The sequence below is a fragment of the Affinundibacterium fentianense genome, from assembly GCF_018139545.1.
Classification (GTDB): Bacteria; Pseudomonadota; Gammaproteobacteria; order Burkholderiales; family Burkholderiaceae_D; genus Undibacterium; species Undibacterium fentianense.
Window position 1 is genome coordinate 115,343 of the sequence record NZ_JAGSPJ010000002.1, and the last position, 115,343, is coordinate 230,685.

93 protein-coding genes, 4 tRNA genes and 1 pseudogene (2 of these 98 running past the window's edge) are annotated in these 115,343 nt (G+C 45.8%); 54 read left to right on the forward strand and 44 right to left on the reverse strand.

Annotated features, from left to right (window positions below):
* Positions 1-1,444: the 3' portion of a GspE/PulE family protein gene (locus tag KDM90_RS05385; protein ID WP_212674587.1), read on the forward strand. Its footprint begins 353 nt before the window's first position; only the last 1,444 of its 1,797 coding nucleotides appear in the window; its start codon lies beyond the left edge, outside the window; it ends in the stop codon at positions 1,442-1,444.
* Between the two features lie 40 nt (positions 1,445-1,484).
* Here KDM90_RS05385 and KDM90_RS05390 read toward each other — a convergent pair whose 3' ends face one another.
* The 3 genes from KDM90_RS05390 to KDM90_RS05400 all read right to left on the reverse strand — a co-directional run bounded on the left by KDM90_RS05390 (position 1,485) and on the right by KDM90_RS05400 (position 4,910).
* Positions 1,485-1,757: a hypothetical protein gene (locus KDM90_RS05390; RefSeq protein ID WP_212674588.1), complete on the reverse strand. Its 273-nt coding sequence runs from the start codon at positions 1,755-1,757 to the stop codon at positions 1,485-1,487.
* A 684-nt stretch (positions 1,758-2,441) separates the two neighbouring features.
* Positions 2,442-2,705 carry a hypothetical protein gene (locus KDM90_RS05395; protein WP_212674589.1) on the reverse strand — a complete coding sequence of 88 codons (264 nt, stop codon included), beginning with the start codon at positions 2,703-2,705 and terminating at the stop codon, positions 2,442-2,444.
* Between the two features lie 267 nt (positions 2,706-2,972).
* The gene (locus KDM90_RS05400) at positions 2,973-4,910 is read right to left on the reverse strand and encodes a glucokinase (RefSeq protein ID WP_230409627.1); all 1,938 of its coding nucleotides are present in this window, start codon (positions 4,908-4,910) and stop codon (positions 2,973-2,975) included.
* Between the two features lie 656 nt (positions 4,911-5,566).
* Here KDM90_RS05400 and glk point away from each other — a divergent pair.
* The 4 genes from glk to KDM90_RS05420 all read left to right on the forward strand — a co-directional run bounded on the left by glk (position 5,567) and on the right by KDM90_RS05420 (position 10,862).
* Positions 5,567-6,577, forward strand: coding sequence for a glucokinase (gene glk, locus KDM90_RS05405; protein WP_212674590.1), 1,011 nt, complete (start codon positions 5,567-5,569; stop codon positions 6,575-6,577).
* A 4-nt stretch (positions 6,578-6,581) separates the two neighbouring features.
* Positions 6,582-8,561, forward strand: a complete 1,980-nt coding sequence (locus KDM90_RS05410; protein WP_268977734.1) for a glycoside hydrolase family 13 protein — start codon at positions 6,582-6,584, stop codon at positions 8,559-8,561.
* Positions 8,561-9,907, forward strand: a complete 1,347-nt coding sequence (locus KDM90_RS05415) for an alpha-amylase family glycosyl hydrolase (protein ID WP_212674592.1) — start codon at positions 8,561-8,563, stop codon at positions 9,905-9,907. Before KDM90_RS05410 ends, KDM90_RS05415 begins: the two co-directional genes overlap by 1 nt.
* A gap of 343 nt (positions 9,908-10,250) precedes the next feature.
* Positions 10,251-10,862 (forward strand): OmpW/AlkL family protein, encoded by a 612-nt coding sequence (locus KDM90_RS05420; RefSeq protein WP_212674593.1) that lies wholly within the window; start codon positions 10,251-10,253, stop codon positions 10,860-10,862.
* 330 nt (positions 10,863-11,192) lie between these two features.
* Here KDM90_RS05420 and glcF read toward each other — a convergent pair whose 3' ends face one another.
* The 9 genes from glcF to rplM all read right to left on the reverse strand — a co-directional run bounded on the left by glcF (position 11,193) and on the right by rplM (position 19,361).
* Positions 11,193-12,851 (reverse strand): glycolate oxidase subunit GlcF, encoded by a 1,659-nt coding sequence (gene glcF / locus KDM90_RS05425; protein WP_212674594.1) that lies wholly within the window; start codon positions 12,849-12,851, stop codon positions 11,193-11,195.
* Between the two features lie 18 nt (positions 12,852-12,869).
* A complete protein-coding gene (gene glcE, locus KDM90_RS05430) occupies positions 12,870-13,934 on the reverse strand; it encodes a glycolate oxidase subunit GlcE (RefSeq protein WP_212674595.1) in 1,065 nt (354 codons plus the stop codon).
* 30 nt (positions 13,935-13,964) lie between these two features.
* On the reverse strand, positions 13,965-15,431 hold the full coding sequence (locus tag KDM90_RS05435) for an FAD-linked oxidase C-terminal domain-containing protein (protein ID WP_212674596.1): 1,467 nt from the start codon (positions 15,429-15,431) through the stop codon (positions 13,965-13,967).
* A gap of 197 nt (positions 15,432-15,628) precedes the next feature.
* Positions 15,629-15,979 carry an iron-sulfur cluster insertion protein ErpA gene (erpA, locus tag KDM90_RS05440; RefSeq protein WP_212674597.1) on the reverse strand — a complete coding sequence of 117 codons (351 nt, stop codon included), beginning with the start codon at positions 15,977-15,979 and terminating at the stop codon, positions 15,629-15,631.
* 58 nt (positions 15,980-16,037) lie between these two features.
* Complete coding sequence (locus KDM90_RS05445) at positions 16,038-16,424, reverse strand: bactofilin family protein (protein WP_212674598.1); 387 nt, start codon at positions 16,422-16,424, stop codon at positions 16,038-16,040.
* Positions 16,425-16,533: 109 nt separating this feature from the next.
* The gene (locus tag KDM90_RS05450; protein WP_230409628.1) at positions 16,534-17,211 is read right to left on the reverse strand and encodes a DUF6776 family protein; all 678 of its coding nucleotides are present in this window, start codon (positions 17,209-17,211) and stop codon (positions 16,534-16,536) included.
* Positions 17,212-17,262: 51 nt separating this feature from the next.
* A complete protein-coding gene (gene argC / locus KDM90_RS05455; protein WP_212674600.1) occupies positions 17,263-18,300 on the reverse strand; it encodes an N-acetyl-gamma-glutamyl-phosphate reductase in 1,038 nt (345 codons plus the stop codon).
* Positions 18,301-18,530: 230 nt separating this feature from the next.
* Entirely contained in the window at positions 18,531-18,923 is a 393-nt protein-coding gene (rpsI, locus tag KDM90_RS05460; RefSeq protein WP_186890750.1) for a 30S ribosomal protein S9, read from the reverse strand.
* Positions 18,924-18,932: 9 nt separating this feature from the next.
* On the reverse strand, positions 18,933-19,361 hold the full coding sequence (gene rplM / locus KDM90_RS05465) for a 50S ribosomal protein L13 (protein WP_189346784.1): 429 nt from the start codon (positions 19,359-19,361) through the stop codon (positions 18,933-18,935).
* A 580-nt stretch (positions 19,362-19,941) separates the two neighbouring features.
* On the opposite strand from rplM, the gene KDM90_RS05470 reads away from it, so the two are divergent.
* Entirely contained in the window at positions 19,942-20,406 is a 465-nt protein-coding gene (locus KDM90_RS05470; RefSeq protein WP_212675012.1) for an OsmC family protein, read from the forward strand.
* A gap of 126 nt (positions 20,407-20,532) precedes the next feature.
* Here KDM90_RS05470 and KDM90_RS05475 read toward each other — a convergent pair whose 3' ends face one another.
* From KDM90_RS05475 to KDM90_RS05490, 4 genes are all read right to left on the reverse strand, one after another.
* Entirely contained in the window at positions 20,533-21,297 is a 765-nt protein-coding gene (locus KDM90_RS05475) for a BPSS1780 family membrane protein (RefSeq protein WP_212674601.1), read from the reverse strand.
* Between the two features lie 3 nt (positions 21,298-21,300).
* Positions 21,301-22,272: a homoserine kinase gene (locus KDM90_RS05480; RefSeq protein WP_212674602.1), complete on the reverse strand. Its 972-nt coding sequence runs from the start codon at positions 22,270-22,272 to the stop codon at positions 21,301-21,303.
* A gap of 15 nt (positions 22,273-22,287) precedes the next feature.
* Entirely contained in the window at positions 22,288-22,812 is a 525-nt protein-coding gene (locus KDM90_RS05485) for a hypothetical protein (protein ID WP_212674603.1), read from the reverse strand.
* 277 nt (positions 22,813-23,089) lie between these two features.
* A complete protein-coding gene (locus KDM90_RS05490) occupies positions 23,090-23,827 on the reverse strand; it encodes an LOG family protein (protein ID WP_212674604.1) in 738 nt (245 codons plus the stop codon).
* A gap of 12 nt (positions 23,828-23,839) precedes the next feature.
* Between KDM90_RS05490 and polA the strand changes: the two genes are divergently transcribed.
* The 3 genes from polA to bla all read left to right on the forward strand — a co-directional run bounded on the left by polA (position 23,840) and on the right by bla (position 28,456).
* Positions 23,840-26,626: a DNA polymerase I gene (polA, locus tag KDM90_RS05495; RefSeq protein ID WP_212674605.1), complete on the forward strand. Its 2,787-nt coding sequence runs from the start codon at positions 23,840-23,842 to the stop codon at positions 26,624-26,626.
* Between the two features lie 44 nt (positions 26,627-26,670).
* Entirely contained in the window at positions 26,671-27,351 is a 681-nt protein-coding gene (locus KDM90_RS05500) for a hypothetical protein (protein WP_212674606.1), read from the forward strand.
* Positions 27,352-27,532: 181 nt separating this feature from the next.
* Positions 27,533-28,456: a subclass B3 metallo-beta-lactamase gene (gene bla / locus KDM90_RS05505; RefSeq protein ID WP_212674607.1), complete on the forward strand. Its 924-nt coding sequence runs from the start codon at positions 27,533-27,535 to the stop codon at positions 28,454-28,456.
* Positions 28,457-28,582: 126 nt separating this feature from the next.
* Here the strand turns inward: bla and KDM90_RS05510 are convergent, their stop codons facing one another.
* Positions 28,583-29,017, reverse strand: coding sequence for a hypothetical protein (locus KDM90_RS05510; protein WP_212674608.1), 435 nt, complete (start codon positions 29,015-29,017; stop codon positions 28,583-28,585).
* A gap of 432 nt (positions 29,018-29,449) precedes the next feature.
* On the opposite strand from KDM90_RS05510, the gene KDM90_RS05515 reads away from it, so the two are divergent.
* The 5 genes from KDM90_RS05515 to KDM90_RS05535 all read left to right on the forward strand — a co-directional run bounded on the left by KDM90_RS05515 (position 29,450) and on the right by KDM90_RS05535 (position 34,579).
* Complete coding sequence (locus tag KDM90_RS05515) at positions 29,450-30,013, forward strand: hypothetical protein (RefSeq protein ID WP_212674609.1); 564 nt, start codon at positions 29,450-29,452, stop codon at positions 30,011-30,013.
* Positions 30,014-30,198: 185 nt separating this feature from the next.
* The gene (locus KDM90_RS05520) at positions 30,199-31,527 is read left to right on the forward strand and encodes a M28 family metallopeptidase (RefSeq protein ID WP_212674610.1); all 1,329 of its coding nucleotides are present in this window, start codon (positions 30,199-30,201) and stop codon (positions 31,525-31,527) included.
* 217 nt (positions 31,528-31,744) lie between these two features.
* Complete coding sequence (locus KDM90_RS05525; protein WP_212674611.1) at positions 31,745-32,212, forward strand: hypothetical protein; 468 nt, start codon at positions 31,745-31,747, stop codon at positions 32,210-32,212.
* A 150-nt stretch (positions 32,213-32,362) separates the two neighbouring features.
* On the forward strand, positions 32,363-33,661 hold the full coding sequence (gene paeA / locus KDM90_RS05530; protein ID WP_212674612.1) for a polyamine export protein PaeA: 1,299 nt from the start codon (positions 32,363-32,365) through the stop codon (positions 33,659-33,661).
* A gap of 138 nt (positions 33,662-33,799) precedes the next feature.
* Positions 33,800-34,579, forward strand: coding sequence for a substrate-binding periplasmic protein (locus KDM90_RS05535; protein WP_212674613.1), 780 nt, complete (start codon positions 33,800-33,802; stop codon positions 34,577-34,579).
* 129 nt (positions 34,580-34,708) lie between these two features.
* On the opposite strand, the gene KDM90_RS05540 is transcribed toward KDM90_RS05535, so the two are convergent.
* A complete protein-coding gene (locus KDM90_RS05540; RefSeq protein ID WP_212674614.1) occupies positions 34,709-35,221 on the reverse strand; it encodes a hypothetical protein in 513 nt (170 codons plus the stop codon).
* Between the two features lie 702 nt (positions 35,222-35,923).
* Here KDM90_RS05540 and KDM90_RS05545 point away from each other — a divergent pair.
* A complete protein-coding gene (locus KDM90_RS05545) occupies positions 35,924-36,811 on the forward strand; it encodes a hypothetical protein (RefSeq protein WP_212674615.1) in 888 nt (295 codons plus the stop codon).
* 277 nt (positions 36,812-37,088) lie between these two features.
* On the forward strand, positions 37,089-38,303 hold the full coding sequence (locus KDM90_RS05550) for a hypothetical protein (RefSeq protein WP_212674616.1): 1,215 nt from the start codon (positions 37,089-37,091) through the stop codon (positions 38,301-38,303).
* Positions 38,304-38,534: 231 nt separating this feature from the next.
* On the opposite strand, the gene KDM90_RS05555 is transcribed toward KDM90_RS05550, so the two are convergent.
* The 11 genes from KDM90_RS05555 to KDM90_RS05600 form a co-directional block, all read right to left on the reverse strand.
* Positions 38,535-39,473: an exopolyphosphatase gene (locus KDM90_RS05555; protein ID WP_212674617.1), complete on the reverse strand. Its 939-nt coding sequence runs from the start codon at positions 39,471-39,473 to the stop codon at positions 38,535-38,537.
* A 212-nt stretch (positions 39,474-39,685) separates the two neighbouring features.
* Complete coding sequence (locus KDM90_RS05560; RefSeq protein WP_212674618.1) at positions 39,686-41,128, reverse strand: DUF4139 domain-containing protein; 1,443 nt, start codon at positions 41,126-41,128, stop codon at positions 39,686-39,688.
* Positions 41,129-41,162: 34 nt separating this feature from the next.
* Positions 41,163-41,717: a YggT family protein gene (locus tag KDM90_RS05565; RefSeq protein WP_212674619.1), complete on the reverse strand. Its 555-nt coding sequence runs from the start codon at positions 41,715-41,717 to the stop codon at positions 41,163-41,165.
* An 87-nt stretch (positions 41,718-41,804) separates the two neighbouring features.
* Positions 41,805-42,686, reverse strand: coding sequence for a hypothetical protein (locus KDM90_RS05570; protein WP_212674620.1), 882 nt, complete (start codon positions 42,684-42,686; stop codon positions 41,805-41,807).
* A 509-nt stretch (positions 42,687-43,195) separates the two neighbouring features.
* Positions 43,196-44,398: a ribonucleotide-diphosphate reductase subunit beta gene (locus KDM90_RS05575; protein WP_212674621.1), complete on the reverse strand. Its 1,203-nt coding sequence runs from the start codon at positions 44,396-44,398 to the stop codon at positions 43,196-43,198.
* 98 nt (positions 44,399-44,496) lie between these two features.
* Positions 44,497-47,424: a ribonucleoside-diphosphate reductase subunit alpha gene (locus KDM90_RS05580; RefSeq protein ID WP_212674622.1), complete on the reverse strand. Its 2,928-nt coding sequence runs from the start codon at positions 47,422-47,424 to the stop codon at positions 44,497-44,499.
* A gap of 603 nt (positions 47,425-48,027) precedes the next feature.
* Positions 48,028-48,684 carry a 1,6-anhydro-N-acetylmuramyl-L-alanine amidase AmpD gene (gene ampD / locus KDM90_RS05585; RefSeq protein ID WP_230409629.1) on the reverse strand — a complete coding sequence of 219 codons (657 nt, stop codon included), beginning with the start codon at positions 48,682-48,684 and terminating at the stop codon, positions 48,028-48,030.
* Positions 48,665-50,140 carry a sigma-54-dependent transcriptional regulator gene (locus tag KDM90_RS05590; protein WP_212674623.1) on the reverse strand — a complete coding sequence of 492 codons (1,476 nt, stop codon included), beginning with the start codon at positions 50,138-50,140 and terminating at the stop codon, positions 48,665-48,667. Before KDM90_RS05590 ends, ampD begins: the two co-directional genes overlap by 20 nt.
* Entirely contained in the window at positions 50,137-51,876 is a 1,740-nt protein-coding gene (locus KDM90_RS05595; protein WP_212674624.1) for a two-component system sensor histidine kinase NtrB, read from the reverse strand. Before KDM90_RS05595 ends, KDM90_RS05590 begins: the two co-directional genes overlap by 4 nt.
* Positions 51,877-51,906: 30 nt before the next feature.
* The gene (locus KDM90_RS18435) at positions 51,907-52,185 is read right to left on the reverse strand and encodes a PP0621 family protein (protein ID WP_369123425.1); all 279 of its coding nucleotides are present in this window, start codon (positions 52,183-52,185) and stop codon (positions 51,907-51,909) included.
* Positions 52,182-52,991: a cytochrome C assembly family protein gene (locus KDM90_RS05600; protein ID WP_212674625.1), complete on the reverse strand. Its 810-nt coding sequence runs from the start codon at positions 52,989-52,991 to the stop codon at positions 52,182-52,184. Before KDM90_RS05600 ends, KDM90_RS18435 begins: the two co-directional genes overlap by 4 nt.
* A gap of 311 nt (positions 52,992-53,302) precedes the next feature.
* Between KDM90_RS05600 and KDM90_RS05605 the strand changes: the two genes are divergently transcribed.
* The 13 genes from KDM90_RS05605 to KDM90_RS05665 all read left to right on the forward strand — a co-directional run bounded on the left by KDM90_RS05605 (position 53,303) and on the right by KDM90_RS05665 (position 69,410).
* The gene (locus tag KDM90_RS05605; RefSeq protein ID WP_212674626.1) at positions 53,303-55,465 is read left to right on the forward strand and encodes a S46 family peptidase; all 2,163 of its coding nucleotides are present in this window, start codon (positions 53,303-53,305) and stop codon (positions 55,463-55,465) included.
* 424 nt (positions 55,466-55,889) lie between these two features.
* Positions 55,890-56,639, forward strand: a complete 750-nt coding sequence (locus KDM90_RS05610; RefSeq protein WP_212674627.1) for a hypothetical protein — start codon at positions 55,890-55,892, stop codon at positions 56,637-56,639.
* Between the two features lie 370 nt (positions 56,640-57,009).
* Complete coding sequence (gene ffh / locus KDM90_RS05615) at positions 57,010-58,368, forward strand: signal recognition particle protein (RefSeq protein WP_212674628.1); 1,359 nt, start codon at positions 57,010-57,012, stop codon at positions 58,366-58,368.
* Positions 58,369-59,019: 651 nt separating this feature from the next.
* A complete protein-coding gene (locus KDM90_RS05620; protein WP_212674629.1) occupies positions 59,020-59,457 on the forward strand; it encodes an SWIB/MDM2 domain-containing protein in 438 nt (145 codons plus the stop codon).
* Positions 59,458-59,629: 172 nt separating this feature from the next.
* The gene (gene rlmF, locus KDM90_RS05625) at positions 59,630-60,655 is read left to right on the forward strand and encodes a 23S rRNA (adenine(1618)-N(6))-methyltransferase RlmF (RefSeq protein ID WP_230409630.1); all 1,026 of its coding nucleotides are present in this window, start codon (positions 59,630-59,632) and stop codon (positions 60,653-60,655) included.
* Between the two features lie 451 nt (positions 60,656-61,106).
* Positions 61,107-61,532 (forward strand): c-type cytochrome, encoded by a 426-nt coding sequence (locus tag KDM90_RS05630; RefSeq protein ID WP_212674630.1) that lies wholly within the window; start codon positions 61,107-61,109, stop codon positions 61,530-61,532.
* 36 nt (positions 61,533-61,568) lie between these two features.
* Positions 61,569-62,954, forward strand: a complete 1,386-nt coding sequence (locus KDM90_RS05635; protein WP_212674631.1) for a cbb3-type cytochrome c oxidase subunit I — start codon at positions 61,569-61,571, stop codon at positions 62,952-62,954.
* Between the two features lie 96 nt (positions 62,955-63,050).
* Complete coding sequence (locus KDM90_RS05640; RefSeq protein ID WP_212674632.1) at positions 63,051-63,896, forward strand: CbbQ/NirQ/NorQ/GpvN family protein; 846 nt, start codon at positions 63,051-63,053, stop codon at positions 63,894-63,896.
* Positions 63,897-63,910: 14 nt separating this feature from the next.
* Positions 63,911-64,333, forward strand: a complete 423-nt coding sequence (locus tag KDM90_RS05645) for a magnetosome magnetite crystal formation protein family (protein WP_212674633.1) — start codon at positions 63,911-63,913, stop codon at positions 64,331-64,333.
* Between the two features lie 12 nt (positions 64,334-64,345).
* Positions 64,346-65,371, forward strand: a complete 1,026-nt coding sequence (locus KDM90_RS05650) for a 4Fe-4S binding protein (protein WP_212674634.1) — start codon at positions 64,346-64,348, stop codon at positions 65,369-65,371.
* Positions 65,372-65,527: 156 nt separating this feature from the next.
* Positions 65,528-67,384: a nitric oxide reductase activation protein NorD gene (locus KDM90_RS05655; RefSeq protein ID WP_212674635.1), complete on the forward strand. Its 1,857-nt coding sequence runs from the start codon at positions 65,528-65,530 to the stop codon at positions 67,382-67,384.
* A 247-nt stretch (positions 67,385-67,631) separates the two neighbouring features.
* A complete protein-coding gene (locus KDM90_RS05660; RefSeq protein WP_212674636.1) occupies positions 67,632-68,138 on the forward strand; it encodes a hypothetical protein in 507 nt (168 codons plus the stop codon).
* 528 nt (positions 68,139-68,666) lie between these two features.
* Complete coding sequence (locus KDM90_RS05665) at positions 68,667-69,410, forward strand: hypothetical protein (RefSeq protein ID WP_212674637.1); 744 nt, start codon at positions 68,667-68,669, stop codon at positions 69,408-69,410.
* 33 nt (positions 69,411-69,443) lie between these two features.
* Here the strand turns inward: KDM90_RS05665 and KDM90_RS05670 are convergent, their stop codons facing one another.
* Positions 69,444-69,920 (reverse strand): hypothetical protein, encoded by a 477-nt coding sequence (locus tag KDM90_RS05670; protein ID WP_212674638.1) that lies wholly within the window; start codon positions 69,918-69,920, stop codon positions 69,444-69,446.
* A 534-nt stretch (positions 69,921-70,454) separates the two neighbouring features.
* Here KDM90_RS05670 and KDM90_RS05675 point away from each other — a divergent pair.
* The 4 genes from KDM90_RS05675 (at position 70,455) to KDM90_RS05690 (ending at position 76,199) form a co-directional block, all read left to right on the forward strand.
* On the forward strand, positions 70,455-72,203 hold the full coding sequence (locus KDM90_RS05675; RefSeq protein WP_438947424.1) for a cytochrome D1 domain-containing protein: 1,749 nt from the start codon (positions 70,455-70,457) through the stop codon (positions 72,201-72,203).
* 10 nt (positions 72,204-72,213) lie between these two features.
* Complete coding sequence (locus tag KDM90_RS05680) at positions 72,214-72,534, forward strand: c-type cytochrome (RefSeq protein WP_212674639.1); 321 nt, start codon at positions 72,214-72,216, stop codon at positions 72,532-72,534.
* A 265-nt stretch (positions 72,535-72,799) separates the two neighbouring features.
* A complete protein-coding gene (locus KDM90_RS05685; RefSeq protein ID WP_212674640.1) occupies positions 72,800-75,499 on the forward strand; it encodes a PEP/pyruvate-binding domain-containing protein in 2,700 nt (899 codons plus the stop codon).
* A 4-nt stretch (positions 75,500-75,503) separates the two neighbouring features.
* On the forward strand, positions 75,504-76,199 hold the full coding sequence (locus tag KDM90_RS05690) for a hypothetical protein (protein WP_212674641.1): 696 nt from the start codon (positions 75,504-75,506) through the stop codon (positions 76,197-76,199).
* A 270-nt stretch (positions 76,200-76,469) separates the two neighbouring features.
* Here the strand turns inward: KDM90_RS05690 and KDM90_RS05695 are convergent, their stop codons facing one another.
* Together KDM90_RS05695 and KDM90_RS05700 are read right to left on the reverse strand one after the other, a co-directional pair.
* On the reverse strand, positions 76,470-78,833 hold the full coding sequence (locus tag KDM90_RS05695; RefSeq protein WP_212674642.1) for a TonB-dependent hemoglobin/transferrin/lactoferrin family receptor: 2,364 nt from the start codon (positions 78,831-78,833) through the stop codon (positions 76,470-76,472).
* A 318-nt stretch (positions 78,834-79,151) separates the two neighbouring features.
* Positions 79,152-81,209, reverse strand: coding sequence for a C13 family peptidase (locus KDM90_RS05700; RefSeq protein ID WP_369123426.1), 2,058 nt, complete (start codon positions 81,207-81,209; stop codon positions 79,152-79,154).
* On the opposite strand from KDM90_RS05700, the gene KDM90_RS18440 reads away from it, so the two are divergent.
* Positions 81,110-81,352: a pentapeptide repeat-containing protein gene (locus tag KDM90_RS18440; RefSeq protein ID WP_369123427.1), complete on the forward strand. Its 243-nt coding sequence runs from the start codon at positions 81,110-81,112 to the stop codon at positions 81,350-81,352. The two genes, KDM90_RS05700 and KDM90_RS18440, sit on opposite strands and share 100 nt — an antisense overlap.
* On the opposite strand, the gene KDM90_RS05710 is transcribed toward KDM90_RS18440, so the two are convergent.
* Both KDM90_RS05710 and KDM90_RS05715 read right to left on the reverse strand, forming a co-directional pair.
* A complete protein-coding gene (locus tag KDM90_RS05710; RefSeq protein ID WP_212674645.1) occupies positions 81,342-81,986 on the reverse strand; it encodes a lytic transglycosylase domain-containing protein in 645 nt (214 codons plus the stop codon). The two genes, KDM90_RS18440 and KDM90_RS05710, sit on opposite strands and share 11 nt — an antisense overlap.
* 2 nt (positions 81,987-81,988) lie before the next feature.
* Entirely contained in the window at positions 81,989-83,731 is a 1,743-nt protein-coding gene (locus KDM90_RS05715) for a proline--tRNA ligase (RefSeq protein WP_212674646.1), read from the reverse strand.
* 495 nt (positions 83,732-84,226) lie between these two features.
* Here KDM90_RS05715 and KDM90_RS05720 point away from each other — a divergent pair.
* The 3 genes and pseudogenes from KDM90_RS05720 to KDM90_RS05730 all read left to right on the forward strand — a co-directional run.
* Positions 84,227-84,697, forward strand: a pseudogene (locus tag KDM90_RS05720) (RNA pyrophosphohydrolase); the annotation flags it as partial.
* Positions 84,698-84,931: 234 nt separating this feature from the next.
* On the forward strand, positions 84,932-85,489 hold the full coding sequence (locus KDM90_RS05725; RefSeq protein WP_212674647.1) for a CNP1-like family protein: 558 nt from the start codon (positions 84,932-84,934) through the stop codon (positions 85,487-85,489).
* 229 nt (positions 85,490-85,718) lie between these two features.
* Complete coding sequence (locus KDM90_RS05730) at positions 85,719-86,606, forward strand: DMT family transporter (RefSeq protein ID WP_212674648.1); 888 nt, start codon at positions 85,719-85,721, stop codon at positions 86,604-86,606.
* Between the two features lie 204 nt (positions 86,607-86,810).
* Here KDM90_RS05730 and KDM90_RS05735 read toward each other — a convergent pair whose 3' ends face one another.
* The gene (locus KDM90_RS05735) at positions 86,811-89,636 is read right to left on the reverse strand and encodes a TonB-dependent receptor plug domain-containing protein (RefSeq protein WP_212674649.1); all 2,826 of its coding nucleotides are present in this window, start codon (positions 89,634-89,636) and stop codon (positions 86,811-86,813) included.
* 482 nt (positions 89,637-90,118) lie between these two features.
* Here KDM90_RS05735 and KDM90_RS05740 point away from each other — a divergent pair, with 482 nt between their 5' ends.
* A complete protein-coding gene (locus KDM90_RS05740; protein WP_212674650.1) occupies positions 90,119-90,526 on the forward strand; it encodes an SRPBCC domain-containing protein in 408 nt (135 codons plus the stop codon).
* A 208-nt stretch (positions 90,527-90,734) separates the two neighbouring features.
* Here the strand turns inward: KDM90_RS05740 and KDM90_RS05745 are convergent, their stop codons facing one another.
* Entirely contained in the window at positions 90,735-91,319 is a 585-nt protein-coding gene (locus KDM90_RS05745; protein WP_329605298.1) for a YceI family protein, read from the reverse strand.
* Positions 91,320-91,532: 213 nt separating this feature from the next.
* On the opposite strand from KDM90_RS05745, the gene KDM90_RS05750 reads away from it, so the two are divergent.
* The 5 genes from KDM90_RS05750 to KDM90_RS05770 all read left to right on the forward strand — a co-directional run bounded on the left by KDM90_RS05750 (position 91,533) and on the right by KDM90_RS05770 (position 96,643).
* Positions 91,533-91,946 (forward strand): hypothetical protein, encoded by a 414-nt coding sequence (locus KDM90_RS05750; protein ID WP_212674651.1) that lies wholly within the window; start codon positions 91,533-91,535, stop codon positions 91,944-91,946.
* Positions 91,947-92,127: 181 nt separating this feature from the next.
* Positions 92,128-92,598, forward strand: coding sequence for a 23S rRNA (pseudouridine(1915)-N(3))-methyltransferase RlmH (gene rlmH / locus KDM90_RS05755; protein ID WP_212674652.1), 471 nt, complete (start codon positions 92,128-92,130; stop codon positions 92,596-92,598).
* A 527-nt stretch (positions 92,599-93,125) separates the two neighbouring features.
* Complete coding sequence (locus tag KDM90_RS05760) at positions 93,126-93,746, forward strand: Maf family protein (RefSeq protein ID WP_212674653.1); 621 nt, start codon at positions 93,126-93,128, stop codon at positions 93,744-93,746.
* Between the two features lie 51 nt (positions 93,747-93,797).
* On the forward strand, positions 93,798-95,273 hold the full coding sequence (gene rng / locus KDM90_RS05765) for a ribonuclease G (protein WP_212674654.1): 1,476 nt from the start codon (positions 93,798-93,800) through the stop codon (positions 95,271-95,273).
* 386 nt (positions 95,274-95,659) lie between these two features.
* Positions 95,660-96,643 (forward strand): hypothetical protein, encoded by a 984-nt coding sequence (locus tag KDM90_RS05770; RefSeq protein ID WP_212674655.1) that lies wholly within the window; start codon positions 95,660-95,662, stop codon positions 96,641-96,643.
* Between the two features lie 224 nt (positions 96,644-96,867).
* Here KDM90_RS05770 and KDM90_RS05775 read toward each other — a convergent pair.
* The 3 genes from KDM90_RS05775 to gltX form a co-directional block, all read right to left on the reverse strand.
* Positions 96,868-96,943 (reverse strand) — tRNA-Glu (locus KDM90_RS05775).
* Positions 96,944-97,107: 164 nt separating this feature from the next.
* Positions 97,108-97,183: transfer RNA gene (locus KDM90_RS05780), tRNA-Ala, on the reverse strand.
* A 98-nt stretch (positions 97,184-97,281) separates the two neighbouring features.
* The gene (gltX, locus tag KDM90_RS05785) at positions 97,282-98,700 is read right to left on the reverse strand and encodes a glutamate--tRNA ligase (protein WP_212674656.1); all 1,419 of its coding nucleotides are present in this window, start codon (positions 98,698-98,700) and stop codon (positions 97,282-97,284) included.
* Between the two features lie 328 nt (positions 98,701-99,028).
* On the opposite strand from gltX, the gene KDM90_RS05790 reads away from it, so the two are divergent.
* The 3 genes from KDM90_RS05790 (at position 99,029) to KDM90_RS05800 (ending at position 100,249) form a co-directional block, all read left to right on the forward strand.
* Entirely contained in the window at positions 99,029-99,925 is an 897-nt protein-coding gene (locus KDM90_RS05790; RefSeq protein ID WP_230409632.1) for a pseudouridine synthase, read from the forward strand.
* A gap of 85 nt (positions 99,926-100,010) precedes the next feature.
* Positions 100,011-100,087: transfer RNA gene (locus KDM90_RS05795), tRNA-Pro, on the forward strand.
* An 85-nt stretch (positions 100,088-100,172) separates the two neighbouring features.
* Positions 100,173-100,249 (forward strand) — tRNA-Pro (locus KDM90_RS05800).
* A gap of 130 nt (positions 100,250-100,379) precedes the next feature.
* Here the strand turns inward: KDM90_RS05800 and ribD are convergent.
* On the reverse strand, positions 100,380-101,501 hold the full coding sequence (gene ribD, locus KDM90_RS05805; RefSeq protein ID WP_230409673.1) for a bifunctional diaminohydroxyphosphoribosylaminopyrimidine deaminase/5-amino-6-(5-phosphoribosylamino)uracil reductase RibD: 1,122 nt from the start codon (positions 101,499-101,501) through the stop codon (positions 100,380-100,382).
* Positions 101,501-102,616, reverse strand: a complete 1,116-nt coding sequence (apbC, locus tag KDM90_RS05810; RefSeq protein WP_212674658.1) for an iron-sulfur cluster carrier protein ApbC — start codon at positions 102,614-102,616, stop codon at positions 101,501-101,503. Before apbC ends, ribD begins: the two co-directional genes overlap by 1 nt.
* A 275-nt stretch (positions 102,617-102,891) precedes the next feature.
* Between apbC and metG the strand changes: the two genes are divergently transcribed.
* From metG to KDM90_RS05830, 4 genes are read left to right on the forward strand one after another with little or no spacing between them, the layout of a single operon-like run.
* Positions 102,892-104,949, forward strand: coding sequence for a methionine--tRNA ligase (gene metG, locus KDM90_RS05815; RefSeq protein WP_230409633.1), 2,058 nt, complete (start codon positions 102,892-102,894; stop codon positions 104,947-104,949).
* Between the two features lie 15 nt (positions 104,950-104,964).
* Positions 104,965-105,441 (forward strand): GNAT family N-acetyltransferase, encoded by a 477-nt coding sequence (locus KDM90_RS05820; protein ID WP_212674660.1) that lies wholly within the window; start codon positions 104,965-104,967, stop codon positions 105,439-105,441.
* 51 nt (positions 105,442-105,492) lie between these two features.
* Positions 105,493-107,316, forward strand: coding sequence for an aminopeptidase P family protein (locus tag KDM90_RS05825; RefSeq protein WP_212674661.1), 1,824 nt, complete (start codon positions 105,493-105,495; stop codon positions 107,314-107,316).
* Between the two features lie 36 nt (positions 107,317-107,352).
* A complete protein-coding gene (locus KDM90_RS05830) occupies positions 107,353-107,871 on the forward strand; it encodes a GNAT family N-acetyltransferase (protein ID WP_212674662.1) in 519 nt (172 codons plus the stop codon).
* A 6-nt stretch (positions 107,872-107,877) separates the two neighbouring features.
* Here the strand turns inward: KDM90_RS05830 and KDM90_RS05835 are convergent, their stop codons facing one another.
* The 3 genes from KDM90_RS05835 to imuA all read right to left on the reverse strand — a co-directional run bounded on the left by KDM90_RS05835 (position 107,878) and on the right by imuA (position 113,404).
* Positions 107,878-111,036, reverse strand: coding sequence for an error-prone DNA polymerase (locus KDM90_RS05835; RefSeq protein ID WP_212674663.1), 3,159 nt, complete (start codon positions 111,034-111,036; stop codon positions 107,878-107,880).
* 87 nt (positions 111,037-111,123) lie between these two features.
* Positions 111,124-112,674: a Y-family DNA polymerase gene (locus tag KDM90_RS05840; RefSeq protein ID WP_230409634.1), complete on the reverse strand. Its 1,551-nt coding sequence runs from the start codon at positions 112,672-112,674 to the stop codon at positions 111,124-111,126.
* Positions 112,589-113,404: a translesion DNA synthesis-associated protein ImuA gene (gene imuA / locus KDM90_RS05845; RefSeq protein ID WP_212674664.1), complete on the reverse strand. Its 816-nt coding sequence runs from the start codon at positions 113,402-113,404 to the stop codon at positions 112,589-112,591. Before imuA ends, KDM90_RS05840 begins: the two co-directional genes overlap by 86 nt.
* 209 nt (positions 113,405-113,613) lie before the next feature.
* Here imuA and KDM90_RS05850 point away from each other — a divergent pair, with 209 nt between their 5' ends.
* From KDM90_RS05850 to arsA, 4 genes are all read left to right on the forward strand, one after another.
* Positions 113,614-113,982 carry an ArsR/SmtB family transcription factor gene (locus KDM90_RS05850; protein ID WP_212674665.1) on the forward strand — a complete coding sequence of 123 codons (369 nt, stop codon included), beginning with the start codon at positions 113,614-113,616 and terminating at the stop codon, positions 113,980-113,982.
* A 77-nt stretch (positions 113,983-114,059) separates the two neighbouring features.
* On the forward strand, positions 114,060-114,761 hold the full coding sequence (locus KDM90_RS05855; RefSeq protein WP_212674666.1) for an aquaporin: 702 nt from the start codon (positions 114,060-114,062) through the stop codon (positions 114,759-114,761).
* Positions 114,758-115,234, forward strand: coding sequence for an arsenate reductase ArsC (locus KDM90_RS05860; RefSeq protein WP_212674667.1), 477 nt, complete (start codon positions 114,758-114,760; stop codon positions 115,232-115,234). The genes KDM90_RS05855 and KDM90_RS05860 overlap by 4 nt, the downstream gene beginning before the upstream one ends.
* 74 nt (positions 115,235-115,308) lie before the next feature.
* On the forward strand, positions 115,309-115,343 hold the 5' portion of the coding sequence (arsA, locus tag KDM90_RS05865; RefSeq protein ID WP_212674668.1) for an arsenical pump-driving ATPase. The gene runs 1,729 nt beyond the window's last position; only the first 35 of its 1,764 coding nucleotides appear in the window; it begins with the start codon at positions 115,309-115,311; its stop codon lies off the right edge, out of view.

A 115,343-nucleotide genomic window follows, 5' to 3' on the forward strand; every position in this document is an offset into this window, starting at 1 on the left:
GATCCTCATTACGCCCGAGATTGCACAGCGTTACCAAGTGCTGCCTGTCATGCTGCATCGGGAGAGCCTCGTCATCTGCACTTCCCATCTACTGCCTCCTCAGGCCTATGATTTCATACGCTTCCTGTGTCAAAAAAATTTAATCAATGTGATTGCTGATGCGAAATCGGTGCAATCACGGATTGATCAATGCTATCTACAAAGATCAGAAGACGACGGCTTGCAATTATTCGAAGAAACGCTAGACCTTGAGGAAGACAATCCCGAGTCCTACAGCGATGCTGAATTTATGGCAAAACAGCAACCTATCGTCAAGCTCGTCGAATCGATTTTGCAGCAAGCCATTACTAGAAACGCTTCGGATATTCATATTCGCCCTGAGGCCAAGCATTTTGATCTGCTCTATCGCATTGATGGCAGTATGCTTAAGATAAAGGAATACCCGAAGAGCTTACTTCCTGCGGTCGTCGGCCGTATTAAGATCCTCGCCCGACTCAATATCGCAGAGCGCCGTTTACCTCAAGATGGGAGAATTACCTATCGCCTTGACAACAATAAAATCGACTTACGCATTTCGATTATTCCTGTTCAATTTGGCGAAAGCATCGTAGTTCGGGTACTAAACAAAAATCAAGGTTTACGAACCCTCGATGCCATCGGATTTGCACCGCATGACGAGGCGAATTTACACGATTTACTACATCGCTCACACGGAATTATTCTGGTCACAGGACCGACTGGATCGGGGAAATCCACAACTTTGTATGCTGCCTTGCTTGAAGTGGCGAAGTCAAACGTGAATATCATCACAATTGAAGACCCGATCGAATATGAATTATCAGGTACGCGCCAAATTCAGCTCATTCCAGCAATTCAATTTAGCTTTCCGCAGGCGCTTCGTCACATTTTGCGGCATGATCCAGATGTCATCATGATTGGAGAAATGCGCGATCTTGAAACCTGTAAAATCGCCATGGAGAGCGCCCTCACCGGACACTTGGTGTTCAGCACTTTGCATACAAACGATGCGGCGAGCAGTGTGATCCGTCTAATGGAAATGGGCATGGATCCCTATCTCATTCGTGCTTCCGTCATTGGTATCTTGGCACAACGTTTGGTGAGAAAAAACTGCCCACATTGTTTAGAAATTGAGCCCGTGACTCCCTTGATGCGCGCGCATTTGCGTTTATCAAACGATGAGGTGTTTTATCGAGGGAAAGGCTGCGAACATTGTCATTTCACAGGTTTTTCCGGACGTCTCGCCATCTATGAATTGATGATCATCGACGATACGATCAGGGCGGAAATTCAAAGTGATGTCTCTGCAGAGCGTCTTGCTAGCCTCGCACTCACACAAGGAATGACTTCGATTGCTGACAATGCCGTGTTACACGCAAGACTTCAGCGCACCTCAATCAGTGAAATCTATCGAGCATGTATGTAAGTCACTGTGCAATGATACCGACATCATTGATCTCGGTAGTTTATTCGGCAGTCATTGTCGCTTTTTCTGCTGCAGTCAAACGTTTTGCGCGAATCTCCACAACTTGAGTCACCACCATTTGCGACATTTCCAAATCGTAGGCCAATTTTTCTTCATCACTCATCCGTTTTGCACTGACTGTAATTGATTGAACAGGTGCGACACTCGCACCTACATCAGCGCTGGTTGCGACGTTCACAACGCCGACAAAAATCAATGTACTTAAGCAAGCAGAAGCGGCGGAAACAATTGCTGTAGCTGTGAATGTTTTCATGATATTTCTCCTAAATTAACACTAGAAAAGAAGCGAAAATTAGTCGGATATGATGTCTTTCTTTCGCTTTTTGTTTTATCGATTTGTGTTTCGATGTGTGTACTTTAGCGAAGCCCAATGTCAATCACCAGCGCGATGCGACGAAACGCAAAAAGACGGGAATCAACGACAGAAAATACCCTCTCAATGCAGAATCCTAAGCGCAACATACGGGCGATTGACATCGTCTCTCGCGTTCAAAATTGACTTAGATCGATCTCGTTTGACTGCATATCTCACCCGCATTTCAACTTGAGCACAATGTACCCTGTCCGTTTTAAGAGAATCGTCTATACCGAATATGGCATGCGTACATTGGCGGGCAAGGCGATCTTAAAAACGCATTTGATATTTAGTGAATCACCCACAAGGATAGACAAGGAAGAGATAGACTTCTCAAGTAAGCTACCAATCCCCAAAAGAGAGTGGGCCTTGGCTTTTAGAAAGGATGTTCGATAAGAATAGTAGGAAGAATGCGTGCCTGAAGAAGGTCGGATCACTACGCTTCAACACCTTGATAAATTCAAACGCGTTGATTTGTTGACGCCACTACGCCACAGGTTTTAAAGGTCGGCACGCGGACTTAAAACCGTCAATTTTCTTTTACGGATACATAGACATACTCTGTATCTAATACTGGTCGCTCTACTCAGCTGAGATTGCTGCTTTTTGCTCTGCAGTCAAACGCTTTGCACTGATCACCACAGTTTGAAACATTGCAGTTTCTTGATCATATGCCAGTTTTTCCGCTTCTGTCATACGAGCATGGCGCACTGTCACCGTTTGCACTGGGATAGGTGACGCTTCAACTTGGCTAGTTGTCGCAACATTGAGGATCCCAACAAAGATCAGCGAAGAGACACAAGCGGAAGCGGCAGAAACAATGGCAGTTGCAGTAAGTGTTTTCATGATAATTTCTCCTGATTCATTTAATGATGAGTAATAAGGAGCAAAAGGTGCAGTGCTGCTGTCGACATCTTGTTCCTTGATTTATCGAATTGGGTTTCGATGGATGTACTGTAATCAAGCTTAGAATCAAGTTCTAGCACTATGCGACGAAGTGCAGAAAGTCACGGATCAAATAACAAAAATGCCGCTTCAGAGAAGCGGCAAATCGAATTTATCGATACCACTAGACAAACTATTACTTAGGGAAATTGGTGTGGTGCGCGCCCTTCATCGACTATGCGAGGTCAGCTTTGCAAATGGTGATGCGAGGCTGACCCCAGGTGCTTGATTTTTGGCGCTGGCTTTTTTCTCGACCGGTCGCGCCTCATCTAAACGTTCATCCGCTTCACCTTGCATCAAACTTGCAGCACCCGGATTGCGCCCCATTGCTACCCCAACAGCCAGCATATCAATAACCAACAAATGCAAAATTCGACTGACCATTGGCAAATGTGTCGTCACATCTTCCACGTGATCGACTATCAATGCCACATCCGCTTTACGAATCAGAGGGGAATGACTCGCAGCAATTGCAATAATCTTAGCACCGCGTTCACGTACTTTTTCCGCGACTTCCAATAACTCCGGCAAACGTCCGCTGCTGCTACTGATGACCACAACATCTTTTTCGCTCAGTACGCTCGCCGATAGCAATTGCAAGCGAGAATCAGTGTGCGCAATGCTTGGAATCCCCAATCTCAGAAACTTAAATTGCGCATCCTGCGCGACGACGCCATAGTGTCCAATGGCATAAAACTCAAGCTTATTGGCACGCCCAATCAATTCTATCGCGCGTTCAATCATGTCACGATTTAATTGACTACGCACTTGTAAGATCGATGATGCTGTATTGCCCAGAACCTTCGCTCCCAACTCCAATGCTGAATCATCATCCGTGACCTGGATATGCGTCACAGGTACAGTGCCGGTCAAGCCAGATGCCAAACGCAGTTTAAAATCGGACAAACCTTCGCAGCCGAGCGATCGGCAAAAGCGTATCACCGTGGGCTGACTCACATCAGCGGCACGAGCAATATCAGCAATTGGGTCATTCACGACCGCCCGTGCATGCGCCAAAACATGGTCTGCCACCCGCAATTCCGCTGGAGATAAATCCGCGCGAATCCGACGAATCTGTCCAAGAATAGCTGAGCCTGGCTCAGCGCTCAGAGTCTTAAGTTGTGCATCCAAAATCGCAGCGGCGCCAATGAAGGTTGCATGCTCGGCAGTAATCACAAAGGTGGGAATCGCTGAAACATATCGACTAAATCGACCCTTTTGCTCAAAACGAGTACGGAAACTTGAGCGCGCAAAGTAGTCACCTAATCGCGGTACGATCCCACCGCCAATATAAATACCTCCCATCGCACCAAGTGTCACCGCCAAATTCGCAGCAGCGGTGCCCAATAAAGCACAAAACACATCAAGGGCATCAATACATTGCTGATCATTGCACTCCAATGCATGTTGAGTAATTTCTGGCGCACTTAATTCACGGGGTGTCTGATTTGCATGCTCTGCAAGCGCTCGATAAATCAATTCTAGACCCGGTCCTGAAACCAATCTTTCAAATGACACGTGTTCAAAGTGCTTCCAAACGTAGCGCAAGATCACGATTTCACGTTCATCGCGGGGTGCGAAACTGGTATGTCCACCTTCCGAACCTAAAGAGATCCAACCATCCCCAGAAGGAATCAAACCAGACGTTCCCAATCCACTACCGGGTCCCAATAAACCAATCACACTATGTTTGCGTGCCTCGCCTTGCCCGATTTGCTGGACGTCTTGGGCGCCCAAACGCGGCAGCGCCATCGCTAAGGCGGTAAAGTCATTCACGATCAATAAGGTGTCGAAGCCCAATTTTTGACGCATATCCTCAATTGAAAACTGCCAATGATAATTCGTCATACTGACCAAATCACCATCAACTGGGTTCGCAATTGCCACCGCAGCATGTTCAATCTGCACCCCCGACAAGCTTTCGAGATAGGCTTTCACCGCAGAGTAAAAGTCAGGGTAATCCGCGCATAACAAAGAACGCACTTGTTGAAAATCACCTTTGCTGACTTCCAAGGCGAAACGCGCATAGGTGCCGCCAATATCGGCCAATAAATGGGGCGTTGCATGTTGCAAAACTTGTGGTTTGGGCGCTTGCATAGTCGTCATAAGAAAACTCTAAGGAAAGAAGGAACTCGCTGCCAATTTTCGATCAGGGCACCCGAATTTTCGCTGGCAGTGCGGCACGAGTGATCATCTCAACAAGCATGCTTCCATTGTAGTCTGACTAGAAGGACATTGGAAATATGCAAATTGAATTCTGGATAAATCACCTAAGCTCAGGACAAAAACATAAACTCATGTAACTAGACTACAGAACACTTCACTCCTTTATTACAAAACATACCAAACTAGACTGTTTGCAGCGCTCTTTTTATCACTATTTTCAGAATGGAAGATAACGATGCCCATCAAGATAGCACCACTTTCATATTGCTATCGCCGTCTTCATAGACAAGATTTACGCTTCTTATCTAGTTATTTGTACAATTTTCATGCACATTCCAAAACTACATACCGTGTATGAACACCTATTTCGAATTTGGAAAACGACACTTTCCCATTTTTTCCGGCAATCCTGAAAAAAGTAATTGCATGAATTATGTAGTTTTGCTACATTCACCTCAATATATCACGCTTATTTTTTACGCTCGTTGGATAAAACAAAAATTCTTAGCTAATTGAAATTGCTGACTGGAATCGCAATGAATGCCTTGAATGACTTCCCATCGTTTCGCGCAAAATCATGACAGGAATAATTTGTAATGGATATTGTCTCATCCTCAACATCACGAAACACCTCTCCATATCCATGGCTAGTCGCAGATATAGGTGGCAGTAATGCCCGTTTTGGTTGGGTTGCAGGCCCTAATCAAGGTGTTGAACACGTTCAAACCTTGGCCGTACATGAGTTCGCAACACCCATCGCGGCCAGCCAAACATATTTAGCGAACCTCCATGCGAAATTAGGGGAAGAGTTCAAAACACCGCATTGCGCAGCATTTGCTGTAGCAACTGCGGTTGGTCAAGACCAAATTAGCTTTACGAATAGCCATTGGAGTTTCTCCCAAGCTGCTGTGAAATCCGCCTTAAAACTCGATCAGTTCTTAGTATTAAATGACTTCGAAGCACTCGCCTTATCACTACCCTGCTTGAGTCCGGAGCAAATCCGCGCCCATGATCGCCTTCCTGAACAGAGCGGCACTCTCGCTGTCGTCGGACCCGGCACTGGTCTTGGGGTAGGCTCAGTGATACAAACCCGCCATGGTTGGATAGCGATACCAGGCGAAGGTGGACATGCCACACTTGCGGCAACGGATGACTTTGAATCCCATGTATTAAGCAATGCACGCTGCGAGTTTCCTCATGTTTCCGCAGAGCGACTTTTATCAGGAATTGGACTTCCGGTTTTGTATCGGGCAGTTGCGAAAACGATGGGGGATCTTCCCCAAGACTTCAGCACGGAACGTATAGTTGAGCTGGGTTTATCAGGTGACAATTTGGTGTGCGTTAAAACACTGGACTGCTTTTGCGCATTACTCGGCAGTTTTTGCGGCAACATCGCACTAACTGTTGGAGCGCGAAGCGGTGTCTATATTGGCGGTGGAATCGTCCCGCGCCTGGGCGATTTTTTCTTTCATTCACGATTCCGAGAAAAATTTGAGGCGAAAGGTCGTTTTCACGCCTACCTCCAAGACATTCCCACTGCATTGATTATTGATACATTGGCTGCTTTAAGTGGTGCAGCTTTTGCTATCGAACAGAGTGAAGCTTAGCCCTATGCAGCGCCGTTTGACTCCTCCTATCATCACTTTACGAAGCGCGAGACTAGCCCCACTATGTCGCGCGCTCGGCGGCGCTGTATTTTTTTTTGCTTTGCTTTTTCTCGCAGAGATAAGTCAAGCAATTCCGAGCTCATCGCATCCATCGCCTAGCTATCAAGTTCGCCACCTAGAGCCGTCATCTTGGTGGATAGGAATGAAAAACCCTACGTTACAACTGATGGTACATGGAAAGAATATCGCAGACCTTACGCCCGAAATTCGCTATCCCGGGGTCACGATTCGTCAAGTTCATCGAAGTGACAATCGAAATTATTTGTTTATCGACTTGCATATTGGCTCGAATGCAAAGGCAGGTGAACTGCAGATTCTATTCAAGCAAAGCAACAACTCCAAGCGAATTCTAGCCACGCAAACTTTCAATTTGCAGCAGCGCCGTACAGGGTCAGCTCAACGTCAAGGATTCAGCAATCGTGATGCAATTTATTTGATCGTGCCGGATCGATTTGCTAATGGTGATCCTCGCAACGACAGTGTTAATGGCTACAGCGATAAACTTGCACGTGATATTCCTGGTGGTCGCCACGGTGGTGATATCGCAGGTATCGCAGCACACCTAGAATATATTGCTGGACTCGGCTTCACGATGTTGTGGCCGACACCCATGCTAGAAAACGCTCAGCCGATTAATTCTTATCACGGCTATGCGGCAACCGATTTTTATCAAATTGATCCTCGTTTCGGTAGCAATCAAAGCTATCGCGAGCTAGTTGCGCTAGCCAGAAAAAAGAATATTGGTATGGTTCAGGACGTCGTGTTAAACCATATCGGATCAAATCATTGGTGGATGAAAGATCTACCTAGTAAGGACTGGCTGAATTCGGATGGAAAATATACCGAAACCAATCACATCCGTAGCACGATTCAAGATACCCATGCAGCAAAATCTGACTTGAATCAATTTGCAGATGGATGGTTTGTGAAGACGATGCCCGATCTGAATCAACGGAATCCTTTTCTTGCCAATTACTTGATACAGAATGCCGTTTGGTGGATAGAGTACGCAGATCTCGCCGGCTTACGTGTCGATACCTACTCGTACTCAAATAAAGAGTTTCTAGCACGCTGGTCAGCCCGCATCATGCAGGAATATCCTAACATGACTATTGTTGGTGAAGAATGGAGCATGAATCCCAATGTCGTCGCCTATTGGCAACGGGGTAATGAAAACCGCGACGGCTATCGCTCAGCAATGCCGAGCATGATGGATTTTCCGGTCTATCAAGCATTGCATACAAGCCTAGTCGGCGACGCCATTAAGCCAGCGGACATGATGACCATGTATGAGACTATCGCCAATGACTTTATCTATCCACATCCTGAACAATTGACGATTTTTGAGGGAAACCATGATACCCCTCGCATTTTTTCTGCACTGAATGAAGATCTCGCCCTCAATAAATTGGCGATGGTCATGCTCGCGACTTTGCGTGGCATTCCACAAATGTTTTATGGTGCAGAGATTTTGATGACGAGCCCAAAGCAGCGTGATGATGGCAAGGTTCGCGGTGACTTTCCGGGCGGCTGGTCTGACGATGAAGTGAATGCATTCATCGGCACCAATCTCACTCCAGCACAATCTGAGATGCAGACATTCACACGTCGCCTATTTAATTGGCGCAAGCAGCAGTCGGCACTGCACGGAGGCAAGCTCCTGCACTTCATCCCCCAAGACAACTGCTATGTTTACTTCCGTTTCGATGGACGACAAAAGATCATGATCGTAATCAATCGTAATGAGAAAGAAGTCGCACTGCAAACGGAGCGCTTCCGCGAAATCATTCAAGACGCCCAAAGTGCCAACAATATTCTCCTAGATCAAACAATTCAGCTCGAACCCATCATGCGGGTGCAAGGTAAATCAGCCCTGATTCTCGAGTTGTTTTCACTCCCCCCAATGAACGTACGAGGACAATAATGAAACATCTTATCTTTTCACTCCTTCTCGGGGTCGGTGCGATTAGCGCCGTCCCAGCGGCGGCACAGACCCAATCCGAGGTAATCCATCCAGCTTGGACGAAGAACGCAACAATTTACGAAGCAAATATTCGCCAGCACTCAAAAGAAGGCAGCTTCCAAAAATTCGAGGAATATCTCCCTGAATTAAAAAAAATGGGCGTCAAAGTGATCTGGATTATGCCAATCAATCCTATCGGTGAAGTCAATCGCAAGGGCAAACTCGGTAGTTACTACGCTGTGCGCGACTATCGAGGTGTCAATCCTGAATTTGGCACACCGGCCGACTTCAAAAAATTAGTGAAGTCAATTCACGCGCAAGGGATGTATGTCATTATCGATTGGGTACCGAACCACACTGCTTGGGATCACCCTTGGGCTAAAACGCATCCCGAATATTACAAGAAAGATAAAGATGGAAAATTTGTCCCGCCAGTGCCAGATTGGGCGGACGTGATCGCACTCGACTATAGCAACAAAGCGCTTCGTACTGAAATGGTTGAAGCCATGCGCTTTTGGCTCACTGAATACAATATTGACGGGTTCCGCTGCGACGTCGCTGCCATGGTACCAACTGACTTCTGGAATGACGCGCGCAAAGAGCTCGATAAAACGAAAAAGGTATTCATGCTCGCCGAGGCGCATGAGTTCGAGCTGCAAGAGAAAGCGTTTGATATGACGTACGGTTGGCAATACAAGGATTTGTTCAACGACATCGCTCAAGGCAAAAAGTCTGTGAAGGACCTCGATGCTTATTTGAATGGTGAGGAGAAAAATTACCACCCGAATTCCTATCGCATGTTGCATATTACGAACCATGACTTAAATAGCTGGGAAGGAACTGAATTTGTTCGTCTTGGCGATGCGGTCGAAACTTTCTTGGTGCTTTCGAATGTAATGAAAGGAATGCCACTCATGTATAGCGGACAAGAAGCGGGGAACAACAAAGCGCTGAACTTCTTCGACCGTGATCCGATTGAATGGAAACCCCATCCTTTCAAAAAGTTATACACCAAGTTATTTCAGTTAAAGAAGACAAACAAGGCTTTATGGAATGGCCTGGAAGGCGGTGAAATGCAGCGCCTCAATACAGGTAACGACGATCAAGTCTTTGCGTTCTCACGTGAAAAGGCTGGACATAAAATTGTCGCTATATTTAACTTATCACCGAAAGCCCAAACTGCTGAGATCAAAGGAGTTTTAGCAAAAAATGGACTAAGTGATTTCAATACGGCTGCCAAAGCTCCCCACGGCGAGCAAGTCAAATTTGAACTGAAACCATGGGAATACAAAGTATTCGTCAAATGAAGTAAAGACGACTACGGCGCTACAAAATAGCGTCGTGAATCAAAGTAGTGAAGTCATACCAAGAATCTCAAAGAGGACTCAATCGAATCGGTAAAGTCGACCACAGTCCTTACAAAAAAAAAGCGAAATGCAATACCCATTGTTGTAAAAAGAAAGCGCCAGCCTTAAAACTGGCGTTTTTTTTGCGCTAAAACAAAGTTTCACTTCTGACCTCCTTATTTTGAACTGAGTGCACCACGAAATTTGATTTAGCTCAAGTGAGATGTTGCACTGCGCAACTAAACTGTCTTCATCAAGTTAAGGAAATTTTTATTTAAACCATTCATAACCAAGGAAAATCAAAATGAAAAAGCTCGTTTTAGCACTCTCTTTAGCAGCAGTTGGTTTTGTCAGCGCAGAAGCAATGGCACAAGAAAGCCCATGGTTGGTGCGTGGCCGCGTAGTCAATATCAGCCCAGCAAATGGTTCAGATCCAGTTGGTGGAACAGGCGCGTCTGATCGTATTACTGTCAGCAAAAAAACAATCCCAGAATTCGACATTAGCTATTTCTTTTCACCCAATGTTTCTGCTGAATTGATTTTGACCTATCCACAAAAACATGATGTTTATTTGGACGGTGCAAATATCGGTACGTTCAAGCATTTGCCACCTACTTTGTCTGCACAATATCGCTTCGCACCAAACGCCGACATCAATCCGTATTTAGGTTTGGGCGTGAACTACACAAACATTTCAAAAGTCAATTTGTTAGCTGGTAAAGGTGGATTGGAAAGCAGTAGTTTCGGTTTATCTTTCCAAGCGGGCGTGGACTTTAAACTCGATAAAAACTGGTCTTTGAATTTAGACGTGAAGAAAGTACAGATCCGTAGCGATGTGAATATTGCTGGTGCAAAAGTCAGTGCTGTTAAAGTTGATCCAGTATTGGTTGCAATTGGTATTGGCTATCGCTTCTAAGCAAGTGAGTTTGTAAGCGAAACACCTAAGTGTTTACCATTGTTTTGTGTGAGTTTTGCTGAAAGCGATCTCACCGACAATTTGAGCCATCATGCCTTACGGTCTGATGGCTTTTTTTATGCGACTGGAATTGAATGCACCTAGCTGTAGGATCGGAAGTGCATGGAAATTAAATTCTGAAAGAAGATTATTCGATTTCCGACAGTTCTTCGATCAAAACACTTGCACGTCGGCGAATCGATTTCGTCATGTACCGCACGCTTTGATTTCGCATGTTTTGCTGACTGTCTACATGCTGAGCACAGCTTAAAAAGCACACCTAACACCAGTTCAGCTTTTCTTAGAACGGCTTGATCGATTCTTCTTGGTCAAACTCGCTTGCTCGCTCATTTCCGTTACCTGCTTAGGACTTGGCTTTGACTTATTTTTCCCTTTTGAAAGGGACTGCGTCTTGCCGCCGCCCTTCGCGTGCGACTCCTTATTCTCAAGCGATGCAGTTGCTTGCATCGCGCTTTTCGAATTGGGTTCTTGTATCGTTTTTTTCCGACGCGCACTTGAAGATTTCTTTGAGATGCTGTGTTGAATTGGCTCAGTATCCTCTACTTGCTGCGTTAAAGAAAGCGGGCCAGGTAACGCACTTGTTTTTTCCTCTGATCGATCTGTCGACACCATCGCTGCTGGTATGACAGGTTCGAGCATCATCTCTGATTTGCCCTCAAGTGCGACGGATGTGATTGTTAAGTTTTTTGTTTGCAATGCTTGGTCCAACACCTCTATCCAATGAACGACTGGTTTGCTGGTTCCACTGGCCAAATGTAATTGACATGCCATATTGGCGCTGACAATGCGATCAGGATTCGCTGCGAGCAAATTGCTAAGTTTATTATCACGCAAACGCCGTGCGAGATCCGATTGCAATATCGAATAGGTACCCGCGGAGCCGCAGCACAAATGACTGTCTTGGCAGCTCTGCAATACGACCCCGAGTTGATGAAAAATCGATTCAACTTTTCCTTTAATCGCTTGTCCATGCTGTAGGCTACACGGAGCATGCCAAACTATCGATTCAGTCAAACGTGCCTGGAATTGAAGACGCTGATTGGAGAATTGGATGAGTAAAAATTCACTCAAATCGAGCGTCATCTCACTTATTTTTTTTGCTTTGCTAGCGTAAACATCGTCGTGTGCGAGTAAATTCCCATAATCTTTCACCATAACACCACATCCCGATGCCGTCATGAGTATGTGACTTATCGACTCCTCCTGTACGGTCTCATTACCAATCAATGGCCACCACGCGTCAATGTTTCTTCGGGCATTTTCTCGCGCGGTGTCGATATCACTTAAGTGTAAACGGATGGCACCACAACAACCCGCCTCTGGGACGACCCGACTTTGAATTTGAAAACGGTCTAATACACGTGCAGTCGCCGCATTTATATTCGGTGCAAGACTGCCTTGAACACAGCCATCCAATAAAATCACTTGTTTCGTATGCTTCGTTTCTGGGTAAGAGGTCTTTACTTCTCGCACCGGAATTTTTTTACTTAAGCGCTCTGGCAACACAACTTGAAGCTGGCGTCCCCAACTTAATGCATGCTGAAACAGTCTAGGGTTACTTAATCCCGTCTTGAGAACCGCCCGTACAATCTTCTGGGTCCACTTGCGACCAACTTTCTTCTCAACTATTTCCCTGCCTATCTCTAGGAGGCGTCCGTACTTCACACCCGAAGGACAGGTCGTTTCACAGCTGCGACAGGTCAAGCATCGGTCTAAATGGGTTTGGGTTCGCTGAGTTGGAGTTTGCCCTTCTAATACCTGCTTGATTAAATAAATCCGTCCCCTTGGCCCATCTAATTCATCACCTAATAGCTGGTAGGTTGGGCAAGTAGCATTACACATTCCACAATGAACACATTGACGCAGAATTTGTTCGGCCTCTTGACCAGCGAGTTTATCTTGGAATTCTTGGCTTATTTTGGTTTGCATAATCAGGTCATGTCCAATTCAACAATCGGAAAATAATTGGCCGCGATTGAAAATTCCGTTAGGATCAAACGCGTGCTTGATCCGCAAATGTACTTTCTGGAGAGCCGTCTCCATAGGTTCAAACACGGGCTGTTGGTGATTGGCATACCGAAATTGCGTCACATGTCCTCCCACATTTTTGACCCGCTCTCGAATCGTATCGATAGACTCGTGTGTCCATACCCATCTTTGTGCTCCCCCCCATTCGATCAAAGTCTTAGCACGCGTTGGAATAGATGGGGCAGTCGAAGGCATCGACAGTCGCAGCAACGCGAGGCCCTCTTCCGCCATAAAAAAATGGTGTTGTTGCTCGCGTATCTGTAACCAGAAAGCATCTGCCAAATCAAACTCTATGCCACCAAGACGGTGTCGAGCATATCTCAAGGCGGACTCGGAACCTGAAAGACGCAAGACCAAGCGTCCAGCGTGAAAAACGCTCCCAGTAATCGGCAATGCTTGCGCTGCCCATCGATTCAATTGGCGCAATGCATCAGGCTCAGACATAGCGAATACCAAGCTAGTCTCACGTTGGGGACGTGGCATCACTTTCAATGTGATATCCAAAATTAATCCGAGAACGCCGAGCGATCCAACCAAGAGTCGCGATACATCAAACCCGGCTACGTTTTTCATTACCTGCCCACCAAATTTCAAGCACTCCCCTTGAGCGTTCATCATCGTGATTCCTAGAACAAAATCACGCACAGCGCCACCGTACGCTCGACGTGGACCAGAGAACCCCGCGGCAAGCATTCCACCAACCGTCGCGTTCTCTCCAAAATGCGGCGGTTCAAAGGCTAGCATCTGACCTCGCTCTTGCAATACTTTTTCGACCTCAATCAAAGGTGTTCCAGCTCGCACTGTGATATATAACTCAGTCGGTTCATAAGCGATGACTCCTGAATAGAGTCGGGTATCAAGAACCTCACCATAAACCGGCTTGCCATACCACTGCTTACTTCCGCTACCCTGAATTCGCAAAGGCGAAGATTCCTTATTGGCTTGCAAAATTTGCTCTCGGAAAGCTTGTAAGACTGAATTCATACTTGGATCATTTCAAATCAAAAGACGCCATTAGAATCTCGGTAGCTCAGGGAATCGAGTCAATCCTGCGCGAACGTGCATACGCCCCATCTCTGCGCAGCGATGCAAACTAGGGATAGCTTTACTTGGATTCAAAAGTTGGGCGGGATCAAACGCCTGTTTGATCGCCATAAAAGTCTGTAATTCCGCATCTGAAAACTGTACACACATCGAATCTAATTTTTCGATGCCAACACCATGCTCACCAGTAATCGTGCCACCTAATTGAACGCACAAGGCCAGAATTTCGGCACCGAAGGCTTCTGCTCGCTGAAACGCACCTTCGTGATTTGCGTCGAATAGAATGAGTGGATGTAAATTACCATCTCCAGCATGAAAAACATTGGCACAAACCATCCCGTACTTATCCTGCATTAACGCTATCGCCTCTAACACCTGTGCCAAATATTTACGAGGTATAGTGCCATCAACACAATAGTAGTCGGGGGATATCCGACCTGCGGCTGGAAACGCATTTTTTCGCCCAGACCAAATCGTCGCGCGTTCTACATCGCTGGAGGAAACCGTCAATTGACTCGCGCCCGCACGCTGCAAGACATCGCTCATGCGTAAAATTTCTTCTGCGACTTCTTCTGCGTTCCCATCAGATTCACACAATAAAATCGCAGCGGCTTGTTGGTCATAGCCAGCTTGCACAAACGGCTCAACCATTCGGATTGATGTGTTATCCATCATTTCTAAACCCGCTGGAATGATGCCTTCAGCAATGATTTGTGCAACCGCATTTCCAGCTTGGGTGACAGTCTCAAACGACGCCAGAATGACTTGAGCGATCTGCGGCTTGGGTAATAATTTCACTGTCACTTCTGTGACTATCCCCAACAAGCCCTCGGAGCCAATAAACAGACCTAACAAATCTAAACCTCGGCTATCGAGACTTTGGCTTCCTAATTCAAGAATTTCGCCATCCATCATCACGACTCGGACTCGTAATACATTGTGTGCAGTCAATCCATACTTGAGGCAATGCACGCCACCCGCATTCTCTGCCACATTCCCGCCTATACTACAGGCCAATTGCGATGAAGGATCAGGAGCATAATATAGGCCGACATGGGCCGCCGAATCTGAAATGGCGAGATTGCGCACGCCAGGTTGAACGTGCGCCACGCGACCAACTGGGTCCAGTGCTAGGATTTTGTTGAGTCTTGCCGTTGATAATACGATTGCGTCAAGCACTGGTGTTGCCCCACCAGACAATCCTGTTCCCGCACCGCGAGGCACGACTGCAATTTGAAATTGACGGCACAGCGCCAAGATGGTGATGATCTGCGATTCGCTTTCAGGAATCACTACGGCCAAAGGAAGTTGTTTATAGGTGCTGAGTGAGTCACATTCATACGGCCGCAATTCCTCTTCATCCGACAATACGCAATGTTGCGGCAGCCCCTTTTTTAGGGCGAGAATGAACGCTTGATGTCGGGTTTGTCTCGTCATTCCATTCCTCAATTTTGCGCCAATTTCAGCAAGCTCATTGAGTGTAGCTTGTGTCTGAGATTTTAGGATAGAGAATCTCTTAAACCATAAAAAAAAGACGCCACTGCGTCTTTTTTTGTCCATGCTTAAGTGCTGTCACTACATTCAAACAATTTAGATAAATTACTCTCCGCCTTTACGTTCAAGCGGCATTGCAATTACACAGAGAATGAAGACCCACACCCACAAGTTGATTGAGCGTTCGGATTTTTAATCACGAATTGCGCGCCTTCTAAATCATCCTTGTAGTCGATTTCGGCGCCAACCAAGTATTGATAACTCATCGCGTCGATCAATAACTGCACACCATTTTTATCCATAATAGTGTCGTCTTCGTTCGTCACTTCATCAAACGTGAATCCATACTGAAAGCCCGAACATCCGCCACCTTGCACGAATACACGTAATTTCAAATCAGGATTGCCCTCTTCTTCAATTAATTGTGCCACTTTCGAAGCGGCACTGTCCGTGAAGATAATTGGGCTTGGCATATCTGTAACAGCGTTCATAATTGGCTCCTGCTCGTTAATTCAAATCAGGTCTCTATTATAGTCTTTAAATACAATTCTAGTTGGATGCTGCCAACTTCAGAACTGGCTCTGCAATTTGATCATGAGCAAGTTTTCCTGAAACAAGCGCACCATTCATCATTTCCAACGCCTTATAGTGCACATCGCCAGAAATGCGCGCTTTACTTTGTAATTCTATGAGCTCCGTCGAGATAACTGGGCCGTTGATCACACCGTTCACAACAACATGGCCGGCGCGCACCTCACCATCAATAACTGCCTGTTCCGAGATGACCAAAATACTGGAAATACCCGCTTCAGCAATCACATTTCCTTTGATGTGCCCATCAATTCGCAGTCCGCCTTTGAAATGCACATCGCCTTCAATGTTGGTACTTGCTCCAATTAAGCTATCGATAGTACTTTTACTTTTACGATTAAACATGCAAACTCCTCAAATTTTTAGAATATTGACAGTTTTAATAATAAAAGAGCTGCCTTTGCGTGTTTTCCCAACTACCACAGTCAATGTTCGCCACTAAACATAGTAACCTTCAGAGGCTCACATTCTGTTTTGCACGCAACTCGCCTTTTTCGAGAACTGTCATTTGTGCCGATTTCACCGTGACACCTTCAGGTAGCGTGATTTGCCCTTCCATCCGCTGATAGTGCTTGAATGAAAGTTTCAATTTCGCCGACTCACCCGATCGAGGGTCAGGGAATTCCATCATAGCAGGTTTACCGTCCTGTACTAGTGTCAAGCTGATATGCATTTCACCAGAAAATTCTCGTACCGCTTTCCCCCCCTGCATGACCAAAGTTCGGTAGCGCAATTGGTTACCCACAAGCTCGATTTTAGCTTTCTGCAAAGTAATCCCTTGAGGTCTATTCGCTGATGGCATCAGACTTTCAAAAAAAGCGAGATCATCCTTAATCTTATTATTTTCCGCTGTTAATGCATTGATTTGGTCAGCTAGCTGCTTCTGCATAGATTTTTCGATATTTTGCTGACTTTCAATTGTTGCCGCTGTGGCTAACAATTTATCGCGCTCTGCAGTCAAACTGCTCACTTTCTCTTGTAGCTCAGACATTTGCTCGGGTGAAAATTTAGGACCGAATGCAAAACTTCGCCCCAGATCGTATGTCCACATCGCAATCGCACCGCCGATACCAATCACCACCGCAAACAGGGCAACTTTAATTGGCCATGGCAAATGCTGGTTAATCGTCATTTTCGACGCAGTTATGCGTCGACGAAAAAATTTCGAAAGAGGCATAGTCAATTAGGGATTAATTGGTACGTGCTGCAAACCAGTTTCTTCTGCGAGACCAAACATGATATTCATGCACTGTACCGCCTGCCCAGAAGCACCTTTTACCAAATTATCCTGTACAACCAAAACCACCACGTGTTTGCCATTTCCAGGGCGATGTAGCGCGATCCTGAGCATATTGGACGCACGCGTTGAACGAGTCTCAGGGTGTGACCCAAAAGGCATGACATCGATGAATTGCTCATCTTTATAGGCATCCTCAAATAATGCCTGCAATGCTTCATTGCTGATGTCCTGGTTCAATTGTGCATACAGGGTGGAATGCATGCCGCGGATCATCGGGACTAAATGCGGCGTAAACAGTAAACTCACTTCCTTGTCGGTCATCGTTTGTAACTGTTCGATAGTCTCCGGAGTATGTCGATGTCCTGCGACTCCATAGGCTTTGAAACTATCGCTGGTTTCTGAAAAAAGGATACCAATTTCCGCTTTGCGTCCTGCTCCTGACACGCCCGATTTACAATCAGCGATCAAATTTCCCGCATCGATCACACCTGCTTTTAGCAGAGGCGCAAAACCTAATTGCATCGTGGTCGGGTAACAACCCGGATTGCCGATCAGGCGGGCTTTTTTAATTTTCTCGCGATTCAATTCTGGTAGACCATAAACTGCTTCGGACAACAAATCTTTACAACTGTGCTCCATGCCATACCATTTTTCAAATTGCGCCACGTCCTGCATGCGAAAATCAGCGGCTAAGTCGATGACCTTGACACCGTTATCTAACAACTCGCGCGCTTGCGCCATTGCCACGCCGTGCGGCGTCGCAAAAAAAACGACATCACATGCATTCAGATTTGCTTTATCCGGAGAAGAAAAAGCAAGATCAACTCGTCCACGCAAAGACGGATACATCTGAGCGACAGGGACACCATCCTCTTTACGCGAAGTAATTGCGGTTAATTGCGCCTGTGGATGGGTAGCAAGAATACGCAGCAATTCAACGCCGGTATAACCCGTTCCACCAACAATACCAATCTTGATCATTTTTTATCCTAAACTAAAGCAAATAGCATGAAAGAAATATGCATGCATTCTAGCAGCCGAAACCTGAATCCCCAATAGACTAATTCTTCCACCGAAACACTCAGTAAAACAGCCTTACTAAAAATTGTTCACAACTGTTAGATGTAGGATGGAATTGTTTTTTTCAAGGCGAAAAAAAACCGCCAAAATTTGGCGGTTTTTTGTTCCAGCAAAATTTGCAAAAACGCAAATTAACGCTTGGAGAATTGCTTTGCGCGACGTGCTTTGCGCAAACCAACTTTTTTACGTTCAACTTCACGAGCATCACGAGTAACGAAGCCAGCTTTGGACAATTCAGATTTCAAAGTTGCATCGTAGTCGATCAAAGCACGTGTGATACCGTGACGAACCGCGCCATATTGGCCAGATTCACCACCACCGTGTACATTGATCATGATATCGAATGTTTCGAGGTGATTTGTCAATTCCAATGGTTGACGGATAACCATCAAGCCAGTTTTACGTGAGAAATATTCGTCAGCTGGTTTGCCGTTGACAACAATCTTGCCGCTACCTGTTTTCAGGAATACGCGAGCAACTGCGCTCTTGCGACGGCCAGTTCCGTAGTTGTAATTACCGATCATGGCTATTCCTTAGATGTCGAGTACTTGTGGTTGCTGAGCTGCATGCGGATGTGTTGCATCTGCGTACACTTTCAACTTCTTGATCATTGCATAACCGAGTGGGCCTTTTGGCAACATGCCTTTAACAGCTTTCTCTAATGCACGACCTGGGAAGCGAGCTTGCATTTTTTGGAAGTTCGTTTCGTAGATACCACCTGGGTATCCAGTATGACGATAGTAAACTTTGTTCAGAGCTTTAGTACCAGTCACGCGCAGTTTAGCTGCGTTAACAACAACGATAAAATCGCCTGTGTCTACGTGTGGTGTAAATTCTGGTTTATGCTTGCCGCGTAAACGGAGTGCCACTTCGCTGGCAACACGTCCGAGAACTTTGTCTGTCGCGTCAATCACGAACCAGTCGCGCTGAACCTCATGGCCCTTAGCGGAAAAGGTTTTCATGTTGAATCCTAAATAAAAAAGATAAAAAACACCCTGATTTCGGTGGTTCTGCTATTACTCGGACTAGCCGCGCGTAGCAGACGCTCCCTTGTTAAATTTTCTCCTGGGCGAACAGAGAATCGGAAATTATAGTATTTTCAAAGACTTAGTGCAAGCACTGTTTATGTTTTAAGCAAAAATTCAACGGAATGTAATGCTTCCTCTGCACGTACGCGCTTCTACTTTTTGCTTGATTCAATCACGCCCCCCAAAAAAAACCCGAAGACTTAGCTTCGGGAATAAGTCACGTGGAGTGACGGAGGAGATGCGTGAAGAGAGATAAAACAACTCACACGAAATCTGAATTTGCATAGTAGGCGATCAAGGACTGTTCTGCTAGAGAAACTTAATGCAATCTAGAAAGTACTAAAAAATGCGCCTAGCAGTACTGCTTTTCGACACCTTTTCAAGACTACCTAACAATTTAGTGCTACGGTTTGTTCATCAACGTTTTTTCGGAAGCATCAGCATCGGTACTTTCAATCAACAACTCGGCTACAATAATGGTCTACAAGTAATCATTTTCGACGCAGGGGAAAACATGGAAGCAAACGTACGTTGGACCGGGGTCTCCGGTATGAGTTTCTTGGCTGAAACAGGTTCAGGACATGCGGTATTAATGGATGGCGCTCCAGAGGGTGGCGGACATAATTTGGCTCCACGCCCAATGGAAATGGTATTACTCGGAACTGGCGGATGCTCTGCCTACGACGTTGTATTGATATTGCGCAAAGGCAAGCAAGATGTGCGTGGTTGCGAGGTCAAACTATCTGCCGAGCGCGCCACAACTGAACCAAAAGTATTTACGAAAATCCATTTTCACTTCATCGTCACTGGCCGTAATTTAAAAGCGAATTTGGTCGAACGCGCAATTGCCTTATCACACGAAAAATACTGCTCCGCTTCCATTATGCTCGGCAAAACAGCAGAGATGACCTGTAGTTTTGAGATCGTCGAAGATCTCACACTGGCATCGGAACACGAACAAATTTCGCACAGCGCTTAAGAAATTGGCACTGCCATTCGAATGAGAACAAAGCCTCAATAAGAATCATAGTTTCGATTGCAACGAAAAAAAATGCTGGGGTCACCCAGCATTTTTTATTTTCTGTCCTCGTATCGCTTTGCCAACCTAGACCTGTTCGTCACGGGCGAAAATCTCTTTATATGACGTAAAAAAAGTGCAATACATCACAACAAAAAGTGAAACTACGATAGGGATCAGGAGCAGATTCAAGAAACTAAGTAGGCCAGGAAGCAAATTAGCAAATAGGCCGAGTGTCGCTGGAATAAAAAATAAGATGCCAATCCAAGCCACAAAATAAATCAAGAACGCAGAACGCGCGCGCCAAACCGCGAAGAAACTATAAAAAATTGCCTTACCCACTCCCATACCGTGCCACATAATCAGCGGTGCGGCAAACCAAAAAGCCATCATCGCAGGCAAATGAAATACCCTTGCAATCAATAGACTACTCACTATCGATGTCTCGCGAATAGCCTTTTCATCGATCATACGGTTATTGCTAATGAAATCCCACAACACGCCCCCATCTACAGCCATTGTCAATAAAAACGAGAGCAGCAAGGTCAACATCTGCAAAAAACCTGACCAGCACAAGGCCTTTAAAGCGGGCGTCCGAAAGGGCATAAATAAAGTGCCGGGCTGAAATGCTTGGTCTTCGTCAACCTGTCGGCAAACTTGCATAAAACCCATGCCCAATACAGGCGAGAACACCATCAAGATGACGAAACCAATCTGAGGAATCGCAACCATACCAAATAAGCAGAAAATAAAGCCCATAAAAGTGAACATCACTTCAAATGGACGCTTTTTAAATAGCTGGGCGCCTTGTCTAATCCATTCCCATCCTGCGACTGCTTTCGGTGTATTCATGTTTCAAACTTCTGTTAATTGGGGTAAGGCTGGTAAATCTTGGTGTATCCGAAGCCGCAAAATCCGCTCAAAATGTGTTGGATCATGCGGAGTCAACATCTCGGCATCGCGTGGTTTGTAATAATCAAAGACGCGCGACAACCAAAACCGAAAGGCCGCCGCCCGCAACATGGGTCGCCAAGCTGCCGATTCCGCTGACGTGAATGGGCGAACGGCATGATAAGCCGCGAGCATCGTATTGACTCTCACCCAATCCAATTCCCCGGTCGTCAAATCGATGCACCAATCATTCACTGTCACTGCTACATCAAACAGCCAAGCGTCACAACCAGCAAAGTAAAAATCAAAAAAACCGGTCAATCGCTCGCCATCGAACATCACATTATTTCGAAATAGATCCGCATGGACAGGCCCTTTCGTCAACGACTGATAATTTGCTGTCGCCGCAAAGTCTGTCTGAAAAGTGATTTCATCTTGCATGAGTTGGCGATTTGCGCTGTCCAAGAATTCTAAAACGCTGGGCACAGTTGCTTGCCACCACTCTAACGAACGCAAATTCGGTTGTTGGATCGAAAAATCCTGTCCCGCCAAATGCATACGCGCCAACATTGTGCCGACTTCGGCGCAGTGCTGTGCTTGAGGATGCATCTGTGAGCTGCCCTCCAATTTACTCACAATCGCGGCCGGTTTTCCATGCAAAGCCACGCATAATTCACCCTCGGCATTTGCAACTGGCGCGGGAACTAGAATCCCTTTATCCGCCAAATGGCGCATTAATTTCAAATAAAACGGCAATTGCTGAAAATTGAGATTTTCAAAAATTGTCAGAACATATTCGCCTTGCTCAGTTTCAATAAAAAAATTACTATTTTCAATACCCGACGCAATCCCACGAATATTTTGTGCTTTCCCCAATGGGAACTGGGGCATCCATGCGTTTAAATCTTCTAGTGTTACCGATGTAAATACAGCCATTTCAATCACAATCCATTATTTTTTCTCGGGCGGCATGGATGCCGACGAAGAGGATGAAGTCGATGATGCACTCGCCGCTGTTGCGGCAGTGCTCGATGAAGCAGCTTTCGCTGCTGGAGTCGCGACTGATTTGGTAGAACCAGTTTTTGAAGTGGAATAAGGTCCCGGTGCTAAGACTGGCAGAGATTCAACTTCTTTGCTTTCTTTCTTACCGCCGAATTCCATGACTTTCCATTGCGCTGCGCGATTGGCGTCACCTTCTGGGGTGCCTTTCGGCGCATTATTGGGTTTTACCGTGTAGGTGCTTTTGCCAGTACGTACTTGAACTTCTGTCACTTTACCGTTTTCTTTACGTTCCACGGTTTTGAGCTTATTACTCTCAGGCTTTATCAGCTTGACATCAGCTTCGGGTCCCTCTTCCAGTTTTTCCAGTTTTGGCGGCGGTGGCGCCGTTTTCTCTTGCGCTGCCAACAGAGGTGATGCTGAGATCGCAATAAGAGCTGCAACCAGGTTGGAAATTAACTTCAAAGAGCTTTTCATGATGTTCACTTTTCGTGGAAATAAGAAGAATTCGTTACAACAACAGACTTAGGCAATTCCCATTGTAACAAAGCAATTAGGCTTAAGGCTGCATGATTTCATAATCCGCAGGTTTAGTATGCAATACACGCACAAAAAAGTAGCGCAATCGACTCCAAATAAGGAATGCGGAAGGCGACAACGAAATTCAAGCATTTTTCCTGCAATCTGCTTGATACACTCAAAAAAAAACCGCGAGCGTCGATCATTGAGCAATCACCTTCACACAGCGACGATCTTACAAATAAAGCATGCGCTGACGTTCTTCGTCTGATGGCTCAATGTCGTGCGCTTCATAAAATGCGAAAATTGCGTCAACCACATTGGCTGGTTCATCGATAACTTGTACTAAATTCAAATCCTTATCTTCAATCAAACCTTTATCCGCTAATTGCAAGCGTATCCAATCCAGAAAACCTTGCCAAAAGCTGGTCCCGACCAAGATCACAGGAATACGCTTCGTCTTACCCGTTTGCATCAAGGTTAGGACTTCCATCAATTCATCCAAGGTTCCAAACCCGCCTGGAAAAATGACGTAAGCATCGGCGTATTTCACAAACGACACTTTGCGTGCAAAAAAATGGCGAAAATTTAAAGAAATATTCTGCCAAGGATTGGTTTTTTGCTCGTGCGGTAATTCGATATTCAGGCCGACTGAGGCGGATGCACCGTCAAAAGCACCACGATTCGCCGCTTCCATGATGCCAGGCCCGCCCCCGGAAATCACTGCAAAACCTTCATCCGATAAACGTTTTGCGACATCCACACAATCTTGATAATAGGGATTATCGTGGCTAATTCTCGCAGAACCGAAGATCGTTACAGCGGGCCCCAAGGCAGACAGACGTTCGGTAGATTCGATAAACTCTGCCATAATCGTGAACATATGCCATGACTCACGGGCCTTCAAGGCGGTTGCCTTGTCTTTGTCCGTGATCTGGCGCAATTTTAAAATTCTTTTTCCGCTGTCATTCATACCCAAATCCTTATGCAAAAAACTCTGTTATTAGTCGACGGCTCTAGCTATTTATACCGCGCATTCCACGCCCTACCTGATTTGCGCAATATGCGCGGCGAACCGACTGGCGCGATACACGGCATGGTCAATATGATGCGCAAGCTGCGCCAAGATTATCCCGCAGCTTACATGGCTTGTGTGTTTGATGCCAAGGGCAAGACCTTCCGCGATGACCTGTATCCCGAATATAAAGCACAGCGCGCACCGATGCCAGACGATTTGCGCTTACAAATCGAGCCGATTCATCAAGCGGTGGCAGCCATGGGTTGGCCGATTTTGATGGTAGAAGGCGTCGAAGCCGATGATGTGATCGGCACACTCGCGGTCGAAGCCACTGCACGCGGCATGAACACCATCATCTCGACAGGCGATAAAGATTTGGCGCAATTGGTGAATACCAACGTCACCTTGATCAACACCATGAGCAATGAAAAACTCGATGAAGCAGGCGTGCTCGCCAAATTCGGCGTACCACCGAATCGCATCATCGACTATTTAACCCTGATCGGCGACACCGTTGATAATGTCCCTGGCGTGACCAAGTGCGGCCCCAAAACAGCGGTGAAATGGTTGACCGAATACGATAGCTTAGATGGTGTGATCGCCAATGCCGACAAGATCAAAGGCGTGGTCGGCGACAATTTGCGTGCTGCCTTAGACTGGTTGCCACAAGGTCGTGTCTTAATTACGGTCAAAACCGATTGCGATTTGGCTGGACATCATATTTCCATCGATGAATCACTGAAAGCCAAAGAAGAAAATCGCGAAGAAATGATCGCGTTCTTGCAGCATCAAGGCTTCAAGAGTCTATTACGCGAATTTGGCGTTGATCCAGTAGCCGGTTCTGCACCTACCAAAGCCGCACCAGCGCAAGGTGGATTATTTGGCGAGGATGCTGCTAGCGATTCTGCAGCGAGCAAAGCACCTGTCACGATTCCCGCCGCGCCTGCGGTCACGCAATACGAAACAATCTTGACCGAAGCCCAGCTCGATGTGTGGTTAGATAAAATCAATCAAGCCGCCCTCACCTCAGTCGATACCGAAACCACCTCATTAGAGCCGATGAACGCACAAATGGTCGGGATTTCTTTGTGCTGCGAAGCAGGCATCGCTGCGTATATTCCGCTCGCGCACAATTATCCGGGTGCACCAGAACAATTAAATCGGGAATTCGTTTTAGGCAAAATGAAGGTTTGGCTAGAAGACGCGAGCAAAGCCAAAGTCGGACAAAATCTCAAATACGACACGCACATTTTCGCTAATCACGGTGTGCATTTACGCGGCATTCTGCACGACACTTTGCTGCAATCTTATGTATTTGAATCCCACAAATCACACGACATGGACAGCCTTGCGTTACGCCACTTAGAACGCAAAACGATTAGCTTTGAAGAAGTCTGCGGCAAAGGTGCATCACAAATTGGTTTTGATCAAGTGGACATCGAACGTGCCACCGCCTACGCTGCGGAAGACGCCGACATCACTTTGCAATTGCATCAAGCGATGTGGCCACAAGTCGAACCTTACGACAAGCTGCGCTTCATCTATGACAAGATCGAATTACCGACGTCGGTCGTTTTACAAAAAATAGAACGCAATGGCGTCTTGATCAATCGCGATTTACTCGCCACACAATCACATGAAATCGGCAATCGCTTATTAGAGCTTGAACAAAAAGCCTACGAACTAGCAGAACAACCATTTAACTTAAATTCACCCAAACAACTCGGTGAAATTTTCTTTGGCAAACTCGGCCTGCCTGTCGTCAAAAAAACACCATCAGGCGCACCATCGACCGATGAAGAAGTGTTGCAAAAACTGGCTGAGGATTATCCATTGCCCAAAGTGCTATTGGAATACCGCGGCCTCGCCAAACTCAAATCGACCTACACCGACAAGCTACCAAAAATGGTCAACAACGAAACGGGTCGCGTCCACACCAACTACGCACAAGCAGTGGCAGTCACAGGTCGCTTGGCATCGAACGATCCTAACTTACAAAACATTCCCGTGCGCACCGCCGAAGGCCGCCGCATCCGCGAAGCCTTTGTCGCCGCACCGGACAATAGCATCGTCTCTGCCGATTATTCCCAAATCGAATTACGCATCATGGCGCACATCTCGGGCGACGCGAGTTTGCTCAAAGCCTTTGCCGATGGCGAAGACGTGCACAGAGCCACCGCATCAGAGATTTTTGGTGTGTCATTAGCCGAAGTCACGAGCGAACAACGACGCTACGCCAAAGTGATTAACTTCGGCCTCATCTACGGCATGAGCGCTTTTGGCTTAGCCGGCAACCTAGGCATAGAACGCAGCGCCGCCCAAAGCTACATCGATAAGTATTTCCAACGTTACCCAGGCGTCGCTCAATACATGGCCGACACTCGACTACAAGCCAAAGCGCACGGCTACGTCGAAACCGTATTCGGCCGCCGCCTCTGGCTACCAGAAATCAACAGCCCCAACGGACCACGCCGCCAAGGCGCAGAACGCGCTGCGATCAACGCACCTATGCAAGGAACAGCAGCAGACTTAATCAAGCTTGCGATGATTGCGGTGCAAGGTTGGTTGGAATCTGATGGATTGCAATCCAAGATGATTATGCAAGTGCACGATGAATTGGTGTTGGAAGTGGTACCTGAAGAATTGGAATTGGTGAAGCGGAAATTGCCTGAATTGATGGCTGGGGTGGCGGAGTTGAAAGTGCCTTTACTTGCTGAAGTGGGAGTGGGGTTGAATTGGGAAGAGGCGCATTGATTTTCGAAGAAGAATGCATTAATTATTAAAATATGAAATCCTTTTTGAATAGCGAAGCCAAAAAAATCAACGATAATCATTGTCAACTTAGGTATCGTCGAATCAATTGGTCTGTCGAAACGAGACATAAAATTATCTCGAAATTTAAAATTTTCAATCAATTGGCAATTGATCAAAATTTTCCTTTTTCTTTCTTCATTCAAACACATGGAACAAAGAACGAAGAAGTAATTCAGCTGGAAATTCAAAGTCAAAAAATTGGTATAACAAGAACCAGCAATAAACATCTAGCATTGCCTTTTGAAGACTCGAATCAAACAGTTTTGATAGAAAAAGGGGCTTGTTTAGTCGCATCACAAACAGCATGGGGTACGGTCTGTTTTATTGCGAGCCCTTTAAAATCGGAAATCTTAGAACACAAAGATAAGGAGTTCATTCTCTTCTACGACGTAGATCCACGAGATGTAACGGACAAGCTAATCGAAAGCGCGATTAAGAAATATTTACTTCTCATTCGCTCGACAAGTGTCAGATCAAACAGCAATTTAACTTTTGCAGATAGATTGAACTTATTCTTTATTGAAAAAACCGACGTAAGAAAGACTAATGAAATTATTCGAGAAAACACTTCTAAAGTAATACTATTCTTATTCTCAAAATTTGCGCCCCCAATTTTAACGGTAGTTACGGCATACTGGGGATGGCTGAAATTTCTAAATCCATAACTCAACTCAGCCTTGTAGGGTAGGTACGCTTTTTGTGCCAGCACGGATTGCTTTGTTTCTCAACAAAATTTGTTCGCTGTACCTTACTCTTATCTCCTTTTTCAACCGTAACGCGTGGGCACGATGAATCCGTCCCCATTCTACGAATTTAATCAACCCAAAACGGTCTAAAAAAAACCTAATGAACTTTCAAATCCGCCCTCTCTTACTGATCACTAGCATCGCCATTCTCAGCCACACCCAAACCGCAAACGCCAACAGAATCGGCATCAAAATGCCAAGCGAGCCAAAGCTAGCATCTGCACCGACAGCTTGTAAATCGCTCGATGATTGGAATGAGCCTACGCATGCGCGTCGGATTTATGGCAATACTTGGTATGTCGGTACTTGCGGGATCAGCGTCGTGTTAATCGCGACACCGAACGGTCATGTCTTGATTGATAGCGCACCAGAAAAAGCGTCGGAAGCGGTGCGTCAAAACATCCTGTCTTTGGGTGTCAAGCTGAATGACATCAAAACGATTTTGATCACACATGAACACCATGACCACATGGGTGGTTTGGCTAGCGTGCAAGCCGCAACTGGAGCTAAGGTATTAAGTCGAAGTAATATCGTCGATGTTCTGAAATCGGGTAAGAATGATCGTCGTGATCCGCAATTTAATGAATTATCTGGCTTTGATCCTGTTGCGAATGTGCATGCGTTTGAGGACGCAAGTACGATCACTATCGGTGATAAAAAAATTCAACACTTGCCCATGTCGGGTCATGCGCCTGGCGGCTCAGGTTGGACTTGGCAAGAATGCGAAAAATCCGTTTGCAAGAATCTCGTTTTCGCAGACAGTTTAGGATCGATTTCTGATGCAACTTATCGCTATTCCGCACCCGATTCTTTGGCTAATGCGCTGCGCGAAAGTAGTCAGCTCGTCGCGAAGACCACTTGCGATATTTTGATCACTGGTCATGGAACTGCGAGCAACTTACTCGCACGACTTGATCAAAAAGCGCCCTTAATCGATCCCAAGGCTTGTTTGATCTATGCAGAACGCGGTGCACAAGCTTTGCTTAATCGACTAACTCAAGAAAAGAGTGAGTACAATAAATAATCATGCACACTCTCTGCAAGCTAGCCAATTGAATAATTCATTTTGCACACTCATTAGTTAGAGCAGTGAGGCGAATAATTTCCCGCCTCACTAAGCGACTTTACTAAGCGACATCACTAAGCGACTTCACTTCGCCCATTCAACTGGACGGCGTGGATCCTTAGTCTGCTGCTTCCAACGACGACAAAGCAAGTGGCCTGCCATGATTGGAATCAAAACGAAGGCGACTTTCGCATACCAACGTCCATACCACTGGGCGTCACTGATGGTGATACCAAACAAAGATTTCACGGCATTCTGCGAAGACCAATATTCCAAAGCCGGGAAAAACGCCCAAGCAAACCCGCCCAGTAAAATTGGGAAAACATAACTAAAGGGTAAAAACTGCAGCGCAATAAGTACGACGCAAACAAGAAAGACACCGCCTGCTCGAAAAAGAATGGAAAAACCAGTTTCGGTCGGCACGGAGAACAAGTCTGACATTTTTGTGACGACGGCAATACATGCCAGCAAACACAAATACAGAAAAAAACGGCGGAAGAAACTTAACAAGTAGTTCATTACTTTTGATGTCCTTATAAAACCATTTGCCCCAAACCTACCGACCAGCCTGGCCGGGAGATCGCGAGAAAATTTTGCTTTTTAGATAATTGCAAATTTTACTCGGACAGCGCGTTGATCTCAATCATTTTGTCAATTTCAAATCATATCGATCATCATCGCTACACTTCAGAATAGGAAAGTTTTCGATCCTATTGTATCCATCTAAAAGGAACGCAAGCTTCGCTTGCAATCACGTGTTCCGGTTGATTCCAACTTTCACATACGGCAAATACCAACCGAACAATTTAATGTTGCGTTGACGGTACGGTTCATCAGAATGTGCAGTGCAATATACCAACTCAGCAATCTAAATCGCGTTATATTGCCGACTCGTGAAGTATGTCCTGATGCGTGTACATTCACAATCAAACTTAATCAAGGGGAAATACAATGACATTATTAGCGCTCTGGCTACCGATCCTACTTACAGCGGTTGGCGTCTTTTTTGCCAGCAGTTTAATTCACATGGTATTCAAATGGCATAACTCGGAATACCGCCCCTTGCCGAACGACGAAGATGTGCGGCAAGCATTGGCCCCGATTAAAAATGAACCTGGCATGTATGCGACCCCGCATTGCCCTGATATGAAGGACATGCAAACCGAAGCCGTTCAACAAAAATTTCGAGATGGCCCAGTAGCCTTAATCACCGTTCGGAAACCCGGTGCGCCGACAATGGGTCGATATTTGCTACAGTGGTTTGCTCTCAATCTCAGTGTTGCAGCTCTAGGTGGATTGTTAGCATTGCAGACCATGGGGCTTTACGCGAATCCACACTATGCCGGGCACTTTATCGGTCTTTTCACGATGATCGTGTATGCTTGTGGCAGCATACAAGAGTCTATTTGGATGGGGCGACCATGGTCAGCTACATTCAAAAATATATTGGACTCTTTGATCTATGGTGTCGTCAGTGCGCTGGTCTTCTGGCAATTCTGGCCTATCACCAATTAACCGCCTGAAGATAGACTCGGGCGAGGTACTATCGATGAATAAGAACTTGCAAAGTGACTGGAGTAGGTAAAAAACTCCCGCCACTTTTGATTGGAACTTGTCGACACCCGATTCGTTCAATTGCTCGATTTACCGTTAGACTGCTATCCAAATTGGAATTCTTTTATCCCCTCACAGAGGCAAATATGACTGTTCTTAATCGATGCAAAATCAACACAATAGGATTATTGAGTTCTAGCCTATGTGCACTAGGATTCGCCTGCCAAACGTCTGCGCAATCTCTCGAAATCCTACAAGGAAGTGCGCTCAAACAAGACGATTTTGTTGTCAGTTTGGTGCGTCAACTCGATCTAGAAAAGTACAAGGCAACGATTAAATCCTTAACGGAATTTGGTGATCGCCGCCAAGGGACAGAACGCAATCGGCGTGCGCTCGACTGGATAGAGGCGCAACTTCAAGCGTACGGTTGCACGAATACACAGCGCATGCAATTTGACTATACCCAGCCCCCCCCTGCAGCGCCAGGGGCAGCGCCAACTCCACGTCGCAATTTAATACCCAGCGGCGGTCTCGGAGGCGCACCCGGGCAAGGTGGCAGCACTCTATTTGGCAAACGCGCTAAAACGGGAGTAAATACGGATCCGCTTCTACAGCCAAATGAAAAGCTACGCCAATTGAACGCAGAACAAACACCGGTCGGTACATCGCAGCGTGAAAACGTCTATTGCACCAAGATAGGCAAAAAAAATCCTGACGAAATGTATATTGTTGGTGCACATTTTGATGGAATCGGTTTTGGCGAGGCCGCAAATGACAATGGCTCTGGTACCGCACTAGTAATGGAATTAGCCCGCATTTTTAGTGCTCCAGACGTTGAAACCGACAAGTCCATCCGTTTTGTTTTGTGGAACAACGAAGAAACGGGTTTAAATGGTGCCTACGCCTACGTCGCTCAACGTAAAGATCTACAAGGAATCGAATCGCCAAAAGGTTCAGGCCTGTATCCCGAACCAAAATGGCTAGGAATGATACAGCACGATATGATGCTATGGGATCATGGCATGCCGGTGCCACAACTCGATACAAAAGGTCAGCAAGTTCTCGACGCAGAGGGCAAACCTATCTATGTTTCTCCGAAAGAGCAGCGAGCCGAGGCGGATGTCAATATCGAGTTTCAATCGACGTCGAAACAGGCTGAAGGTGCCGCCAAGTTGGCGTGGTTCTTCCGAGCCGCCAATGACAAATATGCGACAGACTACCCAGCCGCAGTCGGCTTTCACATGACGAACACAGACTCGGTCCCCTTCATGGATCTCGTCCCCGCTATTTCCTTACGCGAAAATGAACGGGGTATGCATATCGGGGCTGGATGGAATCCCAATTGGCATCAACCGTCGGACGTATTTACGACTTACTCTGACAAAGATTTTAGATTGGGCTTGAATGCTGCGCAAACGACCTTGTCCGCTGTCGCGGTCTTAAGCGGAGCAAAAAAAACCACACAAAACAAATAGGCGTCAATCAAAGTCGCGGGCGGTTCCTTGTTGCGTGAAATATCACTAGCTTGGAACACCTGCGGCAGCATCGGCAGCGTATGAGCAGCATTTGACAATTCGGTTCATTACGACCCACTTCATTCTCGACAAAGTAAAAAAGTCAATCGATTTAACAATTGTTCTTGATTCGCTCGTGCTCAGGGCGCCGACTTGCAACTATAATTATGTTTTATCATTGCATACCCTCCCTTTGATTCTGAATCGCCCACCTCGCCTTGATACAACTAGCATTTTTCGGCCCCACGGAAGATTTCACGTCCGCGCTGAAGGTCAGCTCCTACTCACTGATGTAACCGGTCCATGGAATCGCGAATTAATCGAACATTGGGCACAACAGGCAAGGCAAATCGCAATTGGATTCTCTCCTGATCGCCCTTATATCGGAGTAACCACCGTTCACGAGTCAATACTTTGTCCCGCGGATGCCCTCAACCGAATACAACGGGCATTGGAATATAGTAAGACGAATCTTTCCTGCCTAGCAAATATCATTATCGCTGCAGATGATGTTGAGGGTCGCGATTTGGTCATCGATAAATACCAACGAATTGGATTAGATGGTTTCTTCGCTGACGCGACCAGTGCAACCGCATGGGCGTTCAACAAACTCAGAGAATATCAGTCAAATTCGCGCGCAAGCTAACGAATCCAGCAAAGACGTTGCATAGATGCATTCCGTCGCGAGCAACTACGGCATAAGTGCCTAGACGATACTCAATTGCACCTCCAAAGTGTTTTCGTTTTAACTTCGCTCAGCTATGATGCGTTATGCTGTAATCAATGCGGAGGCAACATGGCATTCTTTGACCATCTCATGGTAATTCTAATTTTAGTGATTATCAGCGGATTTTTTTCTACGTCCGAAATTGCCCTTGCAGCAGCACGCAAGGTGAAATTACAGATACTAGAAGAAAGTGGCGACCCACGAGCAACGAAGGTGCTTGCATTACAACAAGAGCCCGGTCACTTTTTTACTGTGGTACAAATCGCGCTCAATGCGATTGCGATCTTAGGTGGTATTTTAGGTGAACAATCATTAACTCCTTATTTTGCCCAACTATTTCACTCGCTGTTTGGCAGTGCCAGTTGGATTGACACCTTAAGCTTTCTCAGTTCCTTTATTTTTGTCACATCGATCTTTATTTTATTGGCAGATTTAATGCCAAAGAAGCTGGCCATGGTTGCCCCAGAGCGCGTCGCCATGTTTGTCGTTACCCCGATGTTAGTTTGCGTCAAATTATTCAAACCTTTAGTTTGGCTATTCAATGGCTTATCCAATCTGATTTTGACCAGTCTTAATTTGCCAACGGAACGTGACGACCAAATTACGTCCGATGAAATCCATGCAGTTGTGAACGCAGGTGCGGAAGCCGGCATACTACAAACCCGCGAACATGACATGATTGGGAATGTGTTTGAGTTAGAAAGTCGCACAGTGCCTTCTGCCATGTCGCAGCGCGACAGCATCGTATTTTTGACCTTGCAAGATAATGAAGCCAGCATTCGCCATAAAATTGCCGAACATCCGCACACTAAATTTTTGGTCTGTGATGGTCAAATAGACAAAGTGGTTGGCTATGTTGAATCCAAAGATATATTGAAACGCATACTCACAAACCAAGCTTTCTCTAAAGTGCAAGAATTGTCTCTACGCTCGGCCTTGGTCGTTCCCGATTCACTAACGCTCTCAGAAATGTTAGAGCAGTTCAAAGCAACACGCGAAGATTTTGCAGTCATTTTGAATGAGTACGCACTCGTAGTTGGCATCATTACCCTCAATGATGTGTTAAGCACGCTAATGGACGGTATGGTTCACCCATATCTGGAAGATCAGATCGTACGAAGAGATGACAATTCTTGGTTGATCGATGGTGCGACTGCAATTGAAGATGTTTGTCGAGCCCTCGACATCGATGCCATGCCTGAGTCTGGCAACTACGAGACTGTCGCTGGTTTTATGATGACGATGCTCAGAAAGATCCCGAAGCGTACTGATTTTGTCATGGTAGGTGATTACAAATTTGAAGTCGTCGACATCGATCAATTCCGAATCGACCAGTTATTAGTCGTGAAATTAGCAAAATCCGACTGAGTTTAAGCGTCAATCGAATCCGTAATATAAGACTGCGAAGGTCTATATTCTCAGAATAAACAACACTGATAAGCGTAAAAAGTTGCGAGTCAAAATAATCACTGCGATACTTTGCTCGGATTGACATTCATTCTTTCCATGACCAAAGTCTACTCTTACTGCATCTTGTTTTGCATGCTGTGCCTATCAATGGCGACAGCGGGTTCGGCTCACGCGCAAACTGCGGTGACGCTTTACATACAAGAAAATTTAGATGTGAACGGCAGCCCCATTCCACCCGATCAAAATCTAATGGAGTTAATCAATTATTTTGAACGTACGACCAATCTCCAATTTAATAAAATGATCGTTCCTTGGCGACGTGCTCAATATGAAACATTGCAAGGGAATGGGATTATTTACGGTCTATCGCGCAACCCTGATCGACTCAGTCGCTTTCACTACTCGCAGGCCGTTGCGAGTCAAACTATCTGGGCCATTACATATGGCAAACCCAAACCTAAATACAAAACGATCGAAGATCTGCGCGGTAAAGTGATTAGTGTCGGACGCGGTTTTAGTCACGGAATGGAATTTGAACAAGCTAGGGATATCATCTTTAAGGTGGAAGAGGATGCAAGTTTCACGACCGCACGTTTCAATAAATTGATCAACAAAACCAATGACTTGATTTTATGGCCTTTGCGCGTCTTGAAGGACCAGAGTGAAGTCGAAACCTATATCAATCAGGTCTTTGCGAATTATTCTGGTTTCAAAGACACCCATTTCGATGTATCTGATCAACCCTTATTTTACGACACCGAACACTTCGCGAGCGCGAAAGGCAAATTCGAAGACATCATCGCAAAAATAGACAAAGCGATCGTGGAAGGCAAGAAAAGCGGTGAACTAAGCAAACTTTTGCGAGCCTACCGCTGAGCGTACGATCGCTGTGGGATTGGGAAAGTCGTAGCAAATAAGGCTATGTACTTTTCACTACAACTTTCCCATCATAAATAAAAGGCAAACCAACAACCAGCATGCCAATTTCAAAATAGCGCGAAGTGACTATTCAAATATGGTCTTCTTCACGCGCACAAATATTGCACCTGTGGGGGCTCCCCAAGTATGGCCTCCACAAACCATCTGATATAACAAGACCATCCCTTGACTGCTATTGGTCGAATAAGCCAGGGTATGGGTTCCTGAACTCAAACGCGAAGTTCCTGTGGTGGTCTTTTTGTTTTGATATTGGGAAGTATCAATCACTGGTAAGCTCACCATCATCATTTGCTTATTACTCGCAGTGTCAAAAACCTTACAATAATATTCATTCGAGTTATTCCAGTGGCTACGATCCTGAACTTCAATTTCAAATATCACTTTTTGTCCTGCCTTTAAAAGAGCACCAAATGGAAAAGCATTGCTCTCTTCATTTCTATCGAGTGGGACACTCTTTGCAATCAAAGCTTGTTCAACGACTTTCCCTCCAATATTCAAGCCTTCATCATCCATCTTTGCCGTATTTGCTGGCGCTGGTGGCGGCGCTGGGGCATCATTTTTAGGTGGAGACTGCGACACGGACTCTCCAGAGCTTGACGTATTTCGAAGTAGCTTTGTGTCTATTTTTGATATGGGTCGTATGTTTGAGCTTGTTTGCGCACAGACGATCGACGATGCCATCACTCCTACCATGCAATTCATCAACACTACGAAGCGAATTGCACTTCTCAATTCATTCTTTTTGTTCATGTTTGTCTCCCAAGATGCATTCAAATTCAAGAAGAAAGCTAGTACCACTGGAAATTCGCTGAAACCACTCTAATATCCGTATGACCACGACCTTCCAATCGCCTTCGACACGAATTATCAAAAATCAAGCGAAGGCTTTTCTAGCATACCAAAATAAAATATGTATCAGTAATTACAATAAGATCTGTTTGGATGAAATGACTTTCTTGCGAGTCTCTGTCGATGAATTCCAACACTTATGTAGGCTATGGGAGGATTAGAGAAAGCGCTCTAAACCTGCAAAACTCTCAGCTCGTCCATAGTAAGAATAGAGAATTAAAGCTTGTTTCTCTCTTTATTTTTTGTTGCAACGCAAATTGACCGCGAATCACTTGATTTTGATAATCCGAGCAGACCACTTGACCGTTCGCCAATTTTTTTGATGACTATCGATGCGAGCAAAGTTGGTTTATCGCAGGCTGTGTAACAAGAACATTCGATACTGCACAGCCCTTTTCGTTTTTCATTCAAGTAGCACTCAATGGGAGTCGCATGATGAAGTTCAAACGTTTATTTCTATCTCTATTTCTGTTAGGTCTTACCGCGCTATCAAACCTAGCAAGTGCAGAAAACTATACATTATGGGTCAATGGTCGTGGGGGCGGCGGTGTCGTTGGCAACTACGGCAGCTTTACTTATTGGGGTCCCGCAAGCACCGCTGCTGGAGTAAATAAAAAGGCCGTAAATTGGGATGGATACAATAGTATCGCATCCCAAAATAGCAAAATTCGTGATGCCCTCGATTGCTTCTGCACAGGAAATAATTGGTGCTACGTCGCAACCCATAGTGCTGGCGATCTGATGATGGGATACACACTCGCTAACTACGGTAGTTCAGCAAGGCTTAAGAAAAACGCCGTTGCCAATTCAGGGGGACAGTGTGGAAACACAGACGGTAGCACACAAACTGGATGGAATATTAAATGGGTTAGAGCTGCATCTGGGGCGGGCGGCGGCTCCGAACTTTCCGACGCAGGTTCTTGGGCAATCTCAGAGCCACTCGTGAAGGATCTAAAAACATCCACTGCTCGCGCGATGTACAACCACAATAATACAGCGAATGTATGGTTCTATATGTATGCAGGCGCAAAAGGCACATTGTACTCGGGCATTTTGCCAGGCCAAGATGACGAAGCGGTGTCATATCACAGTACAGGTGGCGTGGCTGGCAACGCTGGTCGGTCCTTGTGTAACCCAAGTGATTGGCTTTGCGATAATCTGAGTTTGGGTACGGCGGCAAATGAGGGTGGCTCGGTTAAATGGTCATTCCACTCGGTCGCATTCCGAGACGATAACGAAGCATACAATCACTATGCCAATGGAAATTGGCAGGGAATTATTTCAGTGGTACGAACGGCAATGGTTAACAGTGCATTGTAGTGGGTGAACATCCTGGTCTGGCTCCATGCCAGACCAGTAACTGAATTGCTACCTACCGGCAACCTCCCTGCTAATACCAACCAATAACAACTAATACCAGCTAATTCTCGGTTAACTAACTGCTAGTTGAAGTATACGTTCTATTTGCTTGAAACCAAGTCGTCAACCTAATCTCAAGCTCACTTGACTCCACCTTGATTGCCACTCCTTTATGCGAATCCGATTTTCTGCGTCGAATATCAAGTTCATTGCAATTTGCGTTTGCGCACTAAGCCTAATGGCAGCATTTTATTTTCATGACTCAGCAAAAGTTAAACCACCTGTCGATCAACATGTATCGTATCCAACGCTCGGCCAGTCTGATGGAGCACGCGCCGCCACGACACCTACTCCGAGTCTTTTAGCTGGCGATCCAATTCAAATCAAACGGCAATTAATCAAACAAATTGAAGAGACCGATCACACTTTGTGCAGCTATCGAATCGCCACCAAATACCCACTCGGTTCTCGACCAATCAGTGAGCACCCCGATCAGGTTTACCCTAATCAGCCTGTGATTGAGTCTTATCCAATGCGAAGATCTTCGGGAGGCACTGACCAACAGATTCAAATCCAAAGTGGGCAATCACGTGTTTATTTAGGATCGAATGAGAGCGTTAGCTTCACTTTGCAGGCAAAAAATGCACAACAACAAAGCATCCCTTTATTTGTCACGCGAAGCACAGCCAACGCAGTCCAAAATGGGAATGTAGCTCCTGGTGTCCAAGTTCCACTGGCCTTTGCCGATAATGGGCGGGATGGTGATCTTCAAGCGAATGACAATATCGCAAGCGCCGTTTTTCAACCTGCGAACAGCGGGCTCGCAAACTTCAATGGCACTATACGCATCAACGTCAACTACACAGTAAACGGTCAAGCTGGCTTTGTTTTCTTTGACATTATTTATACACCAGAGCTACCAGCGAAATGGGTCGGTAAAATTCGCGAATCGGTGGAGAACGGGCAACTCGTGTTTCATTTACCGATTGAAGTGCGCCAAGCTGGACGGTACATCATCAATGCCAGACTTGACGACGCAAAATCGCAGGCATTTGCATTATTAAATTTCAATGATTTACTTCCGCAAGGTCGGACTGAAGTTCGTCTGATCACCGCGGGCAATCTATTGCGAGACCAACAGCCTATTTTCCCACTCAGCTTGCGAGATGTTGACGGTTACCTTTTAAAAGAAGACACCGATCCTGATCGTGCGCTCATTCCGCGAATTGAAGGGCAGGCATTTACCAGTAAACAGTATTCACTCAACGTATTTTCAGACGCTGAGCCAGACACTGAAGAAAGGCGTCGACATCTAACTGAATTCAAGAAAGATTTAATGCTTGCCCAAGCTGCGCTGGTCGCATTTGATCCCGATCAGGCTAGAAAGCCTTTTCCTCAGAGTCCTTGCAGTTTGGATCAACAAGCAAAGAATTCAAAACTTCCGTCTCGATAAACACCGCCTAAACTAGTTTGCAACGTCGTACCCCAATATTGCAGAATCGGATCGAGAATAAAATTGAACTGCCTTCAATTAACGCAAGTGCTCTGTTAACGCTAAACTCAAAAAAAAGCCCGGCATCATGCCGGGCATTCATCGATAATCAACTCACATCAATAGTAAGCATCGAATGGGAATTGCACCATACTCATTCCACTTTGTTTCGTAACAAAGATCAAGCTGAGCTTAGCCATCCTTGTTTATTTTGTGTATCAATTCAGCCAAAACCTGTTCAGCCTGATGATTTTCAACCTGGCATGTCCCTGCATTTTCATGCCCACCACCGCCATATCCAAGCATCAATGCACCGATATTCGTTTTAGAACTTCGGTTCAAAATCGACTTGCCCGTTGCAAATACTGTGTTTTGCTGTTTGAGTCCCCACAAAACGTGGATAGAAATATTAATCTCTGGGTACATCGCATAAATCACGAATCGATTTCCAGCAAAAATTGTGTCTTCGTTGCGTAAATCGAGAACGATCAAATTACCATGGATAGTTGAACAGCGTTGTATCTGATCTCTACATTTGACAGCATGTTCCTGATAAATTTCGACACGCTCTTTGACATCTGGTAACTCCATGATCTCTTCAATTCGATGATTACGACAATAATCGATCAAATCCATCATTAAGTTATAGTTTGAAATTCGAAACTCTCTAAAGCGTCCCAAGCCTGTCCGCGCATCCATAAGGAAATTCAATAAGTCCCACTTTTCTGGATGAAGGACTTCCTCACGGTTAAACTGCGCCGCATCTCCTTTATCGACAGCAGCCATCATGTCGTCCCATTCAGGTGGAAATACTGCTTTACCACCATAATGATCAAACACCACACGCGCTGCTGAAGGCGCATCTGGGTGAATGATATGGTTCTTACGTTCGCCCGGATTACGCAAGGTTTCGGAAAGATGATGGTCAAAAGCGAGATGGACGCCAGGAACAAACGGCAAATTAGTGGTGATATCTCTATCATTCACTTCGACTTTACCATCTTGCATATCTTTGGGATGCACGAACCTAATTTCATCAATCAAATTTAAGTGCTTTAATAGAACTGCACAAACTAAGCCATCAAAATCACTACGCGTTATTAATCGAAACTTAGCGGATTCCAAAGACATGGGACACCTCGACGAAAACGAAAATTAAGACCTTAGTCTACTCTAAAGCATTCACGTTTTCGAGAAGAATTCTGCAATTTGATTTCACATTGGATGAAATTTGCGCTATTCATCCCAATTAAACACAATGAACAGAAAAAAACCTCCCATCACTGGAAGGTTTTCTTGAGGAGACTAATCCAATTGACGATGTAAGTCGATCGACGTACCGATCAATACCGAACTAGTGCGCGATATACCAGCTTCGTACTACCTTCAGCAGGAACTTGAACCTTCCAAACAGCCATATTACTACTTGCTTTGGTGTGTGGATGACTGCTACTAATCACTTGCCAATCGCCGGGCATTGGCTCCTGCACTGTCACAGTTACCGCTTCCTTCTTTGCATTCTTAAGAAGAATTTCGTAACCACTCTCGAACACATAATTGTATTTTGAATTTCCTGCAATTTTCTTAAAATCAGTTTGCTTTTTATCAGCCGTCACGTCAAAAGCATCACCTAATTTAAGGCGAACTCGCTCATTTTTAGCTGTGTGGTCAACACTGTCTTCACCAATAAATTGTGCATTCCCATTGCTATCTTTTTTGTAGACACGAATGACACCTTTCGGCAATGGCATGCCCAATTGAGCACTCTCTTTGTTCTCGAATTCAATAAAAGCACCGATCTTCATTTTTTGCCCGAGATCGCCATATGCTCCCTGATAATAGTAATCTGCACCACGCAACACAAATTCTTTGCGTGCTGGCACGCCCGACGCCGCTAACAAAGCAACTTGTTTCGTTTGATTTTCAGCGATCGTGGTCGGGCGATTCAAGGAATAAAGATGATACTCAAAGAGTGACTCCTCGGCCATGTCAGCAACTTTGGCACGTGGCGCTGCAGCCATCGCCATCACTTGCCCACCTTTTGCCAGAAAATTCTCCCTCACTTGATTCACATCGCCCGCAACCAATTGCAGCTTAGCATTCTGGTAAGTCGCGCCGCTAGTATTCGTTAAAGTGACCCAACCGGACACGTCAATTTTATCCTCGGCGGAGCTGAGTTCAACGACATAATCCGCTTTCCAAGCCAAGCCACCAGTTAAGTAACTGAGTTCGACATCCTGCGTCGCGCTTGCTGTGTTGTTTAACGACATGACTAAAGTAGGACGATCACGTAAATTCGCAGGTACATCACCGAAAACAATACGCCCTGGTACCCCCGTTTCAATTCGGTTCCCAATCTTCAACACGACACCACCATTTGCGGCAAGTACTTGCGCGTCTTCATTCGTATCTATTCCTGTTGTGGGATGCGTGCGCACAACAGTCACGTTTTTACCGACATATTTTTCCAACAGTTTTTGCGGTGTCAACAAGTCAAAATCAAAATTTTGCTCAATCACGGACAAACTACCTGGAACCGAAATACTTCGCAACAATGCTGTTTCAGGCCGCATCCTGGCGCTAACATCACGGTATGCAAGAGCAGTGACACCTCGCTTCAAATTCAGTCGACGTTGATCCTTAACCAATGCTAAATTTTCGTTATAGATCGTTACAGCGACCTCACGTTGATCGGCTAAACCGGTTCTTTGTTCATGGTCTTGCGCTAAAACGAATGGCGAAAAGATCATCAACATCGAAATGCAACTCACTGAATAACGCATCATCACTCCTTTAAAGAATCAAACTAGCGGGATATTTTTAAGCTAGATAAAAATATAAGTTTGGGAGCGCAGACATTAACACACGACCCAGCAATTGCAAAATAATAAGTGCTACTAGCACGGAAAAATCAATGCCACCGATTGGAGGAATAATACGGCGCAATGGTGACAAAATCGGTTGATTTAACGCACGAATCAATGGTGCAATCGGCGCATAGGGATTCACAAAACTAAGTATCGCCTCAAGCACCAACAATGCCATCAAGCCGTAAATTACCCACTGACAGAGCCGCAGTAGTGCAAGCAACAAAAAAATGCCTGGGTGATGCTGCATAGTAAATAGAGACTCAAGCAGTATGGATAAAAAGGCTACAAGAAAAGCACCAATCAAACTAGCCCAATCAAAGCCGCCAAAGCCGGGCACTAGACGACGAATTGGTTTAACTAGCCAATCAGTAATTTGAAAAATCGCAAGTCCTAATGAATTCGGTGGCCGCAGACGCAAGGCTTGCATCCAAAATCTCAACAAAAGAAATCCGCCCAATATTCCCGCAACGATCTCAACAATAAAACTAAACATCTCATAGAACATACTTGCTACCTCAAAAAAAAACCCACTGGGTGATTAACACACAGTGGGTATTGTGCCTGAATAAAACCAGGCGTCCAAGTAAGAAAATTACGCTGGACGAGTACCAGTTGGGAAAGGCCAAGCTGCTGTTGGACTGACAACTGTCTTTGCTTCTGCTGGCGCTGCCGCTACTGCAGCAGGCTTTGCAGCTGCTGGTTTTGCTGCTTTTTTCGCTGCTGGTTTAGCTGCGGCCTTTTTTGCGGCTGGCTTAGCCGCCGCTTTTTTTGCTGCTGGCTTTGCGGCTGGTTTCGCTGCTGGCTTAGCTGCTGCTTTTTTTGCTGCTGGCTTAGCTGCTGGTTTCGCTGCTGCTTTTTTCGCTGCTGGTTTCGCTGCTGCTTTTTTCGCTGCTGGCTTAGCTGCTGGTTTCGCTGCTGCTTTTTTCGCTACTGGCTTAGCTGCTGGTTTCGCTGCCGCTTTTTTAGCTGCAGGCTTAGCTGCTGGTTTCGCTGCTGCTTTTTTCGCTACTGGCTTAGCTGCTGGTTTCGCTGCTGCTTTTTTCGCTGCTGGCTTAGCTGCTGGTTTCGCTGCTGCTTTTTTCGCTGCTGGCTTAGCTGCTGGTTTCGCTGCTGCTTTTTTTGCTACTGGCTTAGCTGCTGGTTTCGCTGCTGCTTTTTTCGCTGCTGGCTTAGCTGCTGGTTTCGCTGCTGCTTTTTTCGCTGCTGGCTTAGCTGCTGGTTTCGCTGCTGCTTTTTTCGCTGCTGGCTTAGCTGCTGGTTTCGCCGCTGCTTTTTTCGCTACTGGCTTAGCTGCTGGTTTCGCTGCCGCTTTTTTAGCTGCAGGCTTAGCTGCTGGTTTCGCTGCTGCTTTTGCCGCAGGTTTTGCTGCAGGTTTTGCTGCAGATTTTGCCGCAGGTTTTGCTGCAGCTTTCTTTGCCGCCGGTTTCGCCGCAGGCTTAGCTGCTGCTTTCTTGGCTTCTGGTGCTGTTGCCATTTTGTTTCTCCTTCACGTTAGTCGGAAAAAAATCAGATTAAAGTTAAAATCCGCTCGCTTTCTAATAAGCGGATTATTCATCGGCACAAACATGACTTCTGGTTGCGCTAATGAATTCGGCACCGACCACTTTTGCGTATGCAACGCATTCGATGGTCATCTGGCTTTGTCGTTTGCCTCTTTTTCTTGTTGACTACAGGCAGACCTTAACGATTGATGACAACAGCCAAAACGTTACAAGTGCTTTAAATGATGACATCTCCATGCACTTTATGACTTGTAACGTCGGAATTCTTTCAATACGACGATTCAACACCGATTGGAAAAATCAATTTTCCAAACACAAAAGCGCAACGCCCAGCCTCGCTGGGGTCGCGCTATCGTTTAAAGCTCTCTCGAATGAGTCTCTACAGTTCATTCAGTTTTGCGAAGCCTTTCTTGTTCAATCACTTTTTTCGCATTGTAACTGTTTTACGAATTTTGTCTTGAACATCTTCGACTACAAAAATTTATTCCCAATTGAGTGCACCACCTGTTTGATATTCGATGACACGGGTCTCAAAGAAGTTACGCTCTTTTTTCAGATCGATCATTTCGCTCATCCACGGGAAAGGATTTTCTTCTTGTGGGAACAAAACATCGAGACCAATTTGTTGCGCGCGACGATTTGCGATGAATCGTAAATAGCCTTTAAACATAGGCGCATTCAAGCCGAGTACTCCTCGCGGCATTGTATCCTCTGCGTAACGATATTCCAACTCCACCGCACGTAAAAACAACGATTTAATTTCATCGCGAAATGCAGCAGTCCACAAATGTGGATTTTCCATTTTGATGGTGTTGATCAAATCGATTCCGAAATTGCAGTGCATCGATTCATCACGCAAGATGTACTGGTATTGTTCCGCCGCACCCATCATTTTATTTTGACGACCGAGCGCAAGAATTTGTGTGAAGCCAACGTAGAAAAAAAGCCCTTCCATCAAGCACGCAAAAACAATCAATGAGCGCAACAGTGTTTGGTCGGCTTCGATAGTGCCCGTCTTAAATTCCGGGTTAGTCAACACATCAATAAAGGGAATCAAAAACTGATCTTTATCGCGAATGGATTCAACTTCATTATACGCATTGAAGATCTCAGCTTCATCTAAGCCGAGTGACTCAACGATGTACTGGTATGCATGCGTATGAATCGCTTCTTCGAATGCTTGACGCAATAAATATTGACGACATTCAGGTGCAGTGATGTGGCGATAAGTGCCAAGCACAATATTATTTGCTGCCAAAGAATCGGCAGTCACAAAAAATCCGAGATTGCGTTTTACCAAACGACGTTCATCTTCACTCAATCCATTTGGATTTTTCCAGAGTTCGATATCGCGCTGCATATTGATTTCTTGCGGCATCCAGTGGTTTGCGCAACCTGCCAAATATTTGTCCCACGCCCATTTGTATTTGAATGGAACGAGTTGATTTACATCCGTCTGACCATTGATGATGCGCTTATCGGCTGCGTTAACTCGACGCCCAATATCTTCGGCACTCACCACCACAGGCTTCGTTACCAAGGCAGGATTCAGCGCGATATCCTGCGTTTGCAAACGCGCTTGATATGAATCAAATTGACTCGCAACTCCCGCTGGAGCGGCAGGTTGTGCCGCCGGGCGTGGCGTAGGTGCCGCTGGAGCGACTTCATCATCCCATGAAAGCATGTGATATTCCTTATTTGTTAAATTTTGCTAAATTTAATGCAGCGAGGATCGTGACCACTGCCACTACATTGCAACAGTGGCCTCGCTATATCAAGTTCTTATTGGCAGGCTTCGCATTCCTCAAATCCTGGATCACCAGGACGCAAGTAACACGCAGCACCTTCCGCTTCAACTGCTGGCACTCCACTCGCTTCGACGCTCGCCGTTACATAACCGCCATGGGCGCCATCAACTGCAACCGCATTCAATGCGCCAGTTTTACTTGTGGATTTCTCAGTATGGGTCGCACCAATCGTACGTAAGTAGTAGGTTGTCTTCAAGCCACGCAGCCAAGCCAATTTATACGTCTCATCCAATTTCTTACCTGAAGCACCCGCCATATAAATATTCAATGATTGCGCCTGATCTATCCATTTTTGACGACGTGATGCTGCTTCCACCAACCAAGTTGGGCTGATTTCAAATGCAGTCGCATACAGTTCACGTAAGTCTTCTGGAATTCTATCGATTTTCGCCAAGCTACCGTCGAAATACTTCAGGTCAGAGATCATTACATCATCCCATAGACCACGCTCTTTCAAATCGCGCACCAAGTGCTCATTAATTTCCGTGAACTCACCCGACAAATTCGATTTAACATATAAATTTTGGTATGTAGGCTCAATACACGCAGAAACCCCAATAATGTTCGAGATGGTTGCGGTTGGTGCAATTGCGACGCAATTGGAGTTACGCATACCAAATTGCTTAATACGATTGCGAACGATCGTCCAGTCCATACTTTCAGAACTATCGACTTCTAGATAGCCACCGCGCTCTTGTGCCAGTAGCTTCACCGAATCCTGTGGCAAGATGCCACGGTCCCAAAGTGATCCATTGTAGGAGCTATAACGACCACGCTCCTCCGCCAACTCGGTGGATGCCAAATAAGCGTAGTAACACACTGCTTCCATTGAGGTATCAGCGAATTGCACCGCATCCATTGATGCATAAGGTACACGCATCATATGTAAGCAATCTTGGAAGCCCATGATTCCCAAGCCAACCGGACGGTGACGTAAATTAGAATCACGCGCTTTTTTGACCGCATAGTAATTAATATCAATCACGTTATCGAGCATACGCATTGCAGTCGTGATCGTGCGTTTGAGTTTTTCATGATCCAACTTGCCATCTTTCATGTGCGCTGGCATGTTCACTGAACCCAAGTTACACACGGCAATTTCGCTGTCATTCGTGTTCAGTGTAATCTCTGTGCACAAATTCGAGCTATGGACGACGCCTACATGCTGTTGTGGCGAACGAATATTGCAAGGATCTTTAAACGTGATCCAAGGGTGACCAGTTTCGAACAGCATCGACAACATTTTGCGCCACAAATCTAATGCCTGAACTTTTTTCGATAATTTAATTTCGCCTGTTGCTGCTTTTGCTTCGTAAGCGGTGTAAGCATCTTCGAATGCTTTACCAAATTTATCGTGAAGATCAGGTACGTCAGATGGTGAGAACAAAGTCCATTCGCCCTTCTCCATCACGCGCTTCATGAACAGGTCTGGAATCCAATTCGAAGTATTCATGTCGTGCGTACGGCGGCGATCATCACCCGTGTTCTTACGCAATTCCAAGAATTCTTCGACGTCCATGTGCCAAGTTTCGAGATAAGCACAGACCGCGCCTTTACGTTTACCGCCTTGGTTTACCGCGACCGCCGTGTCATTCACGACTTTCAAGAATGGCACCACGCCTTGTGATTTTCCGTTCGTGCCTTTGATATGCGCACCTAATGAGCGGACTGGCGTCCAGTCATTGCCTAAACCACCGGCATATTTCGCCAATAGAGCGTTTTCTTTGATTGCTTCATAAATACCGTCCAAATCATCCGCAACGGTCGTTAAGTAGCAAGAAGATAATTGTGAACGCTGCGTACCACTATTAAATAGTGTCGGCGTAGAGCTCATGAAATCGAAGGTCGACAATAAATTATAGAATTCAATTGCGCGCGCTTCGCGATCAATCTCATTCAAGGCCAAGCCCATCGCCACGCGCATGTAGAACGCTTGCGGCATTTCGATACGGATGTCGCGAATGTGCAAGAAGTAGCGATCGTATAAAGTTTGCAAACCAAGGTAGCCGAATTGCAAATCGCGGTCAGCAACTAAGGCTTTTGCCATACGCTTTAAATCAAACTGCGCGAGTTTGGCGTCCAGCAATCCTGCTTCGATACCTTTTTTAACAAACTTCGGAAAATACTCAAGATACTCCGCTGCGGCATCCGCTTGGGCCACTTCTTTGTTAAATACTTCTTTACGTACCGTGTGCAATAGCAAACGTGCAGTGACTTGACTATACGCTGGTTCTTTTTCCATTAAGGCACGCGCTGCAAGGATCGCGGACTTATGTAATTCCTCAACTGGAACACCATCATATAAATTCTTTAAAGTCTCGATCAGAATCGCTTCTGCATCAACCAATTTTTCGAGTCCAACGCAAGCAGCGGAAATCAAAGCACGGACTTGCCCAACATTCAGCACTTGTGGCTTACCGTCAACGATCACATGAATTTGCGGAGCAGTTGCGTCTTGCTTACCCGCTGCTTGAGCCTCTAATTGTTGACGACGCTCATCCATCCGTTTTGCGCGGTACAACACATAAGCACGTGCGACATCATGTTCACCTGAACGCATCAATGCCAATTCGACTTGATCTTGGATGTCTTCGATATGGAATGTGCCGCCATTTGGCTGGCGACGCATCAATGCACTGACTACGTTAAACGTCAGGTGTTCGACCAGCTCACGTATTCTTGCGGATGCAGCACCCTGACCACCATTGACAGCCAAAAAGGCTTTCGTCACAGCGATTGAAATTTTCGACGGCTCAAAGCCTACGACCGCACCATTTCTACGAATAATACGGTAGTCGCTAAAACTCGCAGTTGGAACGACATGATTTTGCGGCGACAGGCTAGCTTGCGCAGCGACAGGATCATGAGCTTGAGTTGATGATATTTCTAAAGAAGAGTGCATTTCGCCTCCAGGTTCAGGGTCTTATAAATTGAATTAAGGTGAATATTGCGTTCGTACTGCGCGTGTTACAACTAGTTGTACTGCTTGCTGTACTGCGATTTGCTGAAGGTCTCAGCAACTTCAACTTCCACTTCCGCTTGTACGTGAACTGTGCAACCGTCTCATCCAAATCTAAACAGCGATGAACGACGTCAGACTAGCGTGTGAGGCGATTAAATCGAATCAGAACACGTGAAAAAAATAACTTTGGGAAACTTTCCAAAAAACACTATATCTAGTGCATTTATTTTTATTTGCACTAATTCTAGTGTCTCGATCTCGAGAGTGCAACCGGTTTTTTTATTCAAAGGTGGATATTTTTGGGAGATTTTGTATGCATTCGTTTGACAACCGAGAACATACAAAACAACGGGGATTCCGACGTGAGTGGACACTCACATGGTATGCAAAAAATTTGTGCAGGCGACTCAACAAACGCAGATTTTTTTGTTGAATTTATTTTTGCAAGAAGAAGAAAAAGAGAAAAATAAACCACAGATAGGGAAACTTGATAGTCACTTTACTATCGTAAATACAAGTTAGACGACCGATAGGCCGAATTGGTCAGCCTAAACCAGACCTTTGTACATCCCAATGCGGTAGGCTATTTGCGTATCGATTCCAATCAAAGCAGGGACCAGGGTCCGTCTTGCGACCAGGTGCAATTTCGTCATGTCCAACGATGTGCTCGATCGGGTGTGCATCGATCAACGCTTTGCTTAGCAATTGTAAAGATAGGTACTGATCGGAGGTAAATGGTAAAAAATCACATCCCTCTAGTTCAATACCGATAGAATAATCATTGCAGCCTTCTCTCTCTTCAAAGCATGAAACACCAGCATGCCATGCACGATCCAAGGTCGACACGAATTGTATGAGATGACCGTCTCGACGAATCAAGAAATGACTAGAAACTTGTACTCCGCGCAAATCGTGAAAGCTTGGATGGGCGTCAATTTCTAATCGATTAAGAAATAAATCAACGATATGCGGACCGCAAAATTCTGCTAAAGGTAAACTGATGTTGTGAATCACCAGCAAATTGATCGCTATTCCTGCGGGTCGTGTGCCGAAGTTGGGGGAGTGATGCTGTTCGATCTGCGGGCACCAACCACGCGGGTCTATCCTCAACGGAATCAATGTCGGATCACGCAAATTGTCCAACATTGGTTCGACATACTGACCCACTACGTGCGATGGATTAATCCGCTTCAACATCATGAATTTTCAGCTTTTGTATAGAGTATCGCAATTGTCGAAAACTCACGCCCAACAATTCGGCAGCCTGAGTCCGGTTATTGCGTGTTTTCAACAATGCAGCTCGAATGACCTCGCGCTCGATATGCTCTAAAAACGCTGGCAAGCTGCATGGCAATTCCGGCAGAAGAACAGATGCAGGCTTATTCAACCCGACAGTATCCGTAGACTCCATCTGCTGGATCTGTTCTACTGAAACAGAGGTAAACTTGTCGGCTACGCTCGCACGAGTGCTTCCCCTAAGCCCTAGATCGATTACTTCAATACTGCCGTCATTTGCAAACGCTGCTGCCCGCTCTAAAATATTCTCCAATTCACGGACATTGCCAGGAAAATCATAGCTTTGCAAAGCACTTAAAGCCGATTCGGTCAATGAAACAGGGTAACCAGGCACACCCAACTTAAGCAAGATCGAATTCGCTAATTCGCTCACATCATTCAAGCGCTGACGTAAAGGCGGCAATACTAGCTCGATCACATTTAAACGATAATAGAGATCTTGACGGAATTTTCCTTCATTGACGCAAGCTTCAAGATTTTGATGGGTTGCGCTCAATATTCGCACATCGACAGCCTCTTCAATGGTCGCGCCTACTTTACGCACGCGACGCTCTTGAATTGCTCGCAGTAGCTTCACTTGCATCGCTAAGGGCAAATCAGCCACTTCATCGAGCATTAAGGTTCCACCATTCGCAGCCTGAAAGAAACCATCTCTATCATCAACCGCACCTGTAAAAGCCCCTTTGCGGTAGCCAAAAAATTCAGCTTCCATCAAGGCTTCGGGAATCGCCCCACAATTGACAGCGATAAAGGGCTTGTCTGCTCGCGGACTATTTCGATGTATCTCACGAGCCGCTAATTCTTTACCACTTCCTGACTCACCAGTAATAATAACTGGCGCCATACTTCGGGCTAACCGACTAATCTGTGCTCGAACATGTTGTATTTCGCTCGACTGCCCAATCAAGAACGAGGGTGAGGAAGGCGTCGCACTCACAATCGCGACTTCTTCTGTTGGTTTAACATGCTGCATTTGCAAGGCTGAGCGCACCAACTTACGTAGTTGGTCTAAAGCGACCGGCTTCGAAACGTAGTCAAATGCGCCAGCTTTCAATGCGACGACCGCATTATCTGCACTTCCAAATGCCGTGATCACCGCAATTGGTGTCGCGCGATATTGCGCATTCACTTCTTCAACCATCTCTAAGCCGGATCCATCAGGCAAACGCATATCGGTAAGCACTAAAGAATAGCTATGTTTACTCAAAAAACGGCGTGCGCCTTCCAAGGATTCGGCTGTATCCACATCTAAACCCATCTTTATGAGAGTAATTTCCAATAACTCTCGAAGATGTGCCTCATCATCGATCACCAAGATCCGCGCATTAGTCGTAGTAGCGCCGCTATCGTTTTGACTCATGACTTCTCATTCGAGGAAAAATTAATTACGAAACGCCCTCCGGGATCTATCCCGTAGGTTGAAGTTTCATCATTGCGGTATTCATAATCAAGCAAAGCATGATTATTCAAGCACAATTCGCGTGCCATATATAAACCCAAACCGGTTCCTTTGCTCGAAGTCGTGTAAAAAGGCTCAAACAAATGGGCTCGTACCGTTGCCGAAATACCCGGACCATCATCTTGTATGTGAAGTTCGCGTCGATTACCAGATGACACGGTCATAATCAAGCGAATACAACCTGGTTTTCCACTGGCATAGCGGACTGCGTTTGACAGTAAATTAGTAATCACTTCATGTAGGTGGCCAAGGTCAAACATGATATCAAAATGGCCGTTATCACTGATTAAAATCATTTGTTCAGAAATCCCGCGCGTTTCAACAAACTCTTGCACGATGTCTCGAATTTCATCAATCAGCGAAATAGGTTCCAGATTCATTTGCGCTTTACGCGACAACTTCAAAATATCTTCGATCATCTGATTGAGGCGGGCGACATTGTCTTCAACTATTTTCAATAGACGCCTAGACTGCACTTCGTTTTGAACGTCCTCGCCTAGCAATGAAGCCGCATAAGAAATCGAAGAAAGCGGATTGCGGACTTCATGCGCAATACTCGCCGTCAGTCGCCCCATTGACGCTAGCTTCAACTGTTGGGCTTGGTTCTCTAACTCTGAAACGTTTTGAATAAATATCAACGTATAAGGTTTAAGGTGCAATTCAAGTTGATCGTATTCGCTCTCATCTATCCTAACAAAACGCAATTTCAAGTGCGTTGAAACTTCGACCGGTTCCTCAGTCGCCGACAAAGCCTGGTTCGGCGCGCGCTCTTCGATATAGTGACGAATAACGACAAAAGACGCGCCCTCATTGCGTAACCAAGTCGTGGTATCAGGTCGCTGCCCATTTGTCCATTTCTGGAACGCTTCCGCGATGGGCTCCAAACCAGCAATCTGATGAAGTCCAACTTTTTCTACCGTTCTATCCTTACGCTGAAGTATACCTAGCATGCGCTCAGCGGCCGGATTCATCTCAAATAAATGGCCATCCTGATCAATCACCAAAATTCCATCATCCATATCAGCAATGACAGTGCGATTAATGGCTTGCTGTAGTGCTAATTCATAACCTCTTCGCGAGGCTAACTCTTCTTGCCCAATGAGGTTTTTTGCCAAGCGATTCAGCACATACACCACAGCGAAATAGGCTGCACCGTACAACCCGGCTTGTGAAATAATCCCACTATCTTCACTCTGTAAAACCTGATAGGTATTCACCGTCAACAAGAAAATTGACACCGCAGAGACAAAAAAAAGTGCGAGAACCAATGGGCCCAAAATTCCCAAGCCAACCAGAGGAAAGAGATAGAGAATAATTAGACCACTCTTACTCCCACCCGATCCGATGTAGAGAATTGAGACAACCAGCAAATCCAAACTAATTTGGGTAACGAGCTGTAGCAGAAATCGTTGTTGCCATTGACGCTTAACGACAACAAATGCGAGCGCCAATAACAGATAGCTTGCTGCAATTGCGCGTAGCAAATTCGGTTCGAATATCCAGTATTCTGTGAAATTCTTAAAACTTAGAAAGAGCAAAATCGCGAGTGCAACAATGACCCGCGAATAATTTAAGGTTTGCAAGGAGCGCCAGAGTGTCGCACCAATGTCACCTTGTCGAAGCTCGTTAAGTGTCATGTATTTGAAGTTCAATAAAATCGGTCAAAATTATTGACTAAATGCTTCTGCATGTTCCTTGCAGCAAAATTGTAAATTGCCGCGAAGGACTGCCTCCGAAGCTGGAAAATAAATTTGGCATTGGGCACAATTGAGCATAGCTTCGCTTTGCGTGGTTTGATGAACCGAACGGGCTGCAGAAAAAGAACTTCCATCCTCAGTCGAGAAACGCGTTTCTTCCTTTTTCGCCGAGGTCCGACTTGCATTCATATTTTTTCGAATAGCAAAGTAAACCAATACAGCCAGCCCCAACCACACGATGATCCTCATAAGACGCTCCTGTGCAACACGACTTCCAATACGAAGCGACTACCAACATAGGCCAGTAACAGACTGACAAACCCAAATAAAGTAATCCTCAATACCGCCTTGCCGCGCCATCCGCGCCACTGACGCCCCGCCAACAACACGGCAAAGAGCAACCAAGAAAGCAAAGACAAAACAGTCTTATGATCCCATTTAAACGCAACCCCTAAAAACTGCTCAGAAAAAATAACACCGGAAAGGACCGTTAAGCTGAGTAGGATAAATCCCAAGGTCACCAGCAAGAACAAGATATGTTCCATCTTGAGTAAGGCTGGCAACCGATCGAGCGCACGCTCCAACCAAGTCTGCACAGGCTTAGCGCGCCTGCGATGGAGATATAAATCTTGCACATACATCGCCAAGGCATGAAAAGCTGCGATCGTGAGCGTGCTGTAAGCAAGTAAAGCTACACCGACATGCCAAGGGAACATCGAAGGTTTGCTGGACAACATCACGAGGCTTCCTGGAAACGCTATAGGTAACAACACTGTCACAGCTGCCTGCGGCAATACTAATATACGTAGACCATCCAAGGAAAAGTTTCTGTTCTCGACCAAATACACCAAAACTGAAACCCAAATTGCCGCCGACCATACCACCGCGAAGCCTATTCGCAATGCATGCTCAGCATACAAACTCAGACCCAAAACCAGCCCATGCAAACACCAAGCACAGGCGGTCAGTACCAAAGCCACGACGCGGCGACTATCTGAAATAAACGGACATATCACATAAAGCAGTGCTGCCGTAATGGAGAGATAAATTAGCATTCTCTAAGTTTACACTATGTTGCGTTGAAATTTTTTGCTTTCACCAATCTGGTGCCACTTCTATTGCGCCAACACAAAAGTATCGCAGACTTCAAAAAAATCCTCTATGGAAACTTTCACCCGCAGAATTACAACACTAGACATCAAACAGGACGCGTTGTCGCGACAATCTACAAAAAGCGCATCGTTGACCCTTGACGAGTGGTGGCGCCTTCAGGATACTGCGAGCTCTCAGAAACGCGACTGGCAAAACTAATCGCGCTTCTCAGCCCCAAGAATGATCGATCAACCGCCTTTTGGCAGGAAATAAAATGAAAAAATCACTTTTCGCTTTAGCCGCACTCACAATGAGCGGCGCAAATGTGTACGCTGATGAAGGTATGTGGATGCCACAACAACTACCTCAAGTCGCTAAACAGCTCAAAGCAGCGGGTCTCAAACTAGATCCCAAGACACTCACGCAATTAACTGAATTCCCGATGGGAGCGATTGTCAGTCTGGGCGGATGCTCCGCTTCCTTCGTCTCTCCACAAGGTTTAGTTGCAACCAACCATCACTGCGTCTACGACAGCGTAGCACGCAATTCAACTCCAGAGAAAAATTTACTGGCCGACGGTTTCTTAGCCAAAACTTTGGCCGAAGAATTGCCCGCAGGTCCTGGTTCCCGAATCTTTGTAACGACTGAAGTGAACAACGTCAGTGAGAAAGTCATCAGTGCTGATGTTGCGAAACTGACCGGCAAGGCGCGTATCGACGCAATCGAAAAAAATCAAAAAACATTGATTGCTGCATGTGAAAAAGAAGCGGGATTCCGCTGCAGTATTCCGTCATTTTACGGTGGGTTGGAATTCTATTTAATTAAACAAATGGAAATTAAGGACGTCCGTTTGGTCCATGCGCCAGCCGAAGGGGTTGGGAAATTTGGTGGCGACACGGACAATTGGATGTGGCCTCGCCACACGGGTGACTACGGTTTCTATCGTGCCTATGTCAGCAAAGATGGTAAGCCCGCTGAATACAGCAAAGACAACGTCCCTTACACACCAAAACACGTCTTAAAATTGGCTAAAGATGGATTAAAAGAAGGCGATTTTGTCATGGTTTTGGGCTATCCTGGCCGTACAAATCGCCATCGTTTGCCATCTGAGATTGCCTACACTTTCGATTTTGAATATCCGAATTTTGTTAAAGGATCAGCGGAAACGCTAGCGATTATCGCAAACGAGACAAAAGATAATAAAGATGCCAATCTTAAATACGCTGGCATGGTTGCAAATATCAATAACTACTACAAAAACCGTCAAGGCATGTTAGATAGTTATGCTGGCAGCGATATTTTGGAACGTAAAACCAAGGAACACGCTGACCTAAAAGCTTGGGTCAATTCCAATCCTAAAACAAAAGCAGAATACGCTGCAGATATCGAAAAAATTGAAGCGATTTATGCGAAACGTGATGCAACCGCGAAAAAAGAATCTTTCCTCGCGTCCTCCTATCCTCGCTTCTTAGGCACGGCACGCACTTTGTATCGCTTGGCGCATGAAAAGGCGAAGCCAGACGCAGAGCGTCGTGCGGGCTTCCAAAATCGCGACCTGCCCCGTTTTAAAGCAACTGTTGACGGTGTCGAGCGCAGCTATGATGAAAAAGTCGATAAAGCATTAGTCTTGAACAGCTTGGTCAAATATGCTGCTGCGCCTGCTGCCGAGCGTAACGCGAATTTCGACAATGCGATGGGCATCAAAGATGGCATGAGTAAAGTACAGCTGCAAACTTTATTAGACCAAATGTATGCTGGTAGCCAGTTCGGTGATAAAACTTTCCGTGCTTCATGGTTAAACAAATCTGTGGATGAATTCAAAGCGAGCAATGACAGTTTTATCAAAGCAGCGGTCGCTATGTTTGACGAAGGCATGAAACGTGAAGTGGCTGATCAAGAATCTGCAGGCGATATGCAAAAAGCCTATGCCAGCTACATGAAAGCAAAAATCGCCTACATGAAGAGCAAAGGCCAAGCAGTTTATCCCGACGCCAACAGCACTTTACGCGTGACATTTGGTAAAGTTGCGAGCCGCCCATTCGGTGCGGATGGTACAACTTGGACCGCATTCACGACAGTCAAAGGTATCACTGCCAAAGCAACCGGAACAGGTGAATTTAATGCACCTGCGAATCAGTTAGCAGCGATCAAAGCGAAAGATTTTGGTAAATACGTTGATCCGGTATTAAAAACTGTACCAGTCAACTATCTCGCTACACTAGATATCACCGGTGGCAACTCAGGATCAGCAGCACTAAATGCAAAAGGCGAATTCATTGGCTTGGCTTTCGACGGTACACTCGATTCGATTATTGCAGATTGGGACTATAACAAAGCATCTAGCCGCTCTATCCAGGTCGACTTACGCTACATGTTATGGCAAATGAAACATGTCGACAAAGCAGATAATTTATTGAAAGAAATGGGCGCAGAATAATTTCTTTCACGAATTAAATCGATTCGTTCGACAAGTCACTAGTCGGTGCAGCAAGACTGCAACCAATCGATGTCGTTTCACTACACTAGGCGGGCTGAATAATCAGCTCGCCTTTTTTTATCATGCACTTAGGCCTCTGCGTTCCTTATTGCTTTGTTCGGCACATTGCCTCTCAATTGGAACTTAACTATTCGAGGTGTAATCGCCCCCCCCCCCCTTCTCCTTCATAGAAATCAGCTCATTCAAAAATTACGCCAAATAAAAATCGCTTCAATTGCGTAAAGAATAATTTTACAATTCAAGCACTATATACATTTCACCAACAACACTCCCCAAACTCAAGATGTCTCATACGTCCACCACACCCACAGCACCACATCGTTCACGCACGCACAAGATCCTGGATGCGTTTCCAAAGCGCCCTATGAGCATTCTTCATTCACGTCTCACAAATACTTGGCTCAGCTTGATCTTTATGCTTATCGGTGTCGTGTTTCTCATTTTCTTACCTGTTCTTCAGGTTCCTGACTTAATCGACGATTACATCATCTCAAAAAATCCCGTAAAAGATCCAACTGCACAAATCCAAGGGCAATGTCGCATCATGCGACATATTCTGATTTCTTGTGACGCCAACATTATTTACCGTCCAGATCCAGAAGCACCGCAACAAAGACAAATTAAGCGCGAATTTTCCTACCTTGGATTCAAAGCGGCTGATTCGATTGCTGCCATCCGTTCCGAAAAAAATTTGGCATTAATCACAACCGATGTCGAAATAAAACACCTCAAAAACCGCATCACATTTCTTGTTTTATGGTGTCTACTGTTCTTTTCGATGTCCTTTTATACGGCTTTATCGCTAATGAAGGACATTCAATTTAAGAAACAGTTACGTTCAAAAGTGATTCTTAAACCGGTGATCGCAGAAGTCACGGAAATTTCAGAAACCAACAGCGTTCGTTTCAGTACGTCCGTCAAAGGAAAAAAACGGATTTGGAATGCGGCATTCAGAGAAAATGAGACGCCTTTATTTATCGCTCCAGGCACCAATCTTGCACTTGCCGTGACTTTATTGAATTCACCATTTATGCTCTTGCTAGACGAAGATTTTAGTTGTCTCGATTTTACTGAGGAAGAGGAAGCGAAACTACGAATGGCGATTAATGCGTGACATTCCGTAAAGATGCCAATCCCGGTCAGTACATTTCGATCTTTAACAAGAATTTAGCCCATTTCAGTACCTGCAAAAAGAATCACAGGTCGATCCCAGTTCGCGCAAGTTCGCTACTTTAGAACGCTGAGAATGCCTGAAATGCGGGTTCTGAGGACCCATTTCAGGTAAAATACGGACGTTTAGTCTATCTCGTCAACAGTCTGACTTCGCCAAATTCGGTTTATGTTGTGAAGCGCAGGTTTTTCAGAATGAAAATCTAGCAATATTTAACGAGTTCAAGCTAGCCATCGCTACGATCGCCGGCGTTGGCTTTTTCAATTCTTTCCACGAGATCGACCGCATCAAGGACTCATTTAAAAGGCTTACTATGTTAGACAATTTAACCCAACGTCTCGCCAAAGTCGTCAAGACCATGCGCGGCGAGGCACGTTTGACCGAATCCAATACAGCCGAGATGTTACGCGAAGTTCGCATGGCATTATTAGAAGCTGACGTTGCTTTGCCAGCGGTGCGAGAATTAATCGCTAGGGTGAAAGAAAAGGCTTTAGGTGAAGATGTGATCGGCTCGCTCACACCGGGTCAAGCTTTGGTTGGTGTCGTACAAAAAGAACTTGCCTCTGTGATTGGTGCCGATTTAGGTGAAAACGCATCCGAGTTAAATTTCGCGACACAACCACCCGCAATCATCTTAATGGCAGGTCTACAAGGTGCGGGTAAAACAACGACAGTTGGTAAACTCGCTCTCTATCTACGAGAAAAGAAAAAGAAAAAAGTTTTAACTGTCTCAGCCGACGTCTATCGTCCTGCGGCGATTGGCCAGCTTGAAACGGTCACTGCGCAAGCAGGTGCCGATTTTTTTCCGACAACGATCAACGACAAACCCGTCGACATTGCACTGGCTGCTCTCGACTGGGCCAAGAAACATCACCATGAAGTCTTAATCATCGATACCGCCGGTCGTCTCGGCATTGATGAAGCGATGATGCAAGAAATCGCTGCGGTACATGCAGCAGTCAAACCAATCGAAACATTGTTCGTCGTTGATGCCATGTTAGGCCAAGACGCGGTAAATACAGCAAAAGCATTTAACGATGCGTTGCCATTGACTGGCGTGGTATTGACCAAGCTGGATGGTGATTCCCGCGGCGGTGCAGCTTTGTCTGTGCGTCATGTCACGGGCAAACCGATCAAGTTTGCTGGCGTCTCTGAAAAACTGGATGGCCTCGAAGCCTTTGATGCCACGCGCATGGCGAACCGTATTCTCGGTATGGGCGATATCCTTGCATTGGTCGAATCCGCACAAAAAGGCATGGATATTGAAGCGGCGAAAGGTCTAGCAGAAAAGATCAAAGTCGGCGGCAAGTTCGATATGAATGACTTCAAAGCGCAACTCGCTCAAATGAAGAATATGGGCAGCTTATCGAGTCTGATGGATAAATTGCCAGCACAATTCCAACAAGCGGCGAGCGGCGCGAATATGGACAACGCAGAAAAACAAATGCGCCGTATGGAAGGCATTATCAATTCGATGACGCCGCTCGAACGTGCCAAACCTGATCTGATCAAGGCTTCACGCAAACGTCGCATTGCCGCTGGCGCTGGTGTCCAAATTCAAGAAGTGAATCGTATGTTGGCGCAATTTGATCAAATGCAAAGCATGATGAAAAAGCTCAAAGGCGGCGGCATGATGAAAATGATGCGGGGGTTGAAAGGCATGATGCGTTGATTTACCTGCACAAATCCAATTCTAGGGCGCCGCGCGTTGTTGCCAATGCTCGCAATACCGAAGTATTGCTGTGCTTGGCGGCGCCTAGCGCGACATCCCTATAATTGAATTTCTGCAGGCAAATCGCTTCTCTGTTTTTTTTAAAAACAAAAACAACTTCGCTAGTTTTTTCAAAATCGTAGGTTGGTGCTGAACAAAATGAAACCCAACATGAGGTAGCGCACTCACACACGCTGGAACAATAACCCTTCATCCAAGAGTCGCTAAAAAAACGAAAGAGAAGCAGCAAAAACTACAGTGCTTCCTCTGCGCCATTCTGCGCATCAGCGTCTCGGCATTGAGGGAATTTTCATGAGGAACTCAACAGCAACCCCCTCCTCCATTTCCACAAAAAACCAACCTCCTGCCCTTCCTCTGTGTCTCTGTGCCTCTGTGTTGAGAGGTTTTCTATCCACGTCAAACATCACGAAAATTTCACACTCTGCAGAGGAAAAACGACATTTTCCCCTCTGAAAACCACGTCTGCCCTGATTTCTCACACATTTTTCGCAAAAAGCAAAAAAAAACACTTGCATCACTCTGTAATCGGCACCACTATAAGCACTGCGTGAAATGGCGCATTTTCCAAGACAATTGTGAAGGAGCCTCAATATGGCAACAGCACCAAAAAAAGCAGCAGCAAAACCAGCAGCGAAGCCTGCCGCAAAAGCAGCAGCGAAACCAGCAGCAGCAAAAAAACCAGTAGCAAAAGCAGCAGCTAAACCTGCAGCAAAGGCAGCAGCTAAACCTGCAAAAGCAGCAGCTAAACCAGCAGCAGCGAAAAAGCCAGCGGCAGCACGTAAGCCAAATGCAGCTTTCATGAAGCCTATGACTTTGTCTCCAGTTTTGGCAGCAGTAATTGGCGCAGCACCAATGCCACGTACTGAAGTAACCAAAAAAATCTGGGAATACATCAAAAAGCACAAACTGCAAGATGAAGCAAACAAACGCAATATCAACGCGGATGACAAATTGAAAGCCGTTTTCGGTGGCAAGAAACAAGTCTCCATGTTTGAAATGACAAAACTCATTTCTGGTCATCTGTCCTAATCGGATCTGATTTCCATATTGCTTTGGGCAATGCTTGGGTCGTAAATATTACTACCCAAATCCCAAACAAAAACGCCCGCATCGCGCGGGCGTTTTTGTTTCCGATATCGAAATGCTTTAGTCACACCTGTACCTAAGCTTTACCAATTTCTGACGCACACTGGAATTTGCCATGTCAACACGTTCTTCTCACAACAAGCCCAAAGCAATGTCGCCATCGAAAAGAGTTGTTGAAGATAATCCGTCATCCAATACAAGTACTTTGTTTCATCCGCGAAATCGACATCAAGGAAAATACGATTTTGAACAATTAATTGAGGCTGACAAGTCCACCTTAAACGATTCCTTGGCAAGTTTTATCTATACCAATATTGGCGGAGAAATAAGCATACACTTCTCTGACCCCAAAGCAGTCAAAGCCTTAAATCGTGCACTACTCCGACTGCAATACGGTGTCAGCGAATGGGACATTCCTGAGGATTATTTATGCCCGCCAGTTCCTGGTCGTGCCGACTACATTCATCATCTAGCGGATCTATTAATCGCTAATAACCATGGTAAAAGCCCTAAAAAATCGCGTGTTCAAGTGCTCGACATTGGCACTGGAGCAAATGGTATTTACCCCTTAATTGGCGCTAGTAGCTATCAATGGCAATTTGTCGCGAGCGATATTAATCCAGACTCAATTGCTAATGTTGATCACATTCTCAAAAACAATCCAACACTCAGCACGATGATTCAAACTCGCTTACAGATTGACCGTAAGGCATTTTTTAAGAACATTATTCGCGATGACGAATGGTTTGATCTAAGTATGTGCAACCCACCATTTCATGACTCTGCCGCTGAAGCGCAAAAAGGGACACAAAGAAAATGGAACAATCTTGGAATGTCACAACAGCGCGATAAACTCAATTTTGGTGGTCAAGATACAGAATTATGGTGTGATGGTGGCGAGCTCACTTTTATTCAAAACATGATTAAAGAAAGCCAAGTATTTGCAAGCCGCTGCTTTTGGTTCACCAGCTTGGTTTCAAAAGCCAGCCATTTACCGGAAATCAAAGTCGCACTCAAGCAGGCAAATGTACAACAAAGCAAAATCATCGATATGCAACAGGGCCAAAAGCAAAGCCGCTTAGTGGCTTGGTCGTTTCTGAATCCAATACAACAAGCGGCTTGGGCGAAAATGCGCTGGTGAGAAAGCGACCGTCTGCAGTAATTTTGCATTGAGCCTACCCCACGCTTTACTGAAATTGATGTCTTTCCAAGTGATCGATCTCAGATCGATCTACCACCGATATCACCTTACTATGCCTAGCTTCAGCATATTCCTTGCATACGTAGTTGTGACGACTCGCTAGCACGCATATTCCATTCGAATCAACACAATCAACTTGACGAAGTTTCCAATGCGAAGAAATCCTCACATGTTTTGATTCGCCTCAAAGCTTTCATCAAAACAGCAAATTTCTGCCTCGCAACGCTGTTGCCATCTTTCTAAAATTGACTGCAATCAAGGAAAGCGAATCTCTAGACACTTACTATCAGTGACGTGGGGAAATAACATCCACAACATCAATTAGCGCTGGCGAATCCAAACGACAACTCAGCGCTTTTTATGATTTACATTTAATAGGGGTTAACTCGACATGAGCTCATCGTTCACCAAGTCAACCGCCAGAAATATCTTTTATGGCGGCTCTGTTTTTTTCTTCCTGTTATTTCTCGGACTCACATTCGATACGATGAGTGCGTTGCCCAAGCGAGATAACAGTGCCAATTTGACCGAATCCGCGATCCGCGGCAAGAAGATTTGGGAAACCCGTAACTGTATTGGTTGCCACACTTTATTAGGTGAAGGTGCTTACTTTGCGCCTGAACTCGGCAATGTGTATAAGCGTCGCGGCCCGGATTTTATTCGTGCTTGGATGGCGGCTCAGCCAACCGGTGCGCCAGGTCGTCGCCAAATGCCACAGTTCAATTTGAATGAAAAAGAAATGAACGATTTGGTCGAGTTTCTGAAATACAGCTCAGAAATTAATACCAACAACTGGCCGCCTAATATCGAAGGCTAAGAGCGCGACACCTTTCAACGATTCGTGGAGAATTTTATGCAATACAAATCACAGGCCGTCGCGAAGCCCTACTTTATCGCGGCAATTGCCCTGTTTGTTGGTCAAATCTTATTTGGTTTGATCATGGGCTTGCAATACATCATAGGCGATTTTTTATTCCCTCTGATTCCTTTTAACGTCGCAAGGATGGTGCATACCAACTTGCTGATCGTCTGGCTGTTATTCGGTTTTATGGGTGCAGCGTATTACTTGATTCCAGAAGAATCAGAACGTGAACTACATAGCCCCAAACTCGCGATGTGGATGTTCTGGGTATTTTTAGTTGCCGGTGCTTTGACTGTCGTTGGTTATCTGGCGGTGCCTTATGCATCACTGGCAAAAATAACTGGCAATGATCTGCTCGAAACCATGGGACGAGAATTCTTAGAACAACCTTTACCTACCAAAGTCGGCATCGTGATCGTTGCACTGGTGTTCTTATTTAATATTTCGATGACAGTTTTACGTGGTCGTAAAACTAGTATTAGTCTGGTTATGTTGGCAGGCTTGTGGGGATTAGCCTTATTTTTCTTGTTCTCTTTCATCAATCCTAGCAATCTGGTCAAAGACAAATTCTACTGGTGGTGGGTAGTCCATCTCTGGGTAGAAGGCGTATGGGAATTGATACTTGGCGCGATGTTGGCTTTCGTTTTGATTAAAGTCACGGGTGTTGATCGCGAAGTAATTGAAAAATGGTTGTACTCTATTATTGCGATGTCCTTAATCACCGGCATTATCGGTACTGGTCACCACTATTTCTGGATTGGTACGCCTGAATACTGGCAATGGTGGGGTAGCGTATTTTCGGCAATGGAACCCATTCCTTTCTTCATGATGACCGTGTTTGCATTCAATATGGTAAATCGTCGCCGTCGTGATCATCCAAATCGTGCAGCCGTCTTGTGGGCCTTGGGTACGGGCGTCATGGCGTTCTTGGGTGCGGGCGTATGGGGATTCTTGCATACCTTGTCACCGGTTAATTACTACACTCACGGTACACAGATCACCGCAGCACATGGTCACATGGCGTTCTACGGTGCGTATGCGATGGTGGTGATGACGATGATCAGTTACACCATGCCACTCATGCGTGGTCGTCAAGCGAATAGCAACAAATCGCAAGTCATTGAAATGTGGTCGTTCTGGTTGATGACGGTATCGATGGTCTTTATTACTTTGTTCCTGACAGCAGCGGGTATCTTGCAAGTTTGGTTACAACGTGTCGCGACCTCCCCGCTGAGTTTTATGGCAACCCAAGATCAACTGATGATTTTCTACTGGTTACGTTTGGCGTCCGGTGTCATCTTCTTGATAGGATTGGCGCTCTATATCTTTAGCTTCTTTGTTGGTGGAGACCAAGCCGAGAATTCATCTCAGGCTTAATAAGTAGAACAACGCCCGACAGAACATCGTCGGGCGTTTTTAGTTTTTAGTTCGACGTTTTAAGTTTCCAATTCCGATGTACACAGAAGGTTTTTCATGAACGATTTAAGTCATCAAGCATTTCTAGCGCCAGCTTCAACAACAACTGAGATTCCGTTTTATCAGCCAGTTAGTAATGAATGCGTGCTATTTGAATTCGCTTACCAACGCCAATTGCCCCTATTAATCAAAGGCCCGACAGGCTGCGGCAAGACGCGTTTCGTCGCACACATGGCGGCAAAATTGGCGCGTCCCTTAATTACCGTCGCTTGCCATGATGATTTAACTGCCGCAGATTTAGTCGGGCGTCACCTAATCGGCGACGGCGAGACTATCTGGTCGGATGGGCCGCTCACCCGTGCGGTACGTCAAGGTGGTATTTGTTATTTGGATGAAATTGTCGAAGCGCGCAAAGACACCACGGTGGTCTTACATCCGTTGACGGATGACCGCCGCATACTTCCTATCGAACGTACCGGCGAAGAACTGACTGCGCCAGATGAATTTATGCTGGTTGTATCGTACAACCCCGGCTATCAAAATTTATTAAAGAATCTCAAACCCTCGACCCGTCAACGTTTTTTAGCAATCCAGTTTGATTACCCCAATGCGGAATTAGAGCAAAGTATTTTGATGACAGAGACCGGCATTGATCTAGCTCTAGCGACACGTTTAGTCGATATCGCGCGCCGTTTCCGTCAACTCAAACAACATGATTTGGACGAAGCAGCATCTACCCGACTGCTAGTCTATGCCGCGAATCTGATTGCGGCGGGCTGTCCCATCGTGGATGCTTGTGCAGCCGCGTTGGTTGAACCTCTGAGCGATGATTTAGACACAATTGCAGCCTTAATGGAAGTGATCAAACTACACTTTGGCAGCAGTAAAGGCAGCAATAAATAATAAGACGATATCAGATGAAACATCCGATGAAAATTCTGGAACCCACCACATCAGAAATTCGCATCGCGAGCGCGGCGGCGATTCTGTATTTACTGAATATTCTCTTGTTGCCCTTCATCGCTTTTGTCCTGCTGCTAGTTTTATATCAACGTCAGCGTCACAATGTGTCGACACTAGTACAGTGCCACTTGATACAGGCTATGCGCGCCAGTATTTGCGCGGGATTGATGCTGATTTTAGTCAGCATCGGAATTTTATTATTCGGCAATTTACACGAAGTCAGCACCTGGATTATTTTTATCCTGTATGTCTTATGTGTGCATTCAGTGTTCATCTTATTTGGCGTCTTTGCCTTAACCAAAGCCCTATCCGGAAAATTATATTTCTATCCTCTGATTGGCAAATCGACCACGCATGGCGCCCATGATGGCAGCTAAACGAGTATTAACATGCAAGTAAAATCACATCTCGGTTTATGGGGAATCCCCGTTCAACAATGGCGTCGCTTCACGCAAGTCAGTTTCTTTTTATTGTTTGTATTCGCACCAATATTTGACCTCTTCCGCCTAGATCTTAATCTCAAACATTTCATTATTTTGGGGATGGATTGGACCTTGGGCCTGAATGATTTCGTGGCCGGCAAAGATACCGCCGGACAAGCAGCCAAAGCCATTTTTCTGCACGCAATTTTGCCGCTGATTTTACTGGCGGCGGGCGTCATCTACGTTGCGTGGAAATGGGGGCGGATTTATTGCGGCTGGTTGTGTCCACATTTTTCCATTGTCGAAACCATCAACCAAACTTTGCGTAAAGCGATAGGTAAGCAAAGTTTATGGGATAAGGAAGCGCTGCCTTCGCGCAATCCAGATGGTACGCAAACTAAACCTGATGCAATCTGGTGGTTAGGCGTCATTCCTCTCACCATCATTTGTGCCATCACTTGGGCCACGGTATTACTCACTTATCTGCTCCCGCCTGCTGAGATCTACGGCAATCTTTGGCATGGGACCTTAACCCGCAGTCAAACTGTATTTTTAATTGCAGGTAGTATTGCCTTCTTTGTTGAGTTTATGTTTGCACGTCATCTATTTTGTCGCTACGCCTGTGCTTTGGGCTTATTTCAAAGTTTGGCATGGATGGGCAATGACAAAGCGATGGTAATAGGCTTTAAACGTGAAAGAGCCAAAGATTGCTTTTCTTGTTACTCTGCTTGCGATCACGTTTGCCCGATGCGCCTCAACCCGCGCAACGTCAAACGCATGATGTTCGCCTGCGTACAGTGTGGACAATGTACCGACGCCTGCACCCAAACGCAAAGTGACAATCCGCAAGGCAATTTACTCGAATGGGTGAACCAAGCTTATGCCGAATCGGAAGCGGCATTGAATGGCAGTACTGCTCGTGTGATTCGAATTAAGCTAGAAAAGAATAATGTAATACCAATCCATAATTCGAACAAAAAGATTCCATCGTAAGCCTCAAAAAGTAACAGTATAGAGAAAGCATCGGATTGATAAAGCGGGCACAGCCCGCTTGGTACATCAAACAATTTAGGATTTACCAAGGCTTAGTGGCGCGAATTGCCACCACCCTACAAAAGCAATAAGAACTTCAAATATGAAAGTGTAGTAATGGAAGAATATATAGGCGGCTTGTGGGATAAATTGATCACTCGTCTCGCATATCAGGGTTACCCAGAAGCCCGTGTAGAATTGGCACAGATGAAAAACATCGGGGCGACATTCTTTCGTGCGCTCGGTGGCGATCCTGGTATCAATCTACAATCAGGCTCTGCCAGCGCGCACGGTGCGCGTCGTAGTTGGCTAGAACGTATTGCTGGTATCGGTGAGAAAGCGGAACTCACATGGGCAGATGAAACCACTTTACACCTACCCGCCTCTATCGATTACTTTCCAGAACGCGAACTCAATCGCGAATTGTACTTATGGCTGCTGGCATTAGTCGCCCATGATGTTGAGCCAGATGCCACCTACTTACAACGCAATCAAGCCGCGACCTTGGCCTTGCTGAGTGCATTCCCCTCTTTACAGGATCGTTATCAACGTTTGGTAGAAGCGAGCTTGCTGCGCCGCCCTTATCCTAGTGAATTAAAAAAATACGAAGCAGAAAACGAATTACTACTACGTCAAGCGCTATTACAACCGGGCAGCGTTCATGCTGAATTAAAAAAAGTCGGACGTAAAGAATTCAACTTCGTTCCTGTTCCACTGTGGTTGAATACGCCACCCAAGAATGCGATTAATAATACCAAGCCCGCTAGCAAACTCACACCCGAGCAACCGCAAGGCAGCGCGGTGCAATCCGATACCGAACAACGCAAACGGATGGCAGAACGCACTGACATGCCCGACAACCCTAGCCCCTTCATGCTGTTATTTCGCGCCGAGAGTTTATTTTCTTGGGCGGAGTATGTGAAGGTCAATCGCCCGCTAGATGAAGATGATAATCCCGACGCACAAAGAGCGGCGAATGACTTTGATGTGATGAGCGTCGCCAACGATGGCAAGAGTACCGCGAGTCGGGTGCGCTTTGATCTCGATTTACCGGCCGAAGCCGATGACGATTTATTGCTAGCCGACGGCATTCTTTACCCAGAATGGCATTACAAAAAACAACAACTGCAAGAAAAGCATGCGCGCATACAAATGCTACTAGCACGCGATGCCGAAGCAATCGCCTTACCAGAACACTTACGCGCAACCGCCAAGCGCTTGCGCCAACAGTTTCAAAGCTTAACGCCAGAACGTCAACGTCTGCGTGGTCAACTTAGCGGCGACGATATCGATATTGATGCTTGTGTACGCTTTAGCGCAGAACGACGCGGTGCCAACAGCGGGTATGCCGTTGCAAGTCCCGGCCTGTATCTAGATAATCGCCAGCAAAGCCGCGACATGGCGTGCCTCTTACTCGCAGATTTATCGATGTCCACCGATACTTGGGTAAATAATCAAGCTCGCGTGATTGATGTGATACGCGACAGCCTTTATCTATTATGTGAAGCTTTATCCGCCACCCGTGATCGCTTCGCTATGTATGGATTTTCGTCAGTACGACGTGACAACGTGCGCTTTCACTTACTCAAAGGTTTCGACGAAAAATACAGTGATCAGATACGTGGTCGCCTAGCAGAAATCAAACCGGGCTTTTACACCCGTATGGGCGCGGCGATCCGACATGCTTCTGCCATTTTGCAACAACAAAAAAACGCGCGTCGTCTACTCTTCATTTTGACCGATGGCAAACCCAACGATCTCGATCAATATGAAGGCCGCTATGGCATCGAAGACACGCGAGTTGCAATTCACGCTGCGCGTCAGTTAGGACTGATTCCTTTCTGCGTGACGATTGATGAAAAAGCAGAAGATTATTTACCGCACCTGTTCGGAGCGAAAGGCTATATCGTCGTAAAAGATGCGACAGAGTTACCGCATCTTTTACCGCGCTTATATGCCGCACTGACTCAATAGCAGAGCTAGCGTCGATTTGACACTATCTAAATAAACCATCTACAATCCGCCTCACGGGTGCGAAGGGGCGCCCTCCCGCACAAGACGCGTTCACCCTCAATCCTTCATTTGATGTGATTTCACCATTTCGTTTGACGTCAGCGGGCCGTCAATAAACGAGACGGAGATTAATCATGTCATTACCCAGATTCTATTTACAAAATCAAACTTTACCTAGCCAATGCTCCTCATTTTTGGAGGAACAGACATGAACATCGTATTGAATGAATTAAAGATAAAAGCGACGTTTCTGCACAAAAAAATCGAGCTTGACGATCAAACCACGCTCACCTTAATCAAGAAACTCAGTCGACAACGTCGCTGGCCTGTTCCTGAACAATGGCAACACAAACATTGCTTAAATCTGATTGCAGCAAAGTATGGTTTTCACGATTGGCAGCACGCTCATCACATTTTCTCTGGATTAGCAAAAATAGGAGAAGATATGGGCGATTTTTGGCAAGAAAATTTAGGCTTTATCAATCATTGGTTTGCCAGCTATCAAGAAGCTTTGGATTACTTGGCGCAAGATAAAAACGCCTATTTACTGCCGTATCGACAGCAATTTATGGTTGTCAAATCTGAATACCTTGAAGCTCTCCACTTTCAACCCAATCATATTTGCTGGCTTCAATTTGAACGCAATTTATGCTCGGCATACGGCAGTGACTCGTGGTTAGAATTAGCTTTGTATCGATTGAAGCAACTGGGCTAGCGTACTTATTGCTGATGAATGTGTTTATTAACGTCATCGCAATGATGGGAATTAAAAAGCGCTTTAATTCCCATTTTCCTTCTTCTGATTCAGGCAAGAAGGAACAATAAAAATTGTGGGCGCGATTTTAGATTGCCGCACCAACCTACAAGAACTAACTTATTTTTACCCGAATCGCGTGCTCCTCGCTCACATTAGAAACTGCTAACAGAACGGCTTATGCAATCATTGATCTTTCACTGGCACCTGATCGATCATCTTGTTTTGCAAGACCTTGATCATCTCTGTTAAACGTAAAACGGGATATACCGTCTCTGTTTCGATTTCCTTATGCGTGCTTGCAGCATCTGCAGATATCAATCCTGATTGCGGGCCAAAGCGTGCAGTATAAATACGTGCATTACCTTTCAATGCTGAAAGGTATATTGATAAAATTCACGGTTGATGCAAATCGTCACAATCTTATTCTCGAATAGTAAGAGCATGTTTGTACAGATTTAGTAAATCAAATGATTGGAGAAACGAAATATGGAGAATAATTTATTGTCGTATATGAGGCTTGTCAATATTAAATATTTTCTATTTAGACAGATAACGTTCGAGCGGCGAGCCAAATTTCTGCAATACATGTTCAATTTTCTGACCTCAGTTTTTCTTGGGACGAATTTAGTTGCATGCGAGAGAACGGGACAAACATTTTACATCGATCGTGCGAATGGAATCTATTCGAAGGATCCATCGCAAGCTGTTGAAATTTCTATTGACGGCTTCAGATTTTCTATTCCCGGTGGATACTTAAATAGTGTTGGGCGATGGAATAACGAAACATTAACTTTTGATGGGAATTTTTATTTTGAAATGGATGCTGAATCGCTTTTACCGATTACAAAGAAAAGTCGTAAGAGAATTTGGGGCGGGGTTGTACCTCGAACGGCAAAGGTTTGGGGTGAAGCAGCGGAATTAAATCAATTGTTAAACGGGACACATCCATATTTGCATGCTGAGCGAGCTCCACATTTGGATCAGAATGGATTAATAGGTTATCTAGCGAACGGCTATGAGATATATGTAGATCGTCTGGGTAGTGGGGAAATCATTATTTGGCGTTGCACTGTCAGTGAAGCATTGCGCACTCCTTTCTGTGAAAATCGATCGATTTTCACAGGTCTTCAGTTGACAATTTTTTACAATAAAAATGACGTTTTAGCCTCACCACGAAAAAATCTTGAAGTAATCAAAGTACTTAAAACGCAACTTAAAGAGAATAAATGATGCCTACAAATAGCACCACTATACCACCAGCGATTATTGATCAATAATGCGCGATGCCCCTGGATTAAGCTGATAGCTTCCAAGAAAAAATATTTTCATTCCAGCATTTTTTGCGATCGAAGCAAGCGACGTCAAAGCGAACTCTGCATCGCTTTGTGCAGACTCTCCGAACGCTCCTATCAAATCTCCACCTCGTTCCTGAATTACAATTCCATCATAATGATGAGTTTGCATCGCTCGCACGAGCGTCTCATCCTTTAATCGATCAGTTAAAGTTGCACCACCCTGTACCAGCATGTCGGCTTGAACAGCATGACCATTATTGCTACTTAAAGTGGAGAAGACAGCAGGAATGTTGCCCACATAAGTAAGACTATTTCCAACAAAAAGAACGCGTTTTATCGAGCTATGAGCTTGAGCATAAGGCAAACGGAGTGTTGTAAATGCATGCAAATTCGTCGCCAACACGAGAGCCGAAATAGCGCACAAGATGCGAATCAAAAACTGCATAAATTACCTCAACTTCCGACAAAAATATAAGCGCTCCCTAACCCTGGCAACGCTAAGGAAATGCAACGAACAAAGTCAATACTGACAGCAAAACTTTGCTAACTCATTCATGCTCCAAGTGCATATCAGGATGGACAGGGAAAATACAAGTCCATAAATAACTGGGCCTTGCAAGTTAAAACATATCGCGCACACAAATGGGGTTCCTCGATTGCGTAGAGAATATGAATTCTCATCTATGAGCGTTGTATTTTTTCACGATTTTTTTTGAACTCCGCGTGCCAACTTCGCCCTAAGTTTTGATCTATCACAGACATTCCTCGAATCAATTCTTTTCTTGACCGCAGTCAATGAATTGCAAAAAACAGCAGAGTAGCCTGAGACCATTCGCACTGCAATCGTTCCGAGTTTCACAACCAAAAATCACATCAATCAAAAAGAAAACCAGCAATACATCATCGATTAACGCAAGGTCGTTTTTATCAAAATTAATTTTTCACGCTTTCACATGTTTGTTCACAAAGAGGTCCAAAAATGAAATTCATCTCCGCTCGTATCAAAACACCGATGTTACGTCCCCTTGTCGCCGCCTTGGCTTGTTTACCCTTAACTTTCAGCGTCGCTTATGCGCAAGAAAAGAAAGATGAAAAAACCCACTCGGCAGCAGAACTCAAGTACCAAGCTGGTGGTTCGCCTTTAGCCAACGAAGCCATGCATCAAAATATCAATCCTAAGGCGCCTCCAATGACGCAAGCAGAATTTGAGATTGGTAAACAAATTTATTTCCAACGCTGTGCAGGCTGCCACGGTGTATTGCGTAAAGGCGCGACAGGTAAAGCGTTGACACCAGACATTACTTTAGAAAAAGGCACAGAATACTTGAAAGTCTTTATCGCTTATGGCTCACCAGCAGGTATGCCAAACTGGGGAACCTCCGGTGATTTGAGCGAAAAAGAAGTGGATTTAATGGCACGATACATTCAGCAAGAGCCACCTACCCCACCAGAATTCGGCATGAAAGAAATGCTGGCGACTTGGAAAGATATTATCCCGCCAGCTAAGCGTCCAACCAAGAAAATGAACAAGTACAACATCGCGAATATCTTCTCGACGACATTGCGCGATTCTGGTGAAGTGGCCTTGATTGATGGCGACACCAAGAAAATCATTAACATCGTCAAAACCGGCTACGCCGTCCATATTTCTCGTATCTCTGCCTCGGGTCGTTATCTCTACGTCATCGGTCGCGACGCACGTTTGAATTTGATCGACTTGTGGATGGAGAAACCAGATAACGTCGCCGAAATCAAAATCGGTTTAGAAGCACGCTCCGTGGAAACCTCGAAGTTCAAAGGCTATGAAGACAAGTTTGCAGTCGCCGGTTCTTACTGGCCACCACAATACGTGTTGATGGAAGGCGATTCATTGAAACCATTGAAAATCGTTTCTACACGTGGCATGACAGTGGACAATGAATACCATCCAGAACCACGCGTCGCTTCTATCGTAGCGTCGCATTACCATCCAGAATTCGTGATCAATGCCAAAGAAACAGGCAAGATCATGATGGTCAACTATGCCGATCTGAACAATCTGAAAGTCACGACTTTGGACGCAGCGAAATTCTTGCACGATGGTGGTTTTGACTCCACAGGTCGCTACTTCTTGGTCGCAGCGAATGCCTCGAATAAGATCGCCGTCGTTGATACCAAAGAAGATAAGATGGCCGCGATTGTTGACGTCGGCAAGACGCCACATCCAGGTCGTGGCGCGAACTTCGTGCATCCTAAGTTTGGTCCAGTATGGGCAACTAGCCACTTGGGTGACGAAAGTATCTCTATGATTGGTACTGATCCTGTTAAGCATAAAGCACAGGCTTGGAAGGTTGTCGATACGATCAAAGGGCAAGGTGGTGGTTCCTTGTTTATCAAAACCCATCCAAAATCCAAAAATCTGTGGATCGATACACCTTTAAATCCTGACGCAAAAATCAGTCAATCGGTGGCCGTGTATGACATCAATAATTTCGGCAAAAGCTTTGAAGTATTGCCTATCGGTGAATGGTCTGGACTAGGTGAAGGAGCAAAACGTATCGTGCAACCTGAATACAATCAAGCTGGCGACGAAGTATGGTTCTCTGTCTGGAGTGCCAAAGACAAAGAATCAGCCATTGTAATCGTTGACGACAAAACTCGTAAATTGAAAAAAGTGATCCGTGATCCAAAACTGATCACGCCAACGGGTAAATTCAACGTCAACAATACTCAACACGATGTGTACTGAGGAGAAATCGATGAAATTCACCCTTTCAACTTTGTTAGCGACATGTGCATTGGCAGTAGCAAGCCTACCTGCGATGGCCGACACAGGCGCGGATCTAACTAAGAAAAACAACTGTATGAATTGTCATGGCGTCGATAAGAAGATCGTAGGCCCGGCATTCAAAGACATTGCCAAGAAATATAAAGGGAATGCCGATGCAGTTGCACTGTTGTCCAAGAAAGTAAAAGATGGCGGCAGCGGTGTGTGGGGTCCAATTCCTATGTCGCCAAATAAAGCCGTCAGCGATGCGGACATTAAAGTGATGGTGGAATACGTGTTGGCCATGAACTAAAACGCGTAATGGAGTGCAGCGCTGCACTCCACTACGCGCAGTTCACATTCAAGCGTACAGAGAACTAATCTGTACGCTTTTTTTATATTTACCAGTTCATTGTTAGGCATATTCACTGATAGACTTTTGCATCTAGGGCGCCATATTATGCGCAATAGCGCTGTGCTCAAAACGCTGCACGTATGAACTTCGCAGATAGGCAGAGCTCTCAGACAAGCCATGCATGCTATCGAGAACATTGACCATGACTACAAACGAACTTTGTATGAATCCGAGCTTGATCGATTGTCGTCAAGCCACACCAGAACAATATCCACAACTAGGTGGTAAAGGTTCGCAACTTGCTCGTTTGCACCGTTATGGTTTACCGGTGCCGATCAGCTTTGTTATGCCGGCTGCCTACTGCCGTGCGCTGATTCCCGATGCGATCTGGACCCAGGCGATAGCCGCCTGCACACAGTTCAAGGATGAGCCGGAGCAGGCAGAATTAGCCTTAGGCACAGTTCGTCATGCGATTACCCAGTCGTCTACGCAAGATGACGCTAACGGCCAATTCCGAAGTGCATTAGAAGCATTTCTCACTGCACAAAACTGGCAGCAACAAACGCTTGCGGTGCGCTCTTCTGCGATCGGCGAAGATGGACTACAACATTCATTCGCTGGCATTCATCAAAGTGAACTCAATGTATTAGGACTTGCCGCTTTAGAACGCGCCATTTTAGAAGTGATCGCGTCCTTATGGACGCCACAAGCCTGCGCCTATCGCGATAAGATTCAATTTCCGCATTCCGATGCCAATATGGCGGTAGTGATTATGCCTATGGTCGAGAGTCATGCGGCTGGTGTGATTTTTACTTGCGATCCGCGTGACGGTCGTGAAGACAGATTATTGATCAGCAGCGTGTTAGGTTTGGCAGATGATCTAGTAGCAGGCAAAGTCAATGGCGAAGACATTATCGTGCAACATGATTGGTCGCATCAGGATTGGCATATCGCTGGTCGGCGTTCTGTGCATAGCAACACGATGCAGATGTTTGACGCGCAGCATACACAATCGCAGCCCCACGCACCCAGTCAAACTGACACGATTTTATCTGACGCACAAGCCATGACACTGGCCCAATTAGCCAGTGAAACTGCCAAGGCGATGGATTATTCAGCTCCCTATTTTGATATTGAATGGGTCTTCGACGGTCAGCAATTCTATTTGGTGCAAGCACGCCCTATCAGTGCGCGCGGGCTATACACCTATCCCTACTTGCAACAGCACGCAACGATGTGGACAAATGGGAATACCAAAGAAATTTTGCCCTTCGCGATTAAGATCAGTGAACGTGATCCCTTGATTGTCGCGGTGAACGAAATGCTCACGCTCGCGCAACAAATCGTGGGCGTTCAAGTTCCGATTGGCATACAACGGGCTGCACAATTTGACGGTCATGTCTATCTGAACGCCTCTGTTATTCAATGGGAAATTTACCAGCATTTCAATCTTCATCCCGACGAAGTCAATTTCATTTTTGGTGGGCATCAAGCCAATATTCCGATTCCAAAACGAGCTTGGACAAATTACCTCAAGGTCGCAGGCAACTATGCAAAAGCATTGACTCGCTTCCCCGCTTATCGACGGCGCGGTATGCAAGAAGCGCAAGCAATTCAGGCAGAGAGTTTGGCGTGGCGCAAACAGGATTTATCCACACTGAGCAATGCCGCACTGCAGCAAGAAATTCGTGAGCGATCACGCTATACCTACTTGCGGCATCGCGGGCTTTGCCTGATGCAAGGTGCCAGCGGCACGCTCATGCAATTGCAAAAATTTTTAGATAAAGCCTGCCCGCAAGATGCCAAGGCGCTAGTCGCCGCATTAATGAGTGAAGGTGAAAAGAGTGTCAGCGCACAACAAGCCTTTGACTTACTCAGCCTAGCAAAAATCGCGCTGAACGATCATGTCGCGCTCGATTTCCTGCGAGGAAATCTAACAGAGATCGATATCCAAAGGTGTAGCCCAGCCTTTCAACAAGCATATACTGAGTTTTTGGCACGCTACGGCCATCGCGGCAATTATGAATCCTATGTTTCCCGTCCGAGCTGGCGCGAACAACCTGACACTCTGCATCTAGCCATACTCCATTTAGCAGAAGTCGATGCGGATGCCTTACAAAAACGACAGCACGAACAAATCGCCTGGGCGTGGAAAACCATCAAAGCGCAATGCCACTTCGGACAAGTTAGTATGATCAAATTCATGCAGAAACAAGCCAAAATGGAATGCAACCAACGTGAATTTGCACGCAGCCATTTTGGACTGCTATTAGAGCGCTCTCGTGCCCTAATGTTAGAAGCTGGGCGACGCTTGCAAGAAACAAACAGCATTTCGAATAGCATAGATGTTTTTGATTTGGATTATGCTGAAATCGACAAGCTTCTGTCCAACAGTGATACTAGTCAGCATCTTGCGCAAGCAATGCAACATCGTATCGCCGATAGACAACAACAGATCGCGCGATGGGATGCGATGCCTATGCGCGATGTGGTACTTCAAACAGCGCAAGGCATGGTTGCCAAGGATTCCGCCAATGCCTCACCCAGTCTTCCTAACACTAACATGGTACAGAATGACGCTACACAAGAATGGCAAGGTATCGCTGTCAGCATGGCCAGTTACCGTGGCAAAGTATGCTTGGTCGAATCACCTGCACAGATCGCCAAGCTTAAACGAGGTGATATTGCGATTGCGCTCAGTACAGACCCCAGTTGGCTACCCATCTTTTTAAAAGCGGGTGGGATGATCGTTGAAACGGGTGGCTATCTTTCTCATAGTGCGATCGTTGCACGCGAACTAGGTATCCCAACGATAGTCAATTTGCCTGGCATTACAACACAACTACAGGATGGGGATGAGGTCATGATTGACGGCCCAGCTGGGCGCCTCTATCGCTTAACATCAAGCAAAATAAGTCAGTAAAACTATGTCACGACTATTTACATTGCACTTACTTTTCACGGCTTGCTTAGGTATTTTTAATACTGACGTCATGGCGCAATCAAGCGATATTCACAGCGCAACCCCGCGTCTAGAAACCAAGCAATATCAGTTATTTGAGGATGTAGATAAACACCAAATCCGCATCCTTGATCGCAGCACAAAACAAACACTGCGCGTACTTCGCTTGCAAAACAAACAGGGGAAATATTCTCAACTCAGTACCATCTTGCACCACCAACAGCGTCAAAGTTTTATTCTGGTGTTATCCGATATTGCAGAATTATGGGAGCTCAGTTATGACCCCAAAGCAGAACCCGTCTATCAAGGCTGGGTACATGATTATCAAATGGGCGAAGGGATCGCCGATACCCAGTTGTTTGCACCGCGCAAAACTTTACTGAGCACGGCTTTAGATTGTTTCATCCTCGATCCACAGCGCCCGTATGTGGCAGGTGCAGATCAGCAGGGGAAATTTCAAATTATCAATCTCGATATTCGACGCCAAATTGTGGAACAGCAATTTGCGCAACCTGTGTATCCATGTCTTAGCAAGTTAGAAAATACGGGGGCGACTTCGGTGCTGCATTTAAAGCTGACGTCTTCCGCTGCCGACAACACCGATACAACTAGTTCTGTTATTTTGATTGATATGAAAACGGGAAAGCAGTTGACGCGTTGATTTTTTAGGCATTGCTTGGTTTGCGTCGTTGCTTGGTTTGTACACATCGCTGAACTACCCTCACCCTAGCCCTCTCCCGCTTGCGGGAGAGGGGATTTCAAACGAAATTTATGAGCGCAGATTACTGTTCAAATTTAGCAATCAATATCACGACGATTGCCTATTTCAAGGAATACATTAAGTCCCCTCTCCCGCAAGCGGGAGAGGGTTAGGGTGAGGGACGTTCAGTAACAACAAACCCTTGCAAGAACAAACAAACTCACCAACAATTTAGAATCCCACCACCAAAGAAGCATGATAGTAACGACCCGGCTGCGTATAGGCATCAACCACCACGGAGTTCGCGGCTAGGCCTTGCACATCACTCCAATTCCAATACTTCTTATTGCTAATATTGTCGACACCAACATTCAGGCGCCAGTTCTTTTGCATAGTCCATTGCAATTGCATGTCCAAAGTCGTTACGCTTGGCACCAAGAATTGACGCACACGTGGCGGTACAGCAGGCTTAGGCAAATAAGGACTACTCAAACCTGCTTCGTCCTTGCCCGCTTGATGACGTGCATTCAATTGCCAATCGACTCTATCAGTGGTGTAACGCAGACCAGCGAAGAACTTGCTGGGGTTAATCGCACTCAAAGGCGTATGTGCAACTTGATCGGTGCCGCGAGTTTTACCATAAGAAAATGGCGAACTCCATTGACCACCTGCAAACTCGGCCCATTGAACTTGTCCACGGATTTCGAAACCATCTATTTTGGCTTTATCCACATTCACAGTTTGAAAAATCGCTGGATCCCCCGCAACGCCTTTGCCACCTAAGGGTTTTTTATCGTAAATCAAATCGGTATAACGACCACTAAACACGGCCACGTCGAGATTGAATTTTTCAAATAAAGCACGCACACCGATTTCAACATTCTGACTCTTCTCAGGCTTTAAGTCAGGATTCGCCAATAACACTGCCGGCACAGTTGAGCTATCAAATACCCCATTGATCTGCTGCGCATTTGGGGCGCGGAAACCGCCAGCTAGATTGGCATAGGCATTCCAATCCGCATTGACCTTATACAGCACGCCCAACTTCGGAACGACTGCCGAACCTGATAGCGATTTCGCTGGTGTTTTGGCCGGAGGTGCAAAGCCTTCCTGCGTTTTGACGTCTAAATCAAAATGGTCATAGCGTAAGCCTGGTGTGATGATCCATGAGCCTGCAAAGATCTCATCTTGCACAAACACTGCGCGGCTTGAATCACGGGTATCAGGAAAATATTTGCGTGGCGTAAAATCTGCATTGCCGGGGTCCACACCATCAAAGAAATTACTAACGTCGATTCTGGAATAATCAAAACCATAGCTAAGACGCTGTGCGAAATCGCTGGATGATTTGAACAACTTATCAGCTAACACGCTAAACTGCCACGCTTGCTCGGCATACGATACTTTACGCACACGATCAGCTAAGGTATTTCTATGCGTCACGCCGTCGTCTTGCGCACTGCTATCTTGATAGCTGAGATTGCTTTGGACATGATCGACCCAGCCATGATTGAGCGTATAGCGATCAGTTAAGGTAAAACGATCACGCGTCGATTCTTTATGCGCAGTTTCGCCTTTGACCGCGGAAGCCGTCGTCATTGGCAACTTGGCGCGGCTCGACAACAATTCGAAATCGGAGATCTTATCGATGTGCTCAACACTCAAACTGTGCTTTTGTGTCGTGCTAGGTTGATACACCAATTTTGCCAATACCGACTGAGTTTTATCGTCTTGTGGATTGGGTGTCGTTCTGTCGATATTAGGCACATCATTCGTCCCCTTATTTTCCAAGCCTTTGGCCTTACTTGCATTGGCACTAATCAGCCAACTCCACTGCGGGTTGATACGACCGGCCAAACTAGCACCAAGGCTACGGCTATGGTCATCACCACTCCAATTAGCAAATAATTTGCCGCCAAAATCTTTAGGCGCAGCACTCTTCTCTTGCAAAAAATCTTGCGGTTCTAAAGTCATGAAATTGACCAAACCTGCCAAACCATCCGAACCATATAACACCGATGCTGGGCCGCGTACGATTTCCACTTGGCGAATCAAATTCATCGCGATTGAATCACGTCCAAAAGCATTACTACCGTTAATGTAACTACGCGGTAGCCGCATACCATCGATCAACATCAGGACGCGATTACCGTCCTGACCACGGATAGCAAATCCAGCATTACCATCGCGCCCAGTGGAATTACCAACGCCAGTCACAGTAAAGCGCGCTGGCGCCCTTTTAACTTCGACGTTGGCAAGATTCTTGGCCAGATCCCGAATATCTGAAATACCCGAGCGCTCGATTTCTTTTTGGTCAATGACGTCGATCGCCATTGGCAAATTTTCGACAAACTGTTCGTAGCGTGTTCCGCTGATCACGACTGTTTGGGCGAGCTTTGGGGTCCCTCCAGTGTCGCTTTTTACCGCCACGCCATGATCAACACTAAGACTCGTCGTCTGCGCATTCGCTGTACTGACCAGCCATCCACTCAGACTGACCACAGCAAGAGTCTGTAGAAATTGTCGTAACGCAAACGCCCTCGGAGGGGCATATATACCTGTAGAAAACGATTCGTAAGTAGAACGTAGAAGCATAATGACTCCAAAATGTTGTTTGAAGTCAGTCTAGCCTTGAGAGAAAAACGGTCAATCCGCTGTTTGCAGTTTGATATAGGTCTTTCGAACTATATGCTCATCGATTTTTTTTGAAATTTTCTTTTATAACCAAGGAGATACAACATTGTCAGCACTCCATGTATCTGTGCTAACAGGCTAGAAGATCGATACACGTCATTGATGTATCGCAATGCAGCCAGTGTCGTTCGAGGCGCCCAAATTCCAAGTTCCTCGCATCAAATCGGCCTTGTCAGACTGCATTGCCACAACAAAATAAAGTTTGATCTACCCAACGCACTACCTTTTTCTATTCGAATCCGCGATAAGGCGTCCAATCTCTCGACTAAACTCTTCATTCGCACGAGCGTTATTTTCAGTTGCGATACGATAACTCATCCTATTCGCCTTCAAATAGGCTGCATTATTTGTATTGATCGATTGCCGACCAAGATCTGATCGATAGAATTTCAGCATTTTTTCAAGTTCAATGACCGAATGCGAGTTAGCATAATGATCGACCAGCACCGCTGAAAATGTCCGACTATCTAAGGTCTTGCACGCTTGTTCTTGATAGGTCTTTAACGCAGATACGACGAGCGGCCAAGAATGCGACGAAGGCGAGATACCGCCAAAGTAACTAGGATTATCCTTGTATATTTTTTCTGCTGTCGTCAAAGCTTGTTCATCCAGACACAAACGATGCAAAGCATTCGATTGCGCTTCATTGTCGAAGGCATCAATTAGACTTTGCGCTAATTCTTGACGTCTTTGTCGGTCAACTGTGTCTACGAAGGCCAATCCGCGAGCGCCGATTTCCTCCTTATCTGTCGATTGCGATGTCCTTGTCGATTTCTTCAGGCGGTCCAACTTCGCCTGAATTTCCTCACCGACAAAAATTTGCGGATGCGAAGGCTCGTATTCTTCTTTTTTCTCCCTTGCATCGATCGCTGGTTTGGCTACTGCAAACGCCTCTACGAACGAGAGATCGCTGCCGAGGGCATCCACAAAAAACGCTTTGCCAAAATACGTGTACTCGGCATCATTGCTACAGCCAAAAGAAGTTTTATCTGCCGCTGCTGAGGTAATAATCAGACTATTGGGATTTTTTAAGGGTTCGATATATCCACCTGAATAGCAAGCTGAAATCACAATCACACGGTGCTTAATACCCGCTTGATCTAACATCGTTTTAAGAACTTGTGGGTTAAGCTGCTTAAATTGCATCCCTCCAAACTCGAGACTAAATTCGTGCGTTTTTGAACCATGCGATGTCAAGTACAGAAACAAGACATCACGATCGGAACGCATCAGCGTTCCGACTTTATCGATCGCCGCCTGCAAAGCTGTCAGGCTGGCAATCGAGGTTTCATTCACGGTTAATTTATTATTGATTAAGCGAATACTGTGATTAGCCGTGTTAAATCGTTGTTGAAACAATTGTTCAACAAACTTCACTTCGTTCATAAAAACATTTTGACTTGCATAGCCTGCGACGCCAATGAAAAACATTTGCGGATCCGCATCTGTGGATGCTTGAATTCTTTCTAACTGCTGCTTGAGAATACTCGGTTGGGTATAAAAGATCGCTTCTTGATTGAGGATATCGTAGTCACTGACGACAGCACCCTCGTCCCCATCTTGATCCGCTCGATAGTCAGGAATCCAAAGTGAGGCATTTTTGTACATGCCAAAAAGCGGAATACTCAGCAAAGCGCCAACAACGAAGACGGTCAACGCACGACGAATAATTTGTTGAACCCGAACAATTCTAATCGTCGCTATGGCTGCAGCTAGGCTAATCCACAGTGCCATAGCTAAATCAAAACTCGGCCGCCAATCCGGCAGATAAGTCCGCAATAATCCGAGTCTATATATTTCGATCGCGAGCAAATAACATAGCTGATGTATCAAATAAAGACCCGAGAACATCATAGTCAATACACTTAACTGACGAGCTTGCTGCGTTCGCGCCAATACAATGATCGCACTCAAAAGACTAACAGGAATATAGAAAAGTAATCCTGGCATACCATATAAAACGATCTGCCCTCGACTACCTACTTGTGTGACGTCCGCAATCAATTGAATCAGAACAGATATCAAGACTAGAACAAGTAAGAAAGCCCAAGAACCTTCCCATCCCTGAGTCGAAAATTTTCGATATACACTCGCTCTAAAGACCGCTACAACAAATGCAAGAAAATTAGATTTATTATTGGCGGTTTCAACATCAGATCGCGCTCGATTTGCGAATATTGGGCTGGGCGACTCTTCGCAGGGCGACTCTTCGCAGGGCGACTCTGCGCAGGGCGACTCTTCGCAGGGCGACTCTTCGCTTGGCACGTCCAAACGCATCCCTTCATTCACAATCGACATTTCCTGTCCTTCGACTAAAAGCGGATTTCCGGACTGGGTCGCATCTTCGTTTGATTTGTCCATTGATTCATTCTCAAAATAATGTTGATAACGACACCGAGAAATCGATCTCTAGCCTTTAAACTCCCAATTCTTCCAATTAGCTAATACCGCGTTAGGATATTCTGGACGTCCGCGACTCCCGTTATAGCGCCCTAGTGCCAAAAATAAATTGCCGCCTTCCATATCGATATACATACGCAGAATCGAACAACCATAACGTAAGTTGGTTTGCATTTGGAATAATTTTTTTGGGTCTCCATCCCCAATCACGCGAGACCAAAATGGCATCACTTGCATATAGCCGCGTGCGCCGACGATAGACACCGCATATTTTTTGAAACCTGATTCGACTTGCATCAAGCCCAACACCATACCCGTATCCAAACCAGCGCGTTTAGACTCATACCAAACGGTTTCAAGGAATTCCAAGCGCGTTTGTTTATCTGGCATACGACGCTTGAGACGATCCGAGATTTCGCCTAACCAATGCAGGTATTTAATGCGATCTTCAATTTTATCGAATGTCGGTTTGGGTGGACGCGGATCGGCGACGACTTTAGCAAGTGCGAGTCGAACCGAATCAGCGATGGCTTCCTCTTTTTGATTACCCGCAATGGCCAATGACGAGACAGCCAGTAATAAGATCAGAAAACAAACGCGAGTTTGTCTTTTTAAAGAACAAACTCGCGCCAGTACGTCTTTTGTTAACTTCATTCTTAGATTTGCTTCGCCTGCAATTTAGCGGTCAAGAAACTGAACATCTCTGCGACAGCAACATTGCTCGCCTCAGCATCACGGCGACCTTTGTATTCCAAATTGCCTTCTTTTAAACCACGATCACCGATCACAACACGATGCGGTACACCGATCAATTCCCAATCCGCAAACATGGAGCCTGGACGCAAATCACGGTCATCCAGCAACACATCGACGCCGGCGGCTAATAAATCGGCATAGAGTTTTTCTGCTTGTTCTTTGACTGCAGGGCTCTTTTCCATCCCCATAGGACAAATCACCACTTCAAAAGGCGCTATCGCTGTCGGCCAGATAATGCCTTTGTCGTCAAAGTTTTGTTCAATCGCCGCGCCCAAAATACGTGTGATACCGATGCCATAGCAACCCATTTGCAAAATTTGTGGTTTACCATTTTCATCGAGGAACGTCGCCTTCATCGCTTCGGAATAACTAGTACCTAGCTGGAATACGTGACCGACTTCGATACCGCGTTGAATCGCCAACACGCCTTTGCCGTCTGGAGATGGATCGCCAGCAACCACATTGCGCAAATCCGCCACCATAGGCTCAGGTAAATCACGCCCCCAGTTAGCACCTGTAAAGTGAAAATCTTCTTCGTTTGCGCCACACACAAAATCGCCCATCATCGCCACGGTGCGATCCGCAACCACTTTAACTGGCAACTTGGTATTCACCGGGCCGAGGTAACCGGGTTTTGTACCAAAGTGTTCGACGATTTCTTCTTCGGTTGCGAAACGGTAGTTAGCTAAGCCTGGTACTTTGCTCGCTTTGATTTCATTCAACTCATGGTCGCCGCGTATTAGCAATAACCAGACTTGTTTAGTGACTTTATCTTTTTCTTCGGTTTCAACAGTCAACACGATAGACTTAACCGTGTTTTGCAAAGGAATATTTAAAAGCTCTGCCACATCTTCACACTTGGCTTTACCTGGTGTCGCTGTTTTTGTTAGCGCCTGTGACGCAGCTTGACGTTCGCTAAACAATGACAAAGCTTCTGCCGCTTCCATATTTGCTGCGTAATCTGAGGTTGGGCAATACACCAAGGCATCCTCACCCGTTTCCGCAATCACGTGGAACTCATGTGAACCTGTCCCGCCAATCGCGCCGTTATCCGCTGCGACGGCACGGAACTGCAAGCCGAAGCGATTAAAAATACGGATATAGGCGTCATACATGGTTTGGTAAGATTTTTTCAAGCCATCCAAATCACGATCAAAAGAATAGGCATCTTTCATCGTGAATTCGCGACCACGCATCAAGCCGAAACGTGGACGACGTTCGTCGCGGAACTTGGTTTGAATATGGTAAAAGTTAATCGGCAATTGGCGATAAGATTTAATCTCTTGACGCGCTACATCGGTAATTGCTTCTTCAGAAGTCGGCTGAATAATGAAATCACGACCATGACGATCTTTCACGCGCATCAATTCCGCGCCATATTTTTGCCAACGACCTGTTTCTTGCCACAGTTCAGCGGGCTGCACGACCGGCATCAACATTTCAATCGCGCCAGAGCGATCCATCTCTTCACGTACAATTTTTTCAACTTTACGAATGACGCGCAAACCCATAGGCATGTAGTTATAAATACCAGAACCGAGACGCTTAATCATCCCGGCACGCATCATTAATTTGTGGCTGACGATCTCGGCGTCGGCTGGAGCTTCTTTTAAAGTAGAAATAAAAAACCGTGTTGCGCGCATGACTTGTTTCTTTTCAGTAATTTAGGGTTAGGGATGACATCAAATTAACCAAGATCGCGCTACCTTAGATAGACTGGCGACATCGGATTTTTTGAAACAACAACGCTGGAACTTTTTTGTTGAAGTCCTAGGTTATAATCAACTCAATTTTAAAGGATATGCTGGCTCATGCGCTCACTCTTTGCAATTTTGATGATGGTTTCGACTGCTTAATTGCATTTTTTTTGCCCGAAATAGGTTTTTGAAAGATATTCTCTGCAAAACTCCTTGAATTCGGCACTAAAAATTTCGCCCGTCAAAACACAGAGTAAGCCTTGGCCACGTTTGGGATGCCCTAACAATTTGTTCAACAACATCGATTTTAGCTTGGAGTATTGGCTAAAAATGAGGCAAAAATCAGGGTTTTCTGCTGTATGCGAAGATCTGCATGATTATGCACTTGTCATGTTTTGAACACTAGTGATGGGTTTCCCAAGAAATAATTGGGGTTAAACCATGTTGGATCGTGAAGGCTTTAGGCCTAACGTAGGCATTATTATGCTGAACGCCAATAATGAAGTCTGGTGGGGCAAGCGAGTGCGCGAGCATTCTTGGCAATTTCCACAAGGCGGCATTAAATACGGCGAATCACCGGAACAAGCCATGTTCCGTGAATTGGAAGAAGAAACGGGATTGCTACCCGAACACGTGAAGATACTTGGTCGCACACGTGACTGGTTGCGCTATGAAGTCCCCGATCATTTCATCAAACGCGAAATTCGCGGTCACTATCGTGGCCAAAAGCAAATTTGGTTTTTATTGCGAATGGTTGGTCGTGATTGTGACGTCAATTTGCGTGCAAGCTCGCATCCTGAATTTGATGCGTGGCGTTGGCATGACTATTGGGTTCCCCTTGATACGGTCATTGAGTTTAAGCGTGGCGTTTATCAAATGGCACTCCAAGAGCTGTCACGCTTCCTGCACCGTCAAGACGGTCAGAAAAAACCATACCATCAACGTCGCCGTCATCAGGACAACAAAGTAGAGCCCTCTGTACATAAAGAACAGAAGGTGGAAACGACGGTTGTGCAAGAACATGCGCAAATACCGACGATGCCAAAGGATGGTCAGATTGAGATCAATATCGAGACAGTCGTGATTAACGAAGTATTTCATACTAATAAATCCTCTACCTCGAATTAGAAATTGCGAAGGATGCACATGATGTTAATAAACAAGCTGTTCCCTTGGATGAACATCGGCGTCGCAAAAAGTCTTGCCTTAGGCCTGTGTCTAGCAAGTTCAGCTTGCTATTCCTATGCCTATTCTGATTCCCAAGATATTGTCGAGAAGGAAGTTAAAGTCTGGATTGATAGCCCGGTCCACTTTCCCGCGTCACCGATCTCCGAGAATTTGCTTGCTTTTTATAGCAATGAAAGTCAACGTTTTTTCATTGATCGACTCTCGGTCAGCGTCGCTGCGGATGGTAGTTTCCGGTACACGATCGTATCGATCAGTTCGACTGGAGCAAAAAATGTGAGCTATGAGGGATTGCGCTGCGATTCCAATGAAAAACGCCTGTTCGCATTCGGACGTCATGATGGCAGTTGGTCCGCGTCAAGACGAGACAACTGGGATGGCTTTAGCGCTCGTGGCATCAATCAACAGCATGCCACGCTGGCTTGGGATTTTGTATGTGAAGGTGGGAGCGTCGCTGGCAATGCAGACAAAATCATCCAACGCATTCAGCAGAAACAATCACTTCGACAATTTCACTGAGTAAGTACACTGAGTAAGTACACTGAGTAAGTATTTTCACTTCAAACGGGTTAGCGATCTCAAAGCAAACAGAGTTCATAAATTTCAACCAGCGCTTCGTTGATAGAGATTGATGAAGCGCCGCGTTAATGCTTGGTTGACTGAATCGATATTAGCACGCAGAGTCGGCACCTCTCACAGTGGACCGTGCAGAATCAAGTCAGCTGCCCGAACCTAACAAAAAACTACCATGCACACACCCGATAAGCCGCTCAAAGGAATCTTCGCAATGTTACTCGCCGTGTTGATGTTTGCCATTATGGATGCATCAATGAAGCAACTAACTCGTGACTACGGCCCTATGCAAATCACTTGCATGCGTGCGACATTTGCTTTGCCATTTATTGTGAGCTGGCTTGTATGGAGTAATAAATTGCAGCACTTGCTTGAGGCACGTTGGCCATTACATCTATTTCGGGCTTTGCTCGGTATCACAATGCTAGCGAGTTTTATCAAGAGCGTAGAAACACTCTCGCTCGCCAATGTCTACAGTATTTTTTTTGTTGCACCATTGATGATCAGTGTTTTATCGGTTTGGTTTTTAAAAGATAAAGTTAGCTTGAATCAGTGGGCTGCTATTTTGATCGGGTTGGGCGCGGTGTTGTATATGCTCAAGCCCTCTGGCGATGGGATGTTCAGCTTAGGTTCAGTGATGGTATTAGTCGCCGCACTTTGTTACGCAGTTTCAGCGATAACGGTACGGATACTCGCAAAATCCGACCATGCGGGGAATATGGTGTTTTGGTTGATGGTAATGATTATGTTAGGAGCGGGCTTACTCGCCGTGCCGGATTGGAAACCACTTCAACTCGTTCATTGGCCTCTATTTTTATGTATTGGCATTACCGGAGCGTTGGGTCAAGTATTTGTCACAGAAGCCTTTCGCCTCGCACCACCAGCGATCATTGCACCGTTCGAATACACGGCATTAATTTGGGGGCTCGGTTTTGATATTGTATTTTGGCAGATGTATCCGAGTGCTTCGGTACTAATCGGTGCCGCTATCATCATGTTAAGCGGCCTGTATCTGATTTGGCAGCAACATAGCGAAACAACTGAACCAACGCTTCCTCCCTGACTCTCCTTTTCTGATGTGTAACTAAACATCGATATCAGACATTTCCACACAAAAAAAATCCACTAAGATGTCGCTTAGTGGATTCTTCCATTTCAAATACTGAAATGTATACGGAGTGCAGAATTTAACGCTGCGTGATCGACTCTTTTAGAACGCAAGCGAAACAGCATTCCACAAATCAATCTCGCTAGCATCGATCTTGCGTCAGAATTTATATTCGCCCCACAATTTCAAGGCCGTGCCGCGTAACGGCAAGGGGCCGCCAGCGCGATTCTCTACTTGTGTCTGACGATTCATCAGATTAAACAGATTGAAACCAAGGCGCAGGTCTTTGAATCCTGAATAGGAACCATACAAGTCCACAGTGAAATCAACGCCGAGCTGACATCCTTGCGCACTGACCTTGCGGTTCGCACACGCTTCGATACTATTTACTGTGTCGTTTGCACCCCACGCAAGTTTGCGTGCACTTTGAAAATAACCACGTGCCCCCAAACTCCACACATCTTTTGACCAGTTTGCGCTCACATTGCTAACAACCCGTGGATTGTATCGATAGCCAACATAGTTTTCGCTGAATTTTTGGGTATCCGTCTCAAAGTAGCGGGTGTCAATCTGCACCGTTGATTCAAGATTGGTCGTCAATCGTCCATAGCCTCCGAGATTCCAATGACTACGCACACTGAAATCTAATCCCGCTACTTTGGTTTGGGTAATATTAGAATATTGATCACGCACACCTTGCACTGGACCCACCGTAAATCCCAGAGGAACACCAGCTAGCTGACTCGCGCGTTGACCAAATTCTAGATCTTGCGGTGAGAGTGCGCCACGCACCACCAAACCAGCTTGGCTGTCCTCGTGTGCCAACAGATAATCAGATCCTCGTACTGCAATTTCATTAAACCGTGCAACATTCCAGTAATCCAAAGTCACTGACGTGTCTTTGCTTGCTTGCAGCACGAATCCAAGACTGTAGATACGTGAACGCTCCGGCTCCAATTTTTCATTCGGTGTGACGGTTGATGGAAAACCAGTTTCACAACCAGAGTAATACGCTGTCAAAGCATTTGAACGATCCGTTGCATCACCAAGCATCAAGGCATCATAAATTTTGTTTGCCATCTCACAACGCTTCGGGTCATCCCCACCAGTGAACCAAGACGCGCCACCATTGCCCGTCTCTGGCAAGCTCGGTGCACGATATCCACGTGACATCGTGCCACGAAGTTTAAGATGGTCAGATACCATATAGCTTGCATTTGCTTTTGGAATGATTTCCAAATTGGTGGGGCCAGATTTGTCTGCCCTAAGAGCAAAGTCTAATTCCAATTTTTTTGTAATTGGGGCATTCAATTCTGCAAAAGCCGCACTCACATTGCGTGCACCATCGATCGATACCCCACTGTATTGGACAATTCTAGCCTGCAAGATATTATCCATGCTCTTATGCTTGAACGTCTCATGGCGTAGATCGGCACCAAACACCAAGGTCATTGGTCCACCTGCCAAGTTCATGACGTCGCGGCTCGCTTTAAAATCAAGCCAAGATTCTGTCGATTGACCATCTGATCCCATCAAAGGAAACATTTTATCCAACACGGAACGCGGATTTTTCTGACCAAATTGATACTCACCCTTCACGATAGCATCATAGTATCCATAGCGATCACGATATAACTGTTGTCGTTGATGCGCGCGCCCACCCATGTAGCCAACTGCAGCATCCCATTCCCAACCTGCTGTCGTACCGACCACGCCAGCGACAGCGCGATATTGCTGTGAGCCACCAATATTCTTAAACATATCGGGATAATCTGCGAAACGATAATTCAGTCCGATAGGAAATGAATACGGATTGTTCGGATGCCCCACTGGCAAATAGGGATCGACAAAATACTGCAATTCTCCTTTTAAGGAGTCGTACCATGACAAACTTGAACCAGTGACGTTACTACGCGGAATCGCGGTGTTGTAGGTCGATTTAGTGTCGGCCAGTTGCAACTCTGCCCAAACAGCTAGATTCTCTGAAATCTTCAGGTTTCCCATGGAATACAATGCGGCACGCTCGGCGCCGGGCATCGCATCACTATCCTTCCAATAGTTGTAGCGGCACAATCCATCAATCAGATTCGCGGCAGCACAACCTGGCATCGCTACACTGATACGAGTACCTGCTAATTTAGGATCAGAATAATTACTAGGATATCGACCGGTGTAATTGCCAGGGAAAGCCCCCGTCGACAGAGAATCAATTTTTCCGGTATCGCGCGATGGATTCAGTTTCAAATACCATTCAGGCAAACGACGATTCACAAAATCATCACTGTAATTTCCGCGCTTGTACAAATCTAAACTAGCGAATACGTTGTACCCATCTTGATTAATATCACCATAACCAGCCGAGATATTCGCAAAGCTTTGATTTCCCAACTCGCGGTTATTCACTGATTGCTGTTTGCTAGCACTCACCTGTACGCCATTAAAATCTTTGCGGGTAATAATATTGATGACTCCAGCAATCGCGGAGGAGCCATAGATCGCCGAAGCACCATCACGCAATATTTCGACACGTTCGACTGCGGATGCGGGAATCGCATCAACATTCACAAAAGTATTTTGTAATCCGTCAGCAAAACCAAAGCTGGGTAGGCGGCGACCATTAATCAAAATCAAAGTGGCGTTCACACCTAAATTGCGCAGAGATGCACCGGATGCACCACTTGCCCACGAATTAGCGCCAGTCAAATCGGTAATCGCAGAGCGATCATTTGAGGTCGATAACTCAAGAATTTCTTTGACGGTCACCGCACCACTTTGCTGAATCTCTGCTTTGGTAATGATTTGCAAGGGTGCGGCCGTCTCCGCATCAATACGTTTCACATTTGAGCCAGTCACGACGATACGTTGTGCTTGACTCTTTTCATCAACACTCACTTTGACTGCGTCCTGCCCCCAAACAACACCACTTGTGCCAAAAGACAGCGACAGCATTGCGGCGAGGGTCTTTAATTTAATTTGTTTTTGCAAAATAACTCCTTGTTGTTTCTACTTTAAGTGAAGACTTATATGACAATTTAGATAATGAATATCGTTTTACAATGCCACGTTTATTTTTTATGAATTAACAATACTTTTTGCATGAAAGTTATTTTTTAAATTTAAATATAGACAAGCTATTTCATTATGAAAAATGTATAACTTGTCGCTTTCGTGCAAGCGAATTTAAATATATTTTTAAAATATTTAAAATATGTTTACCTCAAATACAACGAAATAGTCTTTAAATTTATCTCATCTTCAACTAAGAAGACGCTAATCAACAATTAATGCTAATAGATTAATTCTTATTTTCGGTGTATTTTTTAACAATGAATTTTTTTGAAGAAACTCAAGGGCAGTGTTAACATATCTTTCCCATGGCAATCGAAAACCAAAGACCTAGTCCGTAACCGTCATCCTCAAACCGTTCGCGGCTAAGTCTCACTTAACCACTTATCGAAAGAATCACCATGCGTATTCAGGTTTCAATCAAGGTCCCAGCATCCATTAAGACATGCTGGGATACATGGATCAATCCGACAGATGTCATGCAATGGAATACGGCAAGCGCAGATTGGCACACGACGCGTTGCGAAAACAATCTCGAAGTGGGTGGAGAATTGAAGAGCAGAATGGAAGCGAAAGATGGCAGTATGGGATTTGACTTTGTCGGTCGCTATACCCACATTTCACAATATGCCTTGATTGAAATGGAATTGGATGACGGCCGAAAAGTTTTGGTTCGCTTTCTAGAGGAAAACGGAGGCACAAAAATCGAAGAAGAATTTGATCCTGACGACACCTATCCTATTGAGATGCAACGTGCGGGTTGGCAAGCAATCTTAGATAATTTCGCCAAGCATGTCCTAAGCAAGTAGTGATGCAGATCGGGAAACGAATTCCAATCATCTAGTTCGCCTCGATTTTGGAACAAACATGTTGAAAGAAGCTGATGATAGGAATTGCCGTTTGATCTATGCACTGTCGGCTTTCCATTCTCAGCAAAACTTGCACCATCATTTTCATCCGTCCCATTCTGAAGACATGCGGAACCACGTATTCAATAGGTATGCTTGAACTTCCCTATCAATCCTTAATGGCTTCCACTGCAAAATGCAAAGTGACTTCATCGCTCACGAAAGGTGTATAGCGGCCGACCTCAAACTCACTGCGTAGAATTTTTGTCGAGCCATTTGCACCACAAGCTGACTTCAAGTAAAGCGGCATAAAGCGACAACGAAAATGACTAAGTTCAAACAATACTTTTTTCGTTACCGACTTTATCGTCAACTCTCCCTCCATGCTGAACACATTTTGATTCTCATCAAAATTTAAATTGGTCGACACGAATCGAATTTTTGGAAATCGATCAACATCAAAAAAAGAGGCGGAACGTAATGCCGTATCAAACAAAGCGCTACCGGTATTGACAGATGCGACTTCAATTTCAATCTGAACTTTACCGGTCTTTTTATCCAAATCGAGTTCTATCCATCCCGAATTTTTATCGAATCGTCCTTGCTGTAAACTTAAACCCCAATGCGAATATTCAAACACGGTATACGTGTGACTAGGATCAATCACAAAACGATCCGCAGCATCAGAGTGTGCGGCCATCGAAGTGACAAAAGCGAACATGATTCGACGCATAGTCGCAAAAAAATTCTTCACTCGCAAGATCCTCCCCTGTGACAAAGCAAATTCACCCGATTATCGTGAGTTTCTCACTATTCGATGCGACTTAGATTCGACCTCAAAACCATTCACCCGAATTGGGACTCGACGTTAGCACGCATTTGTTCAACATGCAGCAATCAATTCAAGATATAGTATTTGCAAATGATCAATAGACTATCACCTTGATTCATCGATAAGGATCTGCCCATGCCTTTAATACCCTCAATGCCGTCTATTGCTCTAGTGTTGTTCGTCGAAGATGTCGCACGACTCTCCGTCTTCTACGCGACCATCGCCAAAATGTCCGTTCAAGATACTGGCCCAAACTATGCCATTCTTGCGCTACCTGGTTTCGAACTTATACTCCATGCCTATGGACAGCTTGAAAACCAAGATCAACAAGACCTTATCAGTCCAGTTGTTGTTCGTGAAGATTCTTATACCAAACTATGTTTGCCAGTTGCACAGATTGAAGAAGTACGCATACTTGCGGAACAACTTGGTGGCAGAATTAAATCAAAAGAACATGAATGGTCTAGCGAGAATTTTTGCGCGTGCGACGGAAATGATCCCGAAGGTAATGTCATACAGGTGCGAATGCCACTCATGGCATTTTCTTAATATTTAGGGCTACCAATTCCAAAATACTGCGACTACATCGATCTTCAATTATTTTCTATTTTAAGACCCAAACAGTATGCCTTTTGCGTGAACGCATCAATACGTTTCGGCAGCATGCTTGACTGTTATCTGCAAGCTGGCTCCAGTATAATCACGCATCCTGTCTTGAACTCTGTCCATCATGCAACTGATCATCGCCGCCGTTGGCCACAAAATGCCCACTTGGATAGAAACTGGCTTCCAAGAATATGCTAAACGCATGCCACCCGAGGCGCGCATTCATCTAAAAGAAATCAAACCAATCGAGCGCTCGGGTAGTAAGACTGCCGAAACGGTCATGGCACTTGAGAAGGAAAAAATCGAGGCGGTCATTCCAAAAAATGCACGGATTATCGCGCTCGATGAGCGTGGCAAAGATTTAACCTCAGTTGGACTGGCAAAGCAGCTCACAGATTGGCAACAAGATGGGCGCGATGTAGTTTTCGTCATTGGTGGTGCTGATGGCTTGGACGCAGAATTTAAAGCAAAAGCGGATGGATTAATTCGAATTTCGAGCCTAACTTTGCCCCACGGCATGGTACGAGTACTATTAGCAGAACAACTATATCGTGCTTGGTCGATTACCCAAAATCACCCTTACCATCGGGTCTAGTAGAATTAGGCGAGATCAGCACGATCTATGCAAGTCTTGACGAGTTGAAAATGACCATTTACTCGTCATAAATCACATTCCTTTTTCCGCCCGAACTATTCATCGACGAACAGAGACGGCGCAGTGGCCACAAGCATTTGTTAATTAGTTGACTGCATTTCCAGACTAAAAAAACAAAACCATCATCTCTTGGTCAGTAACGCATTTGTTACGAAAGATAGGCAAGTTTTGAGTAAATCCTGAGCGAGTTTTGAACATAGTCTTTATACACTCGCAGTACTCAATGAAATCGACAATGGGATTTGAACCGAGACTAGCTGCCGGAGTCTAGTCGATCAATTGTGGCAGTAGGTCGAACGGCTACAATGGTCGTATGCCCCTCTTCGTTTTCCTTTGCCACAGAGCATGGTGCGTGTATTATAAGGGGAACAACTCTATCGCTTGGTCTCCGTCTTCGATTTCCGTTGCCAATCGATATCAAAGACTTATTGTAGACAGCCGCCAAGCTCCGCATCAGGATTGAAGTTATGCCGCAACACAAAAAAATTTATCTCGCGTCGAAAAGCCCTCGCCGACGTGAATTACTGCGCCAAGTCGGCATCGATTTCGAAGTCTTACTTCTACGAGATTCTCCTCCCCGTGGTCCAGACGTCACCGAACTCGTTTTACCAGGTGAAGCACCAGAAATCTATGTCTCAAGAGTGACGCAAGAAAAAGCAATTGCGGCGTGGCAAGCAATACGTAGTCGACGTCTGCTTGCTCATCCTGTCCTAGCAGCGGATACCAGCGTGATCATCCAGCAAGAAGTTTTAGGCAAACCCGCAAATAGAAACGAAGCAATCAGCATGCTTCGCAAACTTTCGGGGAATACCCATCAAGTACTAACAAGTATCGCGGTCAAATATCATGACCACCTCCTGCAATGTACGCAAAAGTCCGAGGTGAGTTTTGCAAACCTAGATGAGGCACAAATCAAAGCCTATTGCGATAGCACCGAGCCTTACGACAAGGCGGGTGGCTACGGCATCCAAGGTTTCGCAGCTCGCTTTATTACACATATTAGCGGTAGTTATTCAGGCATTATGGGACTTCCTTTATTTGAAACGACCGACTTATTGGCACAATTGGAGCACTTAGAGCCGAACTAGTCGTTTTGCGGAATTCAGCATTCATTTCTTAAATCTATTCAGAACTTAACCATGAGCGAAAATCTTTTAATCAACGTCACGCCACAGGAAACTCGCGTGGCCCTGATTTTTCAGGGTGCGGTCCAAGAGTTACATATAGAACGGACATTATCACGCGGTCTAGTCGGCAATATTTACTTAGGCAAAGTGGTGCGCGTTTTACCCGGTATGCAATCTGCTTTCATCGACATCGGTCTCGAACGGGCAGCGTTCTTGCATGTCGCCGATATTTGGGATGCACGTCCGCAAGGGCACGAAGGCAATCCAAATAGTGTTCCACTCACGCCAATCGAAAAACTCTTATTTGACGGTCAGGCAATCACCGTACAGGTCGTGAAGGATCCAATAGGCACAAAGGGCGCGCGTCTTTCCACCCAAATCTCGATTGCAGGTCGGATGTTGGTATTCTTGCCGCAAGACTCTCACATCGGCATTTCACAAAGAATTGAAAACGAAGAAGAACGCGAAGCTCTACGCACCAAAGTACAAGGCTTAATGTTAGAAGACGAAAAAGGTGGCTTTATTGTACGCACCATGGCTGAAGATGCGTCGGAAGAAGACTTGCGCACGGATATTGAATATTTACGCAGAACCTGGTCGACCATCAGCAAATTAGCGAAGACCAAACCACCCTGCAGTCTACTGCATCAAGATCTCAATTTAGCGCAACGGGTCTTACGTGATTTCGTCAATGAAGAGACCAGCAGTATACAGATAGATTCGCGTGAAAATTTCTTGATGCTTCAAGAATTTGGCCGCACCTACACACCCTCCGTCCTGCCCAAGCTACAGCACTACACGGGCGAGCGCCCTTTGTTTGATCTATACAGCGTAGAAGAAGAAATCGAACGCGCGCTTGGTCGTCGTGTCAATCTCAAGTCAGGTGGCTACCTAATCATCGATCAAACCGAAGCCATGACTACCATCGATGTCAATACAGGTAGCTTTGTCGCGGGTCGCAATTTTGACGATACCATCTTCAAAACCAATCTCGAAGCCGCACTCGCGATTGCGCGCCAACTACGCTTGCGCAATTTAGGCGGTATCATCATCCTCGACTTAATCGATATGGAAAGTCAGGAACATAAAGATGCCGTTCTCGCTGAACTCAACAAAGCCCTGTCGCGCGACCGTACCAAACTCTCGGTTTCGACATTCTCAGCACTAGGCTTAGTCGAAGTAACCCGCAAGCGTACGCGCGAATCACTATCACACGTTCTATGCGAGCCCTGCCCTGCCTGTAGCGGCAAAGGCCAAGTCAAAACTGCCCGCACTATCTGTTACGAAATCCTGCGTGAACTTCTGCGCGAAGCCAAACAATTCAACCCAAGAGAATTCCGCATTATGGCGTCACAAGTAGTGGTTGATATGTTCTTAGAGGAAGAATCGCAGCATTTGGCGATGCTAGGCGATTTTATTGGCAAGCCGATTTCACTGCAGGTTGAGAATGTGTTTCATCAGGAGCAGTACGATATTATTTTGATGTGAGTGTTTCTCAAGGCTCACTGAGCCGATATGTTGATAGACAAAGATAAGAATCCGTCGAGTTGGCGAGTTTAACGTAACAACGCGAAAGTGCCTACGAAGTTCTCGGAGATCAAATCTCCGCAATGATTCCTGCTCCTGAATTGAGTGATTCCATCGAATGAGTACATCAAATGAAGCTCCGTAGGTGCAATGCGCAATAAAGCGCGAGCGTAGTCTTCATACTTTGTGGATACATCGCTTCGTCGCCCCAGCCGGTTGAATCAACCACAAACACTCGCCTTTTTCAAACACTAGGACATCTATCTCAAACTTTCCAACCATTGCAGATAGCTCGGTAAAACCGTACCCATCCTACACCTCTATCATCGATAAATCGGAGGACATGCATGCATCGTGATCACAGTTTTAATATGTTTGAACGTCGTCTCCTACAGGGTTCGTCAGTGAATTCCGCTGAACTAGAGACGATGCAGAATTGGTATCCGATATCCATCAGAACAAATCCTTCTCGCGTGTCTTGGCGGGACATGGGCAGTACTCGCTTCACAGAATCCTTTTTTCAAGACACGCTTTCAAATCAAGAACGAGATCTACGTCGTGTTACCGAAACAGATCTCGCAAGGCTTTCCCACATCTCGAACTTTCTTCAGCCTAGCCTATTTGTTTTTCATATTTCGCGTTGTGGATCGACCTTGATGACACAGATGTTAAGTCGATTGGAAACTTGCATTGTCCTCTCTGAACCACCAGTCATTGATGCATTCTTCCGACATTTTTCAGAACCAACTGAAAAAAATCTACAAATTTTCCGAGATCTGATTGCAGCCTTAGGTCAACGCCGATTTGCTAGCGAGCGCCATCTAGTGATTAAATTGGATAGTTGGCACCTGCCTTATCTAGCATTCGTACAAAACGCCTTCCCCAAGGTGCCCTGTATCTTTCTCTATCGCGAACCGCAAGCAGTGCTGGCTTCGCACCAGAGAAGTCGCGGGCCACAGATGGTACCTGGATTAATTGATTTAACTGATCTTCTAATCGACGAGACTGATCTTGAGGCTCATGACCTTGATGGATATTGCCTAACTGTACTGAGCGCGCTCTATCAAAATGCGATTCAGCTACACGAAAAATTTGCCCTTCAACTCATCCATTATCGCCAACTTCCAGGAATTATTTGGGATAACCTTTTGGAACAAATCGGCATCGACATCAGCGAAGACGATCTAATAGAGATGAAACAACGCTCCCAGTTTCACTCAAAACATGGTCACCAAATCTTTGCCGAAGAGGTCATCAATAGAGTCGAGCACCCTCGTCTGTATAAGGCAAAGTCGCTTTACCAATGCCTCGATCAATACAACTCCGCGTAAGATACCGCATTCGTATTGTCTCGCACATCGTGCTGGAATAAAAAAAGCCGCTAAGTTCTTTAACTTAGCGGCTCTATCTGGCGTCCCCAGGGGGATTCGCCTACACAAGCGCAGGCCGCTGAATCGCTTGCAAGCGATTCCCTTCAAATCCCCCAGACGAGCATGCTCGTCTTTCTTTCGTAAATAAAAAAAGCCGCTAAGTTCTTTAACTTAGCGGCTCTATCTGGCGTCCCCAGGGGGATTCGAACCCCCGTACCCACCGTGAAAGGGTGGTGTCCTAGGCCTCTAGACGATGGGGACAGAAATCTGTCCTTGTTACTGACCTTATACTACTTTTTACTGCTTTACTTTTTTGCGTTTGCGATCAAGTAAGACCAACATTATATACTCAATTTCTTCAATCTGGCAAGTTTTTTTAAAAAATTTTTTAAAAAAACTTGATGAAGCCAATCTTACTTACATCGTGGTGGAGGTAAGCGGAATCGAACCGCTGACCTCTTGCATGCCATGCAAGCGCTCTACCAACTGAGCTATACCCCCGCACAAAACAGAAGCCGGAGTATAGCAAGTTTAGGCTTTGATTGTAAAGCGCATTACCCTCTTTAACACGAGCTAGAGGGCAACTTGAACCGAGATGTTTAATTTTTTTGTAAGCGCTGTAACACCACATCACGTCCAAACAATTCAATGACTGCATCAATCGATGGCGTTTGCAATTGGCCCGTCAATAATAATCGTAAAGGCATCGCCAATTGTGGCATTTTCAGGCCATGTTTCGCGAGGACTTCTTTCATACTTGCGGAAATTGCGGATTTGCTCCACTCAACAGTGGCACAGCTAGTCGTGAATTCCTGCAAGGCAGGGCGGATCGCATCCGTGATATGTTGCTCAAGCAATGCAGCATCCGGTGCAGGCTGACGATAAAACAACATGGCTGCTTGTGCCAATTCAACTGTCGTATTTGTTCTCTCTTTAAGCAAGGCAATCACTAAACTCAAGTCGGGGGCAGACTCAAACACGGCACCTGCACTCACCATCGCTGGACGTATCAATTCCGCTAATCGTTGATTGTCTGCTGCTTTAATATAATGATTGTTCAACCATGCCAATTTTTCTGGATTAAATTGCGCAGCAGAGCTAGACAGGTGAGTTAAATCAAACCAACTGATCATTTGATCCATACTAAAAACTTCGTCATCACCGTGGCTCCAGCCAAGGCGTGCTAAGTAATTGAGCAATGCTTCAGGAAGAAAACCTTTATCCAGATAGTCCATCACACTTACCGCATCGCGACGCTTTGAGAGTTTCTGACCGTCTGTGCCCAAGATCATCGGAACATGTCCATAGAACGGCAAGGGTGCGCCGAGCGCGTTCAAAATATTGATTTGACGTGGTGTATTATTAACATGATCATCACCTCGAATCACGTGCGTGATTTGCATATCACTGTCGTCCACTGCGACGCAGAAATTATAGGTCGGTGTGCCGTCAGGACGTGCTATTACCAAATCGTCCAACTCACGATTAGCAATAGTAATCGTGCCTTTAACGACGTCATGCCAAGTTACTTCTCCATCGATAGGATTTTTAAAACGAATCACAGGCTTTCTATCAGCAGGAATAGCGGGCAATGTTTTACCTGGCTCTGGACGCCAAGTCCCGTCATAGCGCGGCTTTTCACCCGCTGCACGTTGACGTTCGCGCATTGCTTCGACTTCATCTGTCGAACAATAACAATGATAGGCAGTGCCATCTGCCAACATTTTTGTCAAAACTTCGCGGTAACGGTCCATCCGCTTCATCTGGTAAAAAGGGCCTTCATCGTGTTGCAAGCCCAACCAGTCCATGCCATCTAAAATAGCTTGCACTGCTTCTGGAGTGGAACGCTCCAAATCCGTATCTTCAATTCGTAACACAAAAGTGCCACCAAAATGGCGCGCAAATGCCCAGCTAAATAGGGCGGTGCGAGCCCCGCCAACATGCAAATAACCCGTGGGGCTTGGTGCAAATCGCGTACGTACAGGGCTCGTTGGCAAAGGAAGTTGAGAGACGGTCATTGGTAGCTGGCGTGATTTCAATCGATGCAAGTTATTTGCACAGACAATCAAATATCACATAAAAGTCAAAAACGTTATTTTAACGCCTTCGAGAAATTGATGATACCTAGGTGAGTATTCATTCACACTGAGTTGCGCTAGCAAATTTGATTTCAAAATAAATTTCACGGCAAGATTAGCCATCCCCATCCAATGAAATCCTCCAAACAAGTCAATAATTCACATCGCGTCAATGAAGTCTAGGTTTACAATATCGTGCCATTTTGGCTTCCGTCTTACATGCAATGTATTCGCAAAAATACGCTTCACGATCTTTATTTCAATGCCCATGCCAAGCAAACCGCCTCCCCCTCTTCCGACCCGCGATGGCGTTAGTGCAAGCTTTGTGTGGGTGCCGGAGGGATACTGGGAGAATGCATTAGAATTTTTATGTGACTATTTTCCAGAAGTGTCATTAGAAACATGGACTGAACGCATGCAAAAGCGTGAAGTTTGCGACAGCAATGGGCATTTTTTGTCACCAATTAGCCAGATCAAGCGTGGCATGTGTTTATTTTATTATCGGGAGATCCCCAATGAAATAAAGATTCCATTTTGCGAGCACATCTTATTTCAAGACGAGCATTTATTAGTCGTCGATAAACCGCATTTTCTACCTGTTACCCCAGGCGGAGGCTATCTCCGAGAAACCTTGCTTGTCCGCCTCAAAAGACGCACACAAATCGACCACCTCACGCCTTTACACCGACTAGACAGAGAGACGGCAGGCATCATGCTTTTCTCAAAACAGGTACAGAGTCGTGGCGCCTATCAGGTTCTATTTCAACATCAACAAATCGACAAGACGTATCACGCGCTTGCGCCACATTTGGATCATGTTTCGTTTCCTCTTCAGAAAAAGAGTCGATTGGTTGAGGGGCCACAATTTTTTGTCATGCAAGAAGTGCCTGGTGAAGCCAACAGCGAGACCCAAATACATTTACTTGAGCGGCGCGGTGCTTTTTCAATGTATGAATTGCGTCCTCGGACAGGAAAAAAACACCAACTGAGAGTGCATCTTGCCAGTTTGGGTGCGCCTATTATCAACGATACGTTTTATCCGATCGCCTTACCTCACGGGAGTGATGATTTTGAAAAGCCATTGAAATTATTAGCAAAATCCATTGCATTTACCGATCCAATTACAGGCGAATCACGTCACTTTGAAAGCCAGCTTACCCTTTAATCCATTGAAAGCATGCATCGCCGCTGATCAATGCGAATTGAAGGCGGTTGACAAGAATTGCCGTCCGAAGTATTATCTCGCTTCTCGGAGTGTAGCGCAGCCCGGTAGCGCACCTGGTTTGGGACCAGGGGGTCCAAGGTTCGAATCCTTGTACTCCGACCAGTATTTAAGGATCGTTGAGAAATCGGCGATCCTTTTTAGTTTTATCAAAATTGGCATTTGATTTTCATCAATTGCGAATTAAATTCGGAGTGTAGCGCAGCCCGGTAGCGCACCTGGTTTGGGACCAGGGGGTCCAAGGTTCGAATCCTTGTACTCCGACCAGTATTTAAGCCTCGTTGATTTCTCAGCGAGGCTTTTTTTTGGGTCCACCGACTACAATTTCAAGCACAACGATGTTGCACGCAGCCTAAAACTCCTTAATCCGCGTCAACTCCCGCATACGTGCACTCACCTACTTCTGCCACCGAGCAATCACTCGAATTGCTTCACCAATTTGCCGGAGCTCATGAATTGCCAAAATTTTGGCTTCGCTGACACTGTGCAGCACGGGCAAATCAAACATCGAACGCCCTCGCCCCAATAGCTTCGGTGCCAAATACAACAACAATTCATCGACACGATTGGCTTGCAAAAATGCGCCACTCAGGGTCGCACCAGCTTCTATATGCACATCATTTACCTGCTGTTGACCCAAGATTTCCAATACCTTCTCGATATCAACACGTGGATTGCGCTCAGGCATTGGCGCAGCGGCATGGTGTAATTCGATTCCCGCTTGCTGCATCGATGCAATTTTGTCCGCGTCGTTGCTCGCATGAAAAATGGTCACGGGTGTTTGTTGCAGAATCTTCGCTTGAAGCGGCGTTCTTAGTGCGGAATCAACGATCACTTTACGCGGCTGATGCACTTGATCGACTGCCAAATCGGGCAGTCGCACAGTCAGCTGTGGATCATCACTCAATACCGTCCCAATACCGGTCAAGATGACGTCAGCTTTCGCACGCCAATGATGTCCATCCAATCGCGCTGTCGCATCTGTAATCCATTGACTCTGCCCATTTGGCAATGCCGTCAAACCGTCGAGACTAGCCGCCATTTTTAAACGGACCCATGGCCTGCCCGTTTCCATGCGCTGAAAGAATCCGCGATTCAATTCACGTGCTTCATCAGCGTACAACCCCACCTCTACTTGCATACCTGCGTTTTGCAAAATCAACAAGCCGCGCCCTGCAACTTGAGGATTGGCATCTTTAATTGCAGCAACGACGCGTGCAAGCTTGGCTTCAACCAGTGCATTCGCACAAGGGGGTGTCCGTCCAAAATGACTGCAAGGCTCTAAGGTCACGTAGGCTGTCGCGCCCCGCACATCGTGGCCGCGATTGGCCGCATCACGCAAAGCCATCACTTCAGCGTGTGCTTGGCCGACAGCTTGGGTGCAGCCCTTCCCCAAGATTTGCCCATCTTTCACGATAAGACAACCTACTTTGGGATTCGGAGAGGTGGCCATGGTGGCTTGTGAAGCGAGCTCCAAAGCCATTCGCATAAACGATTGATCTTGCGCTGTGAAATGCATCACGTATTTTGTACCGTGATGGTCGGAAATTTACTGCTCATATCTTTCGCTTGTTCCGCGACCTTGATGGCTAGCTTACGCGCAATATCTTTATAGATGGTCGCGATCTGTCCATTAGGATCGGCGACCACAGTAGGCTTGCCAGAATCCGCCTGTTCACGAATTGCCATCGTTAATGGAAGGCCACCTAAAAATTCCACGCCATAATCAGCGCACATTTTTTCGCCACCGCCTGCGCCAAAAATCGCTTCGGTATGACCACAATTCGAACATACGTGGGTACTCATGTTTTCCACAATGCCAAGAATTGGAATTCCTACTTTTTCAAACATCTTTAATCCCTTACGCGCATCAAGTAAGGCGATATCCTGCGGTGTCGTAACGATCACAGCACCTGTGACGGGCACTTTTTGCGAAAGCGTCAACTGAATATCACCCGTTCCTGGTGGCATGTCGACAATTAGGTAGTCAAGCTCGCGCCAATTAGTCAGTTCTAACAACTGTTGGAGCGCTTGCGTGACCATCGGCCCGCGCCATACCATAGGCGAATCGGGGTCAATCATAAAACCAATTGACGAAACTTGAACACCGTAGTTTTCCAGCGGCTCCATGGTTTTACCATCGTTGGATTCGGGTCTACCCTCGATTCCCATCATCATAGGCTGCGAAGGGCCGTAAATATCGGCATCCAACAAACCCACCGCAGCGCCCTCTGACGCCAAAGCGAGTGCAAGATTGACTGCTGTGGTGGACTTACCGACACCGCCCTTGCCTGAAGCAACGGCAATAATATTTTTGACGCTAGGCATCAATTTAATTCCGCGCTGAACTGCATGCGCAACGATTTTGGTATTAACCATCACGTCGACGACATCGATACCGTCCACACCCAACAACGCATCACGTACCAGTTTTGCAATCTGTTCACGCTGCGAGTTCGCTGGATAAGCCAACTCAATTTGTACGCTCACTGTGGCGCCTTGCACGGCAATTTGCTTCGCCGATTTGGTAGAAATGAAATCTTTTTGTGTATTGGGATCGATTAATCCGGCCAGAATTTGCTTAACTTGTGCAATCTGTTGCTCAGAATTATTCACTGATTCGCTTGCTGACATACGCTTTCTCCATTCAATTTTCATCAGTCTAAACCAAATTACACCGAAAACCCTTGAAAGCCCTGCTTACGGAAGGCGTTTAAGCCGCACTGGGATGTCACCTCGATAAATTTAAAGCTTGTTGACATGCTACTTTTTTACTCTCAGCTTTGACGGCCCTGTGACAAATATCTGAAACCATCATCATGCGGCATCGCGCGACTAAAGCCGTGATTTCAAGCACTTTCGCTGTTAAAATACCGTCTTTGTTTAATTCATATAAGAAATCCAAGATTATGACCCGCAAGCTGTTTGTCACCACTGCCCTTCCCTACGCTAACGCTCCCTTCCACCTCGGCCACATTATGGAATATATCCAAGCCGATATTTGGGTTCGTCATCAGCGAATGTCTGGGCACGAAGTCAACTTCGTTTGCGCTGATGATGCGCATGGTGCGCCAATCATGATTGCGGCTGAGAAAGCGGGACTTACTCCTCAAGAGTTTGTGGGGCAAATTGCGGCTGGACGAAAACAATATTTAGACGGTTTTCATATTCAATTCGATAATTGGCATTCTACCGATGGTGCGGAAAATCATGCCTTATCCCAAGACATTTATCGTAAATTAAAAGCAGCTGGCTTTATCATTAGCAAGACAATCGAACAGTTTTATGATCCGGTCAAAAATATGTTTTTACCCGATCGCTACATCAAAGGTGAATGTCCGAAATGTGGTGCCAAAGATCAATACGGTGATTCTTGCGAAGTTTGCTCTGCAGTCTATGCGCCAACCGAATTAAAAAATCCCTACTCGGTATTGACTGGTGCAACACCCGTGATGAAATCATCTGAACATTTTTTCTTCAAATTATCTGACGAAAAATGTGTCGAATTCTTGCGTGGCTGGGCTTTGCAAGACAATCGCTTGCAGTCCGAAGTTGCGAATAAATGTAAAGAATGGTTAGAAGGCGAAGGTGGTTTGGGCGATTGGGATATTAGTCGCGATGCACCTTATTTCGGTATCGAAATCCCCGATCAACCTGGTAAATATTTTTATGTATGGTTGGACGCGCCAGTTGGTTACTTGGCGTCCTTAAAAAATTACTTCAATAAAACTGGTCGTGATTTTGATGCGTTTATGGCTGATCCGAGCACAGAACAAATTCACTTCATTGGCAAAGATATTACTTACTTCCATACCCTGTTCTGGCCAGCCATGTTGAAATTCTCTGGCTACAAAACACCCGACAATGTTTATGCACACGGCTTCGTCACGGTCTCAGGCGAAAAGATGTCGAAATCACGTGGTACAGGTATTTCGCCATTGCGCTATCTTGACATTGGCATGAATCCGGAGTGGTTGCGTTACTACTTCGCAGCAAAGTTGAACGCCAAAGTGGAAGATCTGGATATGAATCCAGACGACTTTGTGGCAAGGGTCAACTCTGATTTGATTGGCAAATACATCAATATCGCTAGTCGCGCAGCAGGCTTCATCACCAAACGTTTTAATGGTGTAGTGAATACAAGCTGGGCTACCAATGAGGATACTTTCATTCAAAACTTGCGCAACGTTGCCAGTGATATTCAGGCTTTATACGAAGCGCGTGAGTTCGGTAAAGCTCTGCGTGCCGTGATGGAGCAAGCCGACATCATCAATGCCTACGTCGATGCGAACAAGCCTTGGGAACTAGCAAAACAACCGGAAAACGATGCGAAACTCCAAGAAGTTTGCAGCCGTTTGCTTGAAGCTTTCCGCATTTTGACGGTATTCTTAAAACCTGTACTGCCGCAGCTTGCGTCACAAGTCGAAGCGCAACTAAACATCGCTCCGCTTAATTGGGCGAGCGTGCAAACGGCACTGCCTGATCAGCACACGATAAATCCTTATGTCCATTTAATGCAACGTGTTGATATTAAAATTTTTGATCAATTATTCGATGCACCTGCGGCAAGCCCAACTGAGGTAGCGGATACCACAAACAGCGCGGCAAATATCGAAGCGCTGGCTGAGGAAATCAAAATTGACGACTTCGCAAAAGTTGACCTCCGTATCGCAAAAATTGTGAACTGCGAACACGTCGATGGCTCAGACAAACTGTTGCGCCTAAGCTTAGATGTGGGTGAAGGTAAATTGCGAAATGTTTTTTCTGGCATCAAGTCCGCTTACCAACCAGAGCAGTTGATTGGTAAATTCACCGTCATGGTTGCCAATCTCGCACCACGCAAAATGAAATTTGGCGTCTCAGAAGGGATGGTATTGGCCGCATCTGCTGCCGATGAGAAAGCCAACCCTGGCCTCTATATTCTCGAAGCATGGCCAGGCGCAGAGCCTGGTATGCGAGTTCGTTAATTCTAAATCACGGCTATGGATATCGTCATACGCGAAGCGAATGTCGACGATGCGCCTCTTTTGGCGCATTTGACTCGCACTTGTTGGGCTGGCAAAGTCGCGTCAAGTTCGTCTGGGCATTCTGAAAGTAGCGAAAAAGTAGCCGAAGAACTGACACTAGGTGGCGGTTTTATTTTACTGATTGACGAAGAACCAGCCGGCTCAGTACGCTGGCTTCCTGTCGATGGTGAAACCCATACTTGGGAAATGCGTCGGATGGGCATCCTCCCCGCATTTCGCGGTGAAGCGCTGTCACAACATTTACTCGAGGCCGTCATCCATCAAGCCCAGACTTCTGGGGTTGAAGAATTGCGTTTAGGCGTACGAACCGACCAACCACGTTTGGTAGATCTCTATACCGCCTATGAATTTGAGCTCGCTCCCGAGCTTGAATATGCCCATGCCAATCCGAATGAACCTATGCCACATGTCATGCGACGTATTCTGCGTTAATTCATACCGTAGCCAATTCCGCCTCCCTTCTATTTCTGAGTAGGAAATCCAATGAGCATTTCAATTTCCCAACGTATTTCCCAACGGTTAGACGCGCTACGTGGCGCGATGATCAAACATGGCGTTCATGCTTGTTTAATTCCGTCAGCAGATCCTCATTTGTCAGAATACTTGCCCGCCCGTTGGCAAGGTCGTGAGGTATTTTCTGGCTTTACAGGCTCAGTTGCAACCTTCATCGTGACGATGGATTTTGCTGGTTTATGGGTCGACAGCCGCTATTGGTCGCAGGCTGAAATAGAGCTTACCGGCACCGGTATTAGTATCATACAAGTTCAATCCGCAGCGGCGAACGCACATATTGATTGGCTGACTGAACACTTAGCAGGTGGTCAAACTTTAGCGGTGGATGGCAATGTACTAGGACTTGCAAGTGCACGTGCTCTGCAATCTGCTTTCGCGCCTAAGCAAATTATTTTAAATACCCAATTAGATCTTCTTGATGAAGTTTGGGATGACCGACCTGCGCTTCCCGATGCTCCGATATATGAGCATCTAGCACCATTCGCAACCATTAGTCGTGTGGAAAAATTAGCAGCAATCCGCGTGCAAATGCGGGCGAAAGGGGCAAATTGGCATTTTGTCTCAACGGTCGATGATATCGCTTGGATTTTCAATTTGCGTGGCGCCGATGTGAACTATAACCCGGTATTTGTATCGCACGCATTAATTGGAGTAGACAGTGCGACTTTGTTTGTTCCATTGAATAAAGTCTCCGCTGACATCATCGAAAATTTAGCAAAAGATGGTGTGCATTGCCAACCCTACGAACAAGCAGCCGCTGCATTAAACAATTTAAATGCGAGCGCCAGTTTATTGATTGACCCACGTCGTATCACGTTTGGGTTCCAACAAGCGATTGCAAAAAATGCGACCGTGATTGAAGCACTCAACCCCTCGGTTTATAACAAATCGCGTAAATCAGCAGCAGAAGCACAATTTGTTCGTCAAGCGATGGAACAAGATGGTGCCGCTTTGTGTGAGTTTTTTGCTTGGTTTGAACAGGCTCAAGGTCAACAACGCATCACCGAGTTAACAATTGACGAACAAATTTGCGCAGCGCGTGCGCGCCAGCCGCATTTCGTTTCACCCAGCTTTGGCACAATTGCGGGCTTTAATGGGAATGGCGCGATGCCACACTATCGCGCCACGGAGCATTCCCATGCTGAAATTGAAGGAGATGGCCTACTATTGATTGACTCTGGCGGCCAATATCTGAACGGAACCACAGATATCACTCGTGTTGTACCAGTTGGCACGATTTCGGAAGATCAAAAGCGTGACTTCACGCTCGTCTTAAAAGGCATGATCGCACTGTCACGTATGCAATTTCCCTATGGAACTTATTCGACTGTTCTTGATACGGTGGCGCGTGCGCCGATGTGGGCAGAAGGAATCAATTATGGCCACGGCACAGGACATGGGGTTGGATATTTTCTGAATGTCCACGAGGGTCCGCAATCCATTTCAGGAGCGATCCCCAATAGTGACATGGTGATGCAGATCGGTATGATTACTTCCAATGAACCTGGAATTTATCGTCCGGGAAAATGGGGGGTGCGGATTGAGAATCTGTTGCTATGCGTGCCAGCGATGAGCACAGAATTTGGTGATTATCTTCGATTTGAAAGCCTAACTTTGTGTCCTATCGATACCCGTTGCATCGCGCTAGAACTCATGCGCGACGACGAAATTGAATGGCTGAATGATTATCATCAACAAGTTCTATTACGTCTTTCACCACGCGTTCAGGGCGATGCCTTAGCATGGTTAAAAGCGCGAACCACGCCAATTAGTAAGATCAGTCGCACATCTTGATAAGAACCTGAAGGTCAATCTCAATTAAGGCAAATAATGCGTGATATCCCGACATGGCAAGTAATGCCAGCGAGCTTAGATGATTTTAGTGGCATCAAGTCGCTTTACATGCGCGTCGCACGACAAGGTGGCGGGATCGCTCGGACAGAAGATGAAATCAGCGATGACTACATACGTCACAATCTTGATTCGGCGCTCGCGCGTGGGATTGCCTATGTCGCCAAAGCCGAAGGAAGTATTGTCGGTGAAATTCATGCCTACCGACCTATACCGAAATTATTTTCTCACGTTTTGTCAGATTTAACGATTGCGGTTGATCCAGATTTTCAAGGAAGTGGCGTAGGTCGAGCCATGTTTACAGCGCTTCTTAATGAAGTCGTCGCCTCACATGCAGAGATCCGGCGTGTCGAATTATTCGTCCGTCAGTCCAACCTGAAAGCACAGACTTTTTATCAAAGCCTAGGATTTCAAATCGAAGGACATTTTCAACAGCGCGTACGACGCCATGACGGCGATCTAGAAGCGGATATTCCAATGGCTTGGTTACGCGCTTAAACGCGTTCAACAAAAATCCCGACTCGCTGCGGAAAAATTCCCCAGTAGATGACTCATGTCGACTAAGCGCTTTGCCACCAGATGCTGAACTTGTCCATCCGTTTGCCAAATACCATAAACGCCAAGCAATCGCGCATTCATTGCTTCTTGACGGAATTGGTCCACTAACGTCGGCCAAACGATCACATTCACTGGCCCAGTCTCATCTTCAATCGTAATAAATAACACCCCTTTGGCAGTTCCCGGCCTTTGTCGAACGGTGACCAAACCACAAGCGCGCGCAAACTGTTTATTTTGAAAAGTCTGCAATACCTCTGCTGGTAAAAAACGTTGCTTCAACAAGCGCGGTCTGAGTAATGCCAAGGGATGTCTTTGCAGCGTAAAGCCAGTACTATGATAATCACGCAGAATTTCTTGTGCCTCGGTGGGGATACTAAGTTGTGCAGGGGTTTCTGCTAATGTCGTCGGATGCAACAAATCTTTATCCGGTATCGCAGCAACTGCTTGCCATAAAGCTTGATGCCGATTGCCGCTCAAAGCGGCCAAGGCGTTCCCGCTCGCGAGTGCTTCTAAATCACCCCGATCAAGCTGTGCACGTCGAGCTAAATCGCTAATATCACTAAATGCTCCTTGTTGACGCGCTTTGCTAATACGCAGAGCAGCAGCTTGCGACATACCGCGCAGTAAACACATGCCAAGTCGCACTGCGGGCTGTGCTTTGATGTCAACACGCTGTGGAATATCTTCTAATTTAGCGTCCCAATCACTGACCATCACATCAATTGGACGCACAACAATCTGATGTCGTTTTGCATCTTGAATCAATTGCGATGGAGAATAAAACCCCATCGGTTGCGAGTTCAGCAGAGCACATAAAAATACCGCAGGTTGATGACATTTAATCCAACAACTCGCATAAGTCAGCAAAGCAAAACTAGCGGCGTGACTTTCTGGAAATCCATATTCACCAAAACCCAACATTTGATTAAATACGGCGTGAGCAAATTCGAACTCATAACCGTTTTTTACCATGGTATCAATAATTCGACGTTCATAGTGTGCTAGACCACCTTTGCGCTTCCAAGCCGCCATTGCACGTCGCAACTCATCCGCTTCACCTGGAGAAAAATCCGCTGCAACCATGGCTATTTGCATTACCTGCTCTTGAAAAATAGGAACACCTAGAGTACGTGATAAGACTTTTTCTATCGCTGGCTTAGGATACACAACGGGTTCCAAACCCTGACGCCGCTTTAAATAAGGATGCACCATGCCGCCCTGAATCGGTCCGGGGCGAACGATCGCTACTTGCACCACTAAATCATAAAAAGTACGTGGACGCAAACGTGGCAACATACTCATCTGAGCGCGCGATTCAATTTGAAAAACACCCACCGTATCTGCTCGACAAATCATATCGTAGGTAACGGAATCCTCTGGCGGAATATCTTGCATACGCTTTGGGCAAGCTGGAATTTGCTGCATTAATTTAAAAGCACGCTGCAACGCAGATAACATCCCTAAAGCCAACACATCGACTTTTAACAAACCTAATGCTTCTAAATCATCCTTATCCCATTGAATAATGCTTCTGCCCTCCATGCTCGCTTTTTCGACTGGCACTAAGCGTGTCAATTTATCGCGCGCAATCACAAATCCGCCACTATGCTGCGATAAGTGTCGCGGAAATCTCAATAGCTGATTCACCAACGCAGCCCATTGCTGAGCTATATGCGACTGCGGATCCAAACCATTTTCAAGAAATCGTTCAAGCAAGGCTTCTTTACTATCAAACCAATGCTGCGATTTGGCTAATTGATCAATCAAGTGCGCGTCAACGCCTAAGGCTTTACCGACCTCGCGTAAAGCACCACGTGGGCGGTAAGTATGCACAGCCGCAGCCAATGCTGTTCGATGTCGACCATATTTTTGATACAGGTATTGAATCACCTCTTCACGACGCTGATGCTCAAAATCTACATCAATATCAGGCGGCTCGCCGCGCTCTTTGGATAGAAAACGCTCAAATAATAAGATACCGTTTTCAGGACTAACCTCGGTAATATGCAAACAATAGCAAACCACTGAATTCGCCGCTGAACCACGTCCCTGACATAAAATATCTCGCGAGCGGGCAAAGCGCACAATGTCATAGACCGTCAAAAAATACGGTTCATAAGCAAGATCATTAATCAAATGCAATTCATATTCGATCTTATTCTGAACCTCAGTACTTACTCCGTATGGGTAACGATGTTGCGCACCCGCGTACACTTCTTGTCGCAAAAATGAAGCTGGTGTATGGCCTTTCGGCACCAGCTCATCTGGATATTCATAACGTAACTCGGCTAAAGAAAATTGACATAAATCGGCAATTCTGAGAGTTTCTTGCAAAGCAGACGCTGAATAAATATTTCCCAATCTTAAGCGCGAGCGTAGATGTTGTTCTGCATTCGGTGCCAAATCATAGCCACAATCAGCGATCGCTTTTCCAAGGCGAATCGCGGTCAAAGTATCTTGCAAAGGCTTGCGTGAACGCACATGCATACAAACATGGCCGAGCGCAACCAGCGGCAGTCCGGTTCGTATACCGATCTGCTCTAAATGGTGTTGCTGCCAATCGTCCATCGCTTGAGTTAACAAATTTAAACCTAACCACGTGCGTTGTGGAAAATGGCGCGCCATCCAATCGGCTTGCAATAGAACGAATTCGGGTTGAAGTGGATAATCAGGAATCAAGATGAGACAACAATGCGGTAGACCTGCGATATGCAATAGATCATCCGGTGGCGTAATAAAATCATCCGGTGTAATCAGGTAATGTCCTTTTACTGCATCGGCACGCATTCTTGCCAGACTAATTAACTCGCAAAGATTGCCGTAACCCTGTCGATTTTGTGCCAACACAAGCAAACGCATCCTACCTAATTCCACTCGCTGTTGGCTCCGTTGTAATTGAAAGACGCTACCAACGATCAAAGGAAATTGATGTTTTTGCGCCTCTTCATGGGCTCTCACGACCCCAGCCACAGAACACTCATCGGTAATCGCGAGAGCCCGATATTTCAATTTCACTGCGCGCGCAATAAGCTCTTCCGCATGCGATGCGCCATGCAGAAAACTAAAATTGGTCTGACAGTACAGTTCGGCGTAATCGGGAAACATTGCGCTTAAAATAGCCTTTACTCTATGTTGAATGATGAATATTCTTTTCAACTACTGGATTGAAGGATTGTTTAGTTAGCTTGGTTTTCAACCAAATACACCATGTAAAAACCATGCATCCTCTTCGTGCAGGAATTTGTTTTGCCCAATCCGTTCACGATAAATCCAATAACGATAATGTTGAGTACACTCTGCAATAAAATAGTCACGAGTAACGAGTTGTCCATTCCACCAACCTGCCTCGATCCGCTCTGCGGGTGATAAAAGTTTGAGACGTGATCCGTAATAAGGACTGTGCTGTTTCACCTTCAGTGAGATCGGCTTACTGAGTAACCAACTCGGCCGCGGAGTACGAAAAATTGGTATATTCTTCTGCGCTTGGCTCACCGTTTTTTCCAAAATCGAAACCCAATGATTAGCGACCTCAGGTCGATGGTCGGCTCGCGGTGCAGCTTGCAAAACTTGATCAGCACCGAGTCGAGCAATTAATAATTCAATGAGTCGATGCTGATCCTCACTCTGACTTCCTTGATCAGGAAAAAGCGAGGTACTTAATGCTTGGCGCACTTCCATCGCATCGACTTCCAAACGAACGGCAATAGCAGCGCTACCGAGTTGCCATTGCGCGAGTTTCTCTTTCAATAAACGGGTAATATGCTCTTCTTGCCAACAAGCTTGAGCGAACGGAATAGCAAGCACGCTAGGCGCAGTTGCCTGCCGACCTCGTTCATGTTCCAGTATCAGCGTAATATGTTTGACGGCTTTTTGCTGTTGATTTAGCCATCCACATAACTGCAATACCAAGCCACGACTAAAATGAAAAATCGTTTCTGTCTTATCGATCCGATCTGGCAATTCAGAACGTGCATGAAATTGATCCGGAACCACAATCCATTGATGTAGAGTTGGGAGTTCACCATAAGCACGGTCTAAAGCTAACAACAAGGCTTTTCCACAGCGTCTTTGTAAACCAGCACGCGGCAATCGACGTAGCGCTGCTAAATTTGTACAGGCTATCCCTTGTAACCAATCAAGATACGGTCGACTAGCTGCGAATAGATAACACGGCAAAGTATCTAAATGCAGCGCCAAACGTTGGCTATTCAAACATAGGTGTAATTGACGCGTACGCCGTGTTGTTTTACTTCTTGTTTGTGGCATTTTTTGTGCTAATAAACTCGCCGCGCTCGCATTATTCGCTATACCTATTTGTGCACACACACCTAAATGAATCAGATCATGTCGTATGCGTTGATACAGCTTTCGAATGCCACCAAACAATCGTAAACTAGCCGCGACTTCCATCAACACAATCTCTGCCGAATCCTCACAAAAACTCACACTGGGTGAATACTGCAAAAGACCAAACGCTACCTGCTGGCGCAACATCCGCTCTCGAACAGGATCTCGCTCTTTGATGATGGCATCATCGCAGAGCAAAGCAATACTATTTTGACGCATACCCACTAATAAACCACAAGCACTGAGGTTCTCGCTGAGCGCGTAAATGTGTTGATGCTCGCAAATGATGAGTTTGCTTTGCCCTTCTTGTTTAGCCAACCAATGCGGACGAAATACCTCCAGCGCGAGCTGCGGTAGATAAATGGCGATCCATAAAGGCGGTCTCAAGACTTGCATGATCTAATTGGTTCGACAAAGGCTGACTAGAGGGGCTAACTGATAGTGAATTGAATGATGCAGAAAATTGTGGAAGTAAGTCTTTAAACGCTAAAACCACTGCCTGTGCTTGCTGCGCCCCTCGTCGTTTAAAAATATCAATTTGCAAGCCGTTATGATGGAGTGCCAACTTTAAACGTAAGGGGGCTGGTGATGGCTGATGCTGATTTTCCCATGGACGAATCAGACAAAATAAACTACGCCCATTTTGCGCTGCCAAATGCAAACGTCGTAAGGCATCGTGAGTAAAGTGATGACGTCCGGATTGCCACAACAAGAGAGCACTACAAGCCTGATTTTTTACAATTTGCTCGGCCGCCCACAAAACATCACGTGGCTGATGGCACGGTAACCATAGAACACGCGACAAATCCAAGCGTAAAGCAGACAGCGCCAATATCTGGGGCTGGTATGGCGTATTTAATAAAACAATCTGTCCTTCTCGCAACTGGGCGAGTGCGTGACTAAGTAATTGCAATTCAGCACTTCCCGCTTGCTCGACTAATAATTCCATTAAATTTGACAGAGGCCAACCACCTCCTGGCAACTCGGCTGCTAAAGCTGCATGGCCGCAATCAACATAGTTACCAAAACCACGGCCCAACTGGGATGCACGCCACAAAGACGGATGCAAACTCTCCAGATTGACTGCAGCATGGTTAGCAGATTGCAAAGAATTAGTGCAAGACATAATTAGATAAATACTGTATGGATGTACAGTATATGTCTAGTTGAAAGAAATTTCAAAACTTTTATACGAGCTTATTTTTCATACAAGTTTCATTGCATTCACAATCCTTAGCATGCTTAAACCAAGGTGATGAAATAAGATTAAACAATACTTGATTCTATATTTCTATAAATATAGAATTATAGAAATAACTTAATCAATAACACGATATGGAAACCAAATCCGCCATCACCGCCCTCGCCGCTTTGGCACAAGAATCTCGACTAGCGATCTTTCGATTGCTGGTTGCTGTCGGTCCAGAAGGCCTAGCAGCGAGCAAAATCGCAGAAGAACTCGAAGTTCCCTCGTCGTCATTGTCGTTTCATTTGAAAGAGTTATCGCACGCGGACTTGATCGTGGCGCGGCAAGATGGGCGATTCATTATTTACTCGGCGAATTTTTCGGCGATGAATGATTTGATAGGATTTTTAACTGAGAGCTGTTGTGGGGGTAATCCCTGTGGACCAAGCGCATCACCGAGATCAGCGACGAAAAAATCAGTACCAAAATCAGCCGCGAAGTCTGTGGTGAAGGCTTAATTGATTTCCTCGTTTTTTACTCTTTTTTCTTTGATACTTGTTCGATATTTCTCTGATACTTCTTTGACCACGCTTTTATGTCTTCAAAAAACATTGTACTGAAACGCATTGTCGCCGAGTTCCTTGGCACTGCTTTTTTACTCGCTGTCGTCGTTGGCTCTGGCATCATGGCGCAGACGCTTTCTGCTGGTAATGCTGCCATCGCTTTACTCGCCAATGCACTCGCCACTGGCGCAGGTTTGATTGCCTTGATTTTAATGTTTGGCAATTTGTCGGGAGCACATTTTAATCCTGTGGTGACGCTCTCTGAAGCGTGGCAAAAAAATTTACCAAGTCACTACATTTTTCCGTATGTCGTTGCACAAATACTGGGGGCCTTTGCAGGTGTCGCCGCTGCACATGGCATGTTTGATCTGCCGCTATTTTTCGCATCGATGCATGCGCGTACTGGTGTTTCACAATGGTGGAGCGAATTCATAGCGACCTTTGGTTTGATTGCGGTCATCATCAGCACCTCACGCACTCGTCCGGCAACTACGCCATTTGCGGTGGCGGCGTATATCACAGCAGCGTATTGGTTCACTTCTTCAACCTCATTTGCGAATCCCGCTGTGAGTTTGGCACGTGCAATGAGCGACACCTTTGCCGGCATACGTCCTAACGATGTGCCCGGTTTTATTGTGATGCAGTTGTTAGGCGCGGCATCTGCGACTGTGCTGTTTAACTGGTTATATCCATCACCTTCCCCATCTTCATCATCTGAGGTCAGCTCATCATGAACGTCTTATTTCTTTGTACAGGTAATTCTTGCCGCTCTATTTTGGGCGAGGCGACTTTTAATCACTTAGCACCTGCTGGTTGGCGCGCGATGAGTGCGGGTAGCAAACCAACCGGCCAAGTGCATCCACGTTCACTCGCTTTATTGGCGCGCGAAGGCATCGCGACCGATGGTTATTTCAGTAAATCCTGGGATAACTTGCCAGCGACGCCCGATATCGTGATTACGGTTTGTGCGAGCGCGGCGGGCGAAACTTGCCCTGCCTACTTAGGTCCTGTATTACGCACCCACTGGGGCGTCGAAGATCCGGCACACGCCACAGGCACCGATGAAGAAATTGACGCTAGCTTTATGCAAGCCTATCGTATTTTGCGAGCGCGTATTGAAGCGTTTTTTGCCTTACCACTTGCAAGCTTGCAAAACGATAAAGTGGCTTTAAAAGTAGAGATGGATAAGATCGCTAACCTCACTTGATCTCACTTGATCTCATTTGATTTCAACGACACATCATCACATCCATTTCTGAAATTTCCGAATCGGAGAACACCATGATTTTCTTAAAGCAGGCGCCGCCATTCCTATT

Excerpts from the sequence above, each read along its gene's own strand:
- KDM90_RS05390 (WP_212674588.1), bottom strand. The coding sequence starts at position 1,757 with ATGAAAACATTCACAGCTACAGCAATTGTTTCCGCCGCTTCTGCTTGC.
- KDM90_RS05395 (WP_212674589.1), bottom strand. The coding sequence starts at position 2,705 with ATGAAAACACTTACTGCAACTGCCATTGTTTCTGCCGCTTCCGCTTGT.
- KDM90_RS05400 (WP_230409627.1), bottom strand. The coding sequence starts at position 4,910 with ATGACGACTATGCAAGCGCCCAAACCACAAGTTTTGCAACATGCAACG.
- glk (WP_212674590.1), top strand. The coding sequence starts at position 5,567 with ATGGATATTGTCTCATCCTCAACATCACGAAACACCTCTCCATATCCA.
- KDM90_RS05410 (WP_268977734.1), top strand. The coding sequence starts at position 6,582 with ATGCAGCGCCGTTTGACTCCTCCTATCATCACTTTACGAAGCGCGAGA.
- KDM90_RS05415 (WP_212674592.1), top strand. The coding sequence starts at position 8,561 with ATGAAACATCTTATCTTTTCACTCCTTCTCGGGGTCGGTGCGATTAGC.
- KDM90_RS05420 (WP_212674593.1), top strand. The coding sequence starts at position 10,251 with ATGAAAAAGCTCGTTTTAGCACTCTCTTTAGCAGCAGTTGGTTTTGTC.
- glcF (WP_212674594.1), bottom strand. The coding sequence starts at position 12,851 with ATGCAAACCAAAATAAGCCAAGAATTCCAAGATAAACTCGCTGGTCAA.
- glcE (WP_212674595.1), bottom strand. The coding sequence starts at position 13,934 with ATGAATTCAGTCTTACAAGCTTTCCGAGAGCAAATTTTGCAAGCCAAT.
- KDM90_RS05435 (WP_212674596.1), bottom strand. The coding sequence starts at position 15,431 with ATGACGAGACAAACCCGACATCAAGCGTTCATTCTCGCCCTAAAAAAG.
- erpA (WP_212674597.1), bottom strand. The coding sequence starts at position 15,979 with ATGAACGCTGTTACAGATATGCCAAGCCCAATTATCTTCACGGACAGT.
- KDM90_RS05445 (WP_212674598.1), bottom strand. The coding sequence starts at position 16,424 with ATGTTTAATCGTAAAAGTAAAAGTACTATCGATAGCTTAATTGGAGCA.
- KDM90_RS05450 (WP_230409628.1), bottom strand. The coding sequence starts at position 17,211 with ATGACGATTAACCAGCATTTGCCATGGCCAATTAAAGTTGCCCTGTTT.
- argC (WP_212674600.1), bottom strand. The coding sequence starts at position 18,300 with ATGATCAAGATTGGTATTGTTGGTGGAACGGGTTATACCGGCGTTGAA.
- rpsI (WP_186890750.1), bottom strand. The coding sequence starts at position 18,923 with ATGATCGGTAATTACAACTACGGAACTGGCCGTCGCAAGAGCGCAGTT.
- rplM (WP_189346784.1), bottom strand. The coding sequence starts at position 19,361 with ATGAAAACCTTTTCCGCTAAGGGCCATGAGGTTCAGCGCGACTGGTTC.
- KDM90_RS05470 (WP_212675012.1), top strand. The coding sequence starts at position 19,942 with ATGGAAGCAAACGTACGTTGGACCGGGGTCTCCGGTATGAGTTTCTTG.
- KDM90_RS05475 (WP_212674601.1), bottom strand. The coding sequence starts at position 21,297 with ATGAATACACCGAAAGCAGTCGCAGGATGGGAATGGATTAGACAAGGC.
- KDM90_RS05480 (WP_212674602.1), bottom strand. The coding sequence starts at position 22,272 with ATGGCTGTATTTACATCGGTAACACTAGAAGATTTAAACGCATGGATG.
- KDM90_RS05485 (WP_212674603.1), bottom strand. The coding sequence starts at position 22,812 with ATGAAAAGCTCTTTGAAGTTAATTTCCAACCTGGTTGCAGCTCTTATT.
- KDM90_RS05490 (WP_212674604.1), bottom strand. The coding sequence starts at position 23,827 with ATGAATGACAGCGGAAAAAGAATTTTAAAATTGCGCCAGATCACGGAC.
- polA (WP_212674605.1), top strand. The coding sequence starts at position 23,840 with ATGCAAAAAACTCTGTTATTAGTCGACGGCTCTAGCTATTTATACCGC.
- bla (WP_212674607.1), top strand. The coding sequence starts at position 27,533 with ATGAACTTTCAAATCCGCCCTCTCTTACTGATCACTAGCATCGCCATT.
- KDM90_RS05510 (WP_212674608.1), bottom strand. The coding sequence starts at position 29,017 with ATGAACTACTTGTTAAGTTTCTTCCGCCGTTTTTTTCTGTATTTGTGT.
- KDM90_RS05515 (WP_212674609.1), top strand. The coding sequence starts at position 29,450 with ATGACATTATTAGCGCTCTGGCTACCGATCCTACTTACAGCGGTTGGC.
- KDM90_RS05520 (WP_212674610.1), top strand. The coding sequence starts at position 30,199 with ATGACTGTTCTTAATCGATGCAAAATCAACACAATAGGATTATTGAGT.
- paeA (WP_212674612.1), top strand. The coding sequence starts at position 32,363 with ATGGCATTCTTTGACCATCTCATGGTAATTCTAATTTTAGTGATTATC.
- KDM90_RS05535 (WP_212674613.1), top strand. The coding sequence starts at position 33,800 with ATGACCAAAGTCTACTCTTACTGCATCTTGTTTTGCATGCTGTGCCTA.
- KDM90_RS05545 (WP_212674615.1), top strand. The coding sequence starts at position 35,924 with ATGATGAAGTTCAAACGTTTATTTCTATCTCTATTTCTGTTAGGTCTT.
- KDM90_RS05550 (WP_212674616.1), top strand. The coding sequence starts at position 37,089 with ATGGCAGCATTTTATTTTCATGACTCAGCAAAAGTTAAACCACCTGTC.
- KDM90_RS05555 (WP_212674617.1), bottom strand. The coding sequence starts at position 39,473 with ATGTCTTTGGAATCCGCTAAGTTTCGATTAATAACGCGTAGTGATTTT.
- KDM90_RS05560 (WP_212674618.1), bottom strand. The coding sequence starts at position 41,128 with ATGATGCGTTATTCAGTGAGTTGCATTTCGATGTTGATGATCTTTTCG.
- KDM90_RS05565 (WP_212674619.1), bottom strand. The coding sequence starts at position 41,717 with ATGTTCTATGAGATGTTTAGTTTTATTGTTGAGATCGTTGCGGGAATA.
- KDM90_RS05570 (WP_212674620.1), bottom strand. The coding sequence starts at position 42,686 with ATGGCAACAGCACCAGAAGCCAAGAAAGCAGCAGCTAAGCCTGCGGCG.
- KDM90_RS05575 (WP_212674621.1), bottom strand. The coding sequence starts at position 44,398 with ATGCTTTCATGGGATGATGAAGTCGCTCCAGCGGCACCTACGCCACGC.
- KDM90_RS05580 (WP_212674622.1), bottom strand. The coding sequence starts at position 47,424 with ATGCACTCTTCTTTAGAAATATCATCAACTCAAGCTCATGATCCTGTC.
- ampD (WP_230409629.1), bottom strand. The coding sequence starts at position 48,684 with ATGATGTTGAAGCGGATTAATCCATCGCACGTAGTGGGTCAGTATGTC.
- KDM90_RS05590 (WP_212674623.1), bottom strand. The coding sequence starts at position 50,140 with ATGAGTCAAAACGATAGCGGCGCTACTACGACTAATGCGCGGATCTTG.
- KDM90_RS05595 (WP_212674624.1), bottom strand. The coding sequence starts at position 51,876 with ATGACACTTAACGAGCTTCGACAAGGTGACATTGGTGCGACACTCTGG.
- KDM90_RS18435 (WP_369123425.1), bottom strand. The coding sequence starts at position 52,185 with ATGAGGATCATCGTGTGGTTGGGGCTGGCTGTATTGGTTTACTTTGCT.
- KDM90_RS05600 (WP_212674625.1), bottom strand. The coding sequence starts at position 52,991 with ATGCTAATTTATCTCTCCATTACGGCAGCACTGCTTTATGTGATATGT.
- KDM90_RS05605 (WP_212674626.1), top strand. The coding sequence starts at position 53,303 with ATGAAAAAATCACTTTTCGCTTTAGCCGCACTCACAATGAGCGGCGCA.
- KDM90_RS05610 (WP_212674627.1), top strand. The coding sequence starts at position 55,890 with ATGAGCATTCTTCATTCACGTCTCACAAATACTTGGCTCAGCTTGATC.
- ffh (WP_212674628.1), top strand. The coding sequence starts at position 57,010 with ATGTTAGACAATTTAACCCAACGTCTCGCCAAAGTCGTCAAGACCATG.
- KDM90_RS05620 (WP_212674629.1), top strand. The coding sequence starts at position 59,020 with ATGGCAACAGCACCAAAAAAAGCAGCAGCAAAACCAGCAGCGAAGCCT.
- rlmF (WP_230409630.1), top strand. The coding sequence starts at position 59,630 with ATGTCAACACGTTCTTCTCACAACAAGCCCAAAGCAATGTCGCCATCG.
- KDM90_RS05630 (WP_212674630.1), top strand. The coding sequence starts at position 61,107 with ATGAGCTCATCGTTCACCAAGTCAACCGCCAGAAATATCTTTTATGGC.
- KDM90_RS05635 (WP_212674631.1), top strand. The coding sequence starts at position 61,569 with ATGCAATACAAATCACAGGCCGTCGCGAAGCCCTACTTTATCGCGGCA.
- KDM90_RS05640 (WP_212674632.1), top strand. The coding sequence starts at position 63,051 with ATGAACGATTTAAGTCATCAAGCATTTCTAGCGCCAGCTTCAACAACA.
- KDM90_RS05645 (WP_212674633.1), top strand. The coding sequence starts at position 63,911 with ATGAAACATCCGATGAAAATTCTGGAACCCACCACATCAGAAATTCGC.
- KDM90_RS05650 (WP_212674634.1), top strand. The coding sequence starts at position 64,346 with ATGCAAGTAAAATCACATCTCGGTTTATGGGGAATCCCCGTTCAACAA.
- KDM90_RS05655 (WP_212674635.1), top strand. The coding sequence starts at position 65,528 with ATGGAAGAATATATAGGCGGCTTGTGGGATAAATTGATCACTCGTCTC.
- KDM90_RS05660 (WP_212674636.1), top strand. The coding sequence starts at position 67,632 with ATGAACATCGTATTGAATGAATTAAAGATAAAAGCGACGTTTCTGCAC.
- KDM90_RS05665 (WP_212674637.1), top strand. The coding sequence starts at position 68,667 with ATGGAGAATAATTTATTGTCGTATATGAGGCTTGTCAATATTAAATAT.
- KDM90_RS05670 (WP_212674638.1), bottom strand. The coding sequence starts at position 69,920 with ATGCAGTTTTTGATTCGCATCTTGTGCGCTATTTCGGCTCTCGTGTTG.
- KDM90_RS05675 (WP_438947424.1), top strand. The coding sequence starts at position 70,455 with ATGAAATTCATCTCCGCTCGTATCAAAACACCGATGTTACGTCCCCTT.
- KDM90_RS05680 (WP_212674639.1), top strand. The coding sequence starts at position 72,214 with ATGAAATTCACCCTTTCAACTTTGTTAGCGACATGTGCATTGGCAGTA.
- KDM90_RS05685 (WP_212674640.1), top strand. The coding sequence starts at position 72,800 with ATGAATCCGAGCTTGATCGATTGTCGTCAAGCCACACCAGAACAATAT.
- KDM90_RS05690 (WP_212674641.1), top strand. The coding sequence starts at position 75,504 with ATGTCACGACTATTTACATTGCACTTACTTTTCACGGCTTGCTTAGGT.
- KDM90_RS05695 (WP_212674642.1), bottom strand. The coding sequence starts at position 78,833 with ATGCTTCTACGTTCTACTTACGAATCGTTTTCTACAGGTATATATGCC.
- KDM90_RS05700 (WP_369123426.1), bottom strand. The coding sequence starts at position 81,209 with ATGCGTTTGGACGTGCCAAGCGAAGAGTCGCCCTGCGAAGAGTCGCCC.
- KDM90_RS05710 (WP_212674645.1), bottom strand. The coding sequence starts at position 81,986 with ATGAAGTTAACAAAAGACGTACTGGCGCGAGTTTGTTCTTTAAAAAGA.
- KDM90_RS05715 (WP_212674646.1), bottom strand. The coding sequence starts at position 83,731 with ATGCGCGCAACACGGTTTTTTATTTCTACTTTAAAAGAAGCTCCAGCC.
- KDM90_RS05725 (WP_212674647.1), top strand. The coding sequence starts at position 84,932 with ATGATGTTAATAAACAAGCTGTTCCCTTGGATGAACATCGGCGTCGCA.
- KDM90_RS05730 (WP_212674648.1), top strand. The coding sequence starts at position 85,719 with ATGCACACACCCGATAAGCCGCTCAAAGGAATCTTCGCAATGTTACTC.
- KDM90_RS05740 (WP_212674650.1), top strand. The coding sequence starts at position 90,119 with ATGCGTATTCAGGTTTCAATCAAGGTCCCAGCATCCATTAAGACATGC.
- KDM90_RS05750 (WP_212674651.1), top strand. The coding sequence starts at position 91,533 with ATGCCTTTAATACCCTCAATGCCGTCTATTGCTCTAGTGTTGTTCGTC.
- rlmH (WP_212674652.1), top strand. The coding sequence starts at position 92,128 with ATGCAACTGATCATCGCCGCCGTTGGCCACAAAATGCCCACTTGGATA.
- KDM90_RS05760 (WP_212674653.1), top strand. The coding sequence starts at position 93,126 with ATGCCGCAACACAAAAAAATTTATCTCGCGTCGAAAAGCCCTCGCCGA.
- rng (WP_212674654.1), top strand. The coding sequence starts at position 93,798 with ATGAGCGAAAATCTTTTAATCAACGTCACGCCACAGGAAACTCGCGTG.
- KDM90_RS05770 (WP_212674655.1), top strand. The coding sequence starts at position 95,660 with ATGCATCGTGATCACAGTTTTAATATGTTTGAACGTCGTCTCCTACAG.
- gltX (WP_212674656.1), bottom strand. The coding sequence starts at position 98,700 with ATGACCGTCTCTCAACTTCCTTTGCCAACGAGCCCTGTACGTACGCGA.
- KDM90_RS05790 (WP_230409632.1), top strand. The coding sequence starts at position 99,029 with ATGCCAAGCAAACCGCCTCCCCCTCTTCCGACCCGCGATGGCGTTAGT.
- ribD (WP_230409673.1), bottom strand. The coding sequence starts at position 101,501 with ATGCATTTCACAGCGCAAGATCAATCGTTTATGCGAATGGCTTTGGAG.
- apbC (WP_212674658.1), bottom strand. The coding sequence starts at position 102,616 with ATGTCAGCAAGCGAATCAGTGAATAATTCTGAGCAACAGATTGCACAA.
- metG (WP_230409633.1), top strand. The coding sequence starts at position 102,892 with ATGACCCGCAAGCTGTTTGTCACCACTGCCCTTCCCTACGCTAACGCT.
- KDM90_RS05820 (WP_212674660.1), top strand. The coding sequence starts at position 104,965 with ATGGATATCGTCATACGCGAAGCGAATGTCGACGATGCGCCTCTTTTG.
- KDM90_RS05825 (WP_212674661.1), top strand. The coding sequence starts at position 105,493 with ATGAGCATTTCAATTTCCCAACGTATTTCCCAACGGTTAGACGCGCTA.
- KDM90_RS05830 (WP_212674662.1), top strand. The coding sequence starts at position 107,353 with ATGCGTGATATCCCGACATGGCAAGTAATGCCAGCGAGCTTAGATGAT.
- KDM90_RS05835 (WP_212674663.1), bottom strand. The coding sequence starts at position 111,036 with ATGTTTCCCGATTACGCCGAACTGTACTGTCAGACCAATTTTAGTTTT.
- KDM90_RS05840 (WP_230409634.1), bottom strand. The coding sequence starts at position 112,674 with ATGCAAGTCTTGAGACCGCCTTTATGGATCGCCATTTATCTACCGCAG.
- imuA (WP_212674664.1), bottom strand. The coding sequence starts at position 113,404 with ATGTCTTGCACTAATTCTTTGCAATCTGCTAACCATGCTGCAGTCAAT.
- KDM90_RS05850 (WP_212674665.1), top strand. The coding sequence starts at position 113,614 with ATGGAAACCAAATCCGCCATCACCGCCCTCGCCGCTTTGGCACAAGAA.
- KDM90_RS05855 (WP_212674666.1), top strand. The coding sequence starts at position 114,060 with ATGTCTTCAAAAAACATTGTACTGAAACGCATTGTCGCCGAGTTCCTT.
- KDM90_RS05860 (WP_212674667.1), top strand. The coding sequence starts at position 114,758 with ATGAACGTCTTATTTCTTTGTACAGGTAATTCTTGCCGCTCTATTTTG.